This is a genomic window from Exiguobacterium acetylicum, from assembly GCF_022170825.1.
GTDB classification, from domain to species: domain Bacteria; phylum Bacillota; class Bacilli; order Exiguobacteriales; family Exiguobacteriaceae; genus Exiguobacterium_A; species Exiguobacterium_A acetylicum_B.
Genome location: NZ_CP081879.1, coordinates 57,672 through 173,014, shown reverse-complemented (window position 1 = coordinate 173,014; position 115,343 = coordinate 57,672). Strand labels below are relative to the sequence as shown.

Genomic DNA, 115,343 nt, shown 5'->3' with positions numbered 1-115,343 from the left:
ATCGGTGCAGGTTATCTGGATTGCGATTCTTGTAGCATCTCGACTTTCTATAATGAAGTCGATCAGCAATTATATAAAGCAAAAGAACAAGGACGAAATCGTGTGGAAACAGTCTATATTGTAAAAGGCGAAAAGCATATTTCCTGAACACTCCTTCATGAATAGGTCATGTAGGAGTTTTTTCGTTCTCTTTCGGAAACTGGGATATTGCAGTGATTTATGTAAAATAGGTCCACAAAAAGAAGGTTATGCATACAACATGGTGTATGAATTAAGAGACGGATATTCCATATAGTATATCTGTCTTAAAGCACGTTTTTCAAAAGAAATTGAATACATTTTTTAAAAATAATAATAGTAATTATTCACGAAAGTCTACTTGACGTGGAGTATATCATTTATTAATGTACTGTTATATAAGATATCAATACTTATTAAAAAGCTGTATTACGATTGTTAATCCTAGTGATTACCAAAAACTATGATATAGAATTCACTTCATTTGGTATAGTGTGGAAGAAATATCGTTTGGTATGAAGAGGGGGAAACAAGGATGAGAAAAGAAAAATGGATACTCGGGGGTATTTTTTATTCATCGTTGGGATTCTAGTATGGGTGAAACTATTCTCACCTACGGATCAAGACATCATTGTTGCGGCACATGGACCTAGTTTGAATACACTTTCTAGTGAAAAAAATGCAGACCAGATAAAAAAAGGACGCGACTACATTAATCATACGAGCAGCTTACTTCCTGATAATGTAGGAAGTACGATGTCTTGTGCAAGTTGTCATGCTACGGGAGCGACAGGTGGATCACTTGATCTTGTTGGGGTGACGAAAGAATATCCGCAGTACAATAAACGTGCCGGAAAAGTAGTCTCAATCGAAGAACGAGTCAACGGTTGCTTTACTCGAAGTATGAATGGGAAGAAACTTGATCCAAATGGTAAGGAAATGAAAGTAATTATCTCGTATTTGAACTTTTTATCAAAAGATACAGCAGATGATATAAAGGATCGTCCATGGACGGAAGTAGCCATTCAAGGCGACCTTCCAAAGCCCAACATCGAGAACGGAAAAGACATTTATTCCAATTCGTGTATGGCTTGTCATGGGTCGACACAAGCGAGTTCACATGGTCTTGCCGTATACGGCGAGAATTCATATAACGACGGTGCAGGCATGAATCGTTTGCGTACAACTGCTGGCTTCATTCAGCATTATATGCCGAAGGAGCCAATGGGAGGCGTTGAAACCGGTGGACTAACAAAACAGCAAGCGGTTGACGTGGCAGCGTATATTAATTCAGTTGGTAGACCAGTCATGAAAGGTAAAGAGAAGGATTATCCTCATGGCGATCCGCCGGATGACTTATCTTATCCGGTTGATTCTGTTCAAAAAAAGTAACGGTATAGACTTTCAATCATTTGAATAAACAGACAATCCCTATATGTAGAGGCGGTTCGATTCTTGAATACGCTCTATCTATAGGGATTTTTTTTAGATATTACAAAAGCCTGTACAACTTTTTTTTAGGAAAGGCTGCACAGGCTCGAATCATCATCCATTGGAGGTAACCATGTCTTCCATCATTTCTTCATTCATAGGACCAATGACTTTATGCTGGATATAGCCTTCTTCATCAATCACGTAACTTGTCGGAATCGTATAAGCTTTGTAACGGTTTCCAATTGTACCTTCTTGATCGAGAGGTATTGTAAAAGTCAGGCGATAATCTTTTATGAATTTTTCGAGAGCGTCGTTTCCATTATCAAGTGATGTCAGATTAACAGCGATGATTTCGACATCGTTCTTGTGTTTTTCGTGGAAAGCCTGCATATGTGGCATTTCAGCCTTACATGGAGGGCACCAGGTTGCCCAAAAGTTTAAAATAACTTTTTTTCCACGATAATCGGACAAACGAATTGTTTCTCCAGATGTCGTTTTCAGTGTGAAATCATTAGCTCGTTCTTTGTCTCCTTCAGTACGGTCGATTGCCGTTTTTTCAAGAGTCGTCGTTTGACGTTGTTCTTGTGCTTCCTGTTTTTTCTTCTGTTGATTATCATATATATTCATACCAATCAAGCCGGTAGCCAGTAATAGTATGAAGAAGACGGCTATTTTTTTATGACGAGGCATCAGGATATGTTCCTCCTTTTCGAAAGCGAGTCGAAAAATGTGCTGCACTTATAAAAACAAGTTGGAATAGTATCTGCTTTTCATTGAACGGTTCGACAAGATGAGCCGCGATTAAATAAAGTAAAAACAACACGAGTATCCACTCAAATGCAATAGTAGAAGCTTGATGATGCAAGAGTAACAAGACAAGTAAAAACAAGAGATTGACTAACAAAAGCGAAAGGTTTTGATAGATGGCCGCCAACAACATTTCAAACTGTATCAGGTAAAGCACGACAAAGTAAGGCAGATAGGGTTTGAAAGAGTCTGAGACGACCTTATTCCAGTACATCAGTAAACCAAAAAGGCCAAGACATTGTCCGCGGTACCCTCCATGAAAGAAAAAAAGAGAAGCAGGCATATCGATGACATAAGAAAGATGGAAAAGCGCATAACTGAATTTCCAAATCACTATGTAAAGGATGAAGCTGTTCAAAATCCATTCTGGCGGGCGCATTCGAAGCAATAGCCAGACTGACCCGAGCAGTAACATAAAGGCGAGTATTGCTGCGAACCAAACATACGAAATCGCGAATCGTTCGATGTGTAAATAGTTATCTCTCATGTGTTGAGTGGATTGTGAACGTGATTGCAATCGTGTCGATAACGGATTGAATCATTCCGCAATTTTCAATGACGAGAGTCGCAAGGGACAGACGCTGTTTTTCAGTCATACTACCATCTACATATGACTCGAAGTCCAAAGATGTAATTCGATTGGCTCGTGTTTCATCGCGGGTAATATCGACCTCGAGAGTAAGTGAAGAATAGAAAATTCGTTTTTTGTGCAATAAGTTTTTTAGTAAAGTACCGCTACATCCTGCTAAAGAAGAAACAAAAAGTTCGACAGGACGATATCCTTGCTCTGGGTCAGATGAAATCGTTAATAGACCGTGTGGAGATGAGTGGGCGACGTGATGCTCATTGATATTAAAATGCATATAGATATGCTCCTTTCTAGTGATAGTCTGTTCATCTTTTGTTAAGCATTGATGAAGTTAAATCAAATTGTATAGAAAAGCAGTGGAGGTACCCATCTGTATCCAACGTGATTGTTCCATTTTGCGCATGTAAAATTTTCCGAACAATCGAAAGGCCTAAACCACTACGTAAGGATGAGGATCTAGAGGTATCACAACGGTAGAATTGTTCGAAAATCAGTTCTTTTTCATTTTGTGCTATGAACTGGCCTTGGTGCGTAAACGATAATTGATACCCTTGAGGCGTTGAGGTGCCTCGAATCAATAAAGTCGTACCGGTGTTATAATCTACGATATTTTGAAATAGGTTAGTTATCATTTGAATGAAGTCCTCTCTTCGATGATTCAGCAGCAGATCTTCTATTTCGATTGTGATGGACTTGAAAATAGTACGAAATGAAGGGGAATAAACGGTAAATATCTCTTCGAACGCTTCTTGTAAAGAAAATGCTTCGCTCGAGGATACAGAAATCGGAAGTTCAGTTTTTTGTAGCGCATCGAGCTGATTCAATAATCGAATCATCCGTTGGGTCTCCTCCCCTAAAGAGGCATAAAGAGTAGATGAGCCGGTAATGGTATTGTGCTGAAGTGCTTCCAAATACCCGTTTAAAGTCGTCAATGGAGTACGTAAATCATGAGACAGATCACGTAGAAATAAGTCCTTCGTTATTTCAGAATGTTTAATCGTGCGACTCATTTGATCAAATGTCTGAATTAAATGTTCTATGTCCGGACTAGTAGAGTAAGGAAGCACACTTAAATGACGTGTTTCCTCAAATTGATGCGTCGCTTGCGACAGTTGTCGGATCGGTCTTAACAAACGGCGAATAGAAAGATAGTGAAACACGAAACTGCCAGAAGCAAGTAGTACACCTGTTATGAAAAAATAAGAGTAAAGCGTTGAAGTAAGGACCGATCCTGAAAGTTGACGCTCATTCACTGAATAGCAGGCATATTGTGTTAATGAAAAACCGGTAATCATAATCAGTAACAATGTAAAAGCTGCCTGCAGCGTGAAGATGCGAGAAAATAAAGAGTACGTCGATGGTTTATGAACTGACAAATTTATACCCCATTCCCCTGACCGTTAGAATGTATGAATAATCGGTTTGTTCACGGATTTTATGACGTAAGTGACGAATATGAACATCAATCGTTCGATCGTTGACTTCTTTTTCTTGTGTAGCGTAAATATGATCGAGTAATTGGGCACGTGTCAGAATTTGATTCGGATGTTGCATCAAAATATGCAGTAATTTAAATTCGAAGGACGTCAGTTTCAACTCTTGTCCATTGATAAACGCTTGTCCTTTTAATGGTTTCAACAGAAAACCCGTGAAACTTAATTTTCCACAACGACTAGCCGTTCGTCTCAAAACAGCTGCGATGCGACTCATGACTTCCGCAGGACTGAACGGTTTTACGATATAATCGTCTGCTCCTAAAGCAAATCCCTCCAATTTACTCTTTTCAGAGACTTTTGCTGTAATCATAATGATTGGCATCAAACTTTTGAATTCTTCTCGAATCCAGTAACAGAGTTCTTCTCCGTTCAGCTTGGGTAACATCAAATCAAGAAGAACAATACACGGATCGAAATCTTCAATCATTCTTTTTCCTTCTAGTCCATCAGCTGCTTCGAGTACTTCATATCCTTCTTGAAGAAGATAAATTTTTAGTAATTCACGAATTTTTGCATCATCTTCGACGATTAATACAGATTTTCCGATTAAATTTTGATTTATCATATTAAATTTCACCTTTTCGACTATCAAAATAGGGAATAACGTGCAAGCCAGGCGCTGATTTTTTGCAGTTGACCACTCAGAACAAGAAACCCTAATGCGACCATCAGCATACCGTTAAATAAAGCAATTTTTCCGAGTTGTCGATTGATCAAGCGTAAGAATGTCAATGAATACGAGATGACAAAAGACAGAACGAGGAAGGGAACAGCCATTCCGATTGAATAAGCAATCAGCATTCCAATTCCTTGAGAGAATGTGTCGCTGTTACCCGCTAACAATAGGATCGTTGATAAAGACAGACCGACACACGGTGACCAGCCACTGGCAAATGCCATACCAATCACGGTAGAACTAAAAAATCCATTCGAGGGTTTTTCGACATGCAATCGTTTCTCATACATTAACCACTTTATCTCTAGCCATCCCGCCGTATGTAATCCGAAAAGAATGATGAGAAGACCTGACAGTTGCATGAGCCAAAGACGGTAATCAGTCAATAGTTGACCTACGAAGCTAGCTGATGCACCGAATGCAATAAAAATCAGACTGAAACCAACAATGAATCCAAGTGATCGGATAAATAGAAGCTTGCGATTGACGACAACGGCTGAATTCTTAATTTGTCCTCCGGTTAGATGACTGATATACGCCGGTAGGAGCGGGAAGATACAAGGTGAAAAAAAGGACGCCATTCCACCAAAAAAAGCAATCCAAATCGTAACATTCGACATACTATGCACCTCTTTCTTGAACTAGCATGTCGGCTTAATGTTAAGGGATGATGAAGAATAAAGAAAATACTGTGAGCGGTATCACAGGAACTTAGGGGAATTCCCCTATATCTCCTTGATACCGTTTTCATTAAGATGGAAGTGTACTGGAACATATTTGAAGGGGGATATGAGAGTGGATAATCGAACAGCACGAATTGCAGTCGTCGGAGCGGGATCGGGAGGTATTACTGCGGTCGCACAACTATTACGTAAGCGTCCGGCATTAAAAGGGCATATTTTATTGATTGATCCTGCAGAGGAGCACTATTATCAACCTTTATGGACTTTGGTCGGTGCTGGTGATGTTCGAAAAGAGACGACAGCGCGTCCCATGTCTTCCTTGATTCCTGAAGGCGCAGAGTGGTTGCAAGAATCGGTACAAACTTTTGCACCTGAAAAGAATGAACTACTAACTACTCAAGGAACGACTGTTCATTATGACTATCTTATCATCGCGGCAGGTATTCAATTGAATTGGAAAGATGTCCCCGGACTAGTCGAAACAATCGGACAGAATGGTGTGTGTAGCAACTATTCGTATGAAACGGTTTCTTCTACCTGGGATGCCATTTCTCACTTCAAAGGCGGCGAAGCACTGTTTACGATGCCAAGTACTCCGATCAAATGTGGGGGCGCACCTCAAAAAATCATGTATCTAGCAGAGGAATATTTTGCTCAACACAATGTACGAAACAAGTCGTCCGTTCATTTTATGACGGCATTGCCTAATATGTTTGCAGTGCCGCGTTATGAAAAGACACTAAATGAGGTCGTAAAACGGAAACAGATTCAAACACATTTCAAAACTGAACTCGTTAGCATTGATGGACCGAACCACGTTGCTACTTTTGAAAATCTAGAAACAAAAGAACGATTTACACATCACTTCGACTTAATCCATGTTACACCACCGATGGGGCCGATGGATTTCTTAAAAGATAGCCCGGTCACGGACGCCTCAGGATGGGTGGATATTGATTCAAAAACACTTCAGCATGATCGTTACGAAAATATTTTCGCGTTGGGTGATTGTTCTAATCTGCCGACATCTAAAACAGGGGCTGCTATCCGAAAACAGGCACCTGTCGTAGTTGAAAACTTAATCCGCTTCATGGAACACCAAAACCACACTAAAGCAGAATATGATGGTTACACATCGTGTCCGCTTGTAACCGGATATAACAGTCTTGTCATGGCAGAATTCGACTATGAAAAAGAACCAGCTGAAAGTTTTCCGATCGATCAATCAGAAGAGCGTTTATCTATGTTTTTAGTTAAAAAACATTTCCTACCTGTCCTTTATTGGGATGGGATGTTAAAAGGTCTGATGTGAGGAGGAAGAGCATGGGTACTGACATGAAACCACCGAATCCAGTTGAAGCACTACTGCAAGAGCCGGAACAACAAGAAGCACTCGCACAGTTATTACGAGACTTGCCTTTACTTGTAGAACGACTTGAGCAATTAGAGAAAAGTGTGAGTTTTGCAGAACATGTCTTACAGGATAAAACGACAATTCTTCCTTATATGAAAGAAGCAGAACAAAAAATACGTCAAACCGGTTTAACGAAGGCACATATCGATGCGTTATTAGAGATTGCACGGTTACTTCCCGAAGTAGCTCCTGTCGCGAAACAAAGTGTGTCTGGTCTATTATTCGCGAAGGCAGTTCTCGAAGATGAAAGAACGATGCACGACCTATTAAATACCCGACCGCGTATTCCGGTTCTTTCTGATACCAATCGATTGTATGAAGCTAAGAAAAATAAAAAGCAAAAGCTGTCGTTACGGCGGATCTGGCGTTTGTTAACCCATCCGATCTGGAAAGACATGTTCTTGTATGTCGAAAGTTTGTTAGAGACGATCATGTTGAATCGAAAGAAAAGGGGATGAGGAATCATGTTTTTCCGTTCATGTTTTGATTCGAATTTAGCTCAATTTTCTTATATAGTTGGTTGCCAAAAAACAGGTGAAGCCATCGTGATTGATCCGGCAAGAGATGTTCACCAGTATCATGAAATTGCTAAAGCAGAAGGACTAAAGATTACAGCAGCAACTGAAACACATATCCATGCTGATTTCGTTTCAGGAGCACGGGAATTGGGACAACAAGATGTTCAATTGTATCTATCAAACGAAGGTGGAACAGACTGGTCCTATCAGTACGAAACAAAAAAGAAAGCAGTACTACTCAAAGACGGAGATCAGTTTTATGTTGGGAATGTTCGATTCGATGTCGTGCATACGCCGGGTCATACACCAGAACATATCAGCTTCATCCTTACAGATGAAGGTGGGGGTTCAAAAGTACCGATGGGGATTTTTACAGGTGACTTTGTTTTTGTAGGTGACGTGGGGCGTCCTGATTTGTTAGAAAAAGCGGCTGGAATCGAAGGAACGGCTACAAACGGTGCGACACAGATGTTTCATTCGTTGGAACGTTTCCGAAATCTGCCGGATTATCTTCAAGTTTGGCCAGGGCATGGAGCAGGTAGTGCATGTGGAAAATCGTTAGGTGCTGTTCCTATGTCGACTGTCGGGTACGAGAAACAAAATAACTGGGCACTCATGATCGAGGATGAAAGTCGATTCGTAGAGGAACTGTTATCCGGACAACCGGAACCACCGCGTTATTTCGCAATGATGAAACATGTCAACAAAGTAGGACCTGCTATCATAGGAGAAACAACGCCTTTACCACATCAAACAGAACTTCAAGAAAAATACGTCATTCTTGATGTCCGTCCTGCAAACTTGTACCGTAAGGGGTATGCTAAAGGTACGTTGAATATTCCGTTTAATAAATCTTTTGCGAATTGGGCAGGATGGTTATTGCCATACGATCAAGATATCCTGTTGATTGCTTCGCCTGATCAAGTTGATGCTGTCCGAACAGCACTTCAATCTATTGGAATTGATCGAGTCATCGGGTATGTCGACGTGGATGAGCTGTCGTTCCCTGAACATTATCCAGAAATCGATACAACTGAGTTACAAGAAAAATTGGATGAAGAAACGGTCTATCTGATCGATGTTCGAAATCAATCGGAATGGGAAGCAGGTCATATCGAAGGTGCTCATCATTTGATGCTCGGAAATCTTGAAAAAGAAATGCAAAGGATTCCAAGAGACAAACCGATTGTCATGCAATGTCAATCAGGTGCCCGTTCATCTATCGCAACAAGTCTGATGAAGCGAGCTGGATTCGAGAATGTCTACAACTTGAAAGGTGGATATCAAGCTTGGAAAACGGCTGACAAACCAGTCGTCCAATCGTAAAATGAGACTAATTATACGACTGTGTCTAGTAAGACATGGTCGTTTTTAATAAGGAAGGTGTTTTCTGATGGAAATCGAGCAATTTGGACAAGAAATTTTTCAGGCAATTCAAGATGGCATCATCGTTATGGATCAAAAGCGGACGATTGTTGCATTAAATCCATCTGCTGAGAAGTTGACGGGATGGCGTTTAGGCGGTCTGGTTCCTTATTGCTCATTTTGTCAAAAAAGAAATATTAAACTTGGTCAAGAGCGTTGCTATCTCGTTACACATGAACGATCTCCTTATTTTTCATCCGAGATGCCGACCTATTCAGGAGAGCTTGTTGACGTTGAGATGAGTACAGCCAAAATTCTTCAGAATGCGACACATGGTGAAACATATTATCTACTTGTTTTACGTGATTTCTCCGAGCGTAAAAAGCAACAAGAACATGAACTGCGTCAAAGAATGGTACAACAATTGATTGCGGCCAGGGAAGAAGAACACAAGCGTCTGGCAATGGAATTGCATGATGGTGTCGGTCAATCATTATTTGGATTATCCATTGCGTTAGATTCTTTGAGGGCATATGCATTTGATAAAAAAACGACGCGTTATTTAGATGAAGTATCTGCTGAAATGAAAAAAGTCATGTCCGATTTAAGGTTATATTCAAAACAACTTCGTCCACTCGAACTTGATCAATTTGGATTAATCGTTGCTCTTGAAAGTCTAGTGACAGGGTTTCAAAAGCAAAAACCGAGAGTGCATTTTTCATTCCGAACAAATGTTGTCACCTCCCGTTACGATTCAATAGTAGAAATCAATCTGTATCGAATTGTGCAAGAAGCCATTACGAATAGTCTGAAGCATGCAGATCCGAATCAGATCAAAGTAAAACTCAATGATACTCGTGAAGAAGTGGTGCTTATTATTCATGATGATGGGCGGGGCTTTGACATCACACATCATCAGGATGGGCTCGGCTTGCAACATATCCAAGAGCGAGCTTCAACGATTCGTGCAGTTGCAAGCATGTCAAGCTATCCTGACAAGGGAACCGAAATTCAGATTCGATGGTCAAAGAAAGGAGCGTTAGAGTGATGGAATCCATTCGATTGCTCATTGTCGATGATCATGTCTTAATTCGAAATGGTTTACGATTATTATTAGAAAAAGATGAAAGTCTTCAAGTCATAGCGGAAGCAGAAGAAGGTGGGGAGGCTATTCGTCTTGCGATCAAGTATCAACCTGATGTCATTTTACTGGACGTGACGATGCCTGGCGGATTAGATGGTTATGTCACTAGTCGTGCAATTCATGAAGAAGTACCGCATTCGAAGATCATATTGCTGACGATGCATGACGAAGATGTGTATATCCAAAAAGCGATTGAATATCACATACCAGGGTATCTCTCGAAAAATAGCGATATTTCTGAATTGAGTAGAGCGATTAAACGGGTATTTGCTGGAAAGATCTATTATCAAACCTCTATGCCTAAGGAAGAATTGCAACATCTTTTAGAAGGCTCTAAACAAAAAAGACACTTGTCACGAAGGGAAGTAGAAATCGTTCGATTGACAGTACTAGGATACACGAATATTGAGATTGCCGATAAACTTGTCATCAGTCCGAAAACGGTTGAGAATCATAAGGCACGTGTCATGATGAAGTTGCAATTAAAACATAAACACGAGCTTGTACGCTTTGCCTTGAAAAATGATTTTTTAGAGCTTTAACAAAAGAGATTTTTTATTTGCTCCCGATAGATTAAGATTCCTCTTCGACCGAATATATATCAAGATATTCGTGAAACGAACATGGGGAAACAGACCCCCGATCTCGAGACACAACGGGAAATGGAAGTCGGTCCAAACCGCTGTGCGGTGCGCTAAACCGATTCCTATCTAACATCAAATCATTCAGGAGGAATACAACATGAAATCAGAATTCGTACTCGACGCAAAAGGACTCGCATGTCCGATGCCAATCGTGAAAACAAAAAAAGCCATCGCGGGACTCGAATCAGGTCAAATCCTTGAAGTCCATGCAACGGATAAAGGGGCAAAAAACGATCTTCAGGCTTGGGCGACATCGGGTGGTCATGAACTCGTCAAACATGAAGAAGAAGCAAGCGTCCTAAAATTCTGGATTCAAAAAGGTTAATTTCGAAAAGAGAGCTGATTGACGGCTCTCTTTTTTTAAGGAGTGATAAACGATGGAATTAGGTTTTATCGTGACGATTTTCTTAATCGGATTCGTCGGATCCTACATTTCAGGAATGTTAGGCATTGGCGGATCAATCATTAAATATCCGATGTTATTGTATATCCCGCCACTACTCGGTTTTGCGGCATTTTCCGCCCATGAAGTCGCGGGGATCAGTGCGATTCAAGTCTTTTTTGCGACGATTGGTGGCGTCTGGGCGTACCGTAAAGGTGGTTATTTAAATAAATCATTGATCGTCTACATGGGAGGATCGATTTTAATCGGTAGCTTCATCGGTGCCTATGGTTCAAATATCCTGGCTGAAGACACAATCAATATCGTCTACGGTGTTCTCGCGTTAACGGCAGCGATCATGATGTTCGTTCCGAAAAAAGGGATTGACGACATTCCACTCGATCAAGTTCAGTTCAATAAAACTGTCGCAGCGGTATCCGCATTCATCGTTGGTATCGGAGCCGGAATCGTCGGGGCAGCAGGTGCTTTTTTACTCGTCCCGATCATGCTTGTCCTCTTAAAAATCCCGACACGGATGACGATTGCTTCATCGCTTGCGATCACGTTCATTTCGTCGATCGGCGCAACTGTCGGTAAAATCACGACAGGCCAAGTCGACTGGGGTCCGGCGGCCATCATGGTCATCGCTAGTCTAATTGCAGCACCGCTTGGCGCAATCGCCGGGAAGAAAATGAATACGAAGATTCTCCAGGTCATTCTCGCTGTCCTGATTTTAGCGACAGCCGTGAAGATTTGGATTGATATTTTATAATGGGAATTGAAAAATAACCTAACCTAGGTATTTTAAGTCAGAAGGAATACTCAATTATATGCATTATATGTTTACTTCGAATATTCCACTTCACATCTAATTAATCGGATATATTTTTTATGTATACTTTGATGAACAAATAAACAGTGTTCATACTGAAAACATGGAACAAAGAGGTACCGCTCTGTCTGATGGAAAGGAGTCACAAGCTGTCCTGTTTCCGTACTCTGTCTCGCTCCTTGTTGGCTCAAGGGTCATCAAAAAAAGCCGTTGCCATTCCTCGTATGTTTGTTCCGAGCTCTGATTCATATCTTTATTTGTAGTTACTTCTTTTGACGTCGAATCGTTCTGCTGCGTCGCTTGCTCTGTCGTATCCTGCGTAGGCGAAGTCGTTTCCGTATCCGTGCAGCCTGCCATCAATAGAACGGCGAGGGGAATCGTTATGTAAGAAATTTTCATAATGTACTCCTTCCTTGGTCGTTGACTATCTAATCTTTAGTTAGTATAGCGGTGTAGATATGTTGCTTGTAAAGAAAAAGATCATCCATTCTGTTATGTACGAGAAGTGGATGATCTTTTTCTTTATTACTGATTATCCTGTACGTCTTTCGTTTTGGCTAAGTCGAACATAAATAAATAGTATGCGATGCAGCTTATTAATAAGAGAAGGATGGCTGGTGTGACATAAACGAAGAAAAGAACGAGTTGAACGGCAAGAAACAATAAGAATCGTCGTAAAGAAAATGAGAGGAATAATCGGTTAAAGTAGACGATGCCGCTACTAAATAAAGTCATACCGCCTAATAATACGAGTCTTTCAGGAAGATGAAGAGGTGCTAATAGAGAATGAATGACAGCGATCATCACGACAGCTAGCAAAACGATACCAAAGAACATCAAGAAGTGCGAAGTGAAGAAACTGATTTTTGCGATTTGATCTCGTTTTTGATCATCGAGTTTTGTGAAAGCCAGTTCACGTTGCTGATCTTTTGAGACGTATGAAATCCATAGAAGTACGGTCAAAGCAAGACACAAAAGCATCGCCATCAAGACGTCCGGAGTCAACGTCTCATCGATGACCGCTCTACCTGTCGAAGCAATGGTCTCACCGAGGGCGATGACGAGAATTAAATAATGTCGCTCTAAAAAATGAGAAGGCGATACATGAAAGGATCCTTTATTACGTTGGAGTAAAGGACCGACAATGGCGATGATAGCGATCAACCCCCAAGCGATTAAGCGTACTGGAGAGTCAAAAAGGGAAGCGACAAGAAGTCCGATGGCGAACATGATGTTGTACGGAACAATGCCTATGATTGCTCGACGTGTATCCTCATTACTGTGAGAAACGAATAGAAGAGCATGAGTGCTGACCACGATCAGATAGCCGAGTGCAAAGATGAATCCGTCCCGTGTGAACGCTAACGGGATAGAGACAGAAATCAACATGAAACCGCTCATACCAAGCACAAGGAAGATGCGATAATTTTTTGATGTCAGTTCAGTCGTGTTCGTCAACCATATGAACCCTTCAAAAATGTACCAAATCAATGCCATCAATACGACGGTCTCTATGAAAGTGAGAAAATCAAGATGGTGTTCTAGTTTAAGAGTAAGTTGGATGAACGTAAAAACAAAGACCAAGTCAAAGAATAACTCAATTTTATCGACTTCCTTGTTGGATGTAGGCAATGAAAACACACTCCTTATCATTAAATTCTACTCGTATGCCTGTCTATTCCCGATATTTTAAAACAGCACCCGTTACTCACGGATGCTGTAAATGATTTTCTTCTATGGTCTGGAAAATAGGTCCTAAACTTTCACCGATAGCTGTCAGGCTATAAGCATCAGGTTTCCGTCTGATAACGCCTCGTGCTTCTAAATGACGAAGTCCTTTTAGTAGTTCGGCTTTAGAATAATCCGTCCAATTGGACAGTAACTGATCGAAACTACGAGGAGCCTGCAACAGAGCACGAATAATCCGCATCTCGAGTGCTGTTCCTAAAAAACTAACGGCTAACTCCAAAGCGCGTGTGTAGGATGTCACAACATATCCCTCCCCACCTTGATGCCATAATAACTCTCTTCGTTCGTTGCTAAAAGTTTTCCGGGTTTCTCTCGCTCAAGCCGTCTTACATCAGACGTCCATTCGAAGAAACGAGGGAGCTTATTAACGGATGTGAATTGATTCCTAGAGAATACGTAACGATGTTTTTCATCATACACGTATTCTAGTAGGGCGGAACGTGTCTGTTCTAATCGATCCATGATTTCAATCGTTGTTAATCCTTCCTTCCGCCACCCGACCGCACAATCTACTAGAAAAGCCTGACCATACAACAAGGTACCGGTATCGATGATGAAGGCTTCAACATTATACAGGTCAGCAATCTTCCGCGCTTCTTGATAGTTCACGGCATGAAGAGCATTCGCAGTCAGATAAAGGACGGTCGTCTTTTCAGCCTGTGCCTGTCTAAATAAGGCATGAAGGGACTGACGTAATTCTTCCAAGGAGACACTCTCTTGTTGCTTGTGTTTAAACACCTCTTCAAAGAAATGATGTTGTTCCCCTTCTTCATAAAGAAAACACGTCGGATGACCGGTGAAAGGTAAGATCCGGTCTGCTTGATGGAGATAGGATGAAGTCGCTTCATCCGTGACGATATGCAAAGTCATGTCTATTTCCTCCTCAACGCAATGGTGGAAAGTGCGGTAGAACATAGGTACCGAGTTCATCGATGACCTCGTCTGCCGGGCGCTCCCCATCAAATAGGGCGAAGAAGAGATGGTTGACACCAAGATCACGATAAAGCTGCAACAATTCTATCAGGCGATTACGTCCAATCCGGAAGCCAAGACGAATTGGAGTAGGCATTTCATCCGGATCGGCTGCTAAATCAAGATGCATTGGCATCGAGAAGGGGCGGAAGTGATCCGTTCCTGCTGCTTGACTCGCATCACGCCAATGATCAATCGCACTACCTTGTTCAATCGGACCTTGTGGATAGTACATCCAGCCATCGCCGTTACGGGCAATCCAGTTCATATCTTGTTGTGCAAAACCAGTGATCATCGTCGGAATGCGTTTCTTTGGACGTGGGACGAGCGTTGCACTGTCGACATCGCCGTACTCCGAAGTGATCTTTGGATATTCTTCATAGAGCGCTTGCTCCATTACTTTAAGTGCTTCTTTGAACTGAGCGCCACGGCTTGGGTGATCGATACCGAGTCCGTGGAAGTCAGCTTGTCGGTCCCCGGACGAGATACCGAGAATCAAGCGTTCTGGGAACAAGGCATCAATCGTCGCAACTTCCTTCGCGGAACGTAGTGGATGACGGAGTGGTAAAACGAGTGCGGACGTCCCGAGTGCGATATCTTTCGTCTGACTGAGGAGATGAGTCCCGTAAATCAGCATATCGTAAATCTGTCCAACTGCCGGATCAAGGAAGTATGGATCTTTTAGTAAAACATCACGCAGCCAAAGCGCTGTAAATCCATACTGGTCTGCTTTTTGTGCGAGCTCCACTTGTTTGTCGAGCGTCGGCGTCTGCATTTTAAAATTTTCGAGCGGGACGTGGAGACCGAGCGTGAGCTCGCCCTCCCGGTACATCCGCTGATAACTTTTGTGATCGTTAAACATAGTAATCCTCCTTATTGATGTTCAAGACGACGAGAAATAGCTGTGAGGATGACGGCAAGAATGACCATAATCCCACCAACCCATGGTGTGTGGACGAGACCGATTGTATCCGTGACGAGACCACCGATCGTTGCCCCGAGTGCGATTCCGATGTTGAAGGCTGCAATATTCAAGGCAGATGCGACATCGACTGCTGCCGGGACGTATTTTTCAGCCAACTGGACGATATAGAGCTGGAGTCCAGGTACGTTCATGAAGGCGAGAAGTCCCATCAAGATGATGCCGATGATACCGGCAACTTTGAACGGAATCATGAATGACATAGCGATCATGACGATGGCATGGACGATGAACATATAGAACAATGCTTTGATCGGATTACCATTCGCAAGCTTTCCACCAACGGCGTTCCCGATCGCAACCGCGATTCCGTAGACGAGGAGAATGATACTGATCAAGCTCGGGCTGATTTTCGTGACGTCCTGCATGATCGGTGTTAAATATGTGAACGCGACGAACGTTCCGCCATAACCAAGAGCTGTGATTAAGAAACCGAGCATAAGACGTCCATTCGTTAAGAGTTTGAACATGTCAGAGAATTTAGCAGGTGGTGATTGTTTTAAGTCTTTCGGGATCAAGAAGAAGCTTGCAATGATTGAAATGATTCCGAGAGCTGCGACGGCAAAGAACGTTGCACGCCATCCGAACGATTGACCAATGAACGTCCCGAGTGGCACACCTGTGACGGTCGCAACTGTTAATCCTGTGAACATCAAGGCAATGGCACTGGCTTTCTTATGTTCCGGTACAAGCTGTACAGCAATCGTCGCACCGATTGAGAAGAAGACACCGTGGGAGAAAGCAGTGATGAAACGGGCGACAATCAATAGTTCAAACGTTGGTGATATCGCGGAGACGATGTTACCGGCGATGAAGACGACCATCAATGCCATGAGTAATGTTTTGCGGTTCATACGGTTCGTTAATGCCGTCAAAATCGGCGCACCGACTGCGACACCAATCGCATAACCAGAGATGATGAGACCAGCGAGTGTAATACCGATGTTTAAGTCACCGGCGATCGCTGCGAGTAGTCCGACCGGAACGAATTCCGTCGTACCGATACCAAAAGCACTAATTGCAAGTGCGAGGAGGGCAAGTCCACCGTTCTTGGGAACCTGCCGTTGCTCTGCACGAGAGTTAAGTTGATTCATAATAATTCCTCCTGATGAGTAATTGTTCATATTAGACTAAATAAGTTTTAAACCATCGATTAGGATAGGACGATCACTTCCTACTGGGCCCGTTGTAGTTACGAAGCGTCTAACAAAAGTACATGTTTATCATAAATCGATGGTTCAATAATCGGAAGTACGTACTTTTAAGTGCGATAGGCACAAAAAAGTACCCTACTCATTCAAAAAGTTTTAATAGACTGAATGGTGTTGTACTTTCCGTTGACAATTGTTATCATAAACCCAATAAATATGAATGAGAAGTACGCACTTTAAAGTGCGATAGGCACAAAAAAGTACCTATCTTTCAACTTTTCACGGACAGAAAGGGAGAAATAGAATGGCGTATAATATACCGGTAGAAGCTACCTTACAAGTCATTGGAGGCAAATGGAAAGTGGTCATCATGTGTCATCTCATCAAAGGAGAACGCCGGACAAGCGAATTGAAAAAACTCATGCCGAACATCACGCAAAAAATGTTGACACAACAGTTGAGAGAACTTGAAGAGGATGGTGTCATCATTCGAACGGTATATGAACAAGTCCCGCCAAAGGTGATTTATTCTTTATCGGAATATGGATGGTCATTACGTCCGATCCTCGACGCAATGTGTGCATGGGGAGAAGGGCATATTGATATGACAGGTGAAGAAGTCGCCTCTTCCTAAAATGAATAGTTGGCGTTGATGTAAAAACTAAAGGATCGAAGAATACGTTGAGTTGTACCGAAAAAATGGATCACCATGATAGGTGATTCATTTTTTTTAGAAAAAAACGATATGAATGGGCAACTTGTTTCAAATAATGAAACAAATTCAACTTTTTTTGAAACAAGCTCTTATGCTCCTTAAGATAAACGACATGAGGTGATCAAATGCAATACGAAGTAAGCACATTGAAGAAAGGTCTTCAATTATTAGATCTTCTTCGCGCGAATGGACCGATGTCGATGTCGCGATTGATCCAGACATCGCAATTGAACAAGACGACAGTATTCCGTCTGCTTGCGACACTAGAGATGATGGGTTATGTCGAGAAAATGGGCAAAGAGTATGCCATCACGGAATCTGTCGGGCAAGTCGGTCCCAAGCTGGATACGGTCGAAAACTGGAACATGGTCCCTCCACTACACGAGTTAAGCAAGGAACTAGGAGAGACAGTCTATGTCGCCATTTTGCAAGGGACGGAAGTCATCAATACGCAGGTCGTTGACGGCAGATATACGAATCGTAGTCACACACAAGTCGGTGACCGGTTCCTCGCCCATCAAAGTGCTCTCGGAAAAGTCATCTTAGCGTTTCTTGAGGAAAATCGTTTACGGTCTATTTTGGCAAACCTCGAACTTCAAGCTCGGACGGATCGCACCTTCGTCGATCAACAGCTGTTGCGCTATCATCTGAAGGCGATTCGACAAAAAGGGGTCGCGATTGATGATGAGGAAGCAGAAGAAGGAATTCGTTGCCTTGCCGTGCCGATCTTGAAAGAGGGAGCGGTAGTTGCTGCGCTCGCCATCTCCGGTCCGGCGACACGTCTTTCGAAAAAGCAAGATCCTCGATTCAGCCATGTATTGCAACGTTATAGTGAAAAGATCACCTCCTTCATTCAATAAAAGGAGGATTATCATGAATCGAAATATGTATCAAGCACTCATCGCCCTTGCCATCAGTGCGTTCGCGATCGGAACGACGGAATTTGTCATCGTCGGTCTGTTACCGACTGTCGCATCCGACTTAGACATCTCGTTGACGAAAGCCGGTTCCTTGATTTCCGGATATGCACTGGCACTCGCGATCGGAACACCACTTTTAGCTGCAGTATTCAGTCGCGTGAACAAGAAGAAGCTTTTACTCGGACTGATGATTGTCTTTACGATTGGGAACGCAGCTGCATTGTTCGTCACTTCGTATGAAGCAGTTTTATTCTCGCGTATCATCACAGCCATCGCACACGGACTGTTCTTTGCGATTGCGACGGTCGTCGCGACCAGTATTGTCCCGTCAGGAAAACAAGGTAGCGCAGTCTCGATCATGTTCACCGGCTTGACGGTTGCGACGGTACTTGGCGTACCGATGGGGACGTTCATCGGACAACACATTGGCTGGAGAGCGACTTTCGGTGTCGTCGCGCTTCTCGGTGTCATTGGATTGTTTACGATTGCGCGATTCGTACCGAAGTCGACAGAGACAGAACTACAGCGTACGACCATTCATGACATCGTCGCACTCTTGAAACAATCACAGATCTTGCTCGGTCTCGCGATGACGATTTTCGGATTCGGTGCGACCTTCGTCTTGTTCACGTATCTCTCACCGATTCTGACGACTATCAGTGGACATGCCGATCAAAGCATCACATGGCTCCTCCTCGTCTATGGTGTGTTTGTTGCCATCGGGAATATGGTTGGTGGAAAGCTGGCGGATCGTCAACCGGTACGATCACTTCGACTGATTTTTCTCGCGCAAGCGATTATTTTATTGTTGCAGCTCCTACTCCTTCCATCTCAGGCAGGTTCATTCATCGCGATTGCCTTACTTGGACTGGTCGCCTTCATGATGTCAGCTGGTGTCCAGACACACATCGTCGCATTGGCTGATCGTTACGTACCAGCGGCGAAAAGCATGGCGTCTGCTCTCAACATTGCTGGCTTCAATGTTGGCATCGCCCTGGGATCGACCCTGGGTAGCGTTGTCATCTCCAAAGGAGATTACCTGGATACCGCGTGGGTCGGAGCAATCATGGCATTCATCGCCTTTCTACTTTCTGTATTAAGTAGCAAAGTTAAAACATCAAACTAAAATTATCAGTTAAAGGAGTAACTTATCATGACAACTCAACAATTTACGGAACAAGAAAATGAATTAGTACTCGATCGTTTTAATCATCAGGATGCACTAGAAATGGGTCTTGGTATCATCGCGTTAGCTCAAGAAGATGACGTGGACGTGGCAATCCATATTGAGAAGAACCGCGTACCGCTCTTTACTCATTTGATGGAAGGAACGACGGAAGAGAACCACTACTGGTTATATCGTAAGAAACGTGTCGTCGATCATTATCAAAAAAGTTCGGCTTTCATCGAGGCACGGTTCAAGGAAACCGGTGCAACACATACTGAGCATTCCCTTTTGGCACCGGATCGCTATCAAGCAGTCGGGGGTTCCATTCCGATTCGGGTGGAAGGCGTTGGCATGGTTGGAACGGTGACTGTCGCCGGTTTGACAGGCGAATTGGATCATCGTTATGCGGTCAGAGGAATCAAACGATTTTTAAAACGTAAAGCAGTCAAATGACAGCAACAATTGTTTTGGAATGAGGAAGCGAAGGGCATTTTCAATGCTCTTCGCTTTTTGTAGGTAAGGCATGGAACAGAGCGGTACCGCTCTGTCTGATGGAAAGGGACCGCAAGCCGTCCTGTTTCCGTACTCTAGCTCGCTCCTCATCGGCGCAAGGGCCATCAAAAAAAGCCGCTGCCGTTCCTCGTCTTCCTCTGCGTTTTGGCTCAAAGCACGCTTTTCGCTCGCGGGCTCCGGAATCCTTCGTCTCGGTACGCTGTCCGCTTTTTTTGATCTTTCCCTGCGGTCACCCTTGCGCCGTCTCGCGACGCTCGCTGCGTTCCCGTCAACAGGACGGCACCGTGTCGGACTGCATCCCACTCGCGAAAGGAGCTTTTCAATGGAACTGACTACACTCGTTGAAATCACCCGTATCCGCCAAGAGGTCCGTGAACCGGACGTCGCGCTCGAGACGACGCACATCACGTCACCCGAGGACGCGTTCTGTGTCGCGAAACGCTTCATCCAGGACGATGACCGGGAAGTGTTCCTCGTCATCCTGCTCAATACGAAGAATCGCGTCATCGCCGTCCATCGGGCACACGTCGGGAGCATCAACTCGAGCGTCGTCCATCCTCGAGAAATCTTCAAGTCCGCCATCCTCAACAATGCGACGTCACTCATTGTCAGCCATCAGCACCCGAGCGGTGACCCGCATCCGTCACGGGAGGACATCGAGGTGACAGAACGGCTCGTCGAGGTCGGACGTATCGTCGGTATTCAGCTTCTCGACCATATCATCGTCGGTGCCGGAGAAGAATACGTCAGCCTGAAAGCGCAAGGTGTGCTGTAAAGGAATAGCGTAGACGGACGGGATAACCCCGTCCTATCTGCGCACGAGGGCATGGACGAAAAACGACGTCGTTTTTCTTTGAAGAAAGCACGATCGAATATGGAATGGATTTGTTCCAAATCCAAAGGCAGTGAGACGCCTGCAGTGGACGGATCCACTGCAGGCTGGAAGGTGTACATCGTCTTTTCTATAGAGGGGAGTGCCTTTCGTGAGATGATCGTAAGTTTAGAAGTGATTGAATGGATGGAGGTCTTCTATAGACGGATAGCTGATTTAGATAGATTGATGATGACGTAGATGTTGCTGTCTAGTCTTTCTAGAGTCATGTAGAAAACAAAAGAGTTTTCGGGCTCATGCGTGAGGCTGTAGACTGCACGCAGCGACATCCTCATCGCACCGCTGCCCTCCTGCCGGACCGATAACGAGAGCTGCGACTCGCCTGCGCGAGGCATCTCTACGTTCCTGTTCCTTGCGACGGAGGACACGGAGCGTTCAAAAAATAAAAATACCATTTTGAAATACATCTCTAATAAAATAAAAAACCAACAGTCAAATGACTGTTGGTAGAAGAGGAAGTGTGAGGAAAAAAGGGAGGGGAGTTAGTCTACTTTAACTAGGAAAGCGAATTGTCCGTCACCATTGGACCACTTTGCGTTAATTTCGTATGCATATGTTCCTTTTTCTTTCGGTGCAGTAATGGCATCATCAGTTAAAGTAACCTTTTCAGCATCTTGCTTATCTGTCCAACGAACGATTTCAATAGAATCCGGTTCATTTTCAAAAGCAATATCAATTTTTTTATTAGAGGATACTACAGTTGGTTTGCTTTTTTTCGTCATATCGAGTCCGTCGACATACACTTTATCGACACATTGGTTGCGTAATAGACCATCCCAACAAAATGATCCTTGGACCGTTGGAATATCTTTTCCTTGTGCTTCTACTTTGGGGTTTGGTGGTTCCCCACGAAACGGATCAAACACAAAAACTAGAACAACCAATACTACTAAAACACCAATCCATTTAAATTTACCCATAAAGCATCCTCCCTTGATAAGGATAATTTAAATAAAGTTTAAGTGTTCTTATTGAGCGGCTTCTTCCTCAACAAATCCTTCTTCTAGTTCGAGTTCATCGTGTCTCCCCATGATAGGTGAGATCGTTTGATTCTCAAATGCAGTTTCATACGTATCAACTACAGTTTGAATATCTTCGCCATCTTCAATAAGAACTTCTCCATAAGCAGGAACTGGGTTGTGCCAATTCATTTTCTCATCATGGATTGTTGCAAATAAATATACTTTTCCAGATACAAGCATTTCTACTCTTCATACGTTCACAATACTTTATTACCTTTTATAATATAACGATTTTATGTAATTTACAATTGTATACAAAGTTATATTTTGGGAAAAATATTTTATGGCAGAATTGAAGGAGTTTTTGCAATGCATGGATGAGCGAAGAAGTGAGTGAATGGACGGAGTTCTATGGAGAGAGGATTGATGTTTCCATAGTAATGCGGACGACATAAAGACTTTCGAGCTCATGCGTGAGGCTGTAAGCTGCACGCAGCAACATCCTCATCGCACCGCTGCCCTCCTGACGGACCGATAACGAGAGCTGCACATCGCTTGTGCGAGGCATCTCTACGTTCCTGCTCCTTGCGTCGGAAGACACGGAGCGTTACACAGAATTCTAAAAAGAAAAATAAAAGGTTAGGATTTAGTCGAAGGAATGGCATACTAAAGGAAAGAGGCTTGTCCACGTATGAGATCGTCGTTAGCGCTTCGATAGTGAATGATGTGTCTTATGCGAGGATATCTAAAAAGGAGAAACTACATATGAACTTTGATGGATCGACAGATGTATTCGGTGCAACACTTACAAATGTCCCTCTACTCTACCTTGTACCGATTGCATTCGGACTTTTCTTATTGATCGATTTCTTGTTTACAAAAGAAAAGAAGAGCTTTTTGAGCCGAACAGGTAAAATGATTTTGGTTCCGTTCATTCTGATCGTAGGTGTACTTATTTATCTCTATTGATTCGATATGCGTAATAAGAATGATCATTTTTATGACAGAAACGATCTTAAAAGGTCGTTTCTTTTTTTATGCGTGAAAAATCAATCGTGCATTGTTTCGTAACGACTCAGTTATCTTACATATCACTTCGCTTATCTGATCTAAGGTAGTTCGTACAGACTCTTAAATCATTCTATGCTGTGCTTAACAAATCGGTTAGGGGTGGAGTACATGAATATAGTAGAGATGTTTGAGGTCATGGAGCAAGCGAAGGGGAAACAGATACCAGATAAGGTAACATTGATCGATGCCCAGCTTCGATTCGTGCGAGAAGTAGAAGGATCGATTGAGCATGTGACATGGTTCATCGATGTCGATCGATTGACAGACTTCATGCAGACACACTTTAACAAGCAGACCCGTTAAGGTCTGTTTTTTTGTATGGACTTACATATAAACTAACCTATCAATAAAAATAGGTGGGTGGGAAATATAACCAACTTTCTCCTGGTATTCACTGTATACTGAAGATAACTTACAAATCAGGAATGGAGCGATGAAAGATGCAACGTAAATGGATGGGGGCTAGTTTAGCGCTCGCAAGTATTGGATTGCTCTTTGGACCACTGCAAGGCGCAGAGGCAGCGACACCGAAAATCAAGGTCCACTATATCGATGTCGGTCAGGGCGACGCAATCTACATCAAGATGCCGAGCGGTGAAGACATCGTCATCGATGGTGGCAACAAAGGGAAAGGCGATGAGCTCGTCGTCTATCTGAAGAAACAGAAGGTCGGTGATATTGAGGTATTGATCTCGACGCATCCGGATGCCGATCACATCGGGGGACTCGACGAGGTCCTCGACTCGTTCAAGGTCAAGAGCGTCTATGCACCGAAAGTCAAGCACACGACGCAAGCCTATAAGGACTTCTTGTTGGCGGTTAAGCGCGAGAAGCTGACAATTAAGACAGCAAAGGCTGGCGTCTCGCTTCCGGTCAAAGGAGGCGTAAAGGCGCAATTCATCGGACCGGTCAAAGACTATGCGAAGAGTGATTTGAACAACTGGAGTGCTGTACTACATGTCGCCTATAAGAAGAACACGTTCCTGTTCACGGGAGACGCGGAACTGAAATCAGAACAGGACATGATCGCGAAGAAGAAGACGCTGCGTGCGGACGTCCTCAAGGTCGGACATCATGGAGCGAAGACGTCGACAAGCGCGACGTTCCTTAAGTACGTCAAACCGAAGTATGCCGTCATCAGTGTCGGGAAGAATGCCTACGGACATCCGACGAAGGAAGTCGTGACGAATTTGAAGCGGGCGAAGGCGACGATGCTGCGGACGGATAAGAGCGGCACGATCGTCTTCGAAGGGAACGGATCGTCCTACACGATCAAGAAGGCGAAATGATGAAGCGAAAAGGAATCATCGACCGGATTGAGGGGAAGTGGGTCGTCGTTGAGTTCGATGATGGGATGCGTGATATATTGATTTCTCATTTTCCGATGACGGTCGAGTCGGGCGATGTCATCTGGATGGATGAGTATGGTCATATCGAGAAAGATGACCAAGAACGGCAGCGACTGTCAGACGAAATCGATGAGTTGATGGAAGAACTATGGGAAGACTAAAAAAGAAATGAGCTGAAGCAGATGAATAAGTTAGGACAAGCGGTCGTCATCGTTGGGTTAGGGTTATCACTCGTTGGATGCGGCACACAAGAGACGATAGAAGATCCACCGAAAAAAGCAGCGAATCCGACTGAAAAGGTCGAGGTGGCGGAAACGAAAAAAGAAGATGTCTATTTCAAAGATGATACTCTGAAAATCGACATGGCGACCGTCAAGATTCTTTCGACAGAAGTACTTGAGCCGAGTAAAGAGTATTTCCGCGAAAAACCACAACTCGTTTTCACATATGAGACGACCAATGACAGTAAGAAGCCACTCAATGGGATGAATGTTTGGATTGCTTGCTTTGAAGCGACACAGGAAGGAACAGATACAATCAATAAGTTAGAGGTAGGGATGACGCCACAAGAAGAGAAGTATGCTTCTTATTTAGAGCATCAGCTGGATGATATCAAACCGGGTGGTACTGCAAAAGGGATTATGGCTTATGATATCGAGGACCCGAAGGCAGTCGTCACCTTGAAAGCAACTCAAGGATTATCAGGAAAAGATCTAGGGGAGAAGAAGATTGAACTTGAATGAGGATTCTGAAGGTGTTCATAATTTCTTTTAAATATAGATTCTTAAATCGGAGGTGTTGTTATGCCGGATCGCATCGGGTGGTTATCTGAATACGAATTAGAGTATCTAAGACTATACAAGATGTATAGTGATGAGGAAATGACTGACCAGCAATTGAAAGAGTTAAACGAGATCGCAAGGTTATTGTATCCACCAGTTAGCAAGAAGTTAGATGAACTAAGGCTTAAAACGAATCATGTAATGATTAAAGCAGCTTACAACATTGCCATGTCAGGTGGCAAACGTGCTGGATATATCTTGTTAGTTAACCGTGGGCTTGATGTTGAGTATGCAAAATATAAATACCTGGAGCATCTTGAATGTATTCCATTCTATAAGAGAGAGAGACGATATAGAGAGATTAAAGCGTATAGCTTAGATGTTCTATTAAGAAATGGATATGAATATAATCATGGCTTAAAGTGTGAGAGATTAGGCGGGAAAAGAAGATATGAATATGTTGTATATGGTTGATCGTATAAGAATTAGTAAGGAGTTAGATACGAAGGCTGGGACGATGATAGATATATATGTAATGATCGTGTAGATAAATTAATTTTAAGACACGAAGAAAAAGATAAGGGAAAAAGAGGTATATTTATGGCGCAAAGTATTTTTGGAGGATCTTCTGAATACAGTGACCAAACTTTAGCAGATATTATTGAAGATTTAGAAAAATGGGTTGTTTTTTCTGAGGAAACATTAAGTCTATTTGATAAGACAATATGTGAGCTAAAACAAAATAATTACTATCAAACAGTGCCATTCAACCTCAGAGCAATGTACGAAAGAGCAACAAGGAAACTAAATACGTTTATAAGTGATTTGAACGTAATTATAAAAAGTATAAATGCTGATTCAATTTTTGTAAGAGATGTAAATCTTTTGAACAATATCGGTAGAATATCAATATTAAGTAATCATCAATTTGGCACGGTATATCATGACATTGTTGATCGATGGAGTGGCGCAAACTTTCAAGATTCAAATTTTCTAATGATTGAAAGATTGTATCATGAAGGAAGAGATGTATTCGTAAGTTTAATGGATGCTTCAAATGCAGCAGAAAGGTTGAAAGATTATATGAGTGATCGACATCAGCAGAACCAGAACATAACAGTATACGGATCTGATAACCATATTCAAGCTGCCTTTGGTAGCAATAATGAGTTTATCATGAATGTAAATAAAACGATTGAAAAAGAATCAGCAATTCAACTAGATTGTTTGTTAACTGAATTACTTCAGAAAACAGAACTGTTTTATGGTGAAGATCAGAGGAATGAAAAACAAGAGGTTTCAGAGCTAGTAGAGGGAATTCGTGAAGAAGTGATGAAATCAGAGCCCAAAAAAGGTAGAATACGTTCTTATCTAGCTTCCTTAAAGGCTTCAAGTACATTAACTGGCTATGCAGATTTAATAACAATCGTTACTGGTATTTCAGAATTAGTTTACAGTCTTCCTTTTATGAAGTGATAAGCTGAATTTTAGAAATCTCTATATCTAAAAAAACAACTCTATAAAACTAAGCCACAGTACTCCTAAGTTTAGGCACTGTGGCTCTTCATCTTCAATTTTATCCGTTTAAGATTGCGTTTGCTTTCTTTTCTGCTGTTTTTTCATCTGTCCAGTCCATCTCAGACAACATCCTCGCTTGGACCTTTTCGATTTGTTCACGTGTATAGCCGAGTTGCTCCATTGCGATAACAGCATAAGCAATTGCTTGATTGTTAGTCATGGTCAATCCTCCGTCTTGTCTGTATTGTCAGTTTTATCCTACTTTTTTATAGTACTTGATTTTAAAAGAGGAGAGGACATCATTTTAACGGCTACGGAAATCCTGTTCCGGTACATTGAAGTGACGCGTTACGATCTGTCGGACTTTTTCTAAGTCGCGATCTTCGGTCGAAATCATTTCGTCGTACCATGCCTTTTCGAGGACTTGTTCAGTCTCCTTACTGACTACTTCTGTGTTCAGGATGTGATGGTACGGTCCCATCGCATCATCGAGGACGCGGAAGTGTTGACTGATCGGTTCTTCTCCAGGAATGACCAACGTGTAGGCAATCGTCTCATGTTCGTCGAAGTCGCGGTCGTTGGCTTTCGCGAACGGTTCGAAGAAGTCTGTCGCGCCATGGACGAGCATCATTGGCTCCTTGAATGCTGAAAAATCTTGCTGCGTGTCCTGCTTGGCGATATTCGTCAGGTAAGCTTCGACGTCCTCCGATGAATGTTGCATGATTTGCTCCAATCGTTCGGTTAACGGTAATCCGTGCTCGGTGATCTGTGCTTTCTGTTCGATGTACTCAATCATTTTAATAGGTGATGCTTCGCGTTCCAAGATTTGCTCCTGCTCGAGCGAAGTGTGAATCTCGCGGATGAAGTGACCGGATGTCTGATGGACTTCATGCAACAGGTCTTCCTTGTCGCGTAAGTCCCTGCCTTGCGTCCAATTGGCGAGATACGATAATGAAAACTCATCCGTCGGGAAACCAAAATGTGCCGCAACGGTATAGGCGACCATCTCCGCTTGAAATTCCTTCTCGTGCGGATTCAACTCGATTCCACGCTCTTCGTTTCGTTCTGTGTTATGCAAATTCGCATGCGCGAGTTCATGGATCAGGACGGTAACGTTTTCAATGTCCGAGTTCCGCGGGTTCAAGGCGATCGCGTTGGGTTCTGGATAAAAGCATCCTTTCGCGGTACCGAGTTCGTTCAACGGCTGATCGAGTAATTTCACGTCTTGTGTCTCAGCAATCCCGTTCAACGCACGGCGAAATGATTCTGCTTCACGAATTGAACCGTTCCGATGATACGAAGCAAACAGCTCGGAGACTTCGAGTCCCTTCTCACGGGCATCGGTCTGCGTGTATTCGAAGACGTGACCAATTTTATAGTACATCGCTTTCCGTGTCGGAAGAGCACCTTCCTTTGCGCGCTTTTGCTCTGTCTTCGTCGCGTCTTTCCATGCCACCCAATCCGTATCTCGCTTAATGAAGGTAACAGGGGAGGGGACGAAAATTTTGATTCCTTTCTCGCCTTTTTGGACCTGGACGCCATGCTTCTCCCAGTACGCATAAGAACCGACGGCACGCGCGCCTTGGAACTGTTCCTCGATCAATAGCATGTTCCGAGTCGAGTAGCGATGGAACCGGCTCATGAAGTCGAGATGTTCCTTGATGCTCTCCTGACTGACGAAGTGAGAAGCGAGCTGCGTCTCCATCTTGTCGGTCAAGGCTTGTACTTCCTTCTGATAATCCTCACGTGTTTTTTTCTTGTATCCCACGAGTCTCACGCTCCTTCCGACGAAACGGACGAATCGGCAGCACCTTCGAAATCTTCTAGTTCCTGCAGAACAATCGGATCGGCAGCGAGTCGATCCAGTAGTGGATGACGACGATCACGTGATACCGGTAGCAACAACAAAGGTTCTTCCTGCAAGAGCTGAAGGAACGCTCGTTCATCCTGAGAAACCGGAATATCATAATGCGCTTGATGAACCATGACGGTGACGTGGGTCGGATGCAATTCGAGAAATGTCGCGAGTGTGAAGGCTTCTAGTCGTCTCATTTGTGGATCATCCTTTCTTCATCCGAGTGTTTATGCTGCTTTCGTTGGTCGATCCGTGATTTGACGGCCGTCTCCGCTGTCTCGAGGAACGAGGGACGGTATTCGGTCGTCGGGATGATATCCTCGATGCTTTCCGTCTGCATTAAGGCTTGCACCAGTTCAATCAATACCTGTGTTTGAAGGTCTGTCTGTTGAACGCTCTTTCGTAACGGAGAGAGACTCTTTGTGATTTGTTCTTCCCAGAACGTGGTCAACTCTTGTTCAATCTGTTTTGATACGGAACGACTGATATAGTTCAAATCCCATTGCTTCTTGATCATCTCTTGATAGTCACGGATGATGTGATCGATTGCCGGACCAAGCCCGGACAGTCGTTCCCGCTCGCGATACTCCTCTAAAAATTCAGCGGTCATGGCACTCATCCGGATCCGGATTTGCTTTGTTTCCTCCATCTGTATTCTCCTTTCTATAATCATCAATTGTAAAAACGACTGCCAAAGAAACAGGACTCTGTTCGAATGTTATGATTAATATATAAATTAGTTAAGGCGAGGTACAAACATGTCAAAAATTCATTTTTACAAATCTGTTCAAGTGATTGATGCCTCCAGTGAAGAGGTATACGATTACCTGACGAAGAATGAACATATTCTTAGCTGGAGCAATATGACTAAGGATCATATCTACGCAGAAGGAGAACCATTGCAATACTTATACGCTGGTCAGAAACTTCAAGTTATCCAAGAGCATCGTGGAAAAAGGTATTCCGCTGATGCTTGGGTTGAGAAACTTGAGGCACCGTCCTTCATTGATGTCAGAACTTCAAACGAAATAGGAACGACGATTGGTCAATACCAATTGCAATCGAAACAGAATCAAACAGAGTTACAAATTGATTTGTTAGTAGAGACACCGAAGTGGGCTTATGCCATTCTTTATAAACTTTCCAAATCAAGATTGAACCGAATGTACAATGAAGAATTCCGTCGATTAAATGATTATGCAATCCAAATGAATCGTCGCTAAAAAAATTGTTGCCCGTCATCCTTCTATTAAAAGGGTGACTTTTTCTTTTATCGATCTTGCTCGATTTCCTGCTGAAGAGCTTCAAACGCCTTTTGGTTTTGTATGTGTTCCCATTCATTGTTCATGTGTCGTCCGATTAGATAGAGCGTCTCTTGCATGATCCGTTCACGTTGAAACGCTGATCGGATTCTTTGTTTGGGTGAGGATGCAGCGTTCTTCGCAAGCTTCTGAGGTGGCTTGGACGACTCACGCATCTCGGACAGGACGGCATTTCCCATCCGTGTGTAGAGATCCTGTTCTTTCGTCTTTCGATAAGCCGATGCTTGGGATGCCGATCCATAACTCCGCTCGTAGAATGCGACCTCGGTATCGAGTTGTTGTTTAAACTCGCTGTGCTCTTTCTCGAAGTAGGTCGCAAGATACATGTCAGTCAATTGATTGAGTGAAGGACGCAGTTCGTGCATGCCGTTCATGTTGTAATACCACTGCCGCTTGTCGTCCGGTAATTGTTTCTGAATCGTTTTGTACTGCCGAATGAGTTCCGGGTGCAAGATTCGATTCGAAGCGGACGTCGTCGAACGATTTCGTTTGTGGGCGAGCACTTCTTCCCGGATGAAGGTATTCAGTTTCTCTTGTTCACGTGTCCGGTCGGCAAGCGTATGGACGACTTGCGCCTTCATCTTCTCGATTGTTTTCGGTTTCCGTTTACCGCGTTCGCGTGGATGTATCGTCTCGACTGTCGCGACATGGACGTGGATGTTATCCGTGTTGTAATGAATCGCAGCAGTCCATGTCGCGTGCAACATCTGTTCCTTTTCGATCATCAGCGCGGTCGCGTTCCGTGTCGCCTGCATCAAACGTTGTTCATCGATATAACGATTTTCTTTGACGCCGACTTCCTGTAACCAAGCCTCGTCGAATGAGATCACGTCCTGCCAGAGGATGCTGCCGTTCTCTTGCGCCCGTCGGAAGATTTCACGTAGTTGTTCTCGTTCGGTCGCGTTCAATCGGTCTTGCGTCGCCGTGAACAGACCGCTCGATTTCAGTTCATCCTCCATGTAGTCATGGTAATTCTCGAATTGATGCGACCGTGCTTTTGTCTCCGGTCGATCAATGTAACTGAGATACGTCGTATAGCGACGTGCTCGTCGGGATGCTTGAGGGAGTTTGAACTTCGACTTGATGATAACGCCGGGAACGTTAGTCATCCTGCATCACCTCACGGAAGAGTTTGGTCAATTGTTCGAGTTCGGTTGCACTCCGCTTGAGGTGTAACGTGTTCGCTTCAAGCTGTCGTTCGAGTCGCTCGATTTGTGTCGACTGGACGCCGTCCGCGCACCAGGTAGTCAGTAATCCTTTCAATAATTCTTGTCGGGAACACCTCTGTTTCTCCGCCTGTTCGTCGAGTTGTTTGACGAGGACGGGGTCGATGTCGCGAATCAAGAGATTCATCTGTCTTCCTCCTTCCTTTAGGAAAGTAAGTCTCGGCGTTCTAAAAAAATGAAAAGATTTCCGAACAATTGATCCATTCCTCCTGTCATTAGAAGTGAGAAAAGTGATACCACTCATACGAGGAATGGAGGGATCAACATGCAATCGTTTATCGAACAGATCTATGCACTCGGAGAAGCCGTGAGCGTCTCCTTGATCGTCGAACTTCTGAAAAATATCTGCTCGAAGATGCAGCAACATGTAATGAAAAGGATTGAAAGAAGTGACGTAACTGACTCGAGTTAAGCGTTGATGAATGTTGATAGAATTGCTAAATGTGCATGGGGTTTTTAAAAGCTTAAAAACCACAAAAGGTTCAAAATCGTGAAAAAGAGCATAAGGGGAAACTGCTATCACATAGCGTGCTAGCCTAGGCGGAGCCTAGTGTTTCCCTGATATCATCAAAATCGCGAAAAGGTCACACCGTGTGCCACTAAAAAGGTCATTTTGGCACGGTGTGTGCCACCTTACCATTTCAGTTCACGTGCTTTAATGCGCAGCTGATCCTGTCTTTTTTCTTCTTGTGTGAGTTGTTTTTTCAAATCCGTTTGTCTTAACAGTACGTCTTCTTTGTCTTGCTTCAGATTGAAGATTTCATCCTCACGTTCGACTTGTTCATCGAGTGTCAGGTCAGGTAATGTGTCTTGTTTCGTCTCGATATCCTGTTCGATCTGTTGGATGAGAGAAGCTTGTTCCGTCTGTTCGCGCTTCATCTTCTTGATCCGTTTTTGACTTTGCGCTTGCTCATCAGTGAGAAAAAGTTGCGCATAATCGTTCGCTTGTTGCGTAGAAAGTGACGTCCTTAAGACACGTCGTTGATCCATATAGAGTGATTCGACGAGTGCGTCTTCTCGTTTCGAAGCCGTCAGTTTTTCGAGTGACTGTTGAGGCTTAATGACATACAAGCGGAGGGCTAGCTGATCAAAGTCGCGCGGTACATCTTCGATTTCGAAAACATAGTGCTCGTCCTGGTGATAGACGACTCGGACGCGCTGCTCATCCGTCGGTCGTTCCTTGTAGGCGACACGAGTGACCAGTTTCGTCGCGTATTCCTGGGGTTGGTCGAACTGGAGGCGGACACGCATCTGTTTCCGCTTTTCATCATAAGACCAGTTGAGAAGCGTGACGGTCTGTCCATTCGTCAACCGTTTTTCTTCACCGATTGGTGTTGCATTGATCGGTTGTTCCTCAGCAAAGAAGAGGGAAGAGAAACCGAAAAATAGAAAGCCTATTAAGAAAAACATCCCTGTTCCGAGATACAAGCGCGACCAGTCACGGGTCAACGTCTTTCGTTTTCCTGTCTGCATTTAAACACCCCCTGACGACTTGAGACTCTTCATTTGGTCGACGATGTAACGACTGTCTTGGTTCGTAAACGTCAGTTCGACCAGCTCATCGGATGTCTCTGCATAGCCGTTGGAATCGATCGTCAACGTCCGTTTGAAGCGGACAAGGCAATGCTCCGGATCGTCACGGTTCAGAAAGACTTCGATGTCAGCGACGGAGGCGGTGAACTTGCCATCGCTTCCGCTACTTGCGAACAACGTCCGTTTGAGGGACTCCGACATATACTGATCGGCTTGACGTTTGCGTGTCGGATAGGTCCCGTCTTCCCATGTGAAGGCGAACGAGATGAAGCGTTCTGCGTTCTTAGAAATGGACGACTGCTGCTCTGGCTCCTCTGCGTCAGTGACGATAGTTGAGTCTGGTACAATCATTTCTGGTGACGAATCCTTTGTGTGTTTTTCTAAAGTCATGTGTAGTCCATCTGATGCCGACGAACGGTATTGGTAGACGTTAGCACTGATCGACAGTAACAGACAGAACAGCACGAGTCCTAGAAGATGACGACTCGTCAATGCCATGTTGCATCCCTCCTTATAGCGAAAAGAGTGGTGCCGGATCAATGTGTCCGGACCAATCACTCGTCTTGAATTCGATGTGGAGATGGTTCCCAGTCGAACGTCCGGTCGAACCGCACATCCCGATGGCTTGCCCGGCTTCAATCTTCTGACCCGTCTTAACCTGACGTGCGGAAAGGTGGGCGTAGGCGGTGATCCATTCCCCTTGTTTGATCTGAATGAGTTGTCCGTAAGGGCCGCGTAAGCCGCTATACGTGACGGTACCGGAGCGGACGGCGTGGACGGTATCGGTATCATCACAACTAAAATCGATGCCCGTATGAACGTCCGTCTTTCCGAAAACGATCCGTGATCCGAATCCCGACGTCATCTGCAACGAGATGTCGAGGGGTGCATGGAGTTTCCCTTTAATCGGTCCCGTCTTACCTTCCGCCAACACCGCCGGCGTCAGATACCGGAGGATGGCATCGACATATTCGATGTCACCATAACAGGCTTGATGCTCGATCGCGCTCGGACGATGGCACTGATAGATGCCACTTTTCTTGACGCGTTGGTACATCATCTGTGAAAAGGAGATCGCGAGTTGTTTCGTATAGCGTCCACCGTTTTCTTGGACGTAATCAATAAAGCCACCCCCGAAGTTGTAACTCTGTAGCGTCAACTTGACGTCTTGGTTCGCTTGTCGGAAGACCGACGCGAAGTGTTTCACCCCATAACGAATGCTCTCATCGGGAGAGGTGATACAACCAATCCGTCCGCATTTCGATTCACTCGCTTGCATCGGATCGTTCCCACGTCCGCCGCTCTCCTGCATCATCAAGGCGAGTACAACGTTCGTCTGTCCCTCAAGTTGTTCCTTCTTTAATTCACGCGCAATCGCCTCACGATATTGTAAGACATCATCACTAACCTGTAAGCTGGTGTCCGAGTAAGCGATCGGTGTCTCCGTCGCCTGATCGTTCTCGATCCCGGTCAACGTATCGAGAATGCCTGCGACGATGATAATGAGCAGGAGGAGAAGGAGCGCGATACCGAGGGCAATCAGACGATACTTTAAGGTCAGGAGTCGCCATTTCATCCGGACGGCGACACGTGCCGACTGCCGGACCGTACTCCACATCAGGCACCACCTCCGAACAAAGTCAGCTCCTCGGGTGAGACATCGACATCGAAGATCAAGGTCTTCACACCGGAGACACTGAGGACGATGCGTCCGGTCTCGAGCGATGGAATCAACCGCGTCTCACTCTCGGTCAACTGTCCGTCGAAGACGGTCTGGATTGTCGGGATGCTCTCAGCATCCTGCTCGCCGATGAACTTATACTGCGTCAGCTGGAACAGTGTCTTGACGTTCTCCGCGTTCTCCGACTTCGAACCGGTCGGGACGAAGTCCGTGATCAAGTGCGAGGCGAAGAAGATGCCGCCGAAGTATTTCCGCGCTTCGCGCATGAATTGTTGCAGGTATAGAATCGCGGGTTGTGCGATGTCACGTGTATTGATCAGATGATGTGCCTCATCGATGACAATCAAATACTTAAAGGCATCCTCGATCAATAGCTCCCCCTGGTTGTAGCTGCGGAGTTGTCCGGCACCGTTGAGGATCATCCCGTCCCAGAGCATGTTCATCAGGTTGAAGACCTGTGCTTGAAAGATCTCGTCCTTCAGATTCGTCAGATTACGTAGTGGAAACGATACAATCTCTTCCTCGTCGAATCGCTCGATCGAGGAATGTCCATCGAAGATGTTGCCGTAGTTATGGACGAGGTTAGTGATCGCGAGCTCGATGTTCTCGAGCCGTCTGACACGGTTCGTACTGATCGTCTCGCGGATCGTCGTCCGTGCAGCGTCCACATACAATTCAGAGCGGACGAGCGTCAAAAAATCGGAGAAGACGGGATAGGTGTTCGCCGGATGCGTCGTGATCGGCGCGTCACCGTCCTCGTTCCAGAGCCCTTTCTCAAGGTAGAGCTGACGGAGCAGAATCTCGAACTCGTTCGCTTCTTCCTGCGTGGCTGCCGGATTGATGTAGTGATAGAAGACGGCAATCTTCGACAGGTGTTGCATGAACGAGAGGGGTTCGTCCGCGGATCCATCGGCATGTGTGACTGTCTTATAGACATGGAGCGGATTGATCCGTCCGGCGGAGCCGTCGAGTGCGATTTCTTTCCCACCCAGTTGTCGTACGAGGTCGGAGAACTCACCGGTCACGTCCAAGATGCGGACGTGATTGCCTTTAATCGCTTGGTCGAGGACGGTCTTCTTGAGCAGCGTTGACTTCCCGGAGCCCATCTTCCCGATCATCAAGGCATTATAGAACTTCCGTTGTTTATCCTTATGGAACAGATCAAAGATGACGCTCCCGTTCGTGTCTGTCGTTCCATAATAGGTACCGGTCGGATCCTGCAGCGACGTGAAGTGGAACGGATAACCACCCGCGATCGACAGTGATGGAATCTCTTTCCCCCGACGACGGTTCGGTAATTTTTGTTGTTGCTCATAGCTCAGGAACAGGCTCTGCCATTCCCACTCCTGTTCGTTCAGGAAGACGGCAACGCGGAAATTCCGTGCTTCGAGTTCCTCCATCACGTGCTGAACTTGTCGTTCAAGTGCCTCAAGCGTCTTCGCTTTGACGTAGAGTCGGAGATGCAAGTACTTCATCGTCTCGCCTTGCGTAATCTGTTCATAGAGTTCGTTCAGTTCTTTATACGTCTCGCGCGCATCGATCCGGTCGACGTTGTCCTTCGCGTTCTCGAAGCGGGTGTTCTGCTCGGCCATCGACTTATTGATCGTCCGGATCATCTCTCGCTTGTCCGCTGTTCCGATGTCGAGCGTCGTCAGGACACCGGGCAGGTTGAGGATGGGCTCGAGCCAGAAATCATAGACGGTCGACTGATACTTATAGACATGGAGGCAGGCGAGATAACCGTCACCGGTCCGGACATAGTTCGGTTCGAAGCGGAGTCCGCCTTGCGGCTGGATCGCTTGGACGAATGTCGGATTGTAGCCGTCCTGTTGTTTAATTGCCTCAGGATCCTGCTTTCGTAGAAAACGTGTACGCCACATGACGTCATCACTCCTTTCCGTCCTGGGTCGGTTTCGTATTTGGGTTGTGCAGTTGAAACAGGACATGGATTTTCTGCTCGATCGTCAGTTCGACCATCGGGTTGCTGCGCCGAAGGAGTTTCGTTAATTGATGCTTCCGTTCCCGTAGCATTGCCTCGTCCGGCGCATAAAAAAAGAGGAGATAATCGCGATTCGTGCGATGCTCCTCAAGGTAGATCAGTTCTTGTTTCTTCTTTTGAAGAAACGGACGATAGGCAGCAATCTGATTCTGTCGCAGCTGTCGTTCGATCCGTTGTTTCTGTTTTTCCAGATTAAGCGGTGTATTGAGCGGAATGACCTTCAATGGATGGACATAGGCCTGCAAGAGATAGGCGAGGGAGAAGATATCATGGTCCTTCTCCGTCTCAGATAGTCCGTAAATATCCTTTGAAGTCAGTTGAATGATGTCGCAAAACGTCCCGTCCTGCATCTCGAAAACATCGAGCGCTGTTGAGTCGATAATCGGCAAAATGGAGGCGACAGACGGTGGGATTCGGACGCGCTTCTCCTTGCGTGTTAGTGGTGTCGTCAACTGAACCTCATCGAGCCAGGTGATATCGTTCGTAGGACTTGTTTTCAATCGTGTATCTTCCGATAAACTCATCTGATCACGCTCCTTTCGAAGATTCATTCCGGTCGGCCAACGCCGTATAGGTATCTTTCTTCTTGATCAGTGCGTAATAGAGCACGTGGACCATCCGCTTTTCCGGATTCGTCGTCGGTCGGATAACGAGAAAGAGTCCGAAGCCAACGAGGAAGCACGTGAACGGGAGATGCAAGACGTCCGGGATGAACGGAAGGGCAATCAACCGGACGATGATTAAGGCGACGAGAAACAGTAAATCATAGAGGTAGAGCATCTTATTGATTTTCAGTTCGGTCGTGACTTCGTTCGGAATCCGGTATTGGCGCTGTTGCATGTTCTCACTCCTTTTTCGGGTCTAGACGCGGAACATCCGTCGAGTACATTCGGGATGATTCCTGCGTCACACGTGTCTGGGCTTGTTCGACATGCTTGAGTTCTTTTTGTGTCGTGGTCTCGAGTGTCTGATAGATTGATTTTCGCTGACGCTGCGTTCCGGATGAGGTCTCCTGCGAATCACTGGTTGACGGTGAGCTACTGGAAGAGCTAGACGATGTGACGTTCGGAGACACATTCTCTGTTGTTTCTACAGAATGAGCGGACGTACTAGTATTCGTTTTGTCGAATGGTGTCGAATCCTCTGAAGACGTTAACGGCTTACGATTTACTGTAGAAGTCTGTGGAGACTGTGTGACCTGATGAGATGTCATAGGCGTTTCAGGTGCTTCGAGCTCATCAGGCAAAGTAACCTGTTGTTCATTCGACGACACATTAGACATCTTCGGTTGCGTAGCAGGTATTGTCGATTGAGAAGTCGATGGCAGCACAGGTGTTGATTGTGTGACAGAGTCCGGACGATGTGGAACAGATTCGGGTGATGCTGCTGCAGCCTGAGCCTCTTGCACCGTACCATGCATTGGCATCTCAACCAACTCGCTTTGTTGGTTCTCTGGTCCTGCTGGACGAGATGTCCGCTCTTGTGCTTGTGATGGATTCTGAACACTCTCAGGCGAACGATCTGGACGACTCGCGGGTGTACCGCCATTCGGTGGCGGGTTCGGTGGCAATTTCGTACTCGCTGCTTCCGAGACAGAGGGAGTGGCAGGGCGTGATGTCATCTTCATCGTCTGACCGGCGACACGAGCGCCCACTTTCGCTGTTCCTTTCCCGACAGCATACGCACCGAGTGCGACACCCCAACCGCGCTTCAGACCGGCATCAATCCCGAAGAGACGTTCGACCATGTTTGGTCCATCAATCAAAGCGGCAGAGAAGGCAATCAACGCAATCAAATAAGCGAGTCCGTCCAGTGTATCGGCCAGGTATGCCGTTCCAATCGTATAGAGTTTGATCGAAACGAAGATCAGAATGATGACGAGAAAGGTGTTCAAGATGCTTTGAATGACCTTCTTCGTCTTTTGTCCGCTGTGTAGATCAGCAGGTGCTATCAAAATCGCCAAGACATAATTAAAAGCCAACTCGAACGAGAGTCGAGCCAGCTTGTAGGCAATCGAGAAGAGGGTGAAACCCATCACCCCGAGCGTGACGAGGATTGTCAGCCAGTTCGGATGATAACGATAGTAGTATTGGTTATTCCAATCAAGTCCGCTTTGATCGAGTTCGCCTAGTACTTCTTCACTACCGTCCCAAAGGATAAATGATTTTGAAAGTTTTGATCCAGTAGTGGATACGTCTAGTTTATTGCTATCGAACACCTCATTAATCTGTAATCCTTTGATCAATTTGGTCGGAACATTATTTTTTACGTCATTTTCTGTATAGTTGTCAAAGTCATTTTTATCGTATGCTACTAAATCGTTTAAATTTTCTTTGAGTATTGTTTCAGATATAGTTTCCTTTTCAGAGCCATATATACTACCACTCTTAACTTGATTGACTGCTTGATCGGTGAAGTCATTTAGTTGTTTCATCGTAGGTGAGAGTAGTCCTAAAATCATCAGTGAAATGAAAATATTGATAAGAAGCCCTTCTCGATCGAATTTCTTTTGAAAAATGATGAGATAGCCTGTAAAAACAAAGCTAGCGGCTAATAGTACATACAAAAAAGGTTGAATCGTCTGAACGAATTCAACCACTTGAGAATTATTAAAAAATGTTTTGATCATCAAAATATCATCTGTAAGACTTTCGAGTGAATCGATCAACAAAGAAAGCCCTCTGACAAAAATCCATCCCACAGTTCGCAAAGCATCGTTGACTAAATTATTTAAGTTAAAAAGTCGTTCGAATTCGGTAAGTTTCTGGATAACCTGAGCATCAGACATATCTATCCAGACCTCCGTTTCATCCTATTTATTATTAGCTACAAACTCATTAACTGTATCAGTAAAGGTTTCATCGGTCAGGCGATTGACGTTTAGCGTATCTTTAACCTTACCTTTAGACATATAGTACAAACTCTCGCCCTTTAGAGTCGAGGTATACGCAAAGTTCGCACGATTTACTATTTTTTTAGCATCAGGCTGAAAAGTATTATAGATGTGAATAGGTACTTCATTTTTTTTTGCTATGGAATCGAGTTTATTTTGATATGAGCCAATATCTCCGTCTTCCTCTTTTAAAATCAGTAGGAATCCTTCCTGTTTTCCATCCATTAGATTTTCTACCTTGGATAACTTTACTTGATTCGCATGACTAGAGTCTTCAGTTTCACTACAACCGACTAAAAGTAACGCAGAGGAAATCAATAGTCCGGAGAGTACTCGTTTCGTTTGCATGCCTCCACCCCTTTTCCTATGATGACACCTGTTCCGGACCCGTCAGGTCATTATTGCTGACATGGACCCGGAAATCGAATGTGTCTATAAGCGTAACAGTTTTTCGGTCGCCTGAGTCTGGGTCTTCTTCCTCAAATACGACTAAAAAGCCATCTTGGGTTTGGATATTCAATACTTCACCACGACGGAGGCGCTTCTTGTTCTCCTTGATGATGGTCGCGATGACCCGGAGTTCGCGCTGGACGCGTTCGGTGCGTGTCAGTTCTGTCATATGATGCCCTCCTTAGACGCCATGACGAAGTTTCTCGAGTCGTTTGCTGATGATCGTCTTCAAAAAGTGACGTTGATTGTCGGTCACAGGAATCGTCTTATCCATGATGCCTTGCTCGAACGCCGTGATGGATAGGGTGTCGTATTCCGTCGTCTCGAAGATCGAGCGGAGGATTTTCGGTTGCAGGACCTCACAGACACGCCATTCTGTTGTATCAGATGTCTCCTCATCCGCATCAACGTGCTTCGATGCAACTGAGGGACCGAGTTGGAACGGGATTCGGAGTGTATTCAAGTCGAGATGGGCATGTGCGCATGGAATCACGAGATCGTTGATGGAGCATTCTGTATTAAAGTCATCCGCTAAGTATTCATAGCGGTATTTCATCGCCGTCCGCCCAGTCAGGAAGAGGGGATAGGACTGAATCCGTTTCTTTTGTTTATCTTGTCGTTTGATGACACGGATGATCAGCATCTCGCCTTCCTTCAATCCCATCACTTCTGTTGCCGTCAGCAAGCGGCGACCATCGACACTCTCCGTCTTCGATTTCGAGAGTGAAAAGGTCTGTCCGGAACGCGACTTCGTGACGATCGTCTGTTCGCCGAGCTTCTTCGAGATCAATTCCGCCGTCGATTCGTCTGCCGTCAGTAAATAGTGCGTATTCCCGCAGTTCCCGTCGATTGTCTTCCAATCCTCCCCGTAAAGGTTCTCGAGTTGGGCGTAGGACTGGATCACGAGGTTGAAACGAATGTTCCGACCGAGACAGACGGTGATGATGTTTGCCATTCCTTCGATGGCTGGCATGTTCCCGAACTCGTCGAGGAGGAAGATGACCTGGCGTTCACAGCGTCCGCTCGTTGCTTGTGAGGCAACGCGAGCCAGTGAGGTATAGACTTGTTTGACGTACAGTGAGGCGATGACGTTCAACGTCGGATCATAGTCCGGAACGATCAGGAACACAGCAACCGGGCGCGGGTGCTGGCGAATCTCCCGGATATCGATCGGAGCATCAATCGTTCCGTCGAAGATCCCATTCGCCTCGTCCTTCCAACCCGAGAGCGTCACGGTGTACTTTTGTCCTTCACTTTCCACTGTGATGGTAGATCCGACATCGATTGTTTCTTCGTGATGCAACACGAAACTCCCATCGTCGTCCGTCGTCAAGGCAAGCTGTTCCCCGCTCGGAAAATAGAAGGTCAGTCGTGACAAGGGGAGCGCACGTCCACGGATCCAGCGATTGAAGCCAATCAGTTTCATGTCGAGCGAGTTCTGTGCCGTCAGTCGTGCGGTTGCATCAAGGGTGAAGATGCCGAGCTTGGCGTTCGTATTCGCCAGGATACTGGCGCGGGTCTGGCCGCCGGAGAAATGAAGCGTCGCATACTGCATGCGTGCCGGATGATTCTCTGGAAACGCCGCGAAGAAGGCGTCGAGTGCGGATTGTTCCTGTCCCATGTCATCGGTGACCGTTCGCGAGCCGAGATCAGACAGCATCAGGGCGACGTTATACATCGTGATCTTCTCCGATTCGTGTTTCGCTTGTTCGCATAACCCGAGAATCAAGGCGGTACAGAGATCCGTCGAGGAGTTACTCCAAAACGGATCCTTCGCTTTCGGATCATGGTAGAGCATGTAGGCGACCGAACGGGCATACTGTTGGGCGAGGGAGTAGTTTTCGTCCAGATAAGCGTCGATCGTCAGCTGCAACAGGTTATAAGACATCGATTGGGACGGGTTCATCAAGTTTAGCACTTCGACTTGATACCCACGTGCCTCGAGCGTTTCTTTGGAGGCGGCGAACAGCTCGCCTTTTGGATCATTGATGATCAGGCTTGCTTGACGTTCGGCACGGCTGTAGAGATCGATGGTCGAGAAGACGAACGTCTCACCTTTCCCGGACCGGGTTGTCCCGATGACGAGGTTGTTGACGGCACTGTCATCGATGTAGAGACGATCGCGATAACGGCCGACCGGGACGCCACCGGATCCGATGTACGTCTCTTTACGGTCTGGCACATCCCGATACTGCTGTTTCAGCTCTTGGAACGTTGTAAATCGGGCACTTCCTTTCTGTGCTGCCTTGAGATCACGGAAATTAAGCCAATACTTCAATAAGAGAAACCCTCCTAGGAGGAAGCAGACACCGAACAATACGAACGCGAGGGAGGTCGACCAGGCAAGCGTCGTCCACCAACTAGATTCGTATTGAAGCGGGGAACCGGTCGTCAACTTCCCGTCTTGGAAGAGATTGTGGATCGTCTGCTGCAGGAACTGAAACGCAACATTGAGTACTAAGAACAATACAATGGGTAAAGCGATCAAAAAGGCAAGGCATCGCCACAGCCAAGCGGAGGTAGCGAGGGAACGAAGTGAGAAGTTTATCATTATTTCATTCACCACACTTTCATTAAAGAAGAGAGGAGGCTTGTCTTTGCTTCGCTTCGAGCGACTCATTGAGCTTCTCGAGCTCTTTTTTGTCCGTCTTCTCGGATAACTGTCGTTTTTGATCTTCGAGTGCTTGAATCTCTTCATCCAGTTGGGCAAGTGTTACCACTTGCTGTTTCAGTTGTTCATCTTGGACCATCTTGACGCTTTCTTGTGCCTTCGTCACATCTTTCAACGCGATGTAGGCACGTGTCTTCGCCTCCTTGCGCGCGGTCGTCATCTCGATGTCCGGGATGGAGACCGCACGTTTATAGTCTTTCTGCAGGATCGCGAGATCGAAGGCGCCTTCATCCGTCGGGTGGACCGCTTGGAAGGCTTGCAATGTCTCTTGACGGTCTTTAGCGAATGGCTTCGACTGCATAATGATCGTCTCGACGTCGATCGGATCGTTCGTCACAGCTACCGCCTGATCGTAGTCTTGTCTTTCGACGTACTGGGTAATCAGGAACTGTTGTTGTTCGTTACTCAATGACTTTTGTTTTTCCAGACGCTGCATGAGTGGATCGGTCTTGCCATTTAACGCTTCTTCATAAAGCGGCTGCCAATCCCCTGACGATGCTGCACGGACATTGCTTGGTGAGTCGGGCTGTGTCAGTTGAACGATGGATAGCGCGCCGAGTAGTAACAGACTCACACCACTGACGCCATAGACGAGACGACGCTGTCCGCGACGTAAGCGGGAGACGTGTGTCGTCTCCGGATGTTGCTGAGTCGCTACAGTCGTCATCGTCTTATAGGATTCCGGTGTCAAACGCTCCAGGTTCTCGAGCAACAGGATCTTCGTCGTTGCATCTTCCTTCCGGATCCGGATGCGTGGAATCCGTTCCTTCAGCTGCTGATAGAGATTAGGATAAATCGTGTCACCGAACTGGAACGTGCCTTTATAGACGAGCTGATCGGCATCATCGAAGATCCGGAACTCACTCGCGAACCGCTCATGTGCTTGCTGTGCCTCTTGATGGACTTGGGTGGATAATAAAAGCGCCTCCTCATACGGGAGACGCTCGTAGTTCGGGAAGGCTTCTTTTGCTACATCAGTGAAACGGACAAAGAGCATAGATTCTCCTCCTTTGAAGCAAGACATCCTATATGAAAGCAATAAAAAAAGCCATCCAGTTTGGAATGACGGTCTGTTTGATCACTTATTAGATTAGAATTTGATGTTGTCGTTGACCATCTCAGCTAGCGTGACGGCGCCCATGATGATGATTAGACCGACGGCACCGCCGACGAGCCAACCAACTGCCTTCGATCGTCCGCGATCCCCACCGAAGATGAAGTAGAAACCAGCAACTACGAAAGCGATGGCTGCAGCGATGACGGCCAGCCCCTGAAAGAACTGAAGTAAACTAAGTCCTGTCTCATTCAAACCCATCTGTGTTCCTCCTCTCAATCCCGTGACGCGGTAACGGACGATGTGAAGTTCAGTTTCGAGTCAAGTGCTTCTAAGATCAGTTCCTGATTCTCTTGGATGACGAGCTGATGCTGGGTGTCAAGCCACTCCTCATAGTCTTTTCCTTGGATCCGGAGTAACTTCTCGGCAAAGGTCTTGTTCTGCTTCTGTTCACGTGTCGGCATAGCGTACACTCCTTCCTTGAGGTCGATGCGCAGCAGCACATCCTTAAGGACAGTCGGAGTCAAGCAAGGCGGTGGGTTTGAAGCACGTTTCCCCACGAACTCTGACATCCGATATCGGATGTCTGTTTAGGGTTTTTCGATGACCCTCAACGAATACGTGACCTGTGGGCGAGTTTTAGGCGACTCTCGCCGAACCATTTCTGCGTATATCCCGCTCATCCGGTCACACATGAGGGACACGCCAATATGTGATTGGAGGGACTGTCCTTAGCGATATGCTGCTACGGTCATCAATTCCTCTTTTCATTGTTTCGTGTTATTTCATAAGTAGATCCCCATAAATAGATGGCTTACTGATGAACGAGTTTACGGCGTGAGACGTGAATCAATTCATCATCCGGATGCTTCCGTTTTGCAATGACCTGATTCTCACCGACGACGGTACGGATCCGGTAATAGATCTGCGAGATTTCTTGTGTCTCCTTGCTCTCTTGTTCGATCGCAATACGACCATGTAGCTGGTATATCTTGCCGTCGAACGTGCGAACGGAATCTGCTAACGGTAGTTCCGCTAAATCAAAGCGTTCTTGCTTGAGGTTCGACCAGTTCCGTTTCTTCTCTGTCCGGAAGTCGAATTCATCCCAAGGGATGGATCCTAGCGTCTGCTCACAGGCTGTCGCAAGAATTTGAACATCGAGGATAGAAGGAATCGAACGATTCCTCTCATAGGCGCTGATTGCCGCCTGCGAGATTTCTCCGTACGTTTTCTCTGCTAACTCTACCTGACTCCATCCATGTTCCAGACGCTCTCGTCGTAACCACTCTCCGAATCGGTACATGTACATGCTCCTTTCCTTTGAGAACTACTTTATGACAATGTCTTCCTGCTGATAGTTAGAATATAGCAGATTATTCTGTTAATTCAATTCTTATTTTAATATGTCAAATGTTTTACATTTGTCGATTGATGTCGAAGCAACTAATGGCAAGGACGCATGAACTGATAAGTTTTGAAAAATACTGAATGTGTAGCAGAATTGTAAAAAACCAAACTCAAAAACTCATTTCGAATTTAAAAAGACAAATGGGATAAAATAAACTATAAAGATAAAAATATTTACTCTTTTACTTTTATTCAAGTAAATCTTTTTTTGAATTTCCTCCTCTTTATGAGTATAAATATACGTGCTTAAGTAAATAAACAGATATCTGAGGACTTAAGAACTATTCAATTAATTTTGAATATTATGTAAAATTAAGTTATGAATTTCTTGATAATTCAAATAACTTATTTAGGAGCAAATCCATGCGAAAAACTGTACTTGCACTATCAGTAGTAGCAGCTACACTTATTCTTCCTTCAAATGTCGATGCTCATTTCTTAGGACATTCCTCTGTAGATGGGAAAGAAATCAGATGGGGCACCGCAAAAGGTACAACTGGATGGACTACAGCACGAAATCACTCAATTAGTGTATGGAATACGATGGGGACTATTAAAATCGCAGGAGACACTACTTCAACTGTTGAAGATTTATCTTTTAGAGATGTTGATCGGAGCGATGTGACTTGGAGTGGCAGTCATTCCCCTCAAACTGGAGCAGACGTCATCTCCTACAATGATTATTATTTTTATGACTTCACGAGTTCTCAAAGAAAGCACACAGCACTTCATGAAATGGGACATGCTCTTGGATTAGATCATCACGGACTTGCTGGAAACGTGTTGAGATCTGGCTTTTACAGTTATGAAGTTTTAGGTTCGCACGATAAGTCAGATTATCGAACTCTTTGGGGCTATTAATCCAATATAAGGAGCGTTAACTATGAAAAAATTCTTAATCGGTTCTGTAGCAGCAGTTATTGGCCTAACTGTTTATGGATTTGATCATTACCAATCAGAAAAGAAGCCAGCCAAAATTGTTGATGCATATTTAAATGAAGTAGCTGATTTTTCTGATGATCGAATTTTAGTTGGTGCTGCTCAAAATGTGTTTGTAGGAGAAGTTATCCAAGAAGTTGGGAGTAAACGACTTGATGGAACACCAGAAACACAGTATTCAGTAAAAGTGCATAAAAATTTAAAAGGAAAGTTAAAAGGAGAAGTCATTGTTAATCAGTTTGGAGGATATGATAAGGATTCGGAAGGAAATAATGTCTTGGTTTTGTATAATGAAGATGAAATGTTAAAAGAAGGTCGTCAATACATGTTCGCTACACGTTATTTAGAATCTGAAGACTGGCATACTGCAATTACTAATCAAGGTACGGTAGAACTTAAGAATGCTGAAGAAGAAAACACTTCAGTTGGAAAAATCGTGAGTGCTTTAAAATCACCAATTGTTCCAAAAGCCATGAAAAATAAAGAAAAGTATAACAATCGGAATAAAGACGATAAATCAAAATTAGATAAGGAATGATTAGAAAAGTGGGGCTGACTCATAAGTCGCCCTAAGATTAATAAAATGTCCGGTGAGTATGTTGTAAATGAAAAAGTAATAAACCTTATAACTGTTTCGTAACGATAATACAGTTAAGTGTCAGTACAGTTTTCCTCTAGTTCCGTTCAATACGAGTACATCGAATCGATATAACCAAAATGAAACGGCTCGAGATTTTTGCATGCCAAAGTCTCGAGCCGTTTTTGATTTCGTTTCTGAAGCAAAATAAGATAAGTACGTACGAGCTCCAATTACGTGTCCTGAAGACATCATCGACGAAGAGCATTTTTAAAAACGATGTAGCATCGGATTGATGACATTACCTGATAGTCGATGTTCGGTAGAATCTTTCCCATACACTCTGCTTGAGAAGACAAACTGACCTTCATTAATGAACACTTCGATAGAGGAGCGATCGACGAAGATTCGAAATGATATTGCGTCTGCCTCAAGACGACGTACATCTGAAGAATAATGAGAACGAGATAATGCTAGTACATTACCTTTCTTCGAAAAGACTGCCCCTTCCCCGAAACAGTCGAACTGAAAATCGCCATCTGTCTCAAAAGAAAGCTCGAATGCCACTCCAGAAAAATCTGAATCTCTCAAAGGTAGGCTCGTTTTTCGCAATCCATCTATTTCTTCGATAGGATTCAAGTATAGATACCCATCTTTAAGTGATAGTTCGCGTGGGAGTGTCATTTGGTTTGCCCATCCTTCGGTTTTCTCTGGGCAGTCGCTTTCCCACATCGCGTTCCATCCTATCAAAATCCGTCGTCCGCGCTCATCACAAAATGTCTGCGCAGCATAGAAATCATGTCCATAGTCGAGCTCAGTGAATGCGCCATGATTGAAACTAGGTGCATCGAGATCAAGCGTCCCTATGAAATATCCACATTGATGAAGGTTATGATATCGGTCATCGTCAGGCTCCATGCCTTGCGGTGAGAGCAACAAGATATCTTGACCGTCGAGCGAGAATATGTCAGGACACTCCCACATCCAACCGTGACGTCCAGTCTCGCCGGCGATGACGCCGCGTTCGGTCCAGTGTAGGGCATCATCGGACGCGTACAGGACGACCTTTCCGTCAGCTTCATCCCGTGTGCCGAGTATCATATAGAAGCGTCCATCCTTCTCCCATACCTTCGGATCCCGGACATGCGCACTCCCGTGTCGTGGGATTTCGGAGATGAGAGGATTCCTATCATCTTTTTTGAACACCTTTCCATCCACGGATGTCGCGAGGCACTGCACTTGATGTAGCGCCTCTTTCTTCTCATCAAGCCAAGTGTTGCCTGTATAGAAGAGATGTAGGACACCGTCCTTCACCAACGCACTACCGGAGAAGACACCGTCGCGGTCATAGTCCTGATCCGGACGCAAAGCGATCGGTTTGTTCTCCCAATGGATGAGGTCGGTCGATGTAGCATGTCCCCAGTGCATGTCATCCCATTCGACACCGAACGGATGATACTGATAGAACATATGATAGACGCCGTCCAATTGACATAGCCCATTCGGATCGTTCATCCAACCGAATGGCGGGGCGAAATGATAGTGCGGACGGTAGCTCATACGGACAAGACTTCACTCGTGAACGTCTCTTCGATTTCACGGGATTCTCCGTAGACCTCGACGACGAGTGGCTCGAGCGTAGGTGTCCGTCGCGTGATGATGACTTGATTTCGGGATGCATGGACGTCGAGCGTCTCATTCTTCCAGTTTATCGAAAAGTTGAGACTACTCCATGCCTTCGGTAACATCGGTGAGATACGCAACTTGCCACCGGTCATCCGGACACCACCGAAACCATTGACGACTGCTTGCCAGATGCCGCCAAGCGATGCCGCGTGGATCCCGGCGTCCGACGTCTTCATGTTCGGTCCGAGGTCGATCTCCGATGCGCGGCGGAACAAGTCGTACGCAAGTTCTTGATTACCGAGATCCGATGCAAGCACGCTGTGCGTCGAAAGGGAGAGTGACGAATCGTGTAAGGTCTTCGGCTCATAATACTCCCAGTTGGCACGCTTGACGTCAGCCGTGAACAGGTCCTCGAGCAAATACATCAAAATCATGACGTCTGCCTGTTTCGAGACTTGGATCTCGTTCACTTGTTCCAGGTTGTAGTCATAGAACATCGAACCGACGTTCTGCTGATTCTTATACTTCGTCAGGTCGATGATCTCTTTCTCCAGATACGTATCGTCCTGTGGCAAGACGCCATCCTCACGGACTTGTGGCAAGTAGATCAACTCGAGCACGTGGCGGAAACGCTCCTGAGCCTTATCTAGTTCAAGCTTCTCGTCCAACTGCCCATACAGTTCAGGCTTCTCGCTACGGAGTAACTCTATATATTGGATCGCCGTCTGGATGTTCCAATGCGCCGTGTAGTTCGTGAACGCATTGTTATCGACGTGTTCCTTGTACTCATCCGGGCCGACGACCTGATTGATCTCATACCGTCCGTTTTCTTCATTCCATTCGAGTCGACTCGCCCAGAACTTTGCTGTATCGATGAGCAATTCGTATCCGAAGCGATCCATGAAATCTTGGTCGCCCGTGACGTGATAATATTGCCATGCTGCGAATGCGATATCGGACGTGATGTGCTGTTCGATGAACCCTGACCAAATCTTGGTCGCTTCACCCGTCACGATGTCAGCAGCTCCCCAGACAGGTGTCACTTCGCCGTCATCGAGCCATGCCGATTCCCACGGGAACATGGCTCCCTCGTATCCGTTCTCCTTCGCCTTCTGGTGTGCTCCTGGCAAGGACAGGTAACGATATTCGAGTAGGCTACGTGCGATTTTCGGATTCGTATACGTGTAATAAGGCAGGATGAAGATTTCTGTATCCCAGAACGTATGGCCCTTGTAGCCTTCACCTGACAATCCTTTTGCCGCGACGTTCATCCGGTTATCGTGTTTCGGCGTCATGACGGCTAGATGATACTGTGCGAAACGGACGGCCAGCTGATCGAACATGGATTCGGACTCGACCGTGATCGGCGCATGCGACCAGACCAGTTCGTCCCATGCCTTGACATGATCGTCGAACAACTCTTCATATCCTCTAGCTTCGATCTCACGTGTCGCGTTCAGTGCGAGGTTAGCCAGTTCTTCTCTCGTCTCAATCATTACATCGTTATCGCGAGAAGTGAAGACGGTCGAATATTTCTCGATCGTCAGGGTCTTCTCGGTCGGGATACGGATGTCCGAATAATCGAAGAAGATTTGACGACGATCCATCTTGATGATGGATTTCGGTTCGAACTGGCCATCTTGACTGAAACGATGGACGCTATGGAACGCAAAATCGATACCAGATTCCGTCGTCGTCTGTAACTGTTGCATGAGTCGTCCGTCATAGAGACGCTTATCACCTTCCAAGAAGTGTTGGACACCACTGTTCGTCATCTGTCCGTTGATGCCGGATGTCATCGCCAATGTGCTGTCTTGTCTAGGGGTGATGCTGACACGTTGGACGATGACATGTAGGTCAGCCATCGATACGAAGCGACGGAAAACCAGATCATAGACCTTCCCGTCAGGACTCTGCCATGTCACTTCCCGTACGAGTTCGGCATGTTTCAAGTTCAATGTACGGCCGTACGCGAGGATAGTCCCTTGTGTCAGGTCGAATCGAACGCCGTCCAACGTGAACTCCATCCACAATATATCCGCCGCATTCGGAAGTTCTGTCACTTCATTCTGGGCGAACTTATTGAACGTACCCGCAACAAAAAGATTCCGCTGCTCATTGGCATAGTGTTCCTCCGTCACTGAACGAAGTCCCATGTAGCCGTTTCCGAGCGAGAAAACCGTCTCCCCCTTACCAAGCCAACTCGTGCGGAACCCCTCTTCTGCGACGAGCCATTCCTGTAGCTCTCCAGTACCAGTCGTATAGTTCATCAATGTATTCGTCACCTTGTACCCTCCCGTGTGATAAAGCGCTTTCTTTATTCGACCCCATTCTATCCGAAACGTTTCGGTTATTCAACACCATTTTTCTCGAATTTTCTTTCCACACCTCAAAAAACGTGATTAAATGGTATCAGAAACGTTTTAGGAAAGAGGTCTGATATGGAGCAAATGATGGCTAGTCTAGGGTTTCAATTCGAAAAAGTCCAAGCATGGAGACGACAATCGATTTGGAAATCCATTTTCTACGTGCTTATCGCGGTATTAGTGGCAAACGCACTCGTATTCGGCCTGAAATGGGTCAACCAATCGAGCATATCCGTAACAGACTTACCTGCATTCGCAGTGACGAAGCAAGGAATCCGTTACGAAAAGCCGTTCAGCTTTGACTTGGAGACATTGGACCTGACGGTGATGGTAGGGAAGGAACGGAAGACGAACGCTTCGCAAACCCTCTTGCTCGCTGATGCGGGATGGGAGTTGAAGAGGAGTGGGGTTTCGACGGAATCGAGAGAATATAGTAGCTTGCTTCGTTTTCTGGGGAAATCTGAATTGACGAATCGAGATGTAGCGACGATCCTTGAAGATTTGAAGTGGTTCTATCCGCTTTATATCTACGGTGCCATTATGATCGACATCGTGATCCACCTTGTCGTCATCTCGCTTCTAGCACTCGCCGGTCTTAGCTTCCGTCGATTCGTCCCGATTCGATACAAAGAAGCATGGACGATAACGGCATATGGCATCACGGCACCATTGGTCGTGCGCACGGCCATCACGTTGCTACCGATCACCGTCCCCATGCTATCCGTCTTATACTGGGCGACTGTCGGCATCTTCGCCTTCATGACGATACGAAAAATCGGCGATGAGTGATCATCGCCGATTTTTTGCGACTGACTCCCGTAGGATCAGCTGATTATTCACGAATGCTTCATGCGGAGCTTCCTGTCCTTCGACGATCTGGACGATCATCGACGCGGCCTTACGTCCCATCTCGTAGGGTTGTTGTCCGACCGTCGTCAGTGGGGGGGAGACGTATTGGGACAGCAAGATGTTATCGAAACCGATGATCGATAAGTCTTCGGGGACGTTGAGCCCTAGTTCCCGCGTGGCTTGTATCACTCCTAACGCCATGACGTCGGAAGCGCAGAAAATCGCAGTCACCTCAGGGTGGTTCAACAAGAAGGGAAGCGCGACATCCTTTGATGCGAGTTCTTCGAAGTCTCCATTCAGCACGTAGTCCTCCCGGAAGTCAATCTCGCTCTCCTGTAGGACTTGACGATAGGCATCATGTCGCACCATGGAGACGTAGGCGTGAGTGGCTCCATTCATGAAAGCGATATGTCGATGCCCGAGTCGGATCAGGTAACGGACGGCCTGCTTCGCGCTCTCTAATTGGTTCGAGGTCACATAACCCGTGTTCACGCCTTCTACCGGAATGTCGACGAGGACGCAAGGAACCGTGCTTTCGATCGCCTCAAGTAAGTACGGGTCGTCCCGTTTCAGACCCTGGATCACGACGCCGTCGAGTTGACGTTCGGCGCACATCTGTCCGTAGGTCTTGTTCTTTTGTTTCGAGGTCGTCGTCGACAGGAGGACGAATTCATAATCGAGGTCGGATAGTTCGTCCGACACACCACAAAGCGTCTCGAACATGAAATTATCTTTGACACTCTCTCGTTTCAGGTCGGTGACGAGAAATCCGATGGTCTTCGACTGTTTCTTGACTAGGCTACGGGCGAGGATGTTCGGGCTGTATCCGAGCTCCTTTGCCACACTCATGATCTTGTCTCGCGTCTCCTTATTCACGTCGTCATATCCGTTCAGAGCACGGGATACGGTCGTAACAGAGAAGCCGGATGCCTTGGAGACGTCTTTTAATGTTGCCATGATGGTACACTCCTTTTTATGAAAACGTTACGGAAAAACGTCTTCACATGTGTAAGTATGTATATTCTATTCTGTAACTGAATCACTTGTAAACAACGAAATGGTAGTGTTTTCAGTCATATTCAAAAAAGTTCTTGATTTCCGAAACGTTTCGGGTATAAAATCGAATTGCGAGTTGAAAGCGGTTACTTGATTTCGAGTTTTATCATCCATAGGGAGGAAATTATCGATGAATGTGAAATTATCTAAACCATTATCTGTTCTCATGCTATCCGGACTTGTCCTTACGGCCGCGTGCGGCGGCGGAGAAGAGGAGGCGCAGGTCGCTTCTGATCCATCTAAGCTCAAGGGTAAGGAGATCACCGTCGGGACGTGGAAAGGGACGGACGCCGAAGTCAAAGCGTTCGATGAATTGTTGAAGAACTTCTCAGACGAGACGGGCGTCAAAGTCAAAAAGAAGGTCTACAACGACTATCAGACACAACTCCAGACCGACCTTGTAGGTGGCACCGCACCTGACGTGTTCTATGTCGATGCGTTCCTCGCTCCCGAACTCTCGAAGCAAGGAGTGCTCGAGCCACTCGATCCATACATCAAAGAAGCCAAGAAAAACTTGGGCGATTTCTATGATCCGGCGATCAACGCCTTCAAGTCCGACGATAAATTGTTCGGACTACCGAAGGACTATTCGACACTCGGTCTCTATTATAACAAGAAGCTGATCGAGGATGCCGGATTCACGGCGGATGACATCCCGACCGAGATGGAAAAGCTGCCTGGATTCTTAAAAGAATTGAAGGGAGAACTGCCATCTGGTGTGACACCAGCCATCACGACCTCTGAACTCGCACGACACATGTTCGTCCTCCAGTCAGGCGGTACGGACATCGTCGATAAAGAAGGCAATGCCGTTTGGGCAAAACCGGACCAGATCGCCGCCCTTCAACCACTCGTAGATGCTTACCAAGATAAGCTCGTCCAACGTCCGGCAGACCTTGGTCAAGGCTGGGCTGGGGACTCATTCGGAGCCGAGAAGGCTGCCATCATGATCGAGGGGAACTGGGCAATCTCACATATCAAGCAGAACTTCCCGAAGGTCGAGATGGGGACGAAAGAAGTCCCGACGATCGGAGGGAAGAATAAGTCGATGATGTTCACCGTGTCTTATTCGCTCAACAGCGAATCGAAAGAGAAGTCCGCCGGCTGGGCATTCATCGATTATGCGACTTCGAAGGATGGCATGAAGACCTGGTCAGAGGGAGCGGGAGTCTTACCGTCGCTCAAGTCGATCGCAACGGAGCTGAAGCTGCAAGACGATGAGTTGAAAGCACCATTCGTCGCAGCGGGAGCATATGCGACACCATGGCAAAAAGGAGACTCTCTCTCGATCGTCGCTCGAGAATACAACAACCTGTTACCAGCTGCCCTGAAAGGTGACATGACGCTTGAAGAAGCCATGAAAAAAGCAGAGAAAACCGCTAACAAGGACATCAAAACGCAATTGAAATAAAGAGGCGATGGGGCTCGCGCGATCCGTGAGCCTCGTTGTGTTCTGAAAGGAAGGGTCAAATGGGCACACAACTTGAAATCAATCAGCGTACTGATGCAGCATCACAAGCACCGCCGCCCAAGAAGAGAAAAGAGAGCAGCCGCAACAGACGCGAGTCGATGCAAGGCATCACCTTCATGCTACCGACGCTGATCATCCTGGTGACGTTCACGTTGCTCCCGATCGCGTATTCTCTCTTCTTGTCATTCACACGAGTCAACCTTTTCGGCGGTATCGACTTCCAATGGGTCGGTGTCGAGAACTACGTGAATGCCTGGAATGACGACCGGGTCTGGACCGCACTGAAAAATACAGCCCGTTATGCACTATTTGTCGTACCACTTCAGACAGCGATTGCTCTCTTGATGGCTGCGGTCCTCAATTCAGGCATCCGGTTCCAAAATACGTTCCGGACGATTTATTTCTTACCGACACTCACATCGAGTTCGGCACTTACGATGATATTCATGTTCTTGTTCAGCTTGAATGGACCGATCAACAATGTGTTAGTATCTCTCGGGTTTCTTGATGCACCGATCAACTTCATCAACGAGACGGACTTCGCACTCACGACCATCATGGTGATGAACATCTGGTCGACGGTCCCTTTCTTCATGACGATCTATCTTGCCGGGTTGCAAGACATCCCGGCATCCCTCTACGAAGCAGCATCGCTCGACGGGGCGAACGCTTGGCAGAAGTTGACGAAGATCACGGTCCCTAACCTGACACCGGTCACGAACTACGTCCTGTTGATGGGGATCATCGGCTGTTTCCAATTGTTCGACCAGGCATACATCATTTCCGGCGGGACCGGTGGACCGAACAATGCGACGCTGACGTTCTCACTCATCATCTATCAGTACGCGTTCAAAACGATCGGGACGATGGGCTATGCATCGGCACTCGCCATCATCCTGACGATTGTCATCTTCACGGTGTCGATGCTCGCACGGAAGTTGAACAAAGAAGAGTCCAACTATTAAGGAGGAATGGATATGAAAAAGAAAAAATGGCCGCGTATCGTGTTGTATGTCATCCTCATCTCCTATGCGCTCGTCACACTGTATCCATTCCTATGGGCAGTGCTCGCATCGTTCAAACCCTATAGCGAGATCGTGGCTGGTGGACTATCACTATGGCCAGAGAACCCGACACTCGCGAACTTCGAACATATCTTCACGAAGGATCCACTGTTCCCACGATGGATCATGAACTCGTTCTTGATCGCGACGATCGGGACGATTGTGAACGTCATCTTCAACACGATGGCTGGCTATTCACTCGCTCGTCTCCGCTTTCCGGGAAGAAACTACCTGTTCCTGTTGATTCTCGCGGTCATGATGGTGCCGGGACAGATTCTGCTCATCCCGAACTATCTGATCATGCGTTCGCTCGGAATCCTTGATACGTATTCCGCCTTGATCATCCCTGGGGCGATCAACTTCTCGTACATCTTCTTGATGCGACAGTTCTTCATCAACTTCCCGCGCGAGGTCGAGGAGGCTGCACAAGTCGATGGACTCAACCGGTTCCAGACGTTCTGGCGGATCGTCTTCCCGATGGCACGCGCCTCGGTCGCGACGCAAGCAGTTTTCGTCTTCCTCGGGTTCTGGAACGAGTTCTTGAAACCATTGCTCTACATCACGTCACCCGAGAAATATACATTGACGCTCGGACTACAGTCGTTCCAAAGTCAGAACGCGACACAATGGAACTACATCATGGCGGCCTCGGTCGTCAGCATCATACCTATCATCATCCTGTACATCATGCTGAACAAGTACTTCATGCAGGGATTACGGATCGGTGGGGACAAATAAGGAGATTATCATGAAAGCTTTCATTTTTGACTTGGATGGTGTCATCACGGATAGCGCAGAATATCATTACTTGGCGTGGAAAGCGCTCGGGGAAGAGCTCGGCATACCGCTTGATCGAGAGTTCAACGAGACGCTCAAGGGCGTCAGTCGGACTGAGTCGCTCGAACGCATCCTCCGCCTCGGACATTGCGAGAATGATTTCTCTTTAGAAGAACTCGCTACGAAAAAGAATACGCATTATGTATCACTCATCGCGAAGATCACGAGTGCAGACATCCTACCTGGCATCGAGACGTTTTTGTCAGAGCTACGGGAGTCAGGTTATAAGATTGGGATGGCATCCGCCTCGAAGAATGCTCAGATGGTGACGCGCCAACTCGGTCTCCTCCACGCGTTCGATCATATCGTCGATGCAGCGGCGGTCACGGATTCAAAGCCACATCCAGAAGTGTTCCTGAAGGCGGCCGAAGCGTTGGCTGTCGATCCGAAGGACTGTATCGGCGTCGAGGATGCGGTCGCCGGTATCGAAGCCATCCGTGCAGCAGGAATGTTCGCGGTAGGGATCGGGGAGCGGAGTGTATTGACTGGAGCGGATATCGTGTTCACAGATACAAGAGACCTTACGCTCGAAAATGTCTTAACACGGATTTAAGAATAGACGCCTCGGGTGATAAAGCTCGAGGCTTTATTTCATGAGGAGGAAGATTGAATGAAGCGCACATGGTGGAAAGAAGCCGTCGTGTATCAAGTGTACTGGCGAAGTTTCTTGGATACGAATGGCGATGGGTATGGTGATTTAGAAGGTGTCCGTCGGAAGTTGCCTTATATCAAGGAGCTCGGAGCTGACGTGATATGGCTCAATCCGTTCTATGTATCGCCAGACAAGGATAATGGATATGACATCGCTGACTATTACAGCATCATGGATAAGGCAGGGACAATGGAGGATTTCGAGCGGTTGCTAGAAGAAGCCCATGCAGTCGGACTCAAGATAATCCTGGACCTCGTCGTCAACCACACGTCGGACCAACATCCCTGGTTCTTAGAGTCGAAAACCTCGGCGGACTCCCCGAAACGGGATTATTATATCTGGCACGACCCAATCAATGATAAGGAACCGAACAATTGGCGATCCTACTTCGCACCTTCCTGTTGGGAGTACGAGGAAGAGAGTGGACAGTATTATTATCATTCGTTCGCCGTCGAGCAACCCGATCTCAACTGGGAGAACGAGGACTTACGGAACGAAATCTATGCGATGATGCGATTCTGGCTTGATAAGGGCATCGATGGTTTCCGGATGGATGTCATCAACCTGCTAGCGAAACGAAAAGACTTATCGGACGTCGAGAATCCGTACGACCTCAGTTACCTGGCGAACAATCCTGGCATCCATGGTTATCTTCAAGAGATGCACGAGCAGGTACTCCGTCACTATGACTGCATGACGGTCGGTGAGATCCCTTTCGTGACGCCAGCCGAGGGGGCACTCTATGTCGACGAGGCACGTCACGAACTCGACACCTTGTTCCATTTCCAGATCGCCGACGAGATGCCGACGTGGGACATGCTTCGCTTCAAAGAAATCCAACGAGAATGGTATGAAGGATTGAAGGGACGCGGATGGAACTCGCAGTTCCTGAACAATCACGATCATACGCGCCAGGTGACGCGTTACGGCAATGATAAGGAACATCGGATAGCATCCGCGAAGATGCTCGCGACACTCACCCATACGCTTCCCGGGATGCCGTACATCTATCAAGGGGAGGAAATCGGCATGACGGGTGTCAGCTTCGACTCCATTGATGATTATCAAGATATCGCCATGAGGAACCGCTATCGCGAGGAAGTCGCGAAAGGACGAGCGGCAGATGAGGTGTTGACGAGCTTACGACTTCTTAGCCGGGACAATTCAAGGACGCCGATGCAATGGAGCGATCAGGCTGAGTCCGGATTCACGGATGGGGTTCCATGGATGACCGTCAATCCGAATCATGTTGAGCTGAACGTCGAGAAGGACTTACGTCGAGAGGACTCCGTGTTCCGCTATTATCAAAAGCTGATTCGACTTAGGAAATCTAACGATGCAATGGTATATGGAGACTTTAAAGATTTGTTGCCAGAACACCCTGTCGTCCATGCATATGAGCGTCGCCTCGACGAAGATAGGTTCGTGATCGTCTTGAATCATTCGGACGAGGATGTGGTACTTCCGTTATCCCTAGACATTCGAAACATGGCCTTACAAAGCGTACCGAATGACACGGATACGTTGCGACCTTATGAAGCTCGAATCTATAAGACGAAGGATGTATCCTAAGCATTCTTCGCCTTACCAAATTCCGAACATAGTCCACCATGGTCCTGATGGAAGATAGCATAGAACATCGTTTGACCATCAGAACATAAAGAAGCGATAGCCCCAGAATGAAGAGGACTGAAGCGTAGGGTAATCACCATACGCTTCAGTCCTTTGAACTTATCGGCACCTGTTGAACAGCACGAAAAAAAGAAGAGACCGAAGTCCCTTCATTCAATCCGCATCCTCGCGGTCATCGATGAATCCATGCAACTGGAACTCGTACGTGACTTTCTCTTCGTCGACGTAGCTGCGCATCATGAAATCCACTTTCTTGAGGCTCAGGTGTTGGACCAAACGATATGACAACTCTTCCGTGCCGACGAATCCGAACGTTCGAATCATCTGCAGGACGCCATTTCGGTTGTCCTTCGTCAGGAACGGTGCCATCTCTGCGGCTTCACTGAAGGTGATCTCCAACGGATTGCGTGGAATGAGATGAGGCGGCTTGATTTGGCGTCCGACGCGAACTCCCTCCTCGTTCATGACACGGTCGTCTATGAAATGCGGCAAACTGAACTCGCTATGCGGAGTCGGATGTAAACCATCGCAGCCGAACGATTTCATTTGATACTCGATGCCTTCCTGCTCGAGTTCCAACATGAGACGAAACGGGGTACGGTTAGCCTTTCCTTCGACGCGGATGAACCCTCTCTCTTGCAGCAAACGGAGCAGATCGTCTCCTTCATCGAGCTTTTCGATGAGATCCGTTTCTTCTAACTCGGTATACCGAATGATTGGTGCTCTGATTGATTGTCTTCTCACTGATATCCCTCCCAACACCTTGGCCTTCTACATCCATTCTTGTTCTCATACTATAAACACTATAATTAGAGATAAGGGAAAAAATTTTCGAACAGGTCAGCGTTCGACTTTTCGATTTCAGGGAAACGACGTTCGATTGTATCCAATTCAACCTGAATATCTACTCGCGGCCCTGGACCGGCATTAGCGTATTCTTCCATTTTTTCATTGTATAATTTTTGTTGTTGATCAGCGATGTTGAAGTTACGCTGTAGCATTTTCATCGTGTTTTCTTCTTCCAAGCGATATGCGCCGACACCTTCCATGACGACGTTGACGTCATAAGCCGGTACCTCAATGAAGTCTTGACCATAGCTGTTCTTTTGCATTTCACGCGATTCTGCTAAAAGTTCAAAATATATTGCTGTATACTTTTCAACTAAATCGACACGACTCGAAAATGAATTCTCATCTGGAATTTCTGATTGATAATTTTCTTCTAAGAATGCGAGACGACCTCGCGCTTCAGCTGGTTGTTTATCGATGAATTCTTGCGTGAAGTCTGTCTCTTTACCAAGATCAGGATCACGTACATATCCCTTCTTCTCCTCTTTTTTCGCCTCGTTCTTATTATCTATCTGATTTATGCCGTAATAAATCAAATACGTCCCACCACCAATCATGAGGATGGCGAGGACGAACATGGAAACCAAAATCTTTTTATACATTTGTAATTCTCCTTCTAAACTCTTAAATTAATATGGTTTGTGCTCGAATGGCATAAATAATTTGATGGCACACCCATCCCACCGTGTCGAGACGCTTTGTGCATGAAAATCTTACGTAGTATTGATTAAAAAATATGCTGGAAACTGGTCTTTATGTCGTTACTAAAAGCATCCTTAAATACCAAATACGATAGTAACGTCTCATTTTAATCTAAGAAGTATCCGCATAAACTTTCTAAGTGATGATTTCTTCTTTTTCTTCGATGACCACACCTTGGAGTCAGTCACCGCGTTTATACCGTTCGTTAGACATGTTGGTGCTTTTCTCTGGAATGAAAACATCGATATATGACATTTTTTACTATATTTTGATATAATTCAAGTATCTTTGGAATTGTGAGGGGTTTTCTTGAAAAACAACAAATTGTATTTCACGAGCATTGCGCTCGTCATCGTCGCGTGTGTCAGTGCCTACGTCTACTACATGGGTATGATCCCGAACACGAAGCCGCATGCCGAAAAAGTGTATGAAGAAATGATGGATGCACCAACCGTCAACAAGGTCAATCGAATCTATTACATCGAAAAGTCGATGCAATACATCAAGGACGCGATCCCATTCACGACAGGTTCCTATATCCAGACACTCGACGCGGAAACATTGAAGCAAAAGATCGAGACGATGGAAATGATTGCTACCAAGTTCCAATACTACAAAGATGATCCGGAGTCGAAATCACTCCAACAGGTCGCGAAGTATTATGAAGAATACATCGAAGCTATGAAGTATGTCTCGGAGAACCTCCATGGCGCGGAGCACATGGACGAGACGAAAGCCGCTTATCTCGAAGTGCGCTGGGACAAAATGTACGAACCCGCGAAAGAGATGGAGTTCGAGGTCGGCAAACTGCAGTACGAGCAAGCCGTAGAGTTTTGTAATGCGATATTCGATGCCTGGTGAGTACGGGAAAGGAGAGGGCAAACCTCTCCTTTTTTTGTTTACTCGGTTTTACGTGGACCGGTACGGAGAATCGTCGGAAAACGGCACGTTCGAGTTCCTCTTTCAGGGCAGAGTCGATCTGCGCCATCACCTTCTGATATTGTTCGCGGTACAGATATTCGATTGTCTTCGGTCGGACGACCGAGTGGAGCAACCCTTAGTCCTTCAACATCTGGAGCGCATCTAGTTGCTCGTCGTTCGGACCACCTTAGAAACTTTTGTTGTAGACGAGCACCATCTCATATTCTTGAGCAATCCAATGGTTTTAGTCAAAGTGATATTTCTCAGAGCATAGGTCGTCCAGACCTTTACAGGTCGTGTTGCTTTCTTTTATCAAGCGGTTCGATTCGAGACGACACAGTGAATCTTTCTGTCGAAAATGATGAAGACATTGAGGTAGTTGATAAACATCAAGCAATGCTCCTAATCGAATGAAATCATCGATTTGAATAAGGACATAAGATTATTGTTCAAATCATGCGTTCTCCCGAAGTTTTCCTAACTCTTTATTCAATGTTCGAGCCTCTTTTTCAGAAAAACCTATGTTTCGGGCGGTCTTATCCCAATCAGATGCCATCATAAGTAAAGGACGTACGATTTGCATCTCGACCGTATTCGACTGACCTCGCAGGGAGTTGCGAAGTGTTCCAGGGACGGGTACGAATACAGCTCCAGCGAACAAGTTCCGCTCAGTCGTGCTATCGGGGATCAACATATAGTCCGAAGAGGATTTCACAGCATCGTTGATCACGAGGCAAACTGGCCAACCTTCACACTCGACCTCTGGTTTCTCCATGATTTCCTTCAGCACGCGAAGCGTCTTAACCGCATCCTTCTCATTCCCCATCCATAACATCGTCCGGACTTCCTTCATCGTCCCTAGGAGGATGTTCAACCTAGTAGACTCCCATCCTCCCGACTTCAACACACCCTTCAAGAGGTTCCCGATGAACTCATCGATTTGATCGAGGGTATAGGAATTCTTGGTCATGACATTCGCGAGTACATGCAGGGAATGACCGACCTCGGAAACGCTGATCGTTGCAGGCAGGACGAGGCGCGACTCATCGAGACGTGCTCTCTGGCTATTGATTCGCATACGTTCTTGATGAAGCGTAGCTTGGACCTCCGCTCTTCGTCCCACGTTTTGTTCATATCGCTGTATGCCCAGTTCATCCAGCTCTTCCGGTCCATCTGCCGATCCGATTCTGCCCTCCGAATATCTAGATTTGATGGTCAATTCGTCGAGTTGCTCTTCCCGCAAAAGCCTTCTGACCACGTTAGGATTTTTCGTTCTGTAGTAATCCAAGAGATGTGTCTCGACGTCTCCCGCGATGGAGAAGTTCTTCTCGAAGTAGAGCGTGAACAACCTAAGACAGATTTTCGCTGCACCGACGTCGTTCACGTTCTTCAGGTCGCTGAATCCTTTGAAACCGTACCAGAACTCGCGACCAGCGATTTCCGGCGAAAGCTCCGCAGCCCCAAGGATGTCCTCTCGCAATACCCCGACCTTTTGATTCGCCTTTATTTGATAAGAGAACAACGCCTCGAAGTCCTTGTTCCCGAATAGAAGTGGGGCGATTTTTTCACCGAGCATGCATTGAAGGAACACCGAATACTCGCCGAGTCGTTCTTCGCCACTCTTATATAGTGTCATCGAGATACGATCGAGGATGTGATACTTCGCGACGGGATGGGCCTCCCTCTCCAGAAGTCCACCATACGCGAGAAGTCGCACTCCTAGTGGAAGGAAGCTGATCTCCCGAGATAGCTCCATACGAAATCGTCCATGATAGTAGGGGACCAACGTGTCCTGGATGCCATCCATCAATTGCTTGTTGTATGTGATGCGCTCGTCAAGACTTTCTCGGATTAACCTCAAGAGATTTCTCTCATGTTCTGCCAACTTACGCTGCAGTGTCTCCTCCTGATCGCCCATCCGGTTTCTCGAGATATACCTCAACGTCATGAGGTCGTCGACGAACTCCGGTCCTCCAAGGGGCATCTCATTGAGTTCACGGTACAGGAAACGTTTCTTCTCCTTACCTTCCAGTCTGTCTGACATATCCATCACCTTACCGCCGACTCGTCCGACTAGTTCCGACTGTTCATCGATGTTGTTCATGGTTGATCCGCCCCTTCATTTGACTGATGACTTCATCGAATACGATATCGATGTTCTGACCGCTCACTTGTACGATTTTATCCCTAGACACCTTGCTATCCAGTTTATGCAAAGATTCATGCTTCGCTCGTTTACCCATATAGATGAAGAGGTCATGGTTCGTGCTGAACGAGCTTGCCGAGAGAGTGGAGTACTGCGTGATCCTATCGAGATGATATTTATCCATGTACCTTTCGAGATCTTTCTCCTCAAATTCTTCTGCCAAGAATATCGCTATTCTTTTACCGAGGAACCATGCCTTCATACGGGTCTCTTCATCCAGCTCCAACAATCGCGATAGACTTTCCGAAAGTCGTTCTTCTTCCGGCTGACTCGTAGAGGTGATGATTGTACATTCTGTCTTTTTGCTCCGCTTTTTAAGTTCTTCCCATTCATTCTCATCCACTAGGATTTTCTCCTCGCCACGGATTTCCCTAAGGAGATGTAGACCTCCCGTAATCAGACAATGTACCCATGTGTGTATTGGTCGCTCGGCATCCCGGGCTCGAAGCTTCTCGATGGTCGAGGATGAACGATAGTCTTCGACGAACGTCCCGTACCATTCTTCGAGCGCATCGTAGACGAGTGACCAGAGAGAGGGCTTTTCCTCGATGAGATTGACTAGACGATTGAAGTATTCATCCATAGACATCCTAAAGCTCTTCTTTTGTATCTCATCCAGATGTCTTCCTCCCGAGCCTTCCTCGATGATGTACCTGATTGAATCCAAAGCACACCGTCTATCGCCGGGAGACAGCTCGATGAGATTTATGAACATATTACGTTCCGCCATCAATTCATCCTCCCTAGAAAACAGATATTTTCACGAAAATACATTTGGTTCCAAAAATGATTACTTATAACTAGTATTATTTAATATAATTTACTTATATACAACTTATTAACAAAGAAATCTGATCACGATTAACCATTTCTAGCTAGTATCATCCTCTACCTTCATGAAGCAGCGGTTATGGATAGAGTTTTCCAATCGGTCTTAAGCAGTGTATCCAGCCGTGACTCGAGAGTGACGCCAAAGAGGTGTCATCCCAAGTACTATCATTCTCGCTCGAACCGACTCGATTCTTACGTTCGACTCAAGGAAACATGATTAGGATGAGGGAAACTGAATCCAGATACCCATATGATATCGGGCACCAATGGGTGAATCTTTCAGGTATGCCAAAAAATCATTTTTGAAAAGAAAGAGGTAGGAAGATGCAACGTATCGAATTCGAGAGAACGACGCTCGAAGAACTTCTGAACAACGCGAGAGGCAAGACGCTTGGTGAGATTGACACCGCAGACGTTTTTCGCCGGACGGAGATCGCGAAAAAAATCACGGGGATTGCAGGGGACGTCATCGAGCAGTCGTTGCTCGGGTTCCCCTCGAACCCAAGTCGCGATCCCGACATCATCGTCGACGGGGTGGAGGTCGAACTCAAGACGACGGGTCTTCGTCGGCCAAAGCGACGTACGGATGTACATTATGAAGCGAAGGAACCGCTAACGATCACGGCTGTCAGTCCAGCCACCATAACGGATGAGACTTTCCGGGATTCTCATTTCTGGAGAAAGGTGGAGCATCTGCTCCTCGTCTATTATGAGTATGTATCACCGACCACGGTGCCAGCCTCCGCCTATCGGGATTTCCCACTGGTCGGATATGATTTCCATCACTTCGACGAAGAGGAGGTCGAGACGTTACAGGCCGACTGGGAGATCATCCGCGATTATATCCGGCAATTGAAGGACACATACGACAATCCAGAGGAGTACTATCCCTCTCTATCCTCCGCGCTCAGAAAAAGATTGATGTTCCTCGACACTTCCCCGAAGTGGCCGCATAAGCCGCGCTTCCGAATCAAGCGAGCGGTACTCACGAACATCGTCAACAAGTCGATGGGACGACAGTACGAGTCGATTCCAAGGAGCATCACGACCATGGCTGAGTTCAACGACGAGCTCAGACGCCTCACACGTGCTTATAAGGGAAGGACCGTCCACCAGCTGATGACCGACCTCGGCTTGACGGGAAGTAGCGGCTCAAAGTCCCTGACGGAATCAATCGTCGTCCGTATGTTCGGAGCGAAAGGGCGACGCATCGGTAAAGTCGACCTGTTCTCGAAGCTCAACGTCGTAGTGAAGTCGACCCGTCTGACAGAGGAAGGAGCGAACGTCGAGGACACGAAACTATTCCCGGTCGATTTAGTCCAAACGGGCGAGGAGACGTGTTTCGAGGAGTCCGCAATCCATGCTGAGATGAGCGAGATACACTTCCTGTTCTCCATCTTCGAGACACAAGTGGGAGGAGACCGGCTCGATGACGTCTTCGTCGGTTTCAAGCATCTGATACTGTCGGACGACCTGTTCGAGGTCGAGCTGCGGCGGACATGGCAGGAGGTGCATGATCTCATGGCAGAAGGACGTCTATGCGTGACGACCGAACTCGACAAGAATGGGATGGTGAGATACACGAAACGTACGAACGTCCCGCGCACCCGGACCAACTTGCCGAAGTCCCGTCAATACACGTTCTTCCTGAGAGGCAGCGGGCGCGACGCCAAAGATAAGCTGTGTATAAACGGCCAATCACTTTACAGGCAGAATCTCTGGATTAAAGGAAAGGTGCTCTCTCGCCTGTTGAACGAAGAGGCTCAGGTATGATTCCTTCGCGCAACACTTGATTGACGAAATGATTAAATCGATAACAAGTTATGAGGAACTCCACTGCATTCTCTCGAAATTCGTGACTTCAGCGTCGTCATCTATCAAAAAAAATCATAGAATAACAATACAGTTCGAAAATTAAATCAACAAATCAATCAAGTTACAGGAGGTTACCAGAATGGCTAAAAGCCAGAAGAGGCAAAATGATGAACAACTTATAGAAGACTTTAAATCCTCTTCAATATTCCTCTCTCATTCAATCATCACTCTCTCTGTCAGTCGGGATAACCTACGATTTGCGCTCAAGCAAGCGTGTGACATGTTAGATATAAATCTAGGGATGACGCGTATAGAAGAAAGAGTCCTAAAAGTGAGAGAATCTTTAGAGGAACTCGAAAATAGAAGGGCTTTTCGCATGGAACAGTCCTCCAAATATAGTGATATGTTCATCCCGATATCCGAAGTTGCTTTGAAAAGCCGCGGTCAATCCCCAAGTCGTTTCATCGATACGGTGGTTTGCACGATTGAAGATCCTAACCTAATTCTTTTACCACGACTAAATGCTGCGGATATCGCTGGACTTGCGGCGCTCCAGCCACTAGACCCTCTTAGCCTAGTCTTTTCAGCAATCCGACTTTTAAACAGCGAACGCAAAAAGGCTTATGAAAAGCAAAAAATCATACGAGAAAGCGTGGAGAGAACTCTTCTGATTTCTCTGTTAGAAACTGCGTCGCGAGATTGTCTAATAACGGAGAACATCATTCGAAATAAGGTTCTAAACCTACAGCAGGTCTCCATCCAGTCCTCCGGACGCCAGAACACATCATATCCTCCGGAGGACATGACGGAGTTCGAGGCCCTCATGGACATCATCGAATCTGCGATTGAAAAAATCTATAAAATCTACAGTGGAAAGGTCCATCCAAAGACCGGCAACACTGTATAACCGTCTAGATAGACATCTAGGCAACGTTTTTCCTAACAAGAAACTTCTTATGATACAAACTTTACAAACTTTCGTCTCATTTAAATTAGTATACTACTGTTTTTGAGACGTCGAATCGTTTCAAGAAGGATAGAGGAGGAATCGGCATCCCTCCTCCCCCGTCGCTCCTCGCCCCTTCCGTCAATCGACGGATAAAAACGTTATGTCAACCATAACGTACTCTTCTAATTTACTTGTGATAATTAGCTGTTATCACAAGTATTTTAATGTTATAATGGATTCATGGATTATATGTAATACGTCATTCATCTAACTATTAATCCTTAATTATGTACATATAATAGACGTAATATAGCGTAATACACTAATATACACCCGGTTATGCGAATATCATGAAAAAATGCGGCCGAAAGAGGAAGCGTCGGACGGCGAAGACATGGAGGAGGACGGGACGATGGAGGAAGAAATGAAGAACGAGGTCGAAATCAGGGAGGCGGCGTCGCTCGCGTTCGCGGACAGCCGGGAGAGGCTGCTCGCGGTGCTCGAGGACGACCACCTGAACATGGAGGCGCTGAGCGACCTCGAGATTTTCGAGCTGTTCTGGGCGACGGAGCTGTTCCCGATATACAGCCAGAAGAGCCCACATACGAAGCGGGCCTACAAGCAGGACCTCGACTACATTCTGCGCTTCTTCGTGACGAAGACCCAAGGCGTCAAGCAGCTGACGATCCTCAACCTGCACGAGTACCTGAAGGACGTCCACGACCAGTACGCCCCACGGACCGTCAAGCGGCGCAACGCTATGCTGCGGCGCTTCCTGCGATTCCTGCACGTCAACGACTATCACGTACGCGACCTGTCGCTCCAAGTGAAGGACCAGATAAAGCCGGAGCCGCTCCGCCGCGAGATTGATTTCGACGAGATGGAGGCGATCGCCCTGGCCTTCCGCCATACGGTGAAGCAAAAAAAGAACCGCGAGCTATTGCAGCTGCGGAACGAGACGATGGGATATTTACTATTAACTACAGGGATTCGCGCTTCTGAATTACTATCACTTCAGTTTAGTCACGTTCATGATACTCCTTTCTTCAGTTATATCGAGTTTAAGGGAAAGCGTGAAAAATGGCGGCGTGTTCCGCTGTCCCAGAAATCAACCCATCTCATCCATCGTCTAAAACAGTTAATGCAAATTGAAGGGATTACAAACCCTTATATTTGTTTCAATGTAAGGATTGAGGATACTCCTCTTTCCTATGAAGCATTAAGACTCATCGCAAAAACAGCTTCTATACAATTGACTTCATCAAACAATTCACCCCATTGGTTCCGACGCTCTTTCATAACAAAACTACTAGCTGATGGTATTTCTTTATATGAAGTCATGAATCTTGCGGGTCATGAATCCATTTCAACCACTAATATGTACCTTCAACAAATACAAAAGGCTAATTTAACTGTAAGTCCTTTCGATTAATACTTTTATAGTGATTATAGATTATATTCTAAAACGTTATGAAACATGTAATCATATAATTATGAAAGAATGAAAGTGAGAACCCACTTAGAATTTAGTTTTTTAGATCTTAATATTGGTTCGACAATCGCCATGCTTCTCTTTGATATTAAAATCATCTTAAGGATTTTCACTTCTAATTAAGTTTTCATACAATTTAATATGTCTGCGTTCCGTCTCTACATTACTAGATATCCTTATTAAATCTTCTTTGATATCTAGAATATCACTTTTTAGTACATTTTTTTTAAATTTACTATATTTTGAATGAAGTATACTAATGAAGATCATGTCTTTTTGATAAAAGCTCCATTGTGATTTTAAAATACTTAAATAAAAATCTCTGTCGGCAACGACCATATTTTTATTTTTAGAATTAGTAAACAGTTTATGTTTACTCTCATCATCTGCGTTTATAATATTTTGAATTATAAATTGTAAAATTTGGTTGTTATTTTCAATATACTGATTAATTAAATTTTTATTTTTAATAGATTTAAAAAAATTATCAAACCAGTAATCAAAATAATTCTGCTTCATACTAAAATCTTTATCAATTAAGGTTGACATGTATCCATTATAAAAATTTAGTGATTGTTCAGAACTCATTTCGTTAATATTCACCGGTCTACTTTCCGTAGTAGAATTATCATGATGCAGTCGTCCATAAAAATGAATATTAAAATCTTTAATTAGTGCTTTGAAAGCACTATCTCCTTGAAAGCTACTACCGTCTTTATCAGTGTACAGAAAGTTTCTAGTTATATTACTGTTAAGCTCTAACATATTAAAAATAGTATTTTCTATCTGTTGAAGTCGTGCAGTATAGTTTGATATCCCGAATTCCTCTCTAGTTAATATCAATTCGTTTCTTGTCAGTTCTAATTCTTTTCTCTGAAGAGCAAGTTCTTTACCCTGCATAGATATTGTATGTATTACGAAAAAAATACTTGATAAAGATAATAGCCCTACTGTCGAACCACCTAAAAAATCACCAATTGATCCTAATCTACTAATTTCTATTACTGACCATTTTGAATTTGTTAAAATGACCAACAAAACAGGGAAAAGTAATGCTAAAAAAACAAGCAAGATACCTCCAAAAAACCAATTGTTTGCGTTTTTGTTTATTTTCATTTTTCTTTATTTCTCCTCACTACAATAATTTATTTAAATAGTAACTCTTTAAAAAATTTTTCTATGCCTGTTATATCATCATCAATATATAGCTTCAAAATTTCGCTGTCGCTAATTATTTTAAGGTAAAGCCTTCTTACATATTCATCGAATTCTCTCGATGTTTTTTTCAGAGAAATTTCGTCGCTACCTTTCTTCGGTAAGTTAGAGCCATGATATACGGAAGATCTTATTGCATAAGCTTTTTTTATAAAACTATATATTTTTAATTTTTCATCATATGTTTCACCTAGAAGTAAAGATAATCTTTCAGAAATCTTATGAGATACTTCAGTATTATCAGTAGATAACAATATTTCTAACAGTGTGCAATACATTCCAATTCTCAGTGGCAAATATGCTTGTGATCGAGTACCTTGAAGAAAAAAGTTGAATCTATCTAATCTATTAGTCTTTAGAGTTTTTGTTTCATCATTTTGTTTATCGATTGGTAATAATTTTTTATAGTCATGATTACTCGCCCAATCAGAAATTGCTCTTAATTCTTCAAGAGTGAAAATAACTGTTTCTCTTTCAAGTCCAGCATTTAAAAATGTTACAGATCTGGAATTAGACGTAACGCTATTATTCAAAAAATTTTTTGAATCCTTAATATATAAAAAACCAAGTTCAACATCCACACTATTATCTTTTTCTAACCATAAAAAATTATTATACGATTGAACTATTTTTAAGTAATAATCTAATAATTCTAGATTATCTCGTTCACTCAATGGATTATGATTTTCTGGTAAATCACCATGATAATAAAAAAAGGGATTTTTAATTAGTGCTCCTTTTTCTAGACCCCCTATCTGATTACTAAAGTACGAATCAATTATTTCATCTAGTTTTTCCGTGTTATTTGAGAGCCTTACGCCCTCCATTAAATTGATTCCACGATTGAGTGTTGTTTGTATTCCTAAAAAATGTACACTAGCTAAAAAATAAAATTTCATATAAATCAGCTCCTGTTCTCCATTACAATTCAAATATCAGTCGTTAATAAACTATCCCTCACAGATTATTATTATAGTTATTGTTTTCAAGAGTTTTCGGCTATCAAATAAATTTTTAAAATTACATGGGGTTTCTAATTTATTTAGAATACTTAGTATTTATGACATCTAGAATGTATTTCTTATAATAAAAGGATTTAGTTTAAAGAACTAATTTAACTTCTCACCACTTTAATTTTTATCGATTATTCAAAAAAATTATGTCATTGATTATCTACTTTTTTATCATTCATAAATCTTATTCAAATAGGTATCATGGCTTTTATAGAATTTTTCAAAATATTTCGAATAAAGATAATTACTACGATTCTCGATTGTGACTAAATCTTCCTCTACCATCTCAATTGCTAGTAGCGCTGAGGCTTTCATTCAATTGAAGTTTTTGTTTTTCTATCGATAAGATGATACCCCCTCGCTACATATGACTCGACGGCCTCCCGGTAATCCGCGATGTTCCTCTTCGTCACGCCTGCCCAAGAAAAGCAGCAATCCGTAGTGCAGAATACTTTGTCGAGGAGTATCAGCTTCGAGTAACGCTCTATGTTCTTCATCAGTCGTCCGGCCATGTCCATGCGAAGGACCCGATGCTGCGCGAGGTATGCCGTTGAATTCGAATAGCGTAGTCGGACCGCTAGTTGATCTGAGCAACTCCGCATCATCATCCGTCAGTCGGTATTTGTGTCATATGACGGTACCTTCTGACGGATGATGTCCACAAAATTCTCGATAGCATAGCCGTCCTCGATCAGGTCGGATTGCTGCCACCTATCCCTCTTCCAAGTTCGTCCGATTCTCCTTCTTCTTCACATGAAGTATTCGCTTCTCATCCTACTCCAAATTGTTATTTTTCATAATTACCTTACTCTTCTCCTGGACCGGCATGATGAAAATGCCTTTCCCGATTGTCTACTTTACCTGTCTCCAGAACCTTTTGGTAGAAACTAATTCTGCATAAATCCATCTAACAGAATCAATACTCAACACTTTTGAAAACAACATCCTTAGTTTATATATATAACCAAAATATGGATTTACCTTATTAAGTTCTGATAAAATATCCATATCACACGTTAGTAATGGAGACAAATACTTATGAATACTAATGTTATTAAAAAGAAGGTATTAACAATAATATTAACGTTAATATTATTGTTATCAGTAACATTGACATTACCAAAATCGGCTAGCGCAGCATCAAAGGAGTACGAGATTTATAAGCAGATTAAGTCTGGTATGACAGCAACTCAAGTAGCTAAACTGATATATAGTAAGGAGTATAAAAAATATTTAAAGAAAGAATACGGTGTTACGACTTTTAAACATGAGCCTCTCTATTTAGGTGGAGACGAAAACAGAGTCAATTATGAATTTGGTTTTTTTGAAGATAAACGTGAAAGCGATAAAGAATTTATTTATCGAATCAGTATTGGTCTGTTTTCGAAACACAAAGGCAAGACTCTATACGTGGGATTCAAAAATTACAGTACCGAAACACCTACCGTAAGTAAGCTTCATAAAAACAAAAAACCAAAAGTAGGAATGAATATCAATCAGCTTGATAAGATAACATATGGAAGTGGATTAGGTGTGTTTCGCGACATCACTTATGAGAACTTAACTTTCCTTAAGATTTTAAATGATAAAGGTAAAAATATGTTCCCCACTAAGAAATCTACAATCAGTTATGTCATTAAAAATTATAACGCCAAAAAAGGATATACACTCTATCTTGAATACGACTATAGGAAAAAGAACTACTACGTAACAAATCAACCATTCTAAACGCTGACCTTCGGGTTAGTGTTTTTTATTTCTAATTAAAAAAACAAAATGAGACATGTTTTTACATCGCACACACCATTCCACAGTGCCGTTTTAGTGATTCTTTATCGAATTTGATATTATCAGAGAAATACTAGACTCCGTATAAGCTAGCACGCTGAATGATAGCAGTTTCCCCTTATACTCTTATCATTTTTTCTCTATTGTCTCAAAAAATCATTTGGTATTATTAGATTTTTCTCTACTTTCAATTCCTTTCATTGCTCCTTCAGGAATCAAAGAATATAGTTCACTAATCGTTTCATCACTCTCTAAAGTTTCTGCCACAATGAAATTTATTACCTTAAATAAAGCCAAGCTTACGTCCTTATTGTCTCTTCCTTCAAGATCTATTTTCCCTGGATGAACAGCATCATTACCAACAACCCGAAGTGTATCCATTGCTCGTTGCAACTTACCTATAACTTTTCTTTCTCGAACTAATTGCTTAATCATTTCATTAATATTTTCTTTTTTAGCACCTAGATGAGGCAGTAACATTTCTAATCCTAATCGTAAAAGCGCTGCAGAAGAACGCGGAGAAATATTTAGAACTGCTCTTGCTTCATCATAAATAACTTTAACTTCCAAAGGCATAAATGGATTAGGTTCTTCAACAGTATTTTTTAAGGGATGAACTAGTTCATGGTCATACCACAAAGAATAATTTTTACAGGATTGGCACTGACAAAAAGCCAACACGTTTGGTTCCTTAATCACTTCTCCTTCAAAATAATACACTTTCACGTTATCATCGACCGTATAAAAATTAACCGTTTCACCAAAACCATATTCATTAACTCTATGTTCTTCTCTAGGAACAACTTGATGCCACTCTTGTTGTGCTAACACTGAACAAGTAGGGCATACAAACGAATTTTCACCATATAAATCCATGTAAAATCTCCTCCTAATCAAAATATTTATTCAACTGAAAAGTTTGTAAGAACGAGTGATTCTGCCCGTTTTTTTTCGTGCTTGGCTCTACAGCAAGGACAACGTTGTGAGGAATTGTCATTTCAAGCAGCCTTATGGTTTTTAAGATCTAACCCAGTACGAAACAAGATAAAGATAAAAGAAAATCGCAATCGCCATCAACAAATCATTATGACGATTTGTCCCAAGAAATAAGAGTAAGATTCCAAACAAAAAAACGAACGAGGCAATCAAAATTTCTCTGGCTCTACCACTACTATCTTCTTTTTTGAGTACTATTAAAAATAGCTATTATCAATTTTTTTCAAAATATCGAGAAGTAGATACAATGTTAAACAAATTTTTCGCAATTTTATCTACACGATTCTTTAATAATTCATCAGATTCATTTTTATTGGAGGAATACTCGAACGGAAATCCAGGATAGTTGATACTTTCTATATATAAGCTAAAAACTTTATTATTCAATTGATACATCAGAAGCAACAATGTTTCTAAAAAATATAATAATTCTTCCCGACTATATTCAATTTTCCCACCTACAATTCTTTCAATGAGCAACATCAATAATTCTTCGTCTCTATAGTCAATCTCATCTTTCCATAACTTATTGCCGATCAACTCACTAAGATTGTATAGAGAATATGAATGTAGAACTAAAAATGTCTCAAGAAGTAGTTCGGTATCCGATAGAATATTTTCTTTGTACTCGAAAATATATGAATTCTTTTTTGTTTTTTCTTCTATTTTTTTTATATGGTCATTGAAGTAATCAAGATGATTGGTGACTTTATTGATTTTTCTATCTATTCTTTTAGTAATAGTATAATCGTAAATTCCAAATGATCGACTAGCTAAAAATCCGTTTATATCACTAAAAAAATCAGGTTCTGTTTTTTTTGAAATGAATGCTATAGAAGAATGTTTAGTAATGACTTCATCCAATCTTCTAAATACATCATCGTCAAACTCTATGGTTACGTTATCAATATTTTTATACCATTTTACTAATATAGATTTTAATACAAGCTCAATATAATGGTCAGAAATCATAATATCGGAAGTTATCGAGTTTTCATTAAAATCAAGAATAATTTGTTCTAGAATCTTATTCGATTTGAATTTTTTATCTTCAAATTCTATAAAAAAATCTCCGTAAGCAAACTCTAAAGAATTATTTTGTATACACTTTTGATTACTTCTTGATATCCTCCTCGTTTTTTTAAGCTTTTCCTCATCATCTGAATCCCTTTTCGTTAGAATGATGCTTAAAATCGATTCTGATTCATCAAGTTTTTTACTAAACTCAAAATCTTCAAAATCAAAGGTTAATGAATCTAACCCTTCAAAAAAATCATCAGGTTCATTCTCGACGTCAGATTTATTCTCAAACAGACATAATTTAGTTCTTTTTACTTTCGCAATCGGATCCTCACTTATGAATAAATGCGGTGTCAGAATCTCACTTTTAGATTTCTCCAATGGATTTCCTCCTAAAATTAAAGGTTCGAGTGAATTTATAAATTATGTTTCCTTAGTCATCGAAACCAAATTTATCAGCTTGTATTCCTTGGGGAGCAAATATGATTTCGTATTTTTTACCCCTTATACCTTCTGCAGCAAATGTCCACTCATTAGAGACATCAATGAAATCGAACTCTAACTCTTGTCCAAAACGTGGAGCTAGTTTTTCGACTACATATTCCGTCATCACATAGACCGACTCTCCGACAGCTTCAATCTCTCCACGCTCGAATTCATTGCCATCACTCGACAAGACATAATTCATCATTTGTTTCATCGTCAATCCTCCTTACTCATAGATACTATCCAGATACGCATCGTGACTGCTGTAGACCTTCTCGAACTCTCTAGAATAATGATGATTACTGCGATTCACGATGGTGATCAAATCATCCTCTGCCATCTCGATGGCGAGCAACGCTGATGCTTTCGATTGAAGTTCTTCTATCGACAAGATGCCGTCCTTCCCTATCAGCCATTCCATGAACGAATCCGGATCCGGCTTCTTGAGTGACTTGATGAACACGTTCGACTTCCCGATGCGTAGACTCTTGAGTACGCCGACACGTAGAAGGATGCTCTCATAGAACAGGTCCTCGAAACCGATTTCTTCGAGTGGATGAGTGAAGCCGTCCTTGCGCAACGATGCGAGCGTGAAGAACTCATCATTGGCTACATACGATTCAATCGTCTCTCGATAATCCGAGATGTCCTTCTCCGAGACGCCGGCGCGGGAGAGACAGCGGTCCGTGATGTAGAATCCTTTGTCGAGGAGGATCAGCCGCGCATGTCGCTCCAGGTTCTTCAACAGTCGTCCGGCAATGTCCGTGCGGAGGACCCGATGCTGCTCGGTGCGGACATAGTCGTTCGCGAAGATGAGCTGCTCAAGGTACGCCGTCGAGTTCGGATAGCGTAGTCGGACCGCGAGTTGATCATCGACCCGATAACCGAGCAGCTCTGCGTCAGCTGCCGTCAGCCGTTGCTTGTCATACGACGATACTGTCCGACGGATGATGTCCACAAAATCCGCGATGGCATAGCCGTCCTCGGTCAGGTCGGACTGGATTGCTGCCACCTGTCCCGCTTCCAGGCTCATCCGACTTCCCTCCTTCTTCGTCCGGATGTTTGTCTTCCGCCCATGGAGGTCCTTCACCAAGTCAGAGATGTAGCTGGCGTTGAACCAATATCCTTGCTTCGTGATGGCGCGTCCGTCTGGTAGCGAGCACAGGTCCGCGGCGTTCGATGCCTTCGTCTTCGCATGGAGGATCCGGTTCTCATCCTGCTTCGGAAGGTTGTTCTTCATGACCACCTTGCTCTTCTGCTGGACCGGCGTGATGACGATGCCCTCCTCGGTCGTCTCCTTCACCTGTCTCCAGAACCGTTTGACGGAACCTTCCAGCTCCTTCTCCGACATCGACCACAACTTATCACCGATGAAGATCGTACGTCCTTGCTTGTCCGTCCGGAACGTCAACAGGACGAACACCGTCTCCTTGAATCGACGATATACCTGACTCTCCTCCCAAGGCTTTTCGACCCATTCCAGGAAGTCGATGGTGTCCAGGGACATCAGCTCCTTCGGTCGTCCTTTCTCTGTCAGGTTGATCGTACGGATGGAGAGCTCTGGTTTTCCGGATTCCATCCGGATACGTTCCACCTCGTCCTTTACCGACTCTACCATGCGGCTCGCCACGTTCGTCAGGCGTGCCTTGCTCTTGTTGAGATCCGGGTTCAGTCCGTATGCTCTCGATATCTCCTCTAGGTCCATCCCTACGAGTTCGTGGAACAGCAGGTCGTTCTTGTTCTGGTTCATTCCTGATTACATCCTTTCATCGATGGAGGGAATCCCCCCTCCCTACTCTTTCTCATACATCCATTATATGACTTTATATGAGAAAAGTAACGTTGGTGTCTAGAAAATCCTGTCATCATATTCGAATTCATATGGTCGTCCTTTCGTCCACATTCTATAATCGAAGTATAGGATGATTCGTCTTTAGGTACTTCTTTATGAGAAGGAGGTTGCACATGAACACCATAGGACACCATGAGAGATGGAGCGAGTACGAACTACTCGGATTGATGCATCGTGAGATGGAATCGATGGGCATCAGCGGCTATACGGTACTCCGTTCCCTGAGCGAGATCGGCGTCAGGCTCGATGACATATTGGACCCGGTCATCCGGAGCCACATCCCCGTGTCCCCCGAGAAATCCAAGGTCCTCTTCCGGATGGTCGACGACCTCGGCGCGGAGACGTGCCGCGAGCTATGCCGCAGGGCGAACCTCTATCACCTGACGATATCCCAGATGCATCCCATCCCGTATGCCGTGATCGAATCGTTGCTCCGGAGACGAGGATTCATGCTCGTCGACTTCTCCTCGATGTCGTTCCTCGAGTTCCGTGAACGGACACGTGGCGAGGGGACGTCCACCCTCTACCGGAACATCATCGGTGCCATCCAGGAGTTCGGTCTGTTCGATGAGAATCGGGCTTCCTCGATGGATGATGGACGGGACGGGCTCAACGTCATCCCCTTCCCGGGCGAAGGGAGGGATGACGAGCTATATCCTCTCGATTCCGTCATCCAACGGCACGATGGCGACGACGTCCTGAGTCGATATTTGGTCGGAGGAGGACAATCGGGTACGATCTCCCTCGATGTCTTACGCGCACTTGTACGGGAATGGCCGAACGAGAAGATTTTAGAGAACCACCTCTTCGGAGAGGTGTTCGCGACATATGCGCTGGACCCCGTCATGTTCCAGACCGTCTTCGAGGTCCCTGACCGCATCGACCGTTACCTCGAGCTCCTCCATGGACGTGGGGTGCAGGAGACGCGCTCCAAGGATTTCGTCGCCGGCCTCGATGCCGGGCAACTGTCCCGTTTCCTTCGCATGCGGGATGCCTATGTCTGCCCCGCCACGGGAACGGTCCGACACTACGATGTCGAGAACATCCTGCTCTCCTTGACGGAGGATAGTCACTCCCCCATCGATGAAGCGGTCATCGCGAGGGACGCGAAGCGGATGTCGACCGTCGTCAACCCACATGGACACATGGACACCCTGGGAATCACGAAGGACCGGGTGAAGGATGCCGTACGGGTCTCTCCTCACCTTCTTCGTGCCGAGGGATACGTCCGGCGTCTGAGGATTCCCTATGATGAAGACGTTCTATCCGGCCTACTGTCAGACAAGTTGGATGGATTACGTGGTGTCTTCACGCCCCGGGTCATCTACGATCTATTGTCCCCTGAGATACGCTCACTCGACATCCATTCACCGATGGAGCTGAGGCACATGCTCGGACGGAAGCACTCCTCCGACGAACTTCACGTCCTTTCTCGGGAAGAGATCGCCGTACGGATGAGGACGAGACGTGAGTTCATCGAGGGATTGATCGGACTTCATCCAGAGTTCATATCCGTCCGCGTTTTGGCCGATGAGGCGGCCACGACGAGCGGTCATCGACGGGCGCACTGGGAACACCATCTTCGTTCCCTACTCCTCGATGATGTCTCGTACGTAGAGGTGGAGCCTGACGTCTTTCTCCGTGTGTCCAGATTGTTCGGTTCCGGTCTGTCCTCTTCCGAACTTGAGGGATACGTCTCCTGGCTTCTCGAGAGGTTACCTCATGAGGAGTTCATCAGCTCCTCTATGGCAGCAGGCCTGGGGCGAGGTCATGCGATCTACGGACTAGGTTTTGATTCCACCTTCTTCGAGAGCGTGTTGCGCAGGAGTCCCTTGCTGCGTACGTTGTACATTCCTGGAGGCACCGTCTACTATCGGAACCGAAGACGGATCCGTCATTCGGCCGAGGGCTTTTTGTCCTCTCATGTCGAGGATGGAGAACCAATCGATGACTACCTCCATCGCCTGGAGGAGCGCTATGGTTTTCTACCTGTAGAGGAGCAAGTGCTTCGGATCCTCAAGGACACTGGGATTTACGTCTCGGACGAACTGGCACGACTATTCTCAGACAAGGATTCCTTCCTCCGACATGTATACGGGGATTGAACGTAAAAAAGTATGCGCCGGCGCATACTTTTTTTCATCCTCATCTTTTTTACTTTCACATGTACGTTCCTGAATGCTCTCTCCCGTTCCATTCCAGACCATAAGAATGAAGCGACGTATAGATATGTCGAGGTCATAAAGATAGTATTCTTTTCAGCAGGGCGAATGGACGAAAAGTATGCGCCGGCGCATACTTTTTACTCAGCATAGAATGTCTCGTATGAAATCCATATGTATTAGTACTTCTCACATGCCACCCTCTGACGCCATACCATCGACCATTTTGATTCATGAGCCCATCCATTTACCAGATCCCTCCTCACATCATCCCGGCTTCTGACGAATCGAGGACTCTCGAAGATGTGCATCATCTTGTTTCACGTGAAACATCGTTTGGCATGATCACTCATCCTTATCCTTCGATTCAATTTCATCGTTCCTGTGACATCCTTCGCCTTGTCAATCTGACTAAGTTCCAGAATTGATTGTTGCCTCCTTTGCCTCCCCCTATCCGTTTAGAGGTTTGAAGACATGTTTCTGCCTTTGGTATAGGTATGAGCAATCCCCCGTGACTAATTGAATATTCATTATGAATATGGTACGTGAAATAAGAAAAAGTATGCGCCGGCGCATACTTTTTCTACTAGTCGCTAAATCTCCTCATCCATGCATCCATTCCTGTCTGAATCAATTCATGATTCCTATTCGGAGTTTCTTTGTTCTACGACATGACCACCAGTGGCTGGACTAGCCCCTCCTCTGATTCTCCGGGGGGACGCAAACATCATTCGTAGATGGATGATTATCTAGGTCAGGTATGATACATGCCCACTTGTCTTATATGAAGAAATACGGAAGGATCTTGTAAAAAAGTATGCGCCGGCGCATACTTTTTCCCGTCCTCGTCATGCGGGAGCCTATCCATTTTGATGAAGTCGTTCTTCAGTCTTAATTCTTTCCGACATTCATTCATGGCGTCGATCAAGCTGTCTATTTTCTTACTTATTAAACCCATCGACTTATGTATTTCGATGTCTCTACATTACTGATGATTTCTTCCATCTGTTTCGTCGTTCTGACCACAAAAAAGTATGCGCCGGCGCATACTTTTTTCGGAAGAGCAGACAAACAATCATTTCTATAGTAATCAGTAATCGCATCATCACCACTCATCGACTCAAGATGATTGATGGACACCTGCGTATTCTAGTGTTCTAAATACGAACCACAATCCAACAGACCGCGATCCTGATATAGTAATCATCGATACACGTCACATACTGTTTGCATCTGGGGATGATGAACGTGCGTCCGGATCCACGATTCTCGATTCCTATGGTCATGTCTTATCAACGATTCCGGCGTTCCTAAAATGAAATGTCGACTACAAGACGGCGGTAGTCCTGATCCCTCGACGAGTTCTTCCACCAAAAAGTATGCGCCGGCGCATACTTTTTGTCACGTTTCCCCGTACATCGCATGACATGATATGCTAGATGTATCGAAAAAAGGGGGCGATGTACCATGGACAGTTCTTCATCCGTCCAACACCGACAGCTCGTCGTTTCTCAGGCGGCCAAGACGTTGCTTGAGAACGACGTCACCGAACAACTCGCCTCGATCGACATCGTCGACGTCGAGGCTTACGTCAATCAGCTCTATGAAGAATGTTATGAGTTCCAGAACGAGGAGGACGTCTATACGAAGCTCCGCTACTACTCGTTCAAGAAACTGAAGAGAAGATGGGTCAGATCCGCCATCCGAAACTATGTCGAGAATAAGGGGCCGATGAAAGAGCTTAGGGGATTGCATAAGATGTATCTCGAGTTCTGGGACATTTCAGGCAAGGAAGGCTTCCAACGAAAGTTCTCTGCCGACAGTGTCGAGGACCTCATGAAAGAACATATTCGCGAACTCGAGGAATGGGCCGAGAACAACAACCTCCTCATCCATACGTATCCACATTGGGGGCAGAAGACGAAGAACCAACGGACGAGCACCATGCGGACCGACGTCCTGATGGTCATCGGTGAGGTCGCGAAGGGACTGAAGCGAGTGCAACCGAAGGCGCACGTCGCGACATCCACCTCGATCACCGTCCCGTTCTTCGGTCTGGCCGATCGCATGAAGAACACGACGGAGAAGTTCAACCAAGGGGAGGGGACCTTGATGGACCTCTCGCTCGACCTACACGACTATTCTGCCGTCGTACCGAAATACAAGCAGGGCGTACCGAACAATCTATCCGTCCTCGTCAGCAATGAATTCCTGGCAGAACTCGACGGGAAGGTACCTGACCTTGATTCGCGCGATTTCGAGGCATTCAACGAGATACTATCCTATCGCGATATCTCGTTCCAGACGAACCGGAAGATCGTGTTCCCGATCTCGAAGCTCGTCAAGAAGATTTATGGCAACGATAGCGGGAAGAGCTATGCCCTTACGACGCAGCGTCTCGTCAAGCTGGGATACTATCGGGTTGCGGTCCGTAACGAGGAGGGCGACCTTTCCATCTTCGGTCTGTTCTCCTCCGTCAAGATAAGTGGGGCGTCCGCCATACAGCGGGACACACAGATCACCGTGACCGTCTCGGAGGAGGTCTATGACGACCTGCTCAAGCAACAGATCATCAGCATCTACGGGGAACAAATCGAACGACTGAAGGGGACGTTCGCCTATCATCTGTCGTTCGTCCTGCAGAAGGAACGTCTCTCCTCGTTCCAGCTCAAGGAGGAGATGCCGGCGAAGCGACACTGGCGACAGTTCACCCATTCCATCCGCTTCAACAAGAGTCGGAAGGCCGAGAACCTGAAGGAGCTCGAGACGAACCTCGATCGGATCAAGGAGCTCGACTTCATCATCCAGGACTGGCATCGTTCAGGGGATTACTATTTCCTCTACTTCCATCCGCTCGAGAGATGGGAACTCGACGATCGGAGCAACGTGCTCTTGCTTTGAGTGACTCTTCCTAGCTCGACTGCTAACGATGTTTGCTCCTCTGGGGCAACAAAAACTTCATCTTTCAAGGAGGCATGCCCACATGATCAATCCAGAACACCTGACTCCTCTTCCGTATAAGGAGAGACTCTCGGAAGAAGATATACAGATGATCGAAGGACTGCAGGAAAACCGTGCAGCACTACAAGTCATTAACCGACTCACCTTCCGCTTCAGACGACTAAAGGAAAGAGATATCCACTCCACGACAGTAGATTTCGATGAAGAGTTCCCTCTATTACATGAGAGCTTCGGTGAATCACTCATCCGATACTTCCGCTTGAAGGGGATTTCCGTCACGCGCGTTCCCCGTACAGGAGAAGAAGACCCTCTCAATACATTCGGGTATACTCTTCTCTTCGACTTCTCCTCGCTCTGAGATGAGGGTTCATTCTTAGAAACGCTAATCATGAACCCGTCCACGAGGGGACGAGCGTCTACATGATGTATCCTAGTCGTCATTCTTTCTCTACAAAAGGATGACGTGTTCTCTCTTTAGTTCTTTCTTTATTGTCTCTATAATGAGGGTATTGTCTTATTTTTTAATAGAAGAGCGTACGGATTTCTTCCTCCGTACGCTCTTCTTCCATCTCCAAACATCTTATCGTTTTATGTCCGCATCACTACTTGATTCTTATGTACTGCCTAGATATCTGTTTTCCTCGAACTTTCGAATATGTCTTCAATCTCTTCATTCATCCGTTCCTCACGTCCACGCTCTTCGTCGATCACTACCTGATTGAATTTCGTCTCGTACTCCATCCTTCTCGTCCCCATCCATCTCAGTACTCAGCCATTTCAGTCTGATAAGGTTGTCCATATGGCTGGAGGTTCCGCATGCTTCTTTTCTGATTTCCTCATTTCTTCTAGACCCAATGATAGTTTTCCCGATTCAATCACCAAGGCGAGGTGAAAGGTGACGCAGGAGAGTAAGAACAATGTTGATACCAATAAGAACGCGACGCCTAAGCTTAGATTGAACATCTTCTCCACCTTAGATGTCATGTTATTGACTGATTCCCATCCGTATGGCATTCGAACTGATGATTTCCTTCATGAAGAACCTCCGTCAGTTTTGATGGTGATTCGTCAGACTGAAGGACTCGTCGACATGAGGCTTATTTCGGTCGTATTCACAGACGAAAAGAATCCATAGGAGGGGAATAGACTTTTTGGTCGTCACGTACCGTACTCTACTTACCGGTTCCGACAGACAATCTTGATCGTTAGTTTTAGGATGATCATCAAGACAAAAAAAGTAAGAACATAAGTTCTCATTATTTAGAATTTTAGTCTGATTACGCATTGTAGTCCTGATGAGAGGTCCATCAGATTGGAATCAATGCATATGTCGAATTATGTCGTAAAACGACCAATTTTTGATTATGGTCGTCCATTACCGTACCAGAACGACACACATTCATCGATTTCGGATGACTTTTGTCGTTTTTGACCGTACCGAAATGACATCTTTCATGTTTTGGTCGCTTGTCACCGTACCGGAACGACATTTTTGAAAGAATGGTCGTGAATCCCCGTACTAGAACGACATTCCAAAGATTTTCTGAGATTTTTCAATTTTTTTTTAGAACCTCCAACAGCAAGAATTGTCGTCTTTCACCGTACCAGAACGACACTTTTTCTTGTTCTGGTCGTCCAGCGCCGTACTGGAACGACACTTTTCTTGTTCTGGTCGCCTTTTACCGTACCGGAGCGACATCCATCAGTCAGAATGCCTTAAAAATACTGGCGAAGAGGAGCCGTGGATGGCTTCATGTGGGGATTCCTTCGGTTTTGGTCGTAATCGACCGTACCGAAATGACATCTTTTTGACTCATGGAAACGGCTTCATATCAACGTTCCTGACGTGTTGGTCGTCTTTCACCGTACCGGAGACGCGTTTTGACAGTTCTCCTCAAGGACAGGATACTAGGCTTAATAGTCCAGAGTAGGGGAGGTGTAGGCAATGTCGATGAATCAGCAGAACAGACACGTATTGGTCGCGAACAAGGTGTTGATTGCCATGAGCGGTCTGACGCGTTGGACGAAACGAGAAGAAGGCTTCATGTATGAACAGCATCACTATAACATCCCGGGACCGTTCCTCGCCCTGAAATGGACGAAGTCGCGGATCCGTCATCTTCTCACGCTTCTCTCGCATTGTGACGACAAGGGCATGTTGTCCCTCGTCGAGAGCGAGACTCTCGCGGACCATGCCCGGACCTCCGTCCGTTCGTTGCACGACAACCTCCGTCTGTTCGAGGAGGCAGGACTCATCCGGTATGACTTCCATTTCACCGGCGTCCTATCGATCGAGCTCGTCGACTACCTCTCCAACTATCGTGACCTCACGGAAGAATCCGGCAGCTTCGCTTCGAAGACGGGATATACCTCCATCTGGTGTGGGATGATTCGTCATCTCATGGAGATCGACCACGTCAACATCCTGCGCGTGGCATTGCGTGCCCTCGTACAGGTGGAACGGGACATCCATGTCCAGTCCCAGGAGAAGGCCATCCTCACCTATGATGAGGTGAAGGGCTTCCTCCCTCGCTATTGTGGCCATCGTCTTGCGGTGAAGGGCATGCTCGACCAGCTCTCACGCCTCTTCGACGTGCAACTCGTCGAGGACACGAAGGACTTCTTGTCGGCCGTCAAGGACAACATCTCGCTCAAGCGACGCATACATACCGTCACACGTCCGCTCATGTTCCAGATGAAGATCGGGGAGAAGGTCGACAGCAGACGCATCCGCGAGGCGGAACGCGCGAGCACGCTCATCGGTTGGTTCGACCTTCGTGAGGTGGCTCGTGATTTCGTCGACTTCGACCTGCTCGAGGTGCCTCAGTCCTCCCTCAAGTCGCTCAGCGACACGTATGGGTTCGAGGCCTGTGACGAGGTCTTACGTTCGATCCGGAACGACTTCCTCCGCTACGGGGAACGCCTGCAGGAGACGGACGTCTATAGTCTCTTCTTCCAGTCCCCGGTCCTCTATCTCAATGAGCGTCTGAGACGACTCTCGGAAAAATTGGCCATCGCATGATGGTCTATTTGTCATGCCCTTTTCTGAAAAAAATGATGAAAACGAGGCAAATCACCTCTGATATCGGCGTCATCGGCCTCGAAAAAGGGGGTCTCCGCATCCAGGATGTCCGTCCAGGCGATTTTTCGAATGTGTCATACCATTCAGGAAAAAAAACAAATATACAGGACATAAAAAAAGCTAATGGATGCAGAGAAACGACTCGTATCGAACGAAAACGAGTAATCAGAGCGCATAATCCGGATGAAGGCGAACTTCTCCAAATCATCATGTCTCTTTATCGGACTTTGATTTCGGCAAGGAACGTTGGTCTCACGGGCTCCATGATCGATTCACGTTTTCCAATTCTTTTTAATTCTTTTTTAATCCCTTCAATCTCCTAGAATGTCTGTAATGAAAATAATCTGGTTAGCCCGTATGTCATCATCTTGGAAGGAGAATCCCTCTTTGGTGATTGAAGTTCAGGAAGACAGACGAAACGTCATGTATACATTTCGACATCGAAACGTATACAATTTAATACTAGTGTATACATATAGATATCATAAAAAATCGACACCGAACGATAAAAATGATTGTCTTCAATCCTCTCGTATGTGATGATGGAGACAGAAAGGGGAGAGATGATGAACATTCTGACGTTCTACATATCAAAGGGAGGTTCCGGGAAGACGACCTGTTCCCTCAACATGGGGCATGCACTCGGCGAACTCGGTCAACGCACTTTACTCGTAGACCTCGATCCACAAGGTTCCCTCAGCAAGTTGATGCTGAAGGAGTCCGATACGATCAAATACATGACGCTCTTCGACGTCCAGGCGCGCGGACTCGCCATCGAGGAGATTTTGTTCGACGACGAGAAACACAACATCAGCCTTCTCCCCTCGAACGAACGGAACGCCCGACTCATCAACCTGATATCAGAACAGGACAAACTCTTCCTATTGAAGGACCTGCTCGCACCGCTCGCGGAGGAGTTCGACTGGATCATCCTCGACTCCGTCCCGTCGATCAATGAGCTCTCGAAGGTCGTCCTCTCCTGTGCGGACCATGTCATCGTCCCCTTCATGCCGAAGAAGCTGGTCTTCGATCAACTCGGCAGTACCATCCGGACGATCCGACAGGTGAAGAAGTTCTATAACGGCTCGCTCGAACTGACGGGCATCATGCCGGTCGCGCTCGACGTCGGACTGAAGGGTGACCGTGAATATGCGGAGGCCATGGGACGGCTCGCGGAGGAGGAGGGGCTCACCGTGCTCCCGTCCGTCAGACGTGCAGCCTTCATCGAGAAGGCCGCCGACAACGGGAAGAGCGTGCTGCAGTACAAGTCGAAGGAAGGACAAGAGCTCGCCGCACCATTCAGGGAGCTCGCTCGTCGTATGGTCGAAGGAGGGAAGGACGCATGAAGGCCCGGAACAAGCAAATCCATAAAATCAAGCCTCAGGAGCAACATCCGTATCGGAGCGGGTTGACGGACATCGGCTCCGTCGTCCAGAAGCTCCCCGTATCGAAGGACCTCGAGAACCTGGCGGTCGAGATCAAGGAGCTCGCGCGCGTCCAGACGATATCGGTCTTCGAGATCGGCAAGCGTCTCTCGATAGCGAAGTCGGAGATGCACGATGGCAAGGAATGGCAAGGGTTCCTCGAGACGGTCCAGATGTCGAACTCGCTCGCTTCGCGGTACGTCAAGGCCTATGACACGCTCCAACCGTTCGAGGAGTCGCTCGGGAAGCTGCCGGCCTCGAAAATCTTCGAGCTCATGTACGTCGAGGACCCGGAGGACGTGGTGCTCAACGGCCTGCCCGTGGAAGGCGGGCGGAAACCGATAGAGGAGGCGACCGTACGTGAACTCCGGGCTAGCCGTTCCGCCACGTCGGGCGTGAAGGTCAGCGCCTTCCGTCAGAAGAAGACGACGTCGACGGTCCTGTCGGCACGCGTGCCGACGGACACATCGGAACGCCTCCATGCGCTCGCGAGCGCACAAGGGCTCAGCATCAGCGAATATTTGTCACGATTGATAGAGGAATCGCTCGACCACGGCATCGTGGAGGGCTCAGATGAGACGGAAGGGGAAGAGAGACGATGAAGAAAATCGCGTTATACAACCGTAAGGGTGGGGTCGGGAAGTCGACGACGACAATCAACCTCGCGCATGCCTACGCCAGGGAGGGGCTCCGTGTACTCGTGATCGACGCGGACGACCAGGCGTCGACCTCGAACGGTCTCGGGCTGACCGAGGACTATCCAGGGAAGGTGCTGCTCGACTGTCTGATCAACGAGGATGACCCGTACTATGCACCGATCGAGCAGGTCATCGTCAACTGCGAGTACGAGACGGGGACGGTCCATCTCGTACCGACGCGCCGCTCCGCCTCGCCGACCGGCCTGACGAGCCAGATGGGTTACGAGTTCCGCCTGAGGGAGGAGCTCGCACGCGTCGAGGAACTGTTCGACGTCTGCCTCATCGACTGTCCGGGATCGACGTCCGCCTTGAACCCCTATGCCCGCTGCGCCCTGGTCGCACAGGACATCATCGTGATGCCGGTGCAGATGCAGAAGTTCTCGATGGACGCCGTCTACACGGCACCAGAGGAGCTCGAGGAAATCAGACGCTACAAGGAGGACATCCACATCGCGGCATTCGTGCCGACGATGGTCGGTACGCGCTCGCGCGGGGACCTGACGACGGTCGAGGAACTCGTCGACCTCGGACGGGAGGTCGGCATCCCCGTGTTGACGACAATCCCGTACATGGTGAAGGTACAATCGCTCCAGCGTGAGTCCCGTCCGGTCATCGACCACAAGGGTCCGGCGACGGACGCGTACCTGAAGCTCGCGGAGGAGGTGCTCGCATTATGAGTCGTAAGAAGAACGCACCGAAGTTCTCGAGCTTCCAGGCGAACGGCGCGCTCCCTGAGGCGACGAACCCGAACACGGACGCACGAGGGGAGAAGGTCGACGCCGTCAAGAAGTTCTCCTCGACGACGAGCGTCGCGAACCCGTATCAATCGTTGTCCGCGACCTCGTTGTCCCGTGTCGTGACGAAGAAGCTACCTGAGAACATGGACGGACTGGTCCAGTACTACAACCACATCGATGCCATCCATGCGACGAGCTTCGTCGAGAAGTGCCGCGTGCTCGCGCACGCCAACGCCATCTTCCGCTATGAGGGGACGCGTGACGGCTTCCGGCAGGAGGAGGGCGGATGGCTCGAGTTCGTCGGGCGCATCGGCCTGTCGCAGTCGCAGGTGAGCCGCTTCGTCTCGTTCTGGAACGTGTTCGGCGAGGAACTGCTCGTCCGCGCGGTCGAGGAGGAGCTGACGGCGTCGAAGCTCGCGGAACTGCTGTCCTGGCCGGAGGACCCGAGGGCTGTCATGCTCGAGGGACGTACATACCAGGTCGGGGACGGCGAGAAGACCGTCTACGAGATGACGCGGGAGGAACTCCGCGAGGTCAAGCGGATGCTCAGCGACCGCAAGGAACGTCGCGTCATCGAACAGCCGTCCGTCAGCCGTCCGGTCAAGCTGCGGATCGACTTCGGGGATGACGATCCGTTGTTGAAGAACCTGCAGGAACGGGCGAAAGAGGACGGCAGCAGCCCGGAGGACATCATCCGGCGCGCACTCGAGCAATATCTACGTCGTTGAAGCCATGAATCGGGCACGCTCATCTCCTCGGATGGGCGTGCCCGTCTGTCATGGGGGGCAGTTTAGAAATTCTGACAACTATTTCCGAAAACATACTGTCTTTATTTTCTATATATGCGTAAAATTTAGTTATGGAGTCGCGTCACCAGCTGGTTAACGCACATGAAATTTGGGAGGAATCACAAGCTATGAACTTCGATAATAAGATCGACCTACAAAAAGAAATCGGTAAGACCATCTCGTTGACGGACGGAACGCGTAAACTGACAATCAAGGGCCAGACACGCAGCTACCCGGTACACCGCATCCCGCTCGAGCACCTCTTATATAACCGCCAGAACGGACGCATCATCAGCTCGATGAACCGCTACGAATCGGAAGGCAAGGACATCCAGAACCTCTCGAAGGAGGAGTACAACGACCTCGTCGAGCAGTTCATCGTCGAGTCGAACAGCGCCGCGCTCAACAAGACGAAGCAGAACATCGACCTCTTCGGACAGCGTCTACCGGGCGTCGTCCTCAACGACGGGACGGTCGTCGACGGGAACCGACGTTATACGTGCCTCCGTCAGTTGAAGCGGGAAGGGAAGACGTCGTTCTTCGAGGCGGTCATCCTCGATCCGTCGGAGGGTCTCTCCGCGATCGACATCAAGCGACTCGAGCTCAACCTGCAGCACGGCGAGGAGCGTCCGGTCGACTACAACGCCATCGACAACCTGGTCGAGGTCTACAACGACATCGAGAAGAACAAGTACTTCACGGTGAAGGAATATGCGACGAACACGAACAAGACCGAAGGGGACGTCAAGAAGATGCTCAAGAAGGCGAACCTCATGGTCGAGTTCCTCTCGTTCATCAACGCCGAGGGCAAGTACTACGTGGCACGCGACATGGAGCTCGACGGACCGCTCCAGGAGATCATGTTCATCCTCAACAAGGAGAAGGACGAGGAGGAGCATGAACGCGTCAAGAACGCCCTCTTCACGGCGATGGCGCTCTCGAAGGAAGGCGACCTGACACGCTACATCCGTCGCATCGGGAAGGAAATCATACTGGCGGGCAACCGGGATCAGTTCCTCGACGAATACGACGACATCGTCGAGGACGTCTACGATGCCTATCAGGAAGAGGCGAGCGTGACCGTGAACACGGTCAAGAAGCTGAACGAGAACCTCAAGAACGTGCGCGAGGAGGCGAGCTCGATCGTCAGCAAGCGTGTTGACGAGACGGTGTTGACGCGCGTCAAGATGAAGCCGATCGATTCGCTCAACACGGTCATCCGGACGCTCGACAACGTCGACGCGGACCAGATCGCCCGGATGGATGCCGGCTCGAAGAAGGAGTTCGCCCGTCTCGTCGAACAGATCCGGAAGGAACTCGGGGCCTATGAGTCACGACTCTGACTTCCGCGACCTGGTGCTGCGCCCGTCCTACTATACGACGGAGCATCAGATCGGCAAGGACTTCTATACGCCCGTCCTCGGACGGGCGGTCGCCTATGACCGGGTCAGCGGCTACTTCAGCTCGAAGGCGCTGGCCTCCTACGGTCAGGGCGTCAAGGGATTGGTCCGCAACGGTGGACGGATGCGGCTCATCGTCTCGGAGGAGCTGAGCGAGGAGGACGTTCGGCTGATACGACAAGGCTATGCCCTGCGGGAACAGACCGTCGACGACCTGCTCGGACGACTCGACGAACGGCTCGATAGTCAGGAGATGATGGACTACTGCAACCTCGCCCATCTGATCGCGACCGGCGTCGTCGACATCCGGATCGGCTTCAAGTCGTCCGGGCTGTTCCACTCGAAGTTCGGTCTCGTCGAGGACGGATACGGGAACGTCATCTACTTCACGGGCTCGAACAACGAGACGAGCGCCGCCATCCAGAACAACTTCGAGTCCTTCGACATCACGACGACATGGCTCTCCTCCCCGTTCGACGTCGAGAAGATCCCTCGCGCGCGTCGCGAGTTCGACCTGCTCTGGGCGGACCGGATGCGGGAGGAGAACATCTACGTCAAGCACATCGAGGAACTCATCATCAAGAAGATACTGACATACGACAAGGGGACGATCATATTGGACAAGGAGATGCTACAGGAGGACGCGATGATCCTCACGGTGGACGATGACGGGCGATTCGTGATCCACGACAACGTGACACCAGGCAAGATGAAGGAGAACGAGCTCACCATCAAGACGAAGCTGAAGCCCTACTACGCGGATGCAGGATATCCTCACTTCCGCGAGGACCTGACGTACGTCGAAATCCGAAAGGTCATCGAACTCTTCGAGAAGCTAGGCAGACGACGGGACTTCGACGTCGTGGTGACGCGCGCGCTGGCCGAACACCTCGAGCGACAGACCTATCTCATCGAGGAGCGTTCGAACTACGCGATGCTGCTGAAGACGCAGGACGACCGGATCGAGGACAAGTATGCGAACTTCGCATCAATCGTCGACCGCGAGCTGCATCGTGAACTCCGCGACAAGCAGATGCAGTCCGCCTTCTACATGGCGGAGATGCACCGGGCGGCAAACTTCTCCGTGCCGGGTGCCGGGAAGACCTCGATGGTATACGGCGCCTTCGCCTATCTGTCCTCCCCGGAGGTCGACCGCGTGAACAAGATCATCATGATTGGACCGAAGAACACGTTCCTCGCCTGGAAGGACGAGTACGTCGAGAACTTCGGGACGAAGCGGGACCTGCGCCTTCTCAACATCCATGACTCGAACGAGCCAATCCGTCAGCTTCGTCTCGGCGGGGATTCGTTCGACCTCGTCCTCGTCAACTATGAGTCGCTCGGACGATTCGAGGGCGTGCTCAGCGACGTCATCGACGGACGCACGATGCTCGTCTTCGACGAGGTCCATAAGATCAAGGGGATGAAGAGCAAACGGGCCCAAATCGCGAAGCGTCTCTCGACGCTGACTTCCTATAAGTACGTACTGACCGGTACGCCGATACCGAACACCTACGAGGACGTCTATAACTTCCTGAACATCCTGTACGGGGAGGACTACAAGAGCTTCTTCAACTTCAAGCCGAGCGAGCTGAAGAATCCTTCCTCGACCCGGATCGAGGAGATCAACGCTAAGATGCTGCCGTTCTTCTGGCGGACGACGAAGCACGAGCTCCAGGTACCGCAGGCAGAGCCGGACATCCAGTATCACGTGGAGGCGAACGATGCCGAGCAGGCGATCATCGACCTCGTCCATCGCAAGTACCTGGGGAACCCGTTCAGCATGTATATCCGCCTCCTGCAGGCCTCGACCTGCCCGGAGCTCCTGTTGCGGGCACTCGACTTCCAGGAGATGTATGGAGAGGAGGAGGCGTCCGGCCTCACCTTCGCCGGACAGGAGGACACGCCTCCCGTCACGCTCGACCGCTCGGAGGTCGAGTTGTTGCGTCGCGTCCCTACGACACGGAAGTTCCGTGCCGGGGTGGAGCTCGTCTCCGACCTGCATGATGAGGGCAAGACGGCCGTCGTCTGGTGCATGTTCGTCCATACGATCGACAAGTTCCGGGCGGAGCTTCTCGCCCGGGGCATCAAGGCGGAGGCAATCTATGGGAGTACGCCGCTCGAGGAGCGCGAACGCATCATCAAGTCGTTCCAGGCGGGCGAGCTCGACGTCATCGTCACGAACCCGCATACCCTCGCCGAGTCGGTATCGCTACATCACGTCTGTCATGATGCGGTCTACCTAGAATATTCGTTCAACCTGACGCACATGCTGCAATCGCGCGACCGCATCCATCGACTGGGTCTACCTCAGGGACAATACACGCGTTATCACTACATGATGATGCAAGGACAACCGGAGGAACATGGGATGGTCGACGAGAAAATCTATGACCGCCTCAAGATGAAGGAACAACGCATGCTCGACGCGATCGAGAACGGCGAGCTCCGTCCTGATCCTACGGTCGACTATGAGGAGATCATCGCACTTTTCGAGTGACGAACGAGTCGTTCAAACCCGTCTAGAAACAATCTGGCAGTACCAATCAAACCAAAGAGGTGATGATTCAAGTGAGCTTGAAAAGGGTGAAAGACCTTTTACGATTCAATGCATTCATGTTCGTACTGCCTTTGATGTTCTTCATTCTTCAGAACTCGGTCCATGCGGAAGTGGGACTGACGCCGTTCACTTCGATTGATTCAGAAATCGAAGGAACCGCCGAAGTGGACACCGATGTGATGATTCTGTTCGCCAACAAATGGTATGCGACGAAGTCGGATGCTGACGGAAAGTTCAAGATGAAATTCGACCAGAAAATCGGTCGAGAGACCATCGGGATACGTGAAAAACAGATGGACGGCACCTATGGAAGAATCGCCCGCTACTCCGCAGAACAAATGACGGAATCAATCCAACCTCCCAAGTATTTAGGGAAGAACAAGAGCGGCGAATCCCTCTTCTATAGTCCGCAAGGCTTCGAGGTCGTAGTGCTCGTCGGCGATGTTGTTTACAGTGACGGCTCACTGCTCAGGATAAAAAATCTGGACAGCAGTAGTGTAAGAGCCTATGTACGTAACGCCGAACGGAAAAGCGAAGTGGTCAACCTTGACATAGCGAATCCAGAGAAAATTCCGTTCACGATTTCCAGTAAGGTGGAAGATGATCAGGTCATCATGACGGGTAATACGTTACCCTCGATGCAGTTTTTCCTAGGTAACCAGATGGAGGATGGGGTTTGGGATGATGGTACATGGTTCCGTAGCGACGAAGAGGGTTATTTCTCTAAAGCATTAAGCCGCTGGACGTACTTCGATAATGGCGTGGCTACTTATTGGATAAAAATGGATGGCGTCGGTGAAGATGTGATGCCCGAAATATTCAAGAGCACCCAGACGGTCACTGGACCGAAAATCAATTCCGATAATCCGCTCATCATCAACAGCGAAATCATCCAGGAGGGTGAATATATCAATGGGAGCGGGACGCCGGGACATACCATATACGTCAAGAACAAAGGGAGCTTGCAAAGATTAGGTGAAGTCGACAATCGAGGTAGATTTTCAATCTCCATCCCCCGGAACATGAACGAGCCAAGTATAACGTTCGTGGTGCAAAAAAAGGATGAGACATACTTCGGTGAAGAAACACATCGATTATACGAAAAGAACTTTGATAGTCATGATTTATTCCTGGATAAGGTGACCTCTGATTCCACGAGAGTGACGGGCACTGCTCCGAGGTTCATGGACATCCGAATCGACTTCACTGGAGCGATGGGAAGTTATCAGATGAACACCACCTCCGACGAGAACGGTCACTATTCTGTCTTGATGCCGAACGAGTTCGACGGTACGGTCACCGTGACGGCTCGTTATGATGGAGGAGTTAGTAGGAGCAGGAAGACGGAGGTCATCGATCTACGCCCGAACGAAAAGCCATCATACTACTTCGAAAACGGTACGATGAAAATCTCGGTCCGTAACGACAAGTTAATCGACAAATGGGTAGAGATATCAAAGGTCCATGCCGACGGAACTTTCGATGTCAGTAAGTCACTGCTTCGCGATCGTAATCAATCCGGCGAGTATGTGATTGGAGTCGGAGATTGGTTGGACGGGGACCGTTTCACTCTACGAGTAGTGGATGATAATGACGTGAAATCCGATGCCGTGTCCGGAGAATATGTGGAGCTTAATGCTCCGCGAATCGATGATTTGGACGATGATAGCAATAGCATCGTTGGACGAACGGCTCCGAACCTCAAGGTCTCTGCCATATATTACGATGGACACGTCGAGACCACTTATAGTGACGCGATAGGTAACTTCACCGTGAAGCTTCCGGACGTCAGTCCAGCGCATCGTCCATATAAGCTAGTGATTGATGATGAGAAGAATAAAGTGCGTCGGACCGTGGAACTGACCTATCGGGATACGACACCTCCAGCAATCAACGTGGAGCCAATCCAGGATCGAGATGACCAAATCAGAGCAAGTCTCATGCCGGGTGATACGATGAGAATCACGATCGTCTACGACGACGGCGGGACCGAGACGGTCGATGCCATGAGACGATATTGGGATAACGTGGTATACAGTCACCATTCCAGTTTCGGTAGGGTAGCATATTTCGAGTTCGTCAGCACGGACCCGAACGGGAACGAGAGTCGTAAGAAAATCATTCCCATCGATACCGTAAGACCTAGTCTCGATATGTTAGTCACACCTTACGCAGGAGAAGATTCGATCGAAGGGAAGACCGAACCGCAGGCGAATGTGACGGTGAGCATCTCAGGTCGGGAATACACGGCGAGGGCTGACGGAACAGGACGGTTCTCCATCAAGACTCATGTCTTGAAGGCATCCGAAAAGGTTGATATGGAGATACTCGACAAGGGCGATAACCTGGTCACGCTAAAGGATGCATCTTCCGTATTAGGAATCAACTCGGTGGAGTTGATGAAGGATAGGAAGTCGGTCGTCCTGAAAACGAACATCAAAGGTTCGAGGGTCGATCCATATCTCACACTCGAATACGAAGGTAAAAAAATCTCCCAAGGATTCGCCGAGAAGGTCGTGTTCAATCTCGACAAGCCTCTCAAGAATCATTCGGAGCTCAAGATACACCTCTCACGTAGGAATGCTCTCTCAAAAGTGGTGTACCAGGCGAAGCAATCGGACACCATCGCACCGAGCACGAACGTCGGAATCGATTGGCGAGATGACTGGAACATCGGTACGAGACTCTACGGTACGAGCGAACCTGGTGCGACCGTCGAAATATATCAGAAGTCGAAGCGAATCTTCTATGTGAGGACCGCATCAGGCGGTGAGTTCGAGTACGTCGTGAACAGAGCGTTCGGTACACGAGAACAACTGCTCCTACGCGTGACGGATATGGTCGGGAACCGTTCGGAGAAAAAGGTGGTCTTGAAGCACGTACCGAAGAAGCCGACCGTGGACCCGGTCTTCGATAATTCGAAGACGATTACCGGGAAGTCGGAGCCCGGACTCACCGTGGAAATCAAAATCAATACCACGAAGTATCTCGTGAAAGCGGATAGTCGCGGTAACTACCGCCTAAGTGGCAAGGCCTGGCCGATAGGCTCTCGGATAGTCGTCAAGGCGAAGGGGAAGGATGGCATCGATTCTCCTTATGAACGGCGTACCGTGAAAGGCACGATAAAGTATCTAGAGGTCAAGAACGTGACATCTTCCTCACGCTTCGTCGAGGGGAAGACGGAACGGAATTCCTCCGTGCAAGTCTTCAAGAATGGCAAGAGCATCTCGAAGAAGGTCCTAGTAGCGAAGGATGGGAAGTTCAAGCTATCCATCCCGAGACAGACGGCGAAGACGAAACTCGTCGTGAAGGTCGAACGAAACAACTTCAAGTCGCTCGAGAAGACGTTGATCGTAGGTAAATGAGCAAGAGAAGGACATCGCCACCGTTATGGGGCAGTGTCCTTCTCTTGTTTTTTCGTATTGATGTCGAAGATGATGGCATGTCGCTCAGCATCCGCTCATGGTGGCGAAATGATTGTCGTTATTCATCGGAGTGGGTCCTCGAAGCGTGCACGATGATGTCGCATGTAGACCTCGCGTCCTGGCCACATCCGGATGGTCATGTCCTCCCGGATACCGACGAGGCGCCGACTGTTCGCGTCGAGCCTTGAGGTCAAGAGGATTCTCCCCTCCTCATCGAACGAGATGAACCCCTTATCGAACAGGCCGTCATGCATGTCACAGAGGACGAGTCCGTTGTCGGGATCATCCTTCTGTCGGTCATCCGAATGCGCCCAGGGAAGGATGTGGCTCGCGACGAGGAGCTCTCGTACCGCGAGTCCGCATAGCTCACAACAAGAGCTGCGTCTGAGGAGCGACTCCCGGAAGCGCGACTGGGAGAGGCGATACATCGTCGTCCTCGCACCTTCGTGGAGGCGCGGTGGTCGGGAAAAATCTTCGACTGCCGGGTCGTCCAAAGCATCGTCATCCGATGATATGATGGAACGATCGTCGCGGAACGCGCGCCAGGCTTCAGGCTCGTTCGGACCACCGATGATTCCCGTCTTCAAGTCGACGAGCCATTCGCCCGAGACGGCGAGCGGGAGGACGGTGAAGCGTGCGACGAGGTTCTCATATGACGCGCCTGCACCCTGATGATGGAATTGCTGACGACGGAGCGCCACGCCACGCGTCATTCCCTCCACATAAGGCAGGGCGATTCCGACATAGCGTACATCGTTGTTACCGACACGCTCGAAGTAGAAGAACGGAGCATGATGGCTCTCCTCAACGGAATACGCACGGTCAAAATACTTCAGGAAGGTCTCGTTCCCACGTTGCTTCGTTTCACGGAAGTCCTTGCCAGGGGTCTGGTTATCCCCATAATAGACGAGAATGCCGCTGGTGGGGTCGTATTCGTTCCTCCATTCGGATTGTTTTCCGGTGTCGAGGATGACCGTGAACGCCTCCTCCCGTGGGGCACCATCCCGTCCTTCGACCATCGAACGACGGATGCCCCCTTGGTTGCCGAGTCCGCGGAGTCCGTCCCCGAAACGGAACAGACGGCTCAAGGGTTCGTTCGCGAAGTGGGAGGTTGAATCCGTCCCTGCCGGATAGACCTTACCTGGTATGAGGTCCTGCGGGACGATACGGTTCATCGACCGTCCCCTGATTCATCGGCGCGTCGTTCGCGGTCGCGCAGGACGGCGAGCTCGATGCGTTCGGCGATTGCGGCATCCTGTCGCTCCTTCTCGTTTTCGAGCAGCCGGACCTTCATCATCAGCTCGCGATTCTCCTCCTCCAGGCGTTCGGCGTTACGGGAACGGTCCTTGTAGTCGTCCGCGACGGCGGTCAGGCTATGGAGCTGATGCTGTAGTCGTTCCTTCTCCTCATCGCCGCGACGGAGCCGCTCCTCGAGCGAGAAGAGTTCCTTGCGCAACGTCTTCACCGTGTCGGCATGCTCCTTCTCGAGACGTGCGAGGGCCTCCTCCGCCTTCTTCCGTCCCGCCTCCGCCTCTTGTGCGGAAGCGACGAGTTCCTGTTCACGTTCAGCGAGCCGTTCGCCGGCGAGACGTCCCTCCTCCACGATCCGAGCTCGTTCCTCGATCACCTCGTCCTCGAGCCGGGAGATGGTCTCCTCGTGCCGTGTCTTGACGCCCGCGAGATCCGTCGCCTGACGCTTCAGTCGTAGGGAGCGTTCCTCGAACAGGTTGCCGATTTGGCGTAGCAACAGGGAGAGCTGTTCGTCCTCCTCCGTCAGCAAGGGATCGTGCGAGCGGTTCTCGCTCAACGTGACGAACTCCTCGAACAGTTGGTTCGTCGTCACCTGACGCTCCCGGACCAGCTCGCCGATCCGACGCGTCACCTCTTCCGACAGGCGGAAGGATTTGTTCTTCATCTCGTTCGTATCATTGTTCTGCGGTTCCATGGACATCTCTCCGTATGTATAGATATTTTTGACGCTCATGCCTAGATTATAGCATGCTGCCAAGCGACTGCCGAGCCGGGAGGGAGGCAGCGGGGACGAAGTTGGCATCGAGAAAATTTCGATCTGTTCAAACCTAAAGATATCTGATATAATTGAGAAACTGAAACAGAGCGAAAGGATGTTCGTATTTATGGAAACAAGAAAAAGGCTCAACACAATCGAGCTATTCGCAGGGGTCGGCGGCTTCCGCGTCGGGCTCGAGAAGGCGAACGAGGACCTCTTCAAGGTCGTATGGGGGAACCAGTGGGAGCCCTCACGCAAGGCACAGGATGCCTTCGAGTGCTATGCGTCGAACTTCGATGAAGGGATTCACTCCAACGAGGACATCACAACCGTGACGGACGAGGCATTCCGTAACCTGGACGCACAGATCGTGGTCGGTGGGTTCCCGTGTCAGGACTACTCGGTCGCACGCAGCCTGTCGGGCGAGAAGGGGATACAAGGCAAGAAGGGTGTCCTCTTCTGGGAAATCAAGCGCATCATCGAGGCGACGGCACCGCGCTATGTCCTCCTCGAGAACGTCGATCGTCTTCTGAAGTCACCGGCGAAACAACGTGGTCGTGACTTCGCGGTCATGCTGGCGACGTTCCGTGACCTCGGATATAAGGTCGAATGGCGTGTCCTCAACGCCGCGGAATATGGAATGGCGCAACGTCGTAGACGCGTGTTCATCTTCGCGACGCGTGACGACTCCGGATTCTCCAAGGAACTCGAGTCCTATACGGCGGACGACATCCTGTTCGAGAAGGGCTTCTTCGCACCGGTCTTCCCGGTCAAGCCGGAGGTCATCAAGAACCGCCGACTCGAAGGGATGCTCCCGGACGACATCGTCGAGATTTCCGACACGTTCTCTGCGAACTTCCACAACTCGGGCTACATGCATGATGGTCGCTTCCACTCCATCCATACGGAGCCGGTCTTCGAGAAGCCGACCCCGCTGCGGGACATCCTGCAGCCGGAGGAGACGGTGCCTGAGAAGTTCTATCTCAAGGACTCCGCGATTGAGAAGTTCAACTTCTTGCGTGGCGCGAAGAAAATCGAGCGGACGTCGGCGGACGGCCACAAGTACATCTACGCCGAGGGTGGCATGTCGGAAATCGATGACCTCGACAAGCCGGGTCGTACGATGCTGACGAGCGAGGGGACGACGAACCGTAGCTCGCACGTGGTCGAGGTCGATGGCCGCCGGCGATTCCTGACGCCGCTCGAGTGCGAGCGCCTGAACGGATTCCCGGACAACTGGACGAGCACGATGAGTGACCGGATGCGCTATTTCTGCATGGGGAACGCACTGGTCGTCGGTCTCATCGAACGGATGGGTTGGCGCATCGAGCAGATCGAGGACAGACACCCGGTACCGGTGCCTGCACAGGAATCCTTCTACATCAACAACAACTGAAGCGCCGTACGTGACCCGGACGGACATACCGAGGCATCTCCATACGCTATGGAGGTGCCTTTTTTGGTTTCCGGAGGACCCCTGAACGGGAAAAGCAGAGTATGAGAATGACTAGAGGAGGCAAAAATGATGGCAATCAAGAACAAGAACCTCAGCAAGGTCAAGGGGACGGACACGAAGATGGAGGTCAAGGTGCGACATGCACTATGGCATCGAGGACTCAGATACCGTAAGAACTATCGACGACTACTCGGAACGCCAGACATCGCCTTCCCGGCACAGCGTCTCGTCGTGTTCCTGGATTCGTGCTTCTGGCACGGCTGTCCGGCACATTATAAGGAGCCGAAGAGCAACGTCGAGTTCTGGCGCAACAAAATCAAGCGGAACCGCGAGCGGGACAAGGAGCAGACGGAGCACTATCTCTGTCAAGGATGGACCGTACTGCGTTACTGGGAGCATGAGGTGAACGACGATTTCGACCGGGTAATTGACGAAATCGATAAGACGTATCATGCACTCCTCGGTTCGGGGGCGGACGTCCAGGAGGCAAGACTCGAGACGTACCTCGAGGAAGAGGTGGACGTGGATGATCCATGCGATTGATATTGGTATATAATTTATAGGTATGGTTAAATTTTCCGAAAGGACGAATCGACAGAACATGAATCAAAATGATAGCTACGTGAAAATGGATCTACGAATCCTGAACCTCATAGATTTAGGAGAAACGAAAGGTATAAAGATAGGCATGAATCCGATTATTCGAATCATGAAATCTGGTAAGACACTTGAAGATTTATTCGTAAACTTCGGCAAAATCGATGGAGTCAGTTCAATCATCAATAATAAAATACAGAATATCTTGAACAACATCAGCAAAGCGGAATTCGACTTCTTGAAGAACCAAGAGTCCTTTTATCGCCTACTTCTCATCGAAAATGGTCTGACCGATACCATCGTCAGGAACTTTTTATTGCCTTCGGATTTACGCTTTAGTGATTTGGAAGGCTTGGATTATATAAAATTCAAAGCACTGACTGGCGGGAAAGAAAAGCTTGCTTTGTTTCATAAAATCATGACCGCTCATAATAGTTATGTCGATCGAATCAAAGGACATACCGTAAATCTAATGGTTGAGACGAATCAAGAAAACATACAGACAGTCGTTAATCTAACTGTCGAAACGAATCAAGAGAGCATACAAACAAACAATACTTTTTCTGAATCGATTGAAGAAAAAGCGATTATTGTTTTCGATCGAATGTCAGACGAAGAGAGCATCACTTCATGGATAAAAATGCTTGAGGCCGATGAAGATTCAGCCATGAGAACTCTATTCAGACTGAAACACCAAGGCATGGTAGATATAGATGGTCGCTTGATTAAAAAAAGAACCATAGGTATTGATGAATTCATAGAAGGCCAAAAGAACGTGCGTACTCGAGACATATTAAGAGCGCGTCTAAGTGGTCGTAGTATAAGGGTTCTTGCGGAAGAGCATAAAATTTCTCATCAATATGTGAGTCAGATATTAGATAAAGCACTCTCGAAAATTCCTGTAACCCACATCAGTGGAGTAGGGAATCATGCATATCTCTTTCAAAACTTTAAGTTGGATTTGAATTTTTTCAAAAACATCTTAATGCAAGATGAGAGAATCTATTATTTCATAAAGGAAAAATGTTTCAAAGGAGAGAGAGCGAGACGAGAAACATACGACTTCTTGACTTCCGATCAGAAGAAGCGATTGTTGTATGTCGAATCGTTGGTTGAGGATTCGAATGGGAGACCGGTGGTTTTATCAAAGCAAAATCTAGTGGAAAAATACTTCATTCTGTTCGGGAGAGAAATTAAGCATATAGAGAGTCATCATGCCAGTTACCTAGAATTCCTTGAGGTAGAACTTCGTGACAGGAATGAGGAAATCCATGCGTGTGCACTTTCCGTTAGAAATTTTGAGAATTTAGTTTCCCGTGCGCCTTACTGCATACAATCTGACAAGAGAAAGGTTCGTCATTTCCAATCTTCACACATCATGGACGAAAAACCTGTCATCGAAGATTTATTCAAGCTTGATGATGGTATCTATAGCACGAAGCTCGTATTCCAAAAGAATGAGTCATACTTCAATTCGTTAGATATCCGTAATTATTACGAACTACATAATTTGCTTCGTTACCATTTGACGATAGATTCAATCGAAATGAGACGTATGCCTGATTTTTCTATAAACATTTCAGATAAGTTCGAATGGATGCTTAAACTCATAAGTGTGTTGGAGCCCATAACCGTTGTTGAGTTCGCGCAATACCTAGAAAATAATTATGGCTTGCATGCTGCATCGTCTCGAAGCCTCATCCTAGCGGAACTATCCGATCACATCGACTCACAAAAAAGGTTGACGTGTACAATCTCACGGTTGAACGTAGAAGAAAAAGCATTCATCAAAGCGCTGATGGTAGAGGATATCTACTCCATAGCTGAACTTGAGAAGAGTCATCATGAAATCAGCAATTTCCGACAAAAATATCTAAATAATTTGGTGTTGAATGATTTAGGATATGTGGTGAGCGGTAGTTTCGTGCTTCGCAAAAAAATAGGGAGAGCTGAAAGATACTTTAGAAGATTAGTTCTGAAACAAGACTATTTTAAGGTCGATAAATCTCCCCTGCAGAACAGCCAATCGTTTTTAAAAGTGTTGTCTGATCTCCAGAAATCCTATGAACTATTAAGAATCGAAGAAAATTTATACATGAAGTTATCCGTCCTTGAAAAAATTGGTTTTTCCAAAGAGGATATTTTAGACTTTCAAAATCAAGTCGTTTCCTTTTTCATGAATCGACAATACTACAGCATGAAAAATATTCACGGTGAGATGCAACACGAGTTATTGGAGTTAGGTTTCGATGATATTTTTTATGAGCGTATATGCCGTGAATCAGAAGGGGTCGGTTACATCCCTCTAGGAAGTGGAGACATATTCTACCGTTCGAAAAACAAGAAAAATCTTACTGATTTCCTAAAAGATGAAGTAGAAGAGGGAATCGAGGTTTCTGAACTAATTGGCCTGATAAAAGAGAAGTACGGTGTCTCGTTGGACACCAGAAAAGTAATCGAGAAGTTAAAAGGAGCTGGATATCACTACATCATCGAGACCGGCAGTCTCCATAGTGATAAGAATGTTTTTTTTGAACGACTATATGAACGTAGTTTCAAATAACGACTATTGATTTTCATTTACTCCCGATGTGCATGCCAATCGATATCACCATTGAACTTATGATGATATCGAGAACCGCATGTTCGATTTGAAAAACATCTAAAAATAATTATGTTGCAATGATTGAAGAAGGAGGGGAAGAGATGGGGCGTGATGAGATGAAGGATAGGGATGTTCGCTTGTTAGGGGTTCTTGATTTAGCGGACTCGAAGGACACGACGCTTAGCCTGCAATCGATAGCGAAGTTGATGAAAGATGGCTATACACTAGAAGATTTCATAGAGTGGGATGAGGAACTGGTAGGAGGGATACGGGCGAACGTGAAGGAGAAACTTCACGGCCTATTTCTTGATGCCAAAGAAGAAGATCTCTCAATCATGGAAGAGAAGAAGTCTCTCTACAGACTCGTCTTGGTAGATGGAGGTGTGAGTGAGAACATCGTAAGAAATTTATTGCATCCCTCGGGAATAAGATACGAACATCTAACGACGATTGATTATGAAACATTCAGAAGGCTGACAGGTGGTGGTGAGCGTAAAGCCATCTTCATCAAACTAATGAAGGCATTCGAGAACGATGGTGGTGTCAGGGATGAGTCCTACGATACTGGCATCATACAGACGAGAAAGTTAGGGAAACGATTAGTGAATCAAATCGAAAAAGATTTGACCAGCGTATACGACGAAATGCCAGACCAATCCATACCAGGAGACTGGGTGGAAAAAACGGGATTGCAAGAACACGAGGTCTCTGCGGGATTAGAACGTCTAGCGCAAAACGGTCTAGTCCATATTAGAGAAGAACAAGTGAGCAAGCGAACCAGACACCTAGAAGAAGCCCTATCATCTATACCAGAAACAAGCAGAACTATCATGGAACAGCGTCTGAAAGGGATGACGCTCCAAGAAATAGGTGACATCAACAATGTGACACGTGAAAGAATCAGACAAATTCTAGAAAAAGTCGTCTCTGGCATCCCTCTGACACACATCATAGAAGCCAGACGGATGAGATATCTATTTGAGAGTTACGAACTTGATCCTGTCTTCTTCGAGACTGTGTTAGGCGAACGAAAAGAAACCTATCATTTCCTTTCTGAAAAGTGTTCGAAAGGTACTTCGTCCAAAAGAAAAATCTATTCTTTCTTACAATCAGAGCAGAGACAGCGGATGCTCGTCAGTGAAGGGCTTTACGAAGACGTTTTGGGAAATGCCTCACCTCTCTCGAAGAAGGGTCTTGTCGAGAAGTATTTTTTTCTAGAAGGACGTGAAGTTAAGCATGTCACTGAGCATCATCGTCGATATCTATCCTTTTTAGAAGAAGAACTTAGAAACCAAGAGGAAGTAATTAGACACTACATGATTTCGGAAAGGGCATTTGAAGGAATTGCTGACAGGATAGAAAGTTGTTTGCAATCCTCGAAAAGAAGGGTCCGGTATTTTGATGTTAAGCCTATTCTCGAGGAGGAGAACACATTCCGAGAGTTGTTTCGACTGGATCCCGGTATCTATAACATGCGTATTATTTATGAGCGCCATGCTCACTATTTCCTCGCTCTCGATATCCGAGACTACTTCGAACTCCATAACATCGTAAAAGACAACCTCCACATAGAGACGGTTCAGACTAGACGTATGCCAGAGTTCAGTGTCGGTGTGACGAGCAAACTAGATTGGTTAATAGGTCTCATCGATGAATGGGGTCCAATACCTCTCGATGCATTCGTATCGATGTTAGAGGAAAGATTCGGTCTTCTTGCCTCTTCGTCGAGAAGTTTGATACAGATGGAGTTGTCAGTCTATCTAACTCCACGTAACGAACTTGTACATGATATTACCGAGTTGAGTACGGAGGAAGAATCATTCATCAAGACCGTTCTGGTCGACGATATCTATACGGTGCCAGAGTTGATCAATCGACATTCCGACGTAAAGAATTTCCGTCAACTATATCTGAATAACCGAAATCTTGGCATGATCGGCTATGATTTACGAGGTGGATTCGTGATAAGGAAAGGTTTTGGGAATGCTGAAAGGTACTTCCGTCACTTTTTGTTGACGAAGGATTATTTCCAGACCGATGACTCTTCAGCAGTACAAAATACACAATCATTCTGGAAGGTTCTTGTCAATCTTCAGCAGAATCTTGATTTGTTCCGAGTGGACGACGAGACGTACATGAACATTTCGGTCCTTGAACGTGCGGGTGTCAGTAAAAAAGAGATGTTGGATTTTCGGGAAAAAGTTTTTGAACACTTTTCTGACGGTCGGTTCTTCTCCGTCAAGAACATACAAGAAGAATTGAATCATGCCATCCTAGGTCTCGGGTTCGATGGTATTTTCTATGAGAGTATCTGTCGGTACGACAAACGAATACGTTTCATTCAGTTCGCGACATCCATCGTGATGTATTGTTCGAAAGAAAAAAAGAGACAGGTGGACTTCATCGAATGCGTCGTACATGACGGAATGGATATCGACGTCCTACAATCAGACATCCGTAGAATGTACGGTATCGATATCGCATTGTCAAAATTAATTGAAAAAATAAGAGGCTCTGATATGTACTATGTTCAAGAGCTGGAGCGAGTGTTCTTGAATAGGCAAAGTTTCTTGGACATGGTATATGGACCAGAGGATTAAACGTCTGTAGTTCCTGTCGATGGTTTCAGATTGATTAAGAAGGATGATTATTAAATGAAAGATCAAGAATTGTCACGAATAGAAAAAAAACGGATGTCGGATGGAAGACTCCTCTGCCTGGTAGACCTTTCAGTAGAGAAAGGCCAGAACCTTAATTTCCGTTCGATGTCGAAGATGATGGAGTCGGGCGTCACGCTCGAGGCCATCAACCGTAGAAAGAGCCCTGAAGAAATATGGCCAAACCTTGCAACGAAAGAAAAGGTGAAATTTCTACTGAACAATATGACCCAACAAGAGGTGGACTCGCTGGCTCACATGACATCGTTGTATCATCTAGTACTGGTCAAGGGAGGTGTGAGCGAATATATCGTGAATACAATCTTGATTCCGTCTCGAATACGACTCGAGGATCTTGAGGGAATGACCTATGAGTACTTCAAGAGCCGGACCGGAGGGGTCGAGAGACTTTCGGTATACAAGAAGGTCATGTCTGCCTATCTGTCGTACATCGAACAAAACGGAAGACTTCGTATTAATGTGAATAGAAAATCGTCACTGGATGAACGTTTTATTAAATCTATAAGTAGTTCCGAGGATAGGGACCGAGAGACACTATCAATAAAGCGATTGGATGGAAGATTGTTATGTCTTGTTGACGTAGCGATCGAGAAAGGACATGATGTCAGTTTCCGCTCGATGTCGAGGATGATGGAATCAGGGGTCCTTTTCGAGGAGATAAACCGAAAAACGACCCGGAAAGAAATATGGCCGAACTCGACCATCAAAAAATCCGTGAAGGCACTTCTCGCTGACATGAGCCAGGAAGAGGTTGCTTCTTTGGACGATATGACATCGCTATATCATCTAGTACTGGTCAAGGGAGGTGTGAGCGAATATATCGTGAATACAATCTTGATTCCGTCACGGATACGCTTTACGGATTTAGAAGGAATGACCTATGAAGACTTCCAAAGACGGACGGGAAGAGCGGAGAGGTTATCCATCTACAAGAAGCTCATGTCCGCCTACGACTCTTATATCAGGCACCAAGGAAGGTTGGACATCGATGAAGGTGTTGGATACTCGTCTGGAAAAAATATTAAGGATTCCTCACATCATACAGATGTGTGGATGGACGAGAGAGTATTATGCCTTGCCGATTTAGCAATCGAGAAGGGGCGTGACGTCAGCTTCCGTCAGCTAGCGAAGATGATGGAGTCGGGCGTCACGCTCGAAATCATCAAACGTAGGAAGGTACAAGGAGAAATTTGGCCGAATCAAACCATCAGAAAGTCGATTAAGACTCTCCTGGCTGATTTGAATCCACAAGAGATTGATTCTTTGAATGGCATGACATCGCTATACCACCTCGTCCTTGCAGAAGAAGGGATGAGTGAGTATATCGTTAAAAATATCCTGATCCCGTCACGGATACGCTTCACGGACCTCGACGGAATGGCTTATGAGACATTCAAGAAACTGACTGGAGGGGTAGAGCGGTCGTCGGTATATGAGAGAGTCATGTCCGCCTATGAATCATATGTAGGACGTAAGGGAAGAATGCGTGGCAGTGCAGTGAGGGTATCGTCAGAACACAATAGTACATCGAATCGTGTTCACGAGATCGATGCAGAAAATGGCAAGATTCCTTTAGTAGGACGTGTGAAAAAGACCAGTGATGGACCAAATCTAAAAAAAATCGTCCGTCGATTGATTTCTGTATACGACCGGGTAGAGGATGTATCTTCGTTCCGTTCCTGGTCCATGGTATCAGGATTGATTGAAAGAGAAACGTCAGAAGGTTTACGTCGCCTTGAAAAATTGAAGTTCGTAAGCATTTCGAACCTTGATGTGAAGAAAAAATTCAGGTCTCTCGACGAGTTCCTGGAAACTTTGGAGGATGGACAGGGAAAACTCTTCCTGAAGAAACGTCTGAGTGGGATGAGCACTGCCGACATCGCGAAAGTACAAGGGGTATCCCATCAGAGGATTAGCCAAGTGTTGGGGAAGGTCTTAGAGGTGGTTCCGGTCACGCACATCAAGGAAGCACGTCGGACCATCGATATATTCCGAGAATATGCTATCGACCACGAATTCTTTACGGAGGTACTCCTAGAGAAGAAAGAGACGTTTTATCTGCTAAAACTTAAATGTAATAAAGAACGAATCAGGGATGGCGTCAAGAAGAGTAAGTTGGACTGTCTGAATCAACTACTTCCGGATCAACGCATCAGATTTCTCCATGCCGAGTCGCTCTTCGAAGATGAGAACGGTGACGTAGTGAAGATGACCAAGCGGAATCTCATGAAGAAGTATTTTTTCATGCATGGACGAGATTCTGATTCCACCAAGAACCATCATGTACGATATTCAGAATTCCTCGAAGAAGAACTTCATGGTAAAAAAAGTGTCATCGAAGAGTATGGAATCTCCTTACATAATTTCGAAAGTACCATCGCAGAATCGTCGTATTGCATTCACTCTTATGACCAAAAGGTCCGATATTTCGAGGTCGATCGAATCGTCGAGGAGAAAGTAAATCTTGAAAAGCTCTTCATGCTGCCTGAAGGAATCTACAGTACGAGCTTCGTCTATGAAACGAATGAATCCTATTTCAGGTCGTTAGACATAAAGGACCATCACGAACTGCATAACGTATTGAAACGTATGCTAGACCTTGATTTCATTAAAATCAGACGCATCCCAGAGTTCGCGATAGGCGTCGAGGATAAAATCAAATGGTTCACCGGATTGATCAAGAAGCTATCCCCCATCACTCTGGACGCCTTCATCAATCATCTAGAGCAGAATTTTGGGTTACATGGACCATCCACGCGGACTCGCGTGCTTACTGATTTGCCGGAATACGTCACGCCTGAACGAAAACTAATCCATGTGTCTGCTATACCAGCGACGATTCATAAGAATTTCCTTAAAAGAATCCTCGTCGACGACATCTATATCGCTCAGGATTTGATTGATGGATTTCCCGTCCTCAAATCTTCAGGAAATCTATATCTGAACAAAAAAATGTTGAAAAGCGTTGGTTATGTGTTGAGTGGCGGATTTATCGTCCGAGAAGAGATAGGGAGTGGTGAATGCTATTACCGAAATCTTCTCATGGGAAATCAGTACTTTGTGCTGGATGAATCTCCGTTACTGAAGACACGGTCGTTCCGGAAGACAATATCGGAACTCCAGTCAGGACTCGACCTCCTACAGATAGGGAGAAATCACTACATGAACATCTCCGTACTCGAGAAGATAGGCATCGCAAAATCAGGTCTCATCGATTTCCAGAAGATCGTCTCTAGAAGTTTTTCCGACGAGAGATACTTCACCGTCAAGAACATCCACGAACGAGTCCCGCATAAAATCCTTGAACTGGGCTTCGATGACATCTTCTACGAACGACTTTGTCGAGCACATGAAGGGATACGTTATATCCCATCGGCGACGGGCGACATCTTCTATCGAGGTGAACATGTCAGGAATCTCACCGACTTCGTCCGAGACTGTATCATTGACGGCATGTCCGTGGACGAACTCCTATCGTTCGTCACACAGGAGTTCGGAATCTCGCTCGATCCGAATAAGACCCTCGAGAAGATACGGATGACTGGTGCTCACTACGTCCCGGAGACAAGACGAATCCATTTCGACAAGAGAGACTTCTTCGAACAGTTATACGCAGGCGTAGAGATAAAATAAAGCCTTTCTTAATCAGAGGTTGCCCGTGCCTTCGCCAACGCGCCCGGCCATGAGCCGAACCGCTTCGTCAATGCGAGGAGCCGCGGTGCGCCATTCTCAATCGCCCAGCGGTCGTATTCGACGGAGTTCAGCGCACCTTCGCGCGCAGAGAGGGCAGTCCTCAAGAAATCAAGGCATTCGTCATCCGTGAAACGGCTATGTGGGGTCAAGCCATGGTGCCTCAAGGCTTCCGCCCAACTGCCATGCTTGTTCACGATGGTCGCTCGGCTCGGCATCTCGGGATGTTCCTTACGTATCCGGTTATAGTCGGAAGTCGAGAGATACTTCCCATGGAGATGACGGCAGATGGTGAGACTCTCCTGTATCGTCCATTTCTCCCTCGGCATCCGAAGATGATCGAGGCGCCATATGGCATGTGAATCAAGCTCATCGAGAGAGATGATTCCTGCATGGACAAGGAGTTGCGTCCACGAACCGAAGACGTCGATGACATCCTTAAGTGGCGGATATGAATCGCGACGAGCCAACTTGTCATACATCGCGGCGTTGATGGTCCTTTTCCTATCCTGTTGAAGATGACGGACCAGCTCGATGAGTTCCTTTTGTGAATATTTGACTTCCATTTGAATCGACTCCTCCGTGACGGATGATACGCCACGTTATGATGTATATGAAGTAGGGCCGGATGATTGATTCGGTCCTTTTCTGATGATCTACCTCAATACTATAAATCATTCAGGACCCGTACTGTCGAAAAATTGAAAAGCGAACCTTCTTAGAAACCCTAAAACCCTAATTTAACCCTTAGGGTTTTAGGGTGTTGTAATTTCGTTTTCATTCCGTTATACTATGTTCATGAAGTGGAAATCCTATCTGGAGGAGAAGGAGTGGAATCGATGAGACAGGTGTTTCAGCTCAAGGACAAGCCGCATGGATTTGATCGAGGTAAGCAATTCCTCGACGAAGGATTCGTTTGTATCGGATGGCCGGGAATCGGGAATCTCGAGAATGCTGACAAGAAGGACATACGACGGGAACTCGAACGGGAATACCGGTACGAAGGACAGAGACTCGGGGCCTATACGGGGGTGGTCAACATGTTCGTCAACGTCGTGAAGCCGGGCGACATCATCCTCGTCCCGGATGGCTCCATCGTTCATGTCGGGATTGCCGGACCTTATCAGTATCTTGAAGAGTATGACGACCAGAAGGTTGGAATGTGTCATCGTCGTCGCGTCGAATGGAAAGCGACGGTCGCGAAGGCTAGCATGCAGCAGAAGATCGTAGACTTCGTCAAGAATCGTGGGACGATGACGAAGTTCTCCGGAACGTTGGATGATACCGGGCTGCTGGAGTTGATCGAGGAGGATGGGAACAACCCTTTCACCGTCATCGAAGGAAGCATCGAGACATACAAGTCCAAGGGGCTGTTCGACGAGGATGTAGTAAGTGCCGCGAAAAACGTTCTGATTGAAGCGTTGAATTCCGATGACCTCGATTTACGCATGAAGGCCGCGGTCGAGGTGCTGCGGCTCTCGAAGGACTGAATGAAGCAATCGGTGACACGACTCTAATGAATCAGGAAGCGGAGGAGCGAACATGCTAAAGACAATCGACGGAGAATTGATAACGCACGTGGCCTACGAAACACAGTTCAAGAAGCGGATGGAGAGCATCGACCAGCAGGATTATCAAGTCATCATCGAGGAGCTGAACCGGGTCATCGACCGTGGTGACGTCCACACCTCGAGTTGGATCCCGGGTAGCGATTGGAGAGGGACATTGTATGAACCGATTTGGATCGCCTGCCGTAAGAACAACGTTGAGGCCGCGAAGTTTTACGGGCAGATACTATATAAGGTCATGATGGACCGTCCAGAGGAATGGTACTTCGGGAAATATCCACATGCTAGAGGAAAGACCTACTTCAAGATGGAGCATGGAATTGATTGACGATATCGAGCATATATTCGAAGTAGATAACCGAAATGGAAAGGACTGGACTTCATGAAGGACATGGTTGATTGTCTGAAAAGGATGGAAGATGGCGATTTGGTAAGATTGTACGGTGCATGGTATGAAGAGATGAAGACGAGGGGGATCGTCCGCACGCGGAACATCGTAGGTGAGGTCGGAGAATATTATGCAGTAGAGACGTATCGTGACAATCCATCGTTCCCGGACCTCGAAATCTCTCGTATCAGCATGAAGCACTTCGATGCGACGAGCCAGGATGGTCGGAGATATAGCGTGAAGACGGTCACGAGTACGTCGACCGGTGTGTTCTATGGACTCAATGCACCTGGGGAGGAAAAGGAAGAGGAACAGCTCTTCGACCATCTGATACTCGTGAGTCTGAACAAGGATTATACGTTGGCCGGAGTATACGAAATGGATTGGACCACCTTCTTGGAACTGAAGAGTTGGCACTCTCGGATGGGGGCTTGGAAGATGGCGGTCAATAAGCATGTACTGTCATGTTGTGTCCGGGTCGACGGTCCAGATGGTCGTATCAATCTAAAATAAAATTAAGACATGTTATACGATTAAAAAATCAGCGATCCTGCGAGAAGACACGGGATCGCTTTTTGACGTTCATCCTAATCTTTACTGAAAAGGTTCATACATCGAATTCTCGAATCATAAGAATAGAATCATCCAATTGTTTCTAATATTGCCCATGTAAATCAAGAAAAAATCGTCTTATTCGTCTGATTAGGATAAAATTGTATGTAGAGATAGACCCAGTACCCGTTCCTACGAAGTTGATTATGTGATTGGGCGTAAGGGCAGCAATATTGTAGGAGGAGAAATCAACATGATTGATATGAATGAAGTTCTAGGAATCATCGGTAGTTCGAAAAACGTATATGACCTACTAGTGAACTCTTATATAAGACCGTCACATCCATACAAATTAAGGGGGACGGTCAATCGAAGCGCGCCACTCTACACGACGGAGTTGTACACGAGGATACTCGAGGAAAGACGTGTTCCATCTGTAGATGATTACAGTAGGACTTTTTCAGAGAAGTACTTCCCGAGGAAGGATAAAGACTCTGCGAGAATCCAGGCTAACATTGCATATAAGTCGCTCTTGACCGAGATACATTTTTACTTCCTGCTCCGAGAATCAGGACAATTCGATGAGGTGAAGATGAGTTTCGACCACGATATTCTGGTTAAGAGTGACGTACTTATAACGAAGAACGGCGTGTCGATAGGCTTACAATTGTTCTCTGGAGATGAGACCTATGTGAACACCAAGATAGTTACTATCGGCCGATTCAATGCCGGCACTACTTTAGCATATCCTCTCCATGCTCTTCCGTTGAAGGGGCGATATATCTATAAAGATGCGGGAGGATCTCCACTTTCACTTTATGGACAAGAAGACATAAACGAAGTGATGAGTCTCTTCCGTTATGAACAGGATGAACCTGATCAGAGGTTACGGCCTGAATTGGATGTAGATCGGTTCGTGATGATGACTCCGCCCGAACAGGTATTAACTCCAGTTGCGACCCCGGAGACGACAATGGCGTCACATTCTATCGTATTCGGTGGAAAAGTGAATGCTTCAGAACTTGATGAGATTCGTAAGAGTGGAGTGATCGTCCATCACATACCCGTCGATGTTCCCGGAATCACGCCATTTCAAATTGTCGATGGATGTAAGACGAGCCTCAAGGGCAAGGAGGACTACCTCAAGATGTACGGACATCGATCCAAGGGGTTCAACTACAATCAGTATATCGTGGAGCATGCCAGTCATACTGAACACATCGCCATCAATGCCGGGGCAGGGAGTGGTAAAACTACCACTCTCATTGCCCGTATCATGTATCTCCTTGACATGGGGGTGATTGATGGTCTTGATCAAATTGCCATGATCACCTTCACGAACGAGGCTGCCAATAATATGGAAGAAGCACTAGCTGAGCGACTCGTCGAAAGACTCAAATTGACTGGCGATCCGAAGTACATGAAACACATCAATGACTTGCGACGGATGGATATCCTGACCATACCTTCATTCGCGAAGAAAATTCTGACGTCCTTCGGTCAACATCTTGGATTGGGAGGAGGTTTTCGAGTCTCTCAGATGACGATGGAGCGTAGAAGGATGGTCAAAAGAACGTTCGACGAAGTACTTCAAGAAAAATCGATAGCGAACCCCTTCGAGGGTATGTGGTACTACGAGGTGAGGGAATTCCTAGAAACCGTATGGGACAAGTTCGAACAAAAGGGTGTGGTCTCCGAGGATTTCTCTGGCGTATCTATGAATCCTGATGAATCAGATTTCACGAAATCAGTGATTGACGTCCTGATGAAGGCGGATGAAGAACTCTACCAGTTAAAGTTGGAGAATGACGTGATAGGAATTTCTGATTTGACTAGATTCATGAAAAAAATCTATGAGTCAGATGCGCCGCTCGAGGAATTGTCTGATAGATATCGTTACTTGTTTGTCGACGAATTCCAAGATACGGACGTATCGCAGATTCAATCAATCGTAAGTATCATCACAGCGACCGACATCCGGCTCGTCGCCGTAGGAGATGTAAAGCAAGGTATCTATCGGTTTAGGGGAGCGGACTCCTCTGCCTTCACGGTCCTCGATGAAACGATGAGCCTCAAAAAACTAGGGCGGTGTGTCACTTATCGACTAGATGAGAACTTCAGGTCCAGCCGTCTGCTCGTGGAACAAATGGAACGTCATTTTTCTGTCTGGCGGGAAAGTCCCTCCCAACTACTTCCGCCTGGGGAGGACAGGATGGTTTCGAACAAGGAGACGCGACTGACGGGAAACACTATGTTCTTAAAATCAGAGGATATCGACGTAGAAGAAATCAAACTTAGATTGAACGAAATCACTCGAGGCGATAAGGAAAAGGGAGGCAAGGTCCTCGCTATTCTAGTCCGTAGGAACGGAGAGGCTAGAGATATTGGAGAAATGATTCGGAAAGATGGAGACATCAAGAATCTTGAGGTACGTATGGACGGGACGTTGTTCGAATCATACGCGGCTCGTGATTTGATGATTCTCATCAACTCTTGGATTTATCCTGAGCAGCGAGATGTACTCTATTCCCTTTCGACCACCGCATTCTCAGGCCTCTCTTCCTATCCGGTTTTCAAAAGGAAGCTTATTCAGAGAGACATCTATATTTCTTCTTCTTCCACTGAATTATCCATTCATGAATCATGGACCAAATCACTTGAAAGGTTGAAATACAGCCCATTACTTTCTGTGCTCGACTCGTTCATTGACAAGTCGAATTACAAAACACATCTACGAGAAGCCGGTCTGTCAATGGCAGACACGCTACAATACGAGCTGAACCTCCATAAAATCATGATGCTCATTCACGAAACATTCGCTGATGGACCTCTTGATTTACTTACACTTCATGAATGGCTAGAGATGCAAGTCGCGACGAATAGGGATTCTGATGAAGCGGAGTTAGACGATAACAGTTTTGATGGCAATCTCGTCCGTGTCCTGACTGTGCATAGGGCGAAAGGTCTTCAGTTCGATACCGTCATGATTCCTTTTACGAAGAATCCCATTGTGCGTTCAGGTGAGGGGGACATCAAGGACACAATCGTATACGTATCTCCTTCGGGCAAAATCGAATTTGCTTGGAAATATAAAAGATATGTAGATGACCGGGTTGTACTCGACTATGAGACTTTAGGCTACGAAAAACTGAAAAGCGAAGAGGACCTTGAGCAAATTCGCGAGGAGACTCGTCTTCTATATGTCGCGATGACAAGAGCCGAGGAACGATTGTTCATTTATGGAATCGATGACAAAAATCAATGGGGGTCGCGTCCTAATACTTGGCGAGACTTACTCAAGATGGCGAGGAGGACACGACATGCCGTACAAGATAATCACCTATGAGACAGCGGATCAATTGATGCATCCAGATTCTGAGTTTTCGCCTTATCGTGATGCGATACACATAACCGCGACTAACTCTTTGAAGCAAGGTATCGTGAACAATAATGATGACTTTCGTAAATGGATAGGGGACGAAGTATATTCTTTCTCTGAACTGTCTCAGACGATCGGTGATGGTTGGTTCGCTCCATCGACGGAGCTCCACCAGTATACAATCCTCTCACAAGTACTCCATCAGTTCTCGGACGAGGAAAAAGTAAGACATCATCCGATGCATGGGGCCATAGACAAGGACCAAGAGACCGTCCTTTCTACTATCCGCTTCCTTCGAGAGAGTGGAATCACATCAAGAAATCTATCCGCACTCGCTACTGCCTCTGACGAAGAGCAGACGTTTTATTATGCCGTCAAGGAGATGGAACGACTAGAGGTGTTCAAGAAGTTCGATGATTGGATTGACGGATTTTCGGATACGACTCTCGACGTATTCGAGGATGCTTTAGTAGAACTGGTAGACAAGGGGAAGGAAAATAGAGTCGATAATGAGAGACAATCGGAAGCGAAACATATTGTAAAACATTTGTTCAGGAGTAGGAAAGTAATCGTCCTTCATGGTTTCTACTTCCTGATGCCCATACAGAAAATGATTTTCGATCGATTGAGCGAGTGGATTGAAGTCATACATGTCGTGAACTATATAGAAGGTTATGAGAGAGGCTTCGAACCCGTGGAGAAATTCTTAGACATGAAGAACACGACCCATGTCAAAGCGCTCCGTCATAACTACCCGATCAACATTCATGCGAAGAATTTTTTAGGCATCTTGAATGGTATGTTCGATGATGAGGTCGAAGGAGACATCTATCGCTTCACCAATCTATATCAGTTCAGAAAATATATCGCTGACGAGGATCATGTCCTCGTATCCCCGAGGGCTGGTACATTGAAGGGATACATGGAAGATCCAGATAGTCCTCGGGAACTTCAACTCTCACGATATCCGTTCGGTAGTTTCCTGCTAGATATACATCGCCTGAACGTAGGGAGGTATGATGTCGTAGATGGGGAGTACAAGAATACTGATGAAGTGACGGCTGACTTACTTCAACGGATTTTTAGTTCTGGCTTCTTACTAGTGAAAGGAAAATCCTCCAAAATCTATTTGACCGGGCTCAGA

Annotated in this window: 106 protein-coding genes and 1 pseudogene (2 of these 107 cut by a window edge); 58 read left to right on the top strand and 49 right to left on the bottom strand. The window is 46.5% G+C overall.

All coding sequences use genetic code 11. The annotated features are described in order from the left end of the window. A protein-coding gene (locus K6T22_RS17225; protein ID WP_238240338.1) for a sensor domain-containing diguanylate cyclase crosses the window boundary here: on the top strand, positions 1-147 show its final stretch. The gene continues 1,227 nt to the left of window position 1, outside the view; the window shows 147 of its 1,374 coding nt (coding positions 1,228-1,374); its start codon lies beyond the left edge, outside the window; the stop codon is at positions 145-147. Positions 148-567: 420 nt separating this feature from the next. After that, complete coding sequence (locus K6T22_RS17220; protein ID WP_238240331.1) at positions 568-1,410, top strand: c-type cytochrome; 843 nt, start codon at positions 568-570, stop codon at positions 1,408-1,410. A 153-nt stretch (positions 1,411-1,563) separates the two neighbouring features. On the opposite strand, the gene K6T22_RS17215 is transcribed toward K6T22_RS17220, so the two are convergent. From K6T22_RS17215 to K6T22_RS17190, 6 genes are all read right to left on the bottom strand, one after another. Continuing rightward, a complete protein-coding gene (locus K6T22_RS17215) occupies positions 1,564-2,142 on the bottom strand; it encodes a peroxiredoxin family protein (protein ID WP_238240329.1) in 579 nt (192 codons plus the stop codon). Next, a complete protein-coding gene (locus tag K6T22_RS17210) occupies positions 2,129-2,638 on the bottom strand; it encodes a hypothetical protein (RefSeq protein ID WP_238240322.1) in 510 nt (169 codons plus the stop codon). Before K6T22_RS17210 ends, K6T22_RS17215 begins: the two co-directional genes overlap by 14 nt. A gap of 97 nt (positions 2,639-2,735) precedes the next feature. Next, the gene (locus K6T22_RS17205) at positions 2,736-3,122 is read right to left on the bottom strand and encodes an OsmC family protein (RefSeq protein ID WP_238240321.1); all 387 of its coding nucleotides are present in this window, start codon (positions 3,120-3,122) and stop codon (positions 2,736-2,738) included. Between the two features lie 31 nt (positions 3,123-3,153). Further along, positions 3,154-4,224, bottom strand: coding sequence for a sensor histidine kinase (locus K6T22_RS17200; protein ID WP_238240319.1), 1,071 nt, complete (start codon positions 4,222-4,224; stop codon positions 3,154-3,156). Then, the gene (locus tag K6T22_RS17195) at positions 4,211-4,909 is read right to left on the bottom strand and encodes a response regulator transcription factor (protein WP_238240318.1); all 699 of its coding nucleotides are present in this window, start codon (positions 4,907-4,909) and stop codon (positions 4,211-4,213) included. The genes K6T22_RS17200 and K6T22_RS17195 overlap by 14 nt, the downstream gene beginning before the upstream one ends. Positions 4,910-4,932: 23 nt before the next feature. Continuing rightward, positions 4,933-5,640, bottom strand: a complete 708-nt coding sequence (locus K6T22_RS17190; protein WP_238240316.1) for a cytochrome c biogenesis CcdA family protein — start codon at positions 5,638-5,640, stop codon at positions 4,933-4,935. A gap of 175 nt (positions 5,641-5,815) precedes the next feature. On the opposite strand from K6T22_RS17190, the gene K6T22_RS17185 reads away from it, so the two are divergent. The 8 genes and pseudogenes from K6T22_RS17185 to K6T22_RS17150 all read left to right on the top strand — a co-directional run bounded on the left by K6T22_RS17185 (position 5,816) and on the right by K6T22_RS17150 (position 11,942). Beyond that, positions 5,816-7,015 (top strand): NAD(P)/FAD-dependent oxidoreductase, encoded by a 1,200-nt coding sequence (locus K6T22_RS17185; protein WP_238240314.1) that lies wholly within the window; start codon positions 5,816-5,818, stop codon positions 7,013-7,015. An 11-nt stretch (positions 7,016-7,026) separates the two neighbouring features. Beyond that, the gene (locus K6T22_RS17180) at positions 7,027-7,575 is read left to right on the top strand and encodes a hypothetical protein (RefSeq protein ID WP_087681894.1); all 549 of its coding nucleotides are present in this window, start codon (positions 7,027-7,029) and stop codon (positions 7,573-7,575) included. 6 nt (positions 7,576-7,581) lie between these two features. Continuing rightward, the gene (locus K6T22_RS17175) at positions 7,582-8,961 is read left to right on the top strand and encodes an MBL fold metallo-hydrolase (protein WP_238240312.1); all 1,380 of its coding nucleotides are present in this window, start codon (positions 7,582-7,584) and stop codon (positions 8,959-8,961) included. A 67-nt stretch (positions 8,962-9,028) separates the two neighbouring features. Further along, positions 9,029-10,048, top strand: coding sequence for a sensor histidine kinase (locus tag K6T22_RS17170; RefSeq protein ID WP_238240305.1), 1,020 nt, complete (start codon positions 9,029-9,031; stop codon positions 10,046-10,048). After that, positions 10,048-10,686: a response regulator transcription factor gene (locus tag K6T22_RS17165; protein WP_238240303.1), complete on the top strand. Its 639-nt coding sequence runs from the start codon at positions 10,048-10,050 to the stop codon at positions 10,684-10,686. Before K6T22_RS17170 ends, K6T22_RS17165 begins: the two co-directional genes overlap by 1 nt. Before the next feature lie 36 nt (positions 10,687-10,722). Continuing rightward, a pseudogene (locus tag K6T22_RS17160) lies at positions 10,723-10,842 on the top strand (MBL fold metallo-hydrolase); the annotation flags it as partial. 43 nt (positions 10,843-10,885) lie between these two features. Beyond that, positions 10,886-11,113: a sulfurtransferase TusA family protein gene (locus K6T22_RS17155; RefSeq protein ID WP_238240301.1), complete on the top strand. Its 228-nt coding sequence runs from the start codon at positions 10,886-10,888 to the stop codon at positions 11,111-11,113. Positions 11,114-11,165: 52 nt separating this feature from the next. Next, complete coding sequence (locus tag K6T22_RS17150) at positions 11,166-11,942, top strand: sulfite exporter TauE/SafE family protein (protein WP_238240295.1); 777 nt, start codon at positions 11,166-11,168, stop codon at positions 11,940-11,942. A gap of 585 nt (positions 11,943-12,527) precedes the next feature. On the opposite strand, the gene K6T22_RS17145 is transcribed toward K6T22_RS17150, so the two are convergent. From K6T22_RS17145 to K6T22_RS17125, 5 genes are all read right to left on the bottom strand, one after another. Continuing rightward, positions 12,528-13,634, bottom strand: a complete 1,107-nt coding sequence (locus tag K6T22_RS17145) for a low temperature requirement protein A (protein WP_238240294.1) — start codon at positions 13,632-13,634, stop codon at positions 12,528-12,530. 76 nt (positions 13,635-13,710) lie between these two features. Next, complete coding sequence (locus tag K6T22_RS17140) at positions 13,711-13,992, bottom strand: winged helix-turn-helix transcriptional regulator (protein ID WP_238240292.1); 282 nt, start codon at positions 13,990-13,992, stop codon at positions 13,711-13,713. Beyond that, complete coding sequence (locus K6T22_RS17135) at positions 13,989-14,621, bottom strand: DegV family protein (protein ID WP_238240291.1); 633 nt, start codon at positions 14,619-14,621, stop codon at positions 13,989-13,991. The genes K6T22_RS17140 and K6T22_RS17135 overlap by 4 nt, the downstream gene beginning before the upstream one ends. Before the next feature lie 13 nt (positions 14,622-14,634). Further along, positions 14,635-15,591, bottom strand: coding sequence for an LLM class oxidoreductase (locus tag K6T22_RS17130; protein ID WP_238240522.1), 957 nt, complete (start codon positions 15,589-15,591; stop codon positions 14,635-14,637). Positions 15,592-15,596: 5 nt separating this feature from the next. Continuing rightward, on the bottom strand, positions 15,597-16,799 hold the full coding sequence (locus K6T22_RS17125; protein WP_238240289.1) for an MFS transporter: 1,203 nt from the start codon (positions 16,797-16,799) through the stop codon (positions 15,597-15,599). 361 nt (positions 16,800-17,160) lie between these two features. Here K6T22_RS17125 and K6T22_RS17120 point away from each other — a divergent pair, with 361 nt between their 5' ends. The 5 genes from K6T22_RS17120 to K6T22_RS17100 all read left to right on the top strand — a co-directional run bounded on the left by K6T22_RS17120 (position 17,161) and on the right by K6T22_RS17100 (position 20,947). After that, the gene (locus K6T22_RS17120; RefSeq protein WP_238240288.1) at positions 17,161-17,490 is read left to right on the top strand and encodes a winged helix-turn-helix transcriptional regulator; all 330 of its coding nucleotides are present in this window, start codon (positions 17,161-17,163) and stop codon (positions 17,488-17,490) included. 206 nt (positions 17,491-17,696) lie between these two features. Next, positions 17,697-18,431 (top strand): IclR family transcriptional regulator, encoded by a 735-nt coding sequence (locus tag K6T22_RS17115; protein WP_238240286.1) that lies wholly within the window; start codon positions 17,697-17,699, stop codon positions 18,429-18,431. Between the two features lie 13 nt (positions 18,432-18,444). Then, on the top strand, positions 18,445-19,617 hold the full coding sequence (locus tag K6T22_RS17110) for an MFS transporter (RefSeq protein WP_238240284.1): 1,173 nt from the start codon (positions 18,445-18,447) through the stop codon (positions 19,615-19,617). Between the two features lie 27 nt (positions 19,618-19,644). Further along, positions 19,645-20,112 carry a heme-degrading domain-containing protein gene (locus K6T22_RS17105; protein ID WP_238240282.1) on the top strand — a complete coding sequence of 156 codons (468 nt, stop codon included), beginning with the start codon at positions 19,645-19,647 and terminating at the stop codon, positions 20,110-20,112. Between the two features lie 388 nt (positions 20,113-20,500). Then, positions 20,501-20,947 carry a JAB domain-containing protein gene (locus tag K6T22_RS17100; protein WP_075643122.1) on the top strand — a complete coding sequence of 149 codons (447 nt, stop codon included), beginning with the start codon at positions 20,501-20,503 and terminating at the stop codon, positions 20,945-20,947. Positions 20,948-21,546: 599 nt separating this feature from the next. On the opposite strand, the gene K6T22_RS17095 is transcribed toward K6T22_RS17100, so the two are convergent. Together K6T22_RS17095 and K6T22_RS17090 are read right to left on the bottom strand one after the other, a co-directional pair. Beyond that, positions 21,547-21,984, bottom strand: a complete 438-nt coding sequence (locus K6T22_RS17095) for a hypothetical protein (protein ID WP_238240280.1) — start codon at positions 21,982-21,984, stop codon at positions 21,547-21,549. A gap of 48 nt (positions 21,985-22,032) precedes the next feature. Continuing rightward, entirely contained in the window at positions 22,033-22,266 is a 234-nt protein-coding gene (locus tag K6T22_RS17090) for a hypothetical protein (protein ID WP_238240279.1), read from the bottom strand. Between the two features lie 525 nt (positions 22,267-22,791). On the opposite strand from K6T22_RS17090, the gene K6T22_RS17085 reads away from it, so the two are divergent. The 7 genes from K6T22_RS17085 to K6T22_RS17055 all read left to right on the top strand — a co-directional run bounded on the left by K6T22_RS17085 (position 22,792) and on the right by K6T22_RS17055 (position 26,704). Then, positions 22,792-22,995: a hypothetical protein gene (locus K6T22_RS17085; protein ID WP_238240277.1), complete on the top strand. Its 204-nt coding sequence runs from the start codon at positions 22,792-22,794 to the stop codon at positions 22,993-22,995. A gap of 210 nt (positions 22,996-23,205) precedes the next feature. Then, positions 23,206-23,400 (top strand): hypothetical protein, encoded by a 195-nt coding sequence (locus K6T22_RS17080; protein WP_050678833.1) that lies wholly within the window; start codon positions 23,206-23,208, stop codon positions 23,398-23,400. Between the two features lie 152 nt (positions 23,401-23,552). Beyond that, positions 23,553-24,386 carry a ComEC/Rec2 family competence protein gene (locus K6T22_RS17075; RefSeq protein ID WP_238240521.1) on the top strand — a complete coding sequence of 278 codons (834 nt, stop codon included), beginning with the start codon at positions 23,553-23,555 and terminating at the stop codon, positions 24,384-24,386. After that, the gene (locus K6T22_RS17070; RefSeq protein WP_238240276.1) at positions 24,386-24,607 is read left to right on the top strand and encodes a DUF3006 domain-containing protein; all 222 of its coding nucleotides are present in this window, start codon (positions 24,386-24,388) and stop codon (positions 24,605-24,607) included. The genes K6T22_RS17075 and K6T22_RS17070 overlap by 1 nt, the downstream gene beginning before the upstream one ends. 21 nt (positions 24,608-24,628) lie before the next feature. Beyond that, the gene (locus K6T22_RS17065; protein WP_238240274.1) at positions 24,629-25,189 is read left to right on the top strand and encodes a DUF5067 domain-containing protein; all 561 of its coding nucleotides are present in this window, start codon (positions 24,629-24,631) and stop codon (positions 25,187-25,189) included. A 60-nt stretch (positions 25,190-25,249) separates the two neighbouring features. Next, complete coding sequence (locus tag K6T22_RS17060) at positions 25,250-25,702, top strand: hypothetical protein (protein ID WP_238240273.1); 453 nt, start codon at positions 25,250-25,252, stop codon at positions 25,700-25,702. A gap of 126 nt (positions 25,703-25,828) precedes the next feature. Further along, positions 25,829-26,704, top strand: a complete 876-nt coding sequence (locus K6T22_RS17055) for a hypothetical protein (protein WP_238240272.1) — start codon at positions 25,829-25,831, stop codon at positions 26,702-26,704. Between the two features lie 100 nt (positions 26,705-26,804). Here the strand turns inward: K6T22_RS17055 and K6T22_RS17050 are convergent, their stop codons facing one another. The 4 genes from K6T22_RS17050 to K6T22_RS17035 all read right to left on the bottom strand — a co-directional run bounded on the left by K6T22_RS17050 (position 26,805) and on the right by K6T22_RS17035 (position 29,250). After that, positions 26,805-26,966, bottom strand: coding sequence for a hypothetical protein (locus tag K6T22_RS17050; protein WP_238240266.1), 162 nt, complete (start codon positions 26,964-26,966; stop codon positions 26,805-26,807). Positions 26,967-27,050: 84 nt separating this feature from the next. After that, positions 27,051-28,514, bottom strand: coding sequence for an ArdC-like ssDNA-binding domain-containing protein (locus tag K6T22_RS17045; protein ID WP_238240260.1), 1,464 nt, complete (start codon positions 28,512-28,514; stop codon positions 27,051-27,053). A 5-nt stretch (positions 28,515-28,519) separates the two neighbouring features. Further along, the gene (locus K6T22_RS17040) at positions 28,520-28,798 is read right to left on the bottom strand and encodes a hypothetical protein (RefSeq protein WP_238240258.1); all 279 of its coding nucleotides are present in this window, start codon (positions 28,796-28,798) and stop codon (positions 28,520-28,522) included. Next, on the bottom strand, positions 28,795-29,250 hold the full coding sequence (locus tag K6T22_RS17035; RefSeq protein WP_238240256.1) for a hypothetical protein: 456 nt from the start codon (positions 29,248-29,250) through the stop codon (positions 28,795-28,797). The genes K6T22_RS17040 and K6T22_RS17035 overlap by 4 nt, the downstream gene beginning before the upstream one ends. A gap of 109 nt (positions 29,251-29,359) precedes the next feature. Between K6T22_RS17035 and K6T22_RS17030 the strand changes: the two genes are divergently transcribed. After that, positions 29,360-29,824, top strand: coding sequence for an SRPBCC domain-containing protein (locus K6T22_RS17030; protein ID WP_238240255.1), 465 nt, complete (start codon positions 29,360-29,362; stop codon positions 29,822-29,824). Between the two features lie 47 nt (positions 29,825-29,871). Here K6T22_RS17030 and mobP2 read toward each other — a convergent pair whose 3' ends face one another. Continuing rightward, positions 29,872-31,032 carry a MobP2 family relaxase gene (gene mobP2, locus K6T22_RS17025; protein ID WP_238240253.1) on the bottom strand — a complete coding sequence of 387 codons (1,161 nt, stop codon included), beginning with the start codon at positions 31,030-31,032 and terminating at the stop codon, positions 29,872-29,874. Continuing rightward, positions 31,025-31,276: a hypothetical protein gene (locus K6T22_RS17020; protein ID WP_238240247.1), complete on the bottom strand. Its 252-nt coding sequence runs from the start codon at positions 31,274-31,276 to the stop codon at positions 31,025-31,027. Before K6T22_RS17020 ends, mobP2 begins: the two co-directional genes overlap by 8 nt. Positions 31,277-31,414: 138 nt before the next feature. On the opposite strand from K6T22_RS17020, the gene K6T22_RS17015 reads away from it, so the two are divergent. After that, positions 31,415-31,561 carry a hypothetical protein gene (locus tag K6T22_RS17015; RefSeq protein ID WP_214721974.1) on the top strand — a complete coding sequence of 49 codons (147 nt, stop codon included), beginning with the start codon at positions 31,415-31,417 and terminating at the stop codon, positions 31,559-31,561. A gap of 221 nt (positions 31,562-31,782) precedes the next feature. Here K6T22_RS17015 and K6T22_RS17010 read toward each other — a convergent pair whose 3' ends face one another. The 14 genes from K6T22_RS17010 to K6T22_RS16945 form a co-directional block, all read right to left on the bottom strand. Beyond that, positions 31,783-32,622: a hypothetical protein gene (locus tag K6T22_RS17010; RefSeq protein ID WP_238240240.1), complete on the bottom strand. Its 840-nt coding sequence runs from the start codon at positions 32,620-32,622 to the stop codon at positions 31,783-31,785. Then, positions 32,623-33,180, bottom strand: a complete 558-nt coding sequence (locus K6T22_RS17005; RefSeq protein WP_238240239.1) for a hypothetical protein — start codon at positions 33,178-33,180, stop codon at positions 32,623-32,625. A gap of 13 nt (positions 33,181-33,193) precedes the next feature. After that, positions 33,194-34,300 (bottom strand): lysozyme family protein, encoded by a 1,107-nt coding sequence (locus K6T22_RS17000; RefSeq protein ID WP_238240237.1) that lies wholly within the window; start codon positions 34,298-34,300, stop codon positions 33,194-33,196. Further along, on the bottom strand, positions 34,300-36,243 hold the full coding sequence (locus K6T22_RS16995; RefSeq protein ID WP_238240235.1) for a VirB4 family type IV secretion system protein: 1,944 nt from the start codon (positions 36,241-36,243) through the stop codon (positions 34,300-34,302). The genes K6T22_RS17000 and K6T22_RS16995 overlap by 1 nt, the downstream gene beginning before the upstream one ends. 7 nt (positions 36,244-36,250) lie before the next feature. Then, on the bottom strand, positions 36,251-36,886 hold the full coding sequence (locus K6T22_RS16990; RefSeq protein ID WP_238240233.1) for a TraC-like domain-containing protein: 636 nt from the start codon (positions 36,884-36,886) through the stop codon (positions 36,251-36,253). Positions 36,887-36,890: 4 nt separating this feature from the next. Next, a complete protein-coding gene (locus tag K6T22_RS16985) occupies positions 36,891-37,202 on the bottom strand; it encodes a DUF5592 family protein (RefSeq protein WP_238240232.1) in 312 nt (103 codons plus the stop codon). A gap of 4 nt (positions 37,203-37,206) precedes the next feature. Next, entirely contained in the window at positions 37,207-39,150 is a 1,944-nt protein-coding gene (locus K6T22_RS16980) for a pLS20_p028 family conjugation system transmembrane protein (RefSeq protein ID WP_425293159.1), read from the bottom strand. A 24-nt stretch (positions 39,151-39,174) separates the two neighbouring features. Then, positions 39,175-39,603, bottom strand: a complete 429-nt coding sequence (locus K6T22_RS16975; RefSeq protein WP_238240229.1) for a hypothetical protein — start codon at positions 39,601-39,603, stop codon at positions 39,175-39,177. A gap of 16 nt (positions 39,604-39,619) precedes the next feature. After that, positions 39,620-39,874 carry a hypothetical protein gene (locus K6T22_RS16970; protein ID WP_238240221.1) on the bottom strand — a complete coding sequence of 85 codons (255 nt, stop codon included), beginning with the start codon at positions 39,872-39,874 and terminating at the stop codon, positions 39,620-39,622. Positions 39,875-39,886: 12 nt separating this feature from the next. Next, complete coding sequence (locus K6T22_RS16965) at positions 39,887-42,256, bottom strand: VirD4-like conjugal transfer protein, CD1115 family (protein ID WP_238240219.1); 2,370 nt, start codon at positions 42,254-42,256, stop codon at positions 39,887-39,889. A 22-nt stretch (positions 42,257-42,278) separates the two neighbouring features. Continuing rightward, entirely contained in the window at positions 42,279-43,373 is a 1,095-nt protein-coding gene (locus K6T22_RS16960) for a hypothetical protein (RefSeq protein ID WP_238240212.1), read from the bottom strand. A gap of 93 nt (positions 43,374-43,466) precedes the next feature. Beyond that, complete coding sequence (locus tag K6T22_RS16955; protein WP_051523810.1) at positions 43,467-43,691, bottom strand: TrbC/VirB2 family protein; 225 nt, start codon at positions 43,689-43,691, stop codon at positions 43,467-43,469. Between the two features lie 14 nt (positions 43,692-43,705). Continuing rightward, the gene (locus K6T22_RS16950) at positions 43,706-43,894 is read right to left on the bottom strand and encodes a hypothetical protein (RefSeq protein WP_238240211.1); all 189 of its coding nucleotides are present in this window, start codon (positions 43,892-43,894) and stop codon (positions 43,706-43,708) included. Positions 43,895-44,244: 350 nt separating this feature from the next. Further along, positions 44,245-44,733, bottom strand: a complete 489-nt coding sequence (locus tag K6T22_RS16945) for a helix-turn-helix domain-containing protein (protein WP_238240209.1) — start codon at positions 44,731-44,733, stop codon at positions 44,245-44,247. 467 nt (positions 44,734-45,200) lie between these two features. Between K6T22_RS16945 and K6T22_RS16940 the strand changes: the two genes are divergently transcribed. Further along, complete coding sequence (locus K6T22_RS16940; protein WP_238240208.1) at positions 45,201-45,698, top strand: zinc metalloprotease; 498 nt, start codon at positions 45,201-45,203, stop codon at positions 45,696-45,698. A gap of 22 nt (positions 45,699-45,720) precedes the next feature. Beyond that, positions 45,721-46,314 (top strand): hypothetical protein, encoded by a 594-nt coding sequence (locus tag K6T22_RS16935; protein WP_238240207.1) that lies wholly within the window; start codon positions 45,721-45,723, stop codon positions 46,312-46,314. 309 nt (positions 46,315-46,623) lie between these two features. Here the strand turns inward: K6T22_RS16935 and K6T22_RS16930 are convergent, their stop codons facing one another. Continuing rightward, positions 46,624-47,913 (bottom strand): glycoside hydrolase family 32 protein, encoded by a 1,290-nt coding sequence (locus K6T22_RS16930; protein ID WP_238240206.1) that lies wholly within the window; start codon positions 47,911-47,913, stop codon positions 46,624-46,626. Then, a complete protein-coding gene (locus tag K6T22_RS16925) occupies positions 47,910-50,249 on the bottom strand; it encodes a glycoside hydrolase family 65 protein (RefSeq protein WP_238240519.1) in 2,340 nt (779 codons plus the stop codon). The genes K6T22_RS16930 and K6T22_RS16925 overlap by 4 nt, the downstream gene beginning before the upstream one ends. 171 nt (positions 50,250-50,420) lie before the next feature. On the opposite strand from K6T22_RS16925, the gene K6T22_RS16920 reads away from it, so the two are divergent. Further along, positions 50,421-51,134: a DUF1189 domain-containing protein gene (locus K6T22_RS16920; RefSeq protein ID WP_238240200.1), complete on the top strand. Its 714-nt coding sequence runs from the start codon at positions 50,421-50,423 to the stop codon at positions 51,132-51,134. Here K6T22_RS16920 and K6T22_RS16915 read toward each other — a convergent pair whose 3' ends face one another. After that, positions 51,135-52,151 carry a LacI family DNA-binding transcriptional regulator gene (locus K6T22_RS16915; RefSeq protein WP_238240199.1) on the bottom strand — a complete coding sequence of 339 codons (1,017 nt, stop codon included), beginning with the start codon at positions 52,149-52,151 and terminating at the stop codon, positions 51,135-51,137. Positions 52,152-52,380: 229 nt separating this feature from the next. On the opposite strand from K6T22_RS16915, the gene K6T22_RS16910 reads away from it, so the two are divergent. From K6T22_RS16910 to K6T22_RS16890, 5 genes are read left to right on the top strand one after another with little or no spacing between them, the layout of a single operon-like run. After that, a complete protein-coding gene (locus K6T22_RS16910; protein WP_238240193.1) occupies positions 52,381-53,661 on the top strand; it encodes an ABC transporter substrate-binding protein in 1,281 nt (426 codons plus the stop codon). A gap of 59 nt (positions 53,662-53,720) precedes the next feature. Continuing rightward, positions 53,721-54,686, top strand: coding sequence for a carbohydrate ABC transporter permease (locus tag K6T22_RS16905; RefSeq protein WP_238240192.1), 966 nt, complete (start codon positions 53,721-53,723; stop codon positions 54,684-54,686). A 12-nt stretch (positions 54,687-54,698) separates the two neighbouring features. Further along, positions 54,699-55,523 carry a carbohydrate ABC transporter permease gene (locus K6T22_RS16900; protein WP_238240190.1) on the top strand — a complete coding sequence of 275 codons (825 nt, stop codon included), beginning with the start codon at positions 54,699-54,701 and terminating at the stop codon, positions 55,521-55,523. 10 nt (positions 55,524-55,533) lie between these two features. Continuing rightward, positions 55,534-56,175, top strand: a complete 642-nt coding sequence (pgmB, locus tag K6T22_RS16895) for a beta-phosphoglucomutase (RefSeq protein WP_238240188.1) — start codon at positions 55,534-55,536, stop codon at positions 56,173-56,175. 57 nt (positions 56,176-56,232) lie between these two features. Continuing rightward, a complete protein-coding gene (locus K6T22_RS16890; RefSeq protein ID WP_238240187.1) occupies positions 56,233-57,846 on the top strand; it encodes a glycoside hydrolase family 13 protein in 1,614 nt (537 codons plus the stop codon). Between the two features lie 213 nt (positions 57,847-58,059). On the opposite strand, the gene K6T22_RS16885 is transcribed toward K6T22_RS16890, so the two are convergent. Beyond that, entirely contained in the window at positions 58,060-58,650 is a 591-nt protein-coding gene (locus tag K6T22_RS16885; protein WP_238240185.1) for a hypothetical protein, read from the bottom strand. 65 nt (positions 58,651-58,715) lie between these two features. Further along, positions 58,716-59,357: a hypothetical protein gene (locus K6T22_RS16880; RefSeq protein WP_238240184.1), complete on the bottom strand. Its 642-nt coding sequence runs from the start codon at positions 59,355-59,357 to the stop codon at positions 58,716-58,718. Positions 59,358-59,766: 409 nt separating this feature from the next. Here K6T22_RS16880 and K6T22_RS16875 point away from each other — a divergent pair, with 409 nt between their 5' ends. Beyond that, positions 59,767-60,318 carry a hypothetical protein gene (locus tag K6T22_RS16875; protein WP_238240174.1) on the top strand — a complete coding sequence of 184 codons (552 nt, stop codon included), beginning with the start codon at positions 59,767-59,769 and terminating at the stop codon, positions 60,316-60,318. 514 nt (positions 60,319-60,832) lie between these two features. Here K6T22_RS16875 and K6T22_RS16870 read toward each other — a convergent pair. Both K6T22_RS16870 and K6T22_RS16865 read right to left on the bottom strand, forming a co-directional pair. Further along, on the bottom strand, positions 60,833-62,482 hold the full coding sequence (locus K6T22_RS16870; protein ID WP_238240173.1) for a hypothetical protein: 1,650 nt from the start codon (positions 62,480-62,482) through the stop codon (positions 60,833-60,835). Beyond that, the gene (locus K6T22_RS16865; RefSeq protein WP_238240172.1) at positions 62,466-63,314 is read right to left on the bottom strand and encodes a hypothetical protein; all 849 of its coding nucleotides are present in this window, start codon (positions 63,312-63,314) and stop codon (positions 62,466-62,468) included. Before K6T22_RS16865 ends, K6T22_RS16870 begins: the two co-directional genes overlap by 17 nt. 425 nt (positions 63,315-63,739) lie before the next feature. Between K6T22_RS16865 and K6T22_RS16860 the strand changes: the two genes are divergently transcribed. The 3 genes from K6T22_RS16860 (at position 63,740) to K6T22_RS16850 (ending at position 67,611) form a co-directional block, all read left to right on the top strand. Next, a complete protein-coding gene (locus K6T22_RS16860; protein WP_238240171.1) occupies positions 63,740-65,188 on the top strand; it encodes a MutH/Sau3AI family endonuclease in 1,449 nt (482 codons plus the stop codon). 181 nt (positions 65,189-65,369) lie between these two features. Then, positions 65,370-66,137 carry a hypothetical protein gene (locus K6T22_RS16855; protein WP_238240170.1) on the top strand — a complete coding sequence of 256 codons (768 nt, stop codon included), beginning with the start codon at positions 65,370-65,372 and terminating at the stop codon, positions 66,135-66,137. A 454-nt stretch (positions 66,138-66,591) separates the two neighbouring features. Further along, the gene (locus K6T22_RS16850) at positions 66,592-67,611 is read left to right on the top strand and encodes a tyrosine-type recombinase/integrase (protein WP_238240169.1); all 1,020 of its coding nucleotides are present in this window, start codon (positions 66,592-66,594) and stop codon (positions 67,609-67,611) included. A gap of 159 nt (positions 67,612-67,770) precedes the next feature. On the opposite strand, the gene K6T22_RS16845 is transcribed toward K6T22_RS16850, so the two are convergent. Together K6T22_RS16845 and K6T22_RS16840 are read right to left on the bottom strand one after the other, a co-directional pair. Further along, entirely contained in the window at positions 67,771-68,787 is a 1,017-nt protein-coding gene (locus K6T22_RS16845; RefSeq protein WP_238240167.1) for a hypothetical protein, read from the bottom strand. 29 nt (positions 68,788-68,816) lie between these two features. Beyond that, entirely contained in the window at positions 68,817-69,785 is a 969-nt protein-coding gene (locus K6T22_RS16840; RefSeq protein WP_238240166.1) for a HEPN domain-containing protein, read from the bottom strand. A 1,152-nt stretch (positions 69,786-70,937) separates the two neighbouring features. On the opposite strand from K6T22_RS16840, the gene K6T22_RS16835 reads away from it, so the two are divergent. After that, positions 70,938-71,627 carry a hypothetical protein gene (locus K6T22_RS16835; protein ID WP_238240161.1) on the top strand — a complete coding sequence of 230 codons (690 nt, stop codon included), beginning with the start codon at positions 70,938-70,940 and terminating at the stop codon, positions 71,625-71,627. A 216-nt stretch (positions 71,628-71,843) separates the two neighbouring features. Here K6T22_RS16835 and K6T22_RS16830 read toward each other — a convergent pair whose 3' ends face one another. The 4 genes from K6T22_RS16830 to K6T22_RS16815 all read right to left on the bottom strand — a co-directional run bounded on the left by K6T22_RS16830 (position 71,844) and on the right by K6T22_RS16815 (position 75,807). Continuing rightward, positions 71,844-72,563, bottom strand: a complete 720-nt coding sequence (locus K6T22_RS16830; protein ID WP_238240160.1) for a DUF4145 domain-containing protein — start codon at positions 72,561-72,563, stop codon at positions 71,844-71,846. 333 nt (positions 72,564-72,896) lie between these two features. Beyond that, the gene (locus K6T22_RS16825) at positions 72,897-74,084 is read right to left on the bottom strand and encodes a hypothetical protein (RefSeq protein ID WP_238240158.1); all 1,188 of its coding nucleotides are present in this window, start codon (positions 74,082-74,084) and stop codon (positions 72,897-72,899) included. 52 nt (positions 74,085-74,136) lie between these two features. Then, the gene (locus K6T22_RS16820; RefSeq protein ID WP_238240157.1) at positions 74,137-74,403 is read right to left on the bottom strand and encodes a hypothetical protein; all 267 of its coding nucleotides are present in this window, start codon (positions 74,401-74,403) and stop codon (positions 74,137-74,139) included. Between the two features lie 12 nt (positions 74,404-74,415). After that, positions 74,416-75,807 carry a MutH/Sau3AI family endonuclease gene (locus K6T22_RS16815; RefSeq protein WP_238240156.1) on the bottom strand — a complete coding sequence of 464 codons (1,392 nt, stop codon included), beginning with the start codon at positions 75,805-75,807 and terminating at the stop codon, positions 74,416-74,418. 347 nt (positions 75,808-76,154) lie between these two features. Between K6T22_RS16815 and K6T22_RS16810 the strand changes: the two genes are divergently transcribed. The 11 genes from K6T22_RS16810 to K6T22_RS16760 all read left to right on the top strand — a co-directional run bounded on the left by K6T22_RS16810 (position 76,155) and on the right by K6T22_RS16760 (position 95,218). Beyond that, positions 76,155-78,146 (top strand): hypothetical protein, encoded by a 1,992-nt coding sequence (locus K6T22_RS16810; protein WP_238240155.1) that lies wholly within the window; start codon positions 76,155-76,157, stop codon positions 78,144-78,146. A gap of 1,524 nt (positions 78,147-79,670) precedes the next feature. Beyond that, positions 79,671-81,104 (top strand): hypothetical protein, encoded by a 1,434-nt coding sequence (locus tag K6T22_RS16805; RefSeq protein ID WP_035412947.1) that lies wholly within the window; start codon positions 79,671-79,673, stop codon positions 81,102-81,104. A gap of 82 nt (positions 81,105-81,186) precedes the next feature. Next, a complete protein-coding gene (locus tag K6T22_RS16800; protein WP_238240516.1) occupies positions 81,187-81,522 on the top strand; it encodes a hypothetical protein in 336 nt (111 codons plus the stop codon). A 1,587-nt stretch (positions 81,523-83,109) separates the two neighbouring features. After that, on the top strand, positions 83,110-84,186 hold the full coding sequence (locus K6T22_RS16795) for a hypothetical protein (protein ID WP_238240515.1): 1,077 nt from the start codon (positions 83,110-83,112) through the stop codon (positions 84,184-84,186). Positions 84,187-84,812: 626 nt separating this feature from the next. After that, positions 84,813-85,592 carry a ParA family protein gene (locus tag K6T22_RS16790; protein ID WP_238240513.1) on the top strand — a complete coding sequence of 260 codons (780 nt, stop codon included), beginning with the start codon at positions 84,813-84,815 and terminating at the stop codon, positions 85,590-85,592. Further along, a complete protein-coding gene (locus tag K6T22_RS16785; protein ID WP_214859003.1) occupies positions 85,589-86,272 on the top strand; it encodes a DUF3102 domain-containing protein in 684 nt (227 codons plus the stop codon). Before K6T22_RS16790 ends, K6T22_RS16785 begins: the two co-directional genes overlap by 4 nt. After that, complete coding sequence (locus tag K6T22_RS16780) at positions 86,269-87,045, top strand: ParA family protein (protein ID WP_035412959.1); 777 nt, start codon at positions 86,269-86,271, stop codon at positions 87,043-87,045. Before K6T22_RS16785 ends, K6T22_RS16780 begins: the two co-directional genes overlap by 4 nt. Further along, a complete protein-coding gene (locus K6T22_RS16775) occupies positions 87,042-87,833 on the top strand; it encodes a ribbon-helix-helix domain-containing protein (protein ID WP_238240511.1) in 792 nt (263 codons plus the stop codon). The genes K6T22_RS16780 and K6T22_RS16775 overlap by 4 nt, the downstream gene beginning before the upstream one ends. Positions 87,834-88,021: 188 nt before the next feature. Further along, positions 88,022-89,236 carry a hypothetical protein gene (locus K6T22_RS16770; RefSeq protein ID WP_238240510.1) on the top strand — a complete coding sequence of 405 codons (1,215 nt, stop codon included), beginning with the start codon at positions 88,022-88,024 and terminating at the stop codon, positions 89,234-89,236. Beyond that, positions 89,220-91,793: an SNF2-related protein gene (locus tag K6T22_RS16765; RefSeq protein WP_238240508.1), complete on the top strand. Its 2,574-nt coding sequence runs from the start codon at positions 89,220-89,222 to the stop codon at positions 91,791-91,793. The genes K6T22_RS16770 and K6T22_RS16765 overlap by 17 nt, the downstream gene beginning before the upstream one ends. Before the next feature lie 62 nt (positions 91,794-91,855). Further along, a complete protein-coding gene (locus tag K6T22_RS16760; protein WP_238240495.1) occupies positions 91,856-95,218 on the top strand; it encodes a hypothetical protein in 3,363 nt (1,120 codons plus the stop codon). 122 nt (positions 95,219-95,340) lie between these two features. Here the strand turns inward: K6T22_RS16760 and K6T22_RS16755 are convergent, their stop codons facing one another. Together K6T22_RS16755 and K6T22_RS16750 are read right to left on the bottom strand one after the other, a co-directional pair. Then, positions 95,341-96,453, bottom strand: coding sequence for an HNH endonuclease (locus K6T22_RS16755; protein ID WP_238240493.1), 1,113 nt, complete (start codon positions 96,451-96,453; stop codon positions 95,341-95,343). Then, on the bottom strand, positions 96,450-97,223 hold the full coding sequence (locus tag K6T22_RS16750) for a coiled-coil domain-containing protein (protein ID WP_238240491.1): 774 nt from the start codon (positions 97,221-97,223) through the stop codon (positions 96,450-96,452). The genes K6T22_RS16755 and K6T22_RS16750 overlap by 4 nt, the downstream gene beginning before the upstream one ends. A gap of 190 nt (positions 97,224-97,413) precedes the next feature. On the opposite strand from K6T22_RS16750, the gene dcm reads away from it, so the two are divergent. The 5 genes from dcm to K6T22_RS16725 all read left to right on the top strand — a co-directional run bounded on the left by dcm (position 97,414) and on the right by K6T22_RS16725 (position 108,255). Next, positions 97,414-98,682 (top strand): DNA (cytosine-5-)-methyltransferase, encoded by a 1,269-nt coding sequence (gene dcm, locus K6T22_RS16745; protein WP_214858996.1) that lies wholly within the window; start codon positions 97,414-97,416, stop codon positions 98,680-98,682. A gap of 192 nt (positions 98,683-98,874) precedes the next feature. After that, on the top strand, positions 98,875-99,285 hold the full coding sequence (locus tag K6T22_RS16740; protein ID WP_238240489.1) for a very short patch repair endonuclease: 411 nt from the start codon (positions 98,875-98,877) through the stop codon (positions 99,283-99,285). Between the two features lie 58 nt (positions 99,286-99,343). Then, positions 99,344-101,902, top strand: a complete 2,559-nt coding sequence (locus K6T22_RS16735; RefSeq protein WP_238240487.1) for a hypothetical protein — start codon at positions 99,344-99,346, stop codon at positions 101,900-101,902. Positions 101,903-102,150: 248 nt separating this feature from the next. Continuing rightward, positions 102,151-104,544 carry a sigma factor-like helix-turn-helix DNA-binding protein gene (locus K6T22_RS16730; RefSeq protein ID WP_238240486.1) on the top strand — a complete coding sequence of 798 codons (2,394 nt, stop codon included), beginning with the start codon at positions 102,151-102,153 and terminating at the stop codon, positions 104,542-104,544. 54 nt (positions 104,545-104,598) lie between these two features. Continuing rightward, entirely contained in the window at positions 104,599-108,255 is a 3,657-nt protein-coding gene (locus K6T22_RS16725) for a hypothetical protein (RefSeq protein ID WP_238240484.1), read from the top strand. Between the two features lie 8 nt (positions 108,256-108,263). Here K6T22_RS16725 and K6T22_RS16720 read toward each other — a convergent pair whose 3' ends face one another. Beyond that, positions 108,264-108,878 carry a hypothetical protein gene (locus K6T22_RS16720; protein WP_238240482.1) on the bottom strand — a complete coding sequence of 205 codons (615 nt, stop codon included), beginning with the start codon at positions 108,876-108,878 and terminating at the stop codon, positions 108,264-108,266. Between the two features lie 273 nt (positions 108,879-109,151). Here K6T22_RS16720 and K6T22_RS16715 point away from each other — a divergent pair, with 273 nt between their 5' ends. The 5 genes from K6T22_RS16715 to K6T22_RS16695 form a co-directional block, all read left to right on the top strand. Further along, on the top strand, positions 109,152-109,802 hold the full coding sequence (locus tag K6T22_RS16715) for a hypothetical protein (protein WP_238240480.1): 651 nt from the start codon (positions 109,152-109,154) through the stop codon (positions 109,800-109,802). A 52-nt stretch (positions 109,803-109,854) separates the two neighbouring features. Then, a complete protein-coding gene (locus K6T22_RS16710; protein ID WP_214858987.1) occupies positions 109,855-110,208 on the top strand; it encodes a hypothetical protein in 354 nt (117 codons plus the stop codon). A gap of 54 nt (positions 110,209-110,262) precedes the next feature. Continuing rightward, positions 110,263-110,781 carry a DUF6998 domain-containing protein gene (locus K6T22_RS16705; protein ID WP_238240478.1) on the top strand — a complete coding sequence of 173 codons (519 nt, stop codon included), beginning with the start codon at positions 110,263-110,265 and terminating at the stop codon, positions 110,779-110,781. Between the two features lie 292 nt (positions 110,782-111,073). Further along, complete coding sequence (locus K6T22_RS16700) at positions 111,074-114,166, top strand: UvrD-helicase domain-containing protein (RefSeq protein WP_238240477.1); 3,093 nt, start codon at positions 111,074-111,076, stop codon at positions 114,164-114,166. Beyond that, on the top strand, positions 114,060-115,343 hold the start of the coding sequence (locus K6T22_RS16695; protein ID WP_238240523.1) for a PD-(D/E)XK nuclease family protein. Its footprint extends 1,458 nt past the window's final position; 1,284 of the gene's 2,742 nt are visible here — the first part of the coding sequence; it begins with the start codon at positions 114,060-114,062; its stop codon lies beyond the right edge, outside the window. Before K6T22_RS16700 ends, K6T22_RS16695 begins: the two co-directional genes overlap by 107 nt.

Coding starts and splice junctions, on each gene's coding strand:
- K6T22_RS17220 (WP_238240331.1), top strand. CDS start 568: ATGGATACTCGGGGGTATTTTTTATTCATCGTTGGGATTCTAGTATGG.
- K6T22_RS17215 (WP_238240329.1), bottom strand. CDS start 2,142: ATGCCTCGTCATAAAAAAATAGCCGTCTTCTTCATACTATTACTGGCT.
- K6T22_RS17210 (WP_238240322.1), bottom strand. CDS start 2,638: ATGCGCCCGCCAGAATGGATTTTGAACAGCTTCATCCTTTACATAGTG.
- K6T22_RS17205 (WP_238240321.1), bottom strand. CDS start 3,122: ATGCATTTTAATATCAATGAGCATCACGTCGCCCACTCATCTCCACAC.
- K6T22_RS17195 (WP_238240318.1), bottom strand. CDS start 4,909: ATGATAAATCAAAATTTAATCGGAAAATCTGTATTAATCGTCGAAGAT.
- K6T22_RS17190 (WP_238240316.1), bottom strand. CDS start 5,640: ATGTCGAATGTTACGATTTGGATTGCTTTTTTTGGTGGAATGGCGTCC.
- K6T22_RS17180 (WP_087681894.1), top strand. CDS start 7,027: ATGGGTACTGACATGAAACCACCGAATCCAGTTGAAGCACTACTGCAA.
- K6T22_RS17175 (WP_238240312.1), top strand. CDS start 7,582: ATGTTTTTCCGTTCATGTTTTGATTCGAATTTAGCTCAATTTTCTTAT.
- K6T22_RS17170 (WP_238240305.1), top strand. CDS start 9,029: ATGGAAATCGAGCAATTTGGACAAGAAATTTTTCAGGCAATTCAAGAT.
- K6T22_RS17165 (WP_238240303.1), top strand. CDS start 10,048: ATGGAATCCATTCGATTGCTCATTGTCGATGATCATGTCTTAATTCGA.
- K6T22_RS17155 (WP_238240301.1), top strand. CDS start 10,886: ATGAAATCAGAATTCGTACTCGACGCAAAAGGACTCGCATGTCCGATG.
- K6T22_RS17150 (WP_238240295.1), top strand. CDS start 11,166: ATGGAATTAGGTTTTATCGTGACGATTTTCTTAATCGGATTCGTCGGA.
- K6T22_RS17135 (WP_238240291.1), bottom strand. CDS start 14,621: ATGACTTTGCATATCGTCACGGATGAAGCGACTTCATCCTATCTCCAT.
- K6T22_RS17125 (WP_238240289.1), bottom strand. CDS start 16,799: ATGAATCAACTTAACTCTCGTGCAGAGCAACGGCAGGTTCCCAAGAAC.
- K6T22_RS17120 (WP_238240288.1), top strand. CDS start 17,161: ATGGCGTATAATATACCGGTAGAAGCTACCTTACAAGTCATTGGAGGC.
- K6T22_RS17115 (WP_238240286.1), top strand. CDS start 17,697: ATGCAATACGAAGTAAGCACATTGAAGAAAGGTCTTCAATTATTAGAT.
- K6T22_RS17110 (WP_238240284.1), top strand. CDS start 18,445: ATGAATCGAAATATGTATCAAGCACTCATCGCCCTTGCCATCAGTGCG.
- K6T22_RS17105 (WP_238240282.1), top strand. CDS start 19,645: ATGACAACTCAACAATTTACGGAACAAGAAAATGAATTAGTACTCGAT.
- K6T22_RS17095 (WP_238240280.1), bottom strand. CDS start 21,984: ATGGGTAAATTTAAATGGATTGGTGTTTTAGTAGTATTGGTTGTTCTA.
- K6T22_RS17090 (WP_238240279.1), bottom strand. CDS start 22,266: ATGCTTGTATCTGGAAAAGTATATTTATTTGCAACAATCCATGATGAG.
- K6T22_RS17085 (WP_238240277.1), top strand. CDS start 22,792: ATGAACTTTGATGGATCGACAGATGTATTCGGTGCAACACTTACAAAT.
- K6T22_RS17080 (WP_050678833.1), top strand. CDS start 23,206: ATGAATATAGTAGAGATGTTTGAGGTCATGGAGCAAGCGAAGGGGAAA.
- K6T22_RS17075 (WP_238240521.1), top strand. CDS start 23,553: ATGGGGGCTAGTTTAGCGCTCGCAAGTATTGGATTGCTCTTTGGACCA.
- K6T22_RS17070 (WP_238240276.1), top strand. CDS start 24,386: ATGAAGCGAAAAGGAATCATCGACCGGATTGAGGGGAAGTGGGTCGTC.
- K6T22_RS17065 (WP_238240274.1), top strand. CDS start 24,629: ATGAATAAGTTAGGACAAGCGGTCGTCATCGTTGGGTTAGGGTTATCA.
- K6T22_RS17060 (WP_238240273.1), top strand. CDS start 25,250: ATGCCGGATCGCATCGGGTGGTTATCTGAATACGAATTAGAGTATCTA.
- K6T22_RS17055 (WP_238240272.1), top strand. CDS start 25,829: ATGGCGCAAAGTATTTTTGGAGGATCTTCTGAATACAGTGACCAAACT.
- K6T22_RS17050 (WP_238240266.1), bottom strand. CDS start 26,966: ATGACTAACAATCAAGCAATTGCTTATGCTGTTATCGCAATGGAGCAA.
- K6T22_RS17040 (WP_238240258.1), bottom strand. CDS start 28,798: ATGAGACGACTAGAAGCCTTCACACTCGCGACATTTCTCGAATTGCAT.
- K6T22_RS17035 (WP_238240256.1), bottom strand. CDS start 29,250: ATGGAGGAAACAAAGCAAATCCGGATCCGGATGAGTGCCATGACCGCT.
- K6T22_RS17030 (WP_238240255.1), top strand. CDS start 29,360: ATGTCAAAAATTCATTTTTACAAATCTGTTCAAGTGATTGATGCCTCC.
- mobP2 (WP_238240253.1), bottom strand. CDS start 31,032: ATGACTAACGTTCCCGGCGTTATCATCAAGTCGAAGTTCAAACTCCCT.
- K6T22_RS17020 (WP_238240247.1), bottom strand. CDS start 31,276: ATGAATCTCTTGATTCGCGACATCGACCCCGTCCTCGTCAAACAACTC.
- K6T22_RS17015 (WP_214721974.1), top strand. CDS start 31,415: ATGCAATCGTTTATCGAACAGATCTATGCACTCGGAGAAGCCGTGAGC.
- K6T22_RS17010 (WP_238240240.1), bottom strand. CDS start 32,622: ATGCAGACAGGAAAACGAAAGACGTTGACCCGTGACTGGTCGCGCTTG.
- K6T22_RS17005 (WP_238240239.1), bottom strand. CDS start 33,180: ATGGCATTGACGAGTCGTCATCTTCTAGGACTCGTGCTGTTCTGTCTG.
- K6T22_RS17000 (WP_238240237.1), bottom strand. CDS start 34,300: ATGTGGAGTACGGTCCGGCAGTCGGCACGTGTCGCCGTCCGGATGAAA.
- K6T22_RS16995 (WP_238240235.1), bottom strand. CDS start 36,243: ATGTGGCGTACACGTTTTCTACGAAAGCAGGATCCTGAGGCAATTAAA.
- K6T22_RS16990 (WP_238240233.1), bottom strand. CDS start 36,886: ATGAGTTTATCGGAAGATACACGATTGAAAACAAGTCCTACGAACGAT.
- K6T22_RS16985 (WP_238240232.1), bottom strand. CDS start 37,202: ATGCAACAGCGCCAATACCGGATTCCGAACGAAGTCACGACCGAACTG.
- K6T22_RS16980 (WP_425293159.1), bottom strand. CDS start 39,150: ATGTCTGATGCTCAGGTTATCCAGAAACTTACCGAATTCGAACGACTT.
- K6T22_RS16975 (WP_238240229.1), bottom strand. CDS start 39,603: ATGCAAACGAAACGAGTACTCTCCGGACTATTGATTTCCTCTGCGTTA.
- K6T22_RS16970 (WP_238240221.1), bottom strand. CDS start 39,874: ATGACAGAACTGACACGCACCGAACGCGTCCAGCGCGAACTCCGGGTC.
- K6T22_RS16965 (WP_238240219.1), bottom strand. CDS start 42,256: ATGATAAACTTCTCACTTCGTTCCCTCGCTACCTCCGCTTGGCTGTGG.
- K6T22_RS16960 (WP_238240212.1), bottom strand. CDS start 43,373: ATGCTCTTTGTCCGTTTCACTGATGTAGCAAAAGAAGCCTTCCCGAAC.
- K6T22_RS16955 (WP_051523810.1), bottom strand. CDS start 43,691: ATGGGTTTGAATGAGACAGGACTTAGTTTACTTCAGTTCTTTCAGGGG.
- K6T22_RS16950 (WP_238240211.1), bottom strand. CDS start 43,894: ATGCCGACACGTGAACAGAAGCAGAACAAGACCTTTGCCGAGAAGTTA.
- K6T22_RS16945 (WP_238240209.1), bottom strand. CDS start 44,733: ATGTACCGATTCGGAGAGTGGTTACGACGAGAGCGTCTGGAACATGGA.
- K6T22_RS16940 (WP_238240208.1), top strand. CDS start 45,201: ATGCGAAAAACTGTACTTGCACTATCAGTAGTAGCAGCTACACTTATT.
- K6T22_RS16935 (WP_238240207.1), top strand. CDS start 45,721: ATGAAAAAATTCTTAATCGGTTCTGTAGCAGCAGTTATTGGCCTAACT.
- K6T22_RS16930 (WP_238240206.1), bottom strand. CDS start 47,913: ATGAGCTACCGTCCGCACTATCATTTCGCCCCGCCATTCGGTTGGATG.
- K6T22_RS16925 (WP_238240519.1), bottom strand. CDS start 50,249: ATGAACTATACGACTGGTACTGGAGAGCTACAGGAATGGCTCGTCGCA.
- K6T22_RS16920 (WP_238240200.1), top strand. CDS start 50,421: ATGGAGCAAATGATGGCTAGTCTAGGGTTTCAATTCGAAAAAGTCCAA.
- K6T22_RS16915 (WP_238240199.1), bottom strand. CDS start 52,151: ATGGCAACATTAAAAGACGTCTCCAAGGCATCCGGCTTCTCTGTTACG.
- K6T22_RS16910 (WP_238240193.1), top strand. CDS start 52,381: ATGAATGTGAAATTATCTAAACCATTATCTGTTCTCATGCTATCCGGA.
- K6T22_RS16905 (WP_238240192.1), top strand. CDS start 53,721: ATGGGCACACAACTTGAAATCAATCAGCGTACTGATGCAGCATCACAA.
- K6T22_RS16900 (WP_238240190.1), top strand. CDS start 54,699: ATGAAAAAGAAAAAATGGCCGCGTATCGTGTTGTATGTCATCCTCATC.
- pgmB (WP_238240188.1), top strand. CDS start 55,534: ATGAAAGCTTTCATTTTTGACTTGGATGGTGTCATCACGGATAGCGCA.
- K6T22_RS16890 (WP_238240187.1), top strand. CDS start 56,233: ATGAAGCGCACATGGTGGAAAGAAGCCGTCGTGTATCAAGTGTACTGG.
- K6T22_RS16880 (WP_238240184.1), bottom strand. CDS start 59,357: ATGTATAAAAAGATTTTGGTTTCCATGTTCGTCCTCGCCATCCTCATG.
- K6T22_RS16870 (WP_238240173.1), bottom strand. CDS start 62,482: ATGAACAACATCGATGAACAGTCGGAACTAGTCGGACGAGTCGGCGGT.
- K6T22_RS16865 (WP_238240172.1), bottom strand. CDS start 63,314: ATGGCGGAACGTAATATGTTCATAAATCTCATCGAGCTGTCTCCCGGC.
- K6T22_RS16860 (WP_238240171.1), top strand. CDS start 63,740: ATGCAACGTATCGAATTCGAGAGAACGACGCTCGAAGAACTTCTGAAC.
- K6T22_RS16855 (WP_238240170.1), top strand. CDS start 65,370: ATGGCTAAAAGCCAGAAGAGGCAAAATGATGAACAACTTATAGAAGAC.
- K6T22_RS16850 (WP_238240169.1), top strand. CDS start 66,592: ATGGAGGAAGAAATGAAGAACGAGGTCGAAATCAGGGAGGCGGCGTCG.
- K6T22_RS16845 (WP_238240167.1), bottom strand. CDS start 68,787: ATGAAAATAAACAAAAACGCAAACAATTGGTTTTTTGGAGGTATCTTG.
- K6T22_RS16840 (WP_238240166.1), bottom strand. CDS start 69,785: ATGAAATTTTATTTTTTAGCTAGTGTACATTTTTTAGGAATACAAACA.
- K6T22_RS16835 (WP_238240161.1), top strand. CDS start 70,938: ATGAATACTAATGTTATTAAAAAGAAGGTATTAACAATAATATTAACG.
- K6T22_RS16830 (WP_238240160.1), bottom strand. CDS start 72,563: ATGGATTTATATGGTGAAAATTCGTTTGTATGCCCTACTTGTTCAGTG.
- K6T22_RS16820 (WP_238240157.1), bottom strand. CDS start 74,403: ATGAAACAAATGATGAATTATGTCTTGTCGAGTGATGGCAATGAATTC.
- K6T22_RS16815 (WP_238240156.1), bottom strand. CDS start 75,807: ATGGTAGAGTCGGTAAAGGACGAGGTGGAACGTATCCGGATGGAATCC.
- K6T22_RS16810 (WP_238240155.1), top strand. CDS start 76,155: ATGAACACCATAGGACACCATGAGAGATGGAGCGAGTACGAACTACTC.
- K6T22_RS16805 (WP_035412947.1), top strand. CDS start 79,671: ATGGACAGTTCTTCATCCGTCCAACACCGACAGCTCGTCGTTTCTCAG.
- K6T22_RS16800 (WP_238240516.1), top strand. CDS start 81,187: ATGATCAATCCAGAACACCTGACTCCTCTTCCGTATAAGGAGAGACTC.
- K6T22_RS16795 (WP_238240515.1), top strand. CDS start 83,110: ATGTCGATGAATCAGCAGAACAGACACGTATTGGTCGCGAACAAGGTG.
- K6T22_RS16790 (WP_238240513.1), top strand. CDS start 84,813: ATGAACATTCTGACGTTCTACATATCAAAGGGAGGTTCCGGGAAGACG.
- K6T22_RS16785 (WP_214859003.1), top strand. CDS start 85,589: ATGAAGGCCCGGAACAAGCAAATCCATAAAATCAAGCCTCAGGAGCAA.
- K6T22_RS16780 (WP_035412959.1), top strand. CDS start 86,269: ATGAAGAAAATCGCGTTATACAACCGTAAGGGTGGGGTCGGGAAGTCG.
- K6T22_RS16775 (WP_238240511.1), top strand. CDS start 87,042: ATGAGTCGTAAGAAGAACGCACCGAAGTTCTCGAGCTTCCAGGCGAAC.
- K6T22_RS16770 (WP_238240510.1), top strand. CDS start 88,022: ATGAACTTCGATAATAAGATCGACCTACAAAAAGAAATCGGTAAGACC.
- K6T22_RS16765 (WP_238240508.1), top strand. CDS start 89,220: ATGAGTCACGACTCTGACTTCCGCGACCTGGTGCTGCGCCCGTCCTAC.
- K6T22_RS16760 (WP_238240495.1), top strand. CDS start 91,856: ATGATTCAAGTGAGCTTGAAAAGGGTGAAAGACCTTTTACGATTCAAT.
- K6T22_RS16755 (WP_238240493.1), bottom strand. CDS start 96,453: ATGAACCGTATCGTCCCGCAGGACCTCATACCAGGTAAGGTCTATCCG.
- K6T22_RS16750 (WP_238240491.1), bottom strand. CDS start 97,223: ATGGAACCGCAGAACAATGATACGAACGAGATGAAGAACAAATCCTTC.
- dcm (WP_214858996.1), top strand. CDS start 97,414: ATGGAAACAAGAAAAAGGCTCAACACAATCGAGCTATTCGCAGGGGTC.
- K6T22_RS16735 (WP_238240487.1), top strand. CDS start 99,344: ATGAATCAAAATGATAGCTACGTGAAAATGGATCTACGAATCCTGAAC.
- K6T22_RS16730 (WP_238240486.1), top strand. CDS start 102,151: ATGAAAGATGGCTATACACTAGAAGATTTCATAGAGTGGGATGAGGAA.
- K6T22_RS16725 (WP_238240484.1), top strand. CDS start 104,599: ATGAAAGATCAAGAATTGTCACGAATAGAAAAAAAACGGATGTCGGAT.
- K6T22_RS16720 (WP_238240482.1), bottom strand. CDS start 108,878: ATGGAAGTCAAATATTCACAAAAGGAACTCATCGAGCTGGTCCGTCAT.
- K6T22_RS16715 (WP_238240480.1), top strand. CDS start 109,152: ATGAGACAGGTGTTTCAGCTCAAGGACAAGCCGCATGGATTTGATCGA.
- K6T22_RS16710 (WP_214858987.1), top strand. CDS start 109,855: ATGCTAAAGACAATCGACGGAGAATTGATAACGCACGTGGCCTACGAA.
- K6T22_RS16705 (WP_238240478.1), top strand. CDS start 110,263: ATGAAGGACATGGTTGATTGTCTGAAAAGGATGGAAGATGGCGATTTG.
- K6T22_RS16700 (WP_238240477.1), top strand. CDS start 111,074: ATGATTGATATGAATGAAGTTCTAGGAATCATCGGTAGTTCGAAAAAC.